The organism is Streptomyces sp. NPDC002787 (genome assembly GCF_053592095.1).
The window spans coordinates 56799-169682 of sequence record NZ_JBSFVC010000007.1 but is presented as its reverse complement, the minus strand read 5'-3'; the positions used below and the strand labels follow the sequence as shown (position 1 = coordinate 169682).

104 protein-coding genes, 2 tRNA genes and 1 riboswitch (2 of these 107 running past the window's edge) are annotated in these 112884 nt (G+C 70.8%); of the genes, 45 read left to right on the top strand and 61 right to left on the bottom strand.

What is annotated here, in order from left to right; genetic code table 11:
- Positions 1 to 352 carry the 3' portion of a VOC family protein gene (locus ACWD26_RS12040; protein WP_451268862.1) on the top strand. It extends 80 nt beyond the left edge of the window, so 352 of the gene's 432 nt are visible here — the last part of the coding sequence; the start codon falls outside the window, past its left edge; the stop codon is at positions 350 to 352.
- Between the two features lie 194 nt (positions 353 to 546).
- A complete protein-coding gene (locus ACWD26_RS12035; RefSeq protein ID WP_451268860.1) occupies positions 547 to 1344 on the top strand; it encodes a VOC family protein in 798 nt (265 codons plus the stop codon).
- Between the two features lie 107 nt (positions 1345 to 1451).
- On the opposite strand, the gene ACWD26_RS12030 is transcribed toward ACWD26_RS12035, so the two are convergent.
- The 4 genes from ACWD26_RS12030 to ACWD26_RS12015 all read right to left on the bottom strand — a co-directional run bounded on the left by ACWD26_RS12030 (position 1452) and on the right by ACWD26_RS12015 (position 4433).
- Entirely contained in the window at positions 1452 to 2675 is a 1224-nt protein-coding gene (locus ACWD26_RS12030) for an RNA polymerase sigma factor (RefSeq protein ID WP_451268858.1), read from the bottom strand.
- Positions 2676 to 2733: 58 nt separating this feature from the next.
- Positions 2734 to 3147 (bottom strand): YciI family protein, encoded by a 414-nt coding sequence (locus ACWD26_RS12025; protein WP_451268856.1) that lies wholly within the window; start codon positions 3145 to 3147, stop codon positions 2734 to 2736.
- 251 nt (positions 3148 to 3398) lie between these two features.
- Entirely contained in the window at positions 3399 to 3755 is a 357-nt protein-coding gene (locus tag ACWD26_RS12020; RefSeq protein ID WP_451268854.1) for a hypothetical protein, read from the bottom strand.
- Positions 3756 to 3848: 93 nt separating this feature from the next.
- The gene (locus ACWD26_RS12015; protein ID WP_451268852.1) at positions 3849 to 4433 is read right to left on the bottom strand and encodes a dihydrofolate reductase family protein; all 585 of its coding nucleotides are present in this window, start codon (positions 4431 to 4433) and stop codon (positions 3849 to 3851) included.
- A gap of 119 nt (positions 4434 to 4552) precedes the next feature.
- On the opposite strand from ACWD26_RS12015, the gene ACWD26_RS12010 reads away from it, so the two are divergent.
- On the top strand, positions 4553 to 5143 hold the full coding sequence (locus tag ACWD26_RS12010; RefSeq protein ID WP_451268850.1) for a TetR/AcrR family transcriptional regulator: 591 nt from the start codon (positions 4553 to 4555) through the stop codon (positions 5141 to 5143).
- 257 nt (positions 5144 to 5400) lie between these two features.
- Here the strand turns inward: ACWD26_RS12010 and ACWD26_RS12005 are convergent, their stop codons facing one another.
- On the bottom strand, positions 5401 to 6792 hold the full coding sequence (locus ACWD26_RS12005) for a family 2 encapsulin nanocompartment cargo protein polyprenyl transferase (protein WP_451268848.1): 1392 nt from the start codon (positions 6790 to 6792) through the stop codon (positions 5401 to 5403).
- A gap of 111 nt (positions 6793 to 6903) precedes the next feature.
- Positions 6904 to 8310: a family 2B encapsulin nanocompartment shell protein gene (locus tag ACWD26_RS12000; RefSeq protein ID WP_451268846.1), complete on the bottom strand. Its 1407-nt coding sequence runs from the start codon at positions 8308 to 8310 to the stop codon at positions 6904 to 6906.
- A gap of 294 nt (positions 8311 to 8604) precedes the next feature.
- Between ACWD26_RS12000 and ACWD26_RS11995 the strand changes: the two genes are divergently transcribed.
- Both ACWD26_RS11995 and ACWD26_RS11990 read left to right on the top strand, forming a co-directional pair.
- Complete coding sequence (locus tag ACWD26_RS11995) at positions 8605 to 9195, top strand: N-acetylmuramoyl-L-alanine amidase (RefSeq protein ID WP_451268844.1); 591 nt, start codon at positions 8605 to 8607, stop codon at positions 9193 to 9195.
- 56 nt (positions 9196 to 9251) lie between these two features.
- On the top strand, positions 9252 to 10163 hold the full coding sequence (locus ACWD26_RS11990; protein WP_451268842.1) for a 1-aminocyclopropane-1-carboxylate deaminase/D-cysteine desulfhydrase: 912 nt from the start codon (positions 9252 to 9254) through the stop codon (positions 10161 to 10163).
- Here the strand turns inward: ACWD26_RS11990 and ACWD26_RS11985 are convergent.
- Positions 10160 to 11755, bottom strand: a complete 1596-nt coding sequence (locus ACWD26_RS11985) for a Na+/H+ antiporter (protein WP_451268840.1) — start codon at positions 11753 to 11755, stop codon at positions 10160 to 10162. The two genes, ACWD26_RS11990 and ACWD26_RS11985, sit on opposite strands and share 4 nt — an antisense overlap.
- 60 nt (positions 11756 to 11815) lie before the next feature.
- Between ACWD26_RS11985 and ACWD26_RS11980 the strand changes: the two genes are divergently transcribed.
- The 3 genes from ACWD26_RS11980 to ACWD26_RS11970 all read left to right on the top strand — a co-directional run bounded on the left by ACWD26_RS11980 (position 11816) and on the right by ACWD26_RS11970 (position 13930).
- Entirely contained in the window at positions 11816 to 12076 is a 261-nt protein-coding gene (locus tag ACWD26_RS11980) for a UBP-type zinc finger domain-containing protein (RefSeq protein ID WP_451268838.1), read from the top strand.
- A 295-nt stretch (positions 12077 to 12371) separates the two neighbouring features.
- Entirely contained in the window at positions 12372 to 12785 is a 414-nt protein-coding gene (locus tag ACWD26_RS11975) for an ATP-binding protein (RefSeq protein WP_033525425.1), read from the top strand.
- A complete protein-coding gene (locus ACWD26_RS11970) occupies positions 12782 to 13930 on the top strand; it encodes a SigB/SigF/SigG family RNA polymerase sigma factor (protein WP_451268835.1) in 1149 nt (382 codons plus the stop codon). The genes ACWD26_RS11975 and ACWD26_RS11970 overlap by 4 nt, the downstream gene beginning before the upstream one ends.
- Positions 13931 to 13969: 39 nt before the next feature.
- Here ACWD26_RS11970 and ACWD26_RS11965 read toward each other — a convergent pair whose 3' ends face one another.
- Positions 13970 to 14422 (bottom strand): hypothetical protein, encoded by a 453-nt coding sequence (locus ACWD26_RS11965; protein WP_451268833.1) that lies wholly within the window; start codon positions 14420 to 14422, stop codon positions 13970 to 13972.
- Positions 14423 to 14542: 120 nt separating this feature from the next.
- Between ACWD26_RS11965 and ACWD26_RS11960 the strand changes: the two genes are divergently transcribed.
- Both ACWD26_RS11960 and ACWD26_RS11955 read left to right on the top strand, forming a co-directional pair.
- Positions 14543 to 15514: a diacylglycerol/lipid kinase family protein gene (locus ACWD26_RS11960; RefSeq protein ID WP_451268831.1), complete on the top strand. Its 972-nt coding sequence runs from the start codon at positions 14543 to 14545 to the stop codon at positions 15512 to 15514.
- A 318-nt stretch (positions 15515 to 15832) separates the two neighbouring features.
- Entirely contained in the window at positions 15833 to 16090 is a 258-nt protein-coding gene (locus ACWD26_RS11955; RefSeq protein WP_003992873.1) for a WhiB family transcriptional regulator, read from the top strand.
- Between the two features lie 178 nt (positions 16091 to 16268).
- Here the strand turns inward: ACWD26_RS11955 and ACWD26_RS11950 are convergent, their stop codons facing one another.
- Both ACWD26_RS11950 and ACWD26_RS11945 read right to left on the bottom strand, forming a co-directional pair.
- Entirely contained in the window at positions 16269 to 17735 is a 1467-nt protein-coding gene (locus ACWD26_RS11950) for a sensor histidine kinase (RefSeq protein ID WP_451269136.1), read from the bottom strand.
- Between the two features lie 575 nt (positions 17736 to 18310).
- The gene (locus ACWD26_RS11945) at positions 18311 to 18916 is read right to left on the bottom strand and encodes a TetR/AcrR family transcriptional regulator (RefSeq protein WP_451268829.1); all 606 of its coding nucleotides are present in this window, start codon (positions 18914 to 18916) and stop codon (positions 18311 to 18313) included.
- Positions 18917 to 19012: 96 nt separating this feature from the next.
- Here ACWD26_RS11945 and ACWD26_RS11940 point away from each other — a divergent pair, with 96 nt between their 5' ends.
- Both ACWD26_RS11940 and nagB read left to right on the top strand, forming a co-directional pair.
- On the top strand, positions 19013 to 19762 hold the full coding sequence (locus ACWD26_RS11940) for an SDR family oxidoreductase (RefSeq protein WP_451268827.1): 750 nt from the start codon (positions 19013 to 19015) through the stop codon (positions 19760 to 19762).
- A gap of 166 nt (positions 19763 to 19928) precedes the next feature.
- Positions 19929 to 20714: a glucosamine-6-phosphate deaminase gene (gene nagB / locus ACWD26_RS11935; RefSeq protein ID WP_451268825.1), complete on the top strand. Its 786-nt coding sequence runs from the start codon at positions 19929 to 19931 to the stop codon at positions 20712 to 20714.
- 87 nt (positions 20715 to 20801) lie between these two features.
- Here nagB and ACWD26_RS11930 read toward each other — a convergent pair whose 3' ends face one another.
- The 4 genes from ACWD26_RS11930 to ACWD26_RS11915 form a co-directional block, all read right to left on the bottom strand.
- Positions 20802 to 22355: a glycoside hydrolase family 3 protein gene (locus ACWD26_RS11930; protein WP_451268823.1), complete on the bottom strand. Its 1554-nt coding sequence runs from the start codon at positions 22353 to 22355 to the stop codon at positions 20802 to 20804.
- A 7-nt stretch (positions 22356 to 22362) separates the two neighbouring features.
- Positions 22363 to 23205 (bottom strand): carbohydrate ABC transporter permease, encoded by an 843-nt coding sequence (locus tag ACWD26_RS11925; RefSeq protein WP_451268821.1) that lies wholly within the window; start codon positions 23203 to 23205, stop codon positions 22363 to 22365.
- Positions 23202 to 24191 (bottom strand): carbohydrate ABC transporter permease, encoded by a 990-nt coding sequence (locus ACWD26_RS11920; protein WP_451268819.1) that lies wholly within the window; start codon positions 24189 to 24191, stop codon positions 23202 to 23204. The genes ACWD26_RS11925 and ACWD26_RS11920 overlap by 4 nt, the downstream gene beginning before the upstream one ends.
- Before the next feature lie 190 nt (positions 24192 to 24381).
- Positions 24382 to 25662: an extracellular solute-binding protein gene (locus ACWD26_RS11915; protein WP_451268817.1), complete on the bottom strand. Its 1281-nt coding sequence runs from the start codon at positions 25660 to 25662 to the stop codon at positions 24382 to 24384.
- A 368-nt stretch (positions 25663 to 26030) separates the two neighbouring features.
- Here ACWD26_RS11915 and ACWD26_RS11910 point away from each other — a divergent pair, with 368 nt between their 5' ends.
- The 7 genes from ACWD26_RS11910 to ACWD26_RS11880 all read left to right on the top strand — a co-directional run bounded on the left by ACWD26_RS11910 (position 26031) and on the right by ACWD26_RS11880 (position 34567).
- A complete protein-coding gene (locus tag ACWD26_RS11910; protein ID WP_451268815.1) occupies positions 26031 to 26795 on the top strand; it encodes a GntR family transcriptional regulator in 765 nt (254 codons plus the stop codon).
- A gap of 268 nt (positions 26796 to 27063) precedes the next feature.
- A complete protein-coding gene (locus ACWD26_RS11905) occupies positions 27064 to 27333 on the top strand; it encodes a DUF3311 domain-containing protein (protein ID WP_451268813.1) in 270 nt (89 codons plus the stop codon).
- Positions 27330 to 28958, top strand: a complete 1629-nt coding sequence (mctP, locus tag ACWD26_RS11900) for a monocarboxylate uptake permease MctP (RefSeq protein ID WP_451268811.1) — start codon at positions 27330 to 27332, stop codon at positions 28956 to 28958. The genes ACWD26_RS11905 and mctP overlap by 4 nt, the downstream gene beginning before the upstream one ends.
- A gap of 205 nt (positions 28959 to 29163) precedes the next feature.
- Positions 29164 to 30153: a nucleoside hydrolase gene (locus tag ACWD26_RS11895; RefSeq protein WP_451268809.1), complete on the top strand. Its 990-nt coding sequence runs from the start codon at positions 29164 to 29166 to the stop codon at positions 30151 to 30153.
- 132 nt (positions 30154 to 30285) lie between these two features.
- On the top strand, positions 30286 to 30792 hold the full coding sequence (locus tag ACWD26_RS11890; RefSeq protein WP_451268807.1) for a GNAT family N-acetyltransferase: 507 nt from the start codon (positions 30286 to 30288) through the stop codon (positions 30790 to 30792).
- 86 nt (positions 30793 to 30878) lie between these two features.
- A riboswitch (cobalamin riboswitch) is annotated at positions 30879 to 31000 on the top strand.
- Between the two features lie 124 nt (positions 31001 to 31124).
- Positions 31125 to 33503 (top strand): ribonucleoside-diphosphate reductase subunit alpha, encoded by a 2379-nt coding sequence (locus tag ACWD26_RS11885; protein ID WP_451268805.1) that lies wholly within the window; start codon positions 31125 to 31127, stop codon positions 33501 to 33503.
- 56 nt (positions 33504 to 33559) lie between these two features.
- Positions 33560 to 34567, top strand: a complete 1008-nt coding sequence (locus tag ACWD26_RS11880) for a ribonucleotide-diphosphate reductase subunit beta (protein ID WP_451268803.1) — start codon at positions 33560 to 33562, stop codon at positions 34565 to 34567.
- A gap of 18 nt (positions 34568 to 34585) precedes the next feature.
- On the opposite strand, the gene ACWD26_RS11875 is transcribed toward ACWD26_RS11880, so the two are convergent.
- On the bottom strand, positions 34586 to 34807 hold the full coding sequence (locus ACWD26_RS11875) for a hypothetical protein (RefSeq protein ID WP_451268801.1): 222 nt from the start codon (positions 34805 to 34807) through the stop codon (positions 34586 to 34588).
- Between the two features lie 93 nt (positions 34808 to 34900).
- Here ACWD26_RS11875 and ACWD26_RS11870 point away from each other — a divergent pair, with 93 nt between their 5' ends.
- Positions 34901 to 35863 (top strand): GlxA family transcriptional regulator, encoded by a 963-nt coding sequence (locus ACWD26_RS11870; RefSeq protein ID WP_451268799.1) that lies wholly within the window; start codon positions 34901 to 34903, stop codon positions 35861 to 35863.
- Between the two features lie 50 nt (positions 35864 to 35913).
- Here ACWD26_RS11870 and def read toward each other — a convergent pair whose 3' ends face one another.
- The 6 genes from def to ACWD26_RS11840 form a co-directional block, all read right to left on the bottom strand.
- Positions 35914 to 36564, bottom strand: coding sequence for a peptide deformylase (def, locus tag ACWD26_RS11865; RefSeq protein ID WP_451268797.1), 651 nt, complete (start codon positions 36562 to 36564; stop codon positions 35914 to 35916).
- A 151-nt stretch (positions 36565 to 36715) separates the two neighbouring features.
- On the bottom strand, positions 36716 to 37723 hold the full coding sequence (locus ACWD26_RS11860; RefSeq protein WP_451269134.1) for a tetratricopeptide repeat protein: 1008 nt from the start codon (positions 37721 to 37723) through the stop codon (positions 36716 to 36718).
- 359 nt (positions 37724 to 38082) lie between these two features.
- Positions 38083 to 38472: a roadblock/LC7 domain-containing protein gene (locus ACWD26_RS11855; RefSeq protein WP_451268795.1), complete on the bottom strand. Its 390-nt coding sequence runs from the start codon at positions 38470 to 38472 to the stop codon at positions 38083 to 38085.
- A 53-nt stretch (positions 38473 to 38525) separates the two neighbouring features.
- A complete protein-coding gene (locus tag ACWD26_RS11850; protein ID WP_451268793.1) occupies positions 38526 to 39236 on the bottom strand; it encodes a hypothetical protein in 711 nt (236 codons plus the stop codon).
- Positions 39236 to 40072, bottom strand: a complete 837-nt coding sequence (locus ACWD26_RS11845) for a DUF4388 domain-containing protein (RefSeq protein WP_451268791.1) — start codon at positions 40070 to 40072, stop codon at positions 39236 to 39238. Before ACWD26_RS11845 ends, ACWD26_RS11850 begins: the two co-directional genes overlap by 1 nt.
- Positions 40069 to 40443, bottom strand: coding sequence for a hypothetical protein (locus tag ACWD26_RS11840; protein WP_451268789.1), 375 nt, complete (start codon positions 40441 to 40443; stop codon positions 40069 to 40071). Before ACWD26_RS11840 ends, ACWD26_RS11845 begins: the two co-directional genes overlap by 4 nt.
- A 154-nt stretch (positions 40444 to 40597) precedes the next feature.
- Here ACWD26_RS11840 and ACWD26_RS11835 point away from each other — a divergent pair, with 154 nt between their 5' ends.
- Positions 40598 to 40963, top strand: a complete 366-nt coding sequence (locus ACWD26_RS11835; RefSeq protein ID WP_319763817.1) for a hypothetical protein — start codon at positions 40598 to 40600, stop codon at positions 40961 to 40963.
- An 81-nt stretch (positions 40964 to 41044) separates the two neighbouring features.
- Here ACWD26_RS11835 and rsrA read toward each other — a convergent pair whose 3' ends face one another.
- From rsrA to ACWD26_RS11815, 4 genes are all read right to left on the bottom strand, one after another.
- Positions 41045 to 41356, bottom strand: a complete 312-nt coding sequence (gene rsrA, locus ACWD26_RS11830; protein ID WP_451268787.1) for a mycothiol system anti-sigma-R factor — start codon at positions 41354 to 41356, stop codon at positions 41045 to 41047.
- Positions 41353 to 42024, bottom strand: coding sequence for an RNA polymerase sigma factor SigR (sigR, locus tag ACWD26_RS11825; protein WP_451269132.1), 672 nt, complete (start codon positions 42022 to 42024; stop codon positions 41353 to 41355). Before sigR ends, rsrA begins: the two co-directional genes overlap by 4 nt.
- Positions 42025 to 42291: 267 nt before the next feature.
- Positions 42292 to 42954: an alpha/beta hydrolase family protein gene (locus tag ACWD26_RS11820; protein ID WP_451268785.1), complete on the bottom strand. Its 663-nt coding sequence runs from the start codon at positions 42952 to 42954 to the stop codon at positions 42292 to 42294.
- Position 42955: 1 nt separating this feature from the next.
- Positions 42956 to 43771 carry an SOS response-associated peptidase gene (locus ACWD26_RS11815; protein WP_451268783.1) on the bottom strand — a complete coding sequence of 272 codons (816 nt, stop codon included), beginning with the start codon at positions 43769 to 43771 and terminating at the stop codon, positions 42956 to 42958.
- Positions 43772 to 43876: 105 nt separating this feature from the next.
- Between ACWD26_RS11815 and ACWD26_RS11810 the strand changes: the two genes are divergently transcribed.
- From ACWD26_RS11810 to ACWD26_RS11795, 4 genes are all read left to right on the top strand, one after another.
- A complete protein-coding gene (locus tag ACWD26_RS11810) occupies positions 43877 to 44599 on the top strand; it encodes a M50 family metallopeptidase (protein ID WP_451268781.1) in 723 nt (240 codons plus the stop codon).
- 133 nt (positions 44600 to 44732) lie between these two features.
- On the top strand, positions 44733 to 46073 hold the full coding sequence (aroA, locus tag ACWD26_RS11805; RefSeq protein WP_451268779.1) for a 3-phosphoshikimate 1-carboxyvinyltransferase: 1341 nt from the start codon (positions 44733 to 44735) through the stop codon (positions 46071 to 46073).
- A 16-nt stretch (positions 46074 to 46089) separates the two neighbouring features.
- Positions 46090 to 47103 (top strand): ribosome small subunit-dependent GTPase A, encoded by a 1014-nt coding sequence (rsgA, locus tag ACWD26_RS11800; RefSeq protein ID WP_451268777.1) that lies wholly within the window; start codon positions 46090 to 46092, stop codon positions 47101 to 47103.
- 119 nt (positions 47104 to 47222) lie between these two features.
- Positions 47223 to 47546 carry a DMT family transporter gene (locus tag ACWD26_RS11795; RefSeq protein WP_239757131.1) on the top strand — a complete coding sequence of 108 codons (324 nt, stop codon included), beginning with the start codon at positions 47223 to 47225 and terminating at the stop codon, positions 47544 to 47546.
- A gap of 24 nt (positions 47547 to 47570) precedes the next feature.
- Here ACWD26_RS11795 and ACWD26_RS11790 read toward each other — a convergent pair whose 3' ends face one another.
- Complete coding sequence (locus tag ACWD26_RS11790) at positions 47571 to 48194, bottom strand: TetR/AcrR family transcriptional regulator (RefSeq protein ID WP_451269130.1); 624 nt, start codon at positions 48192 to 48194, stop codon at positions 47571 to 47573.
- 352 nt (positions 48195 to 48546) lie between these two features.
- On the opposite strand from ACWD26_RS11790, the gene hisN reads away from it, so the two are divergent.
- The 3 genes from hisN (at position 48547) to ACWD26_RS11775 (ending at position 50524) form a co-directional block, all read left to right on the top strand.
- Entirely contained in the window at positions 48547 to 49347 is an 801-nt protein-coding gene (gene hisN, locus ACWD26_RS11785; RefSeq protein WP_451268774.1) for a histidinol-phosphatase, read from the top strand.
- 233 nt (positions 49348 to 49580) lie between these two features.
- Positions 49581 to 49973, top strand: coding sequence for a CBS domain-containing protein (locus tag ACWD26_RS11780; protein ID WP_451268772.1), 393 nt, complete (start codon positions 49581 to 49583; stop codon positions 49971 to 49973).
- 134 nt (positions 49974 to 50107) lie between these two features.
- A complete protein-coding gene (locus ACWD26_RS11775; protein WP_451268770.1) occupies positions 50108 to 50524 on the top strand; it encodes a Fur family transcriptional regulator in 417 nt (138 codons plus the stop codon).
- 126 nt (positions 50525 to 50650) lie between these two features.
- Here ACWD26_RS11775 and ACWD26_RS11770 read toward each other — a convergent pair.
- From ACWD26_RS11770 to ACWD26_RS11755, 4 genes are all read right to left on the bottom strand, one after another.
- Positions 50651 to 50724: transfer RNA gene (locus tag ACWD26_RS11770), tRNA-Met, on the bottom strand.
- A gap of 193 nt (positions 50725 to 50917) precedes the next feature.
- The gene (locus tag ACWD26_RS11765) at positions 50918 to 52948 is read right to left on the bottom strand and encodes a tetratricopeptide repeat protein (RefSeq protein WP_451268768.1); all 2031 of its coding nucleotides are present in this window, start codon (positions 52946 to 52948) and stop codon (positions 50918 to 50920) included.
- A gap of 171 nt (positions 52949 to 53119) precedes the next feature.
- A tRNA-Met gene (locus tag ACWD26_RS11760) sits at positions 53120 to 53193 on the bottom strand.
- Between the two features lie 44 nt (positions 53194 to 53237).
- Positions 53238 to 56171, bottom strand: a complete 2934-nt coding sequence (locus ACWD26_RS11755) for a UPF0182 family membrane protein (protein ID WP_451269128.1) — start codon at positions 56169 to 56171, stop codon at positions 53238 to 53240.
- A 163-nt stretch (positions 56172 to 56334) separates the two neighbouring features.
- Between ACWD26_RS11755 and ACWD26_RS11750 the strand changes: the two genes are divergently transcribed.
- The gene (locus ACWD26_RS11750) at positions 56335 to 56877 is read left to right on the top strand and encodes a PPA1309 family protein (protein ID WP_451268766.1); all 543 of its coding nucleotides are present in this window, start codon (positions 56335 to 56337) and stop codon (positions 56875 to 56877) included.
- Positions 56878 to 56952: 75 nt separating this feature from the next.
- Here the strand turns inward: ACWD26_RS11750 and ACWD26_RS11745 are convergent, their stop codons facing one another.
- From ACWD26_RS11745 to ACWD26_RS11730, 4 genes are all read right to left on the bottom strand, one after another.
- The gene (locus ACWD26_RS11745) at positions 56953 to 58050 is read right to left on the bottom strand and encodes a YlbL family protein (protein ID WP_451268764.1); all 1098 of its coding nucleotides are present in this window, start codon (positions 58048 to 58050) and stop codon (positions 56953 to 56955) included.
- A gap of 75 nt (positions 58051 to 58125) precedes the next feature.
- Entirely contained in the window at positions 58126 to 58290 is a 165-nt protein-coding gene (locus ACWD26_RS11740; RefSeq protein ID WP_451268762.1) for a hypothetical protein, read from the bottom strand.
- Positions 58291 to 58421: 131 nt separating this feature from the next.
- Complete coding sequence (locus ACWD26_RS11735; RefSeq protein WP_451268760.1) at positions 58422 to 58883, bottom strand: molybdenum cofactor biosynthesis protein MoaE; 462 nt, start codon at positions 58881 to 58883, stop codon at positions 58422 to 58424.
- Positions 58884 to 58998: 115 nt separating this feature from the next.
- Entirely contained in the window at positions 58999 to 60111 is a 1113-nt protein-coding gene (locus ACWD26_RS11730) for an SDR family oxidoreductase (RefSeq protein ID WP_046704446.1), read from the bottom strand.
- Between the two features lie 190 nt (positions 60112 to 60301).
- Here ACWD26_RS11730 and ACWD26_RS11725 point away from each other — a divergent pair, with 190 nt between their 5' ends.
- On the top strand, positions 60302 to 61717 hold the full coding sequence (locus ACWD26_RS11725; RefSeq protein ID WP_451268757.1) for a zinc-dependent metalloprotease: 1416 nt from the start codon (positions 60302 to 60304) through the stop codon (positions 61715 to 61717).
- Positions 61714 to 62229 carry an NUDIX hydrolase gene (locus tag ACWD26_RS11720; protein WP_451268755.1) on the top strand — a complete coding sequence of 172 codons (516 nt, stop codon included), beginning with the start codon at positions 61714 to 61716 and terminating at the stop codon, positions 62227 to 62229. Before ACWD26_RS11725 ends, ACWD26_RS11720 begins: the two co-directional genes overlap by 4 nt.
- A 131-nt stretch (positions 62230 to 62360) precedes the next feature.
- Here the strand turns inward: ACWD26_RS11720 and ACWD26_RS11715 are convergent, their stop codons facing one another.
- The 4 genes from ACWD26_RS11715 to ACWD26_RS11700 form a co-directional block, all read right to left on the bottom strand.
- Complete coding sequence (locus ACWD26_RS11715; RefSeq protein ID WP_451268753.1) at positions 62361 to 63113, bottom strand: AIM24 family protein; 753 nt, start codon at positions 63111 to 63113, stop codon at positions 62361 to 62363.
- A gap of 27 nt (positions 63114 to 63140) precedes the next feature.
- Positions 63141 to 63818 (bottom strand): AIM24 family protein, encoded by a 678-nt coding sequence (locus tag ACWD26_RS11710; RefSeq protein WP_451268751.1) that lies wholly within the window; start codon positions 63816 to 63818, stop codon positions 63141 to 63143.
- Between the two features lie 8 nt (positions 63819 to 63826).
- Positions 63827 to 65389: a TerD family protein gene (locus tag ACWD26_RS11705; protein ID WP_451268749.1), complete on the bottom strand. Its 1563-nt coding sequence runs from the start codon at positions 65387 to 65389 to the stop codon at positions 63827 to 63829.
- Between the two features lie 263 nt (positions 65390 to 65652).
- Positions 65653 to 66249, bottom strand: coding sequence for a M48 metallopeptidase family protein (locus tag ACWD26_RS11700; protein WP_451268747.1), 597 nt, complete (start codon positions 66247 to 66249; stop codon positions 65653 to 65655).
- Between the two features lie 219 nt (positions 66250 to 66468).
- Here ACWD26_RS11700 and ACWD26_RS11695 point away from each other — a divergent pair, with 219 nt between their 5' ends.
- Together ACWD26_RS11695 and ACWD26_RS11690 are read left to right on the top strand one after the other, a co-directional pair.
- Positions 66469 to 67734, top strand: coding sequence for a TOMM precursor leader peptide-binding protein (locus ACWD26_RS11695; protein WP_451268745.1), 1266 nt, complete (start codon positions 66469 to 66471; stop codon positions 67732 to 67734).
- Positions 67727 to 69082 (top strand): ABC1 kinase family protein, encoded by a 1356-nt coding sequence (locus tag ACWD26_RS11690; protein WP_451268743.1) that lies wholly within the window; start codon positions 67727 to 67729, stop codon positions 69080 to 69082. Before ACWD26_RS11695 ends, ACWD26_RS11690 begins: the two co-directional genes overlap by 8 nt.
- A 23-nt stretch (positions 69083 to 69105) precedes the next feature.
- On the opposite strand, the gene ACWD26_RS11685 is transcribed toward ACWD26_RS11690, so the two are convergent.
- From ACWD26_RS11685 to ACWD26_RS11665, 5 genes are all read right to left on the bottom strand, one after another.
- Positions 69106 to 69315 carry a hypothetical protein gene (locus tag ACWD26_RS11685; RefSeq protein ID WP_451268741.1) on the bottom strand — a complete coding sequence of 70 codons (210 nt, stop codon included), beginning with the start codon at positions 69313 to 69315 and terminating at the stop codon, positions 69106 to 69108.
- A gap of 150 nt (positions 69316 to 69465) precedes the next feature.
- Positions 69466 to 69789 carry a hypothetical protein gene (locus ACWD26_RS11680; RefSeq protein WP_451268739.1) on the bottom strand — a complete coding sequence of 108 codons (324 nt, stop codon included), beginning with the start codon at positions 69787 to 69789 and terminating at the stop codon, positions 69466 to 69468.
- Positions 69786 to 70154 carry a WhiB family transcriptional regulator gene (locus ACWD26_RS11675; RefSeq protein ID WP_019072119.1) on the bottom strand — a complete coding sequence of 123 codons (369 nt, stop codon included), beginning with the start codon at positions 70152 to 70154 and terminating at the stop codon, positions 69786 to 69788. The genes ACWD26_RS11680 and ACWD26_RS11675 overlap by 4 nt, the downstream gene beginning before the upstream one ends.
- A gap of 171 nt (positions 70155 to 70325) precedes the next feature.
- Entirely contained in the window at positions 70326 to 70649 is a 324-nt protein-coding gene (locus ACWD26_RS11670) for a hypothetical protein (protein ID WP_451268737.1), read from the bottom strand.
- A gap of 164 nt (positions 70650 to 70813) precedes the next feature.
- Positions 70814 to 73093: an ATP-dependent DNA helicase UvrD2 gene (locus ACWD26_RS11665; RefSeq protein WP_451269126.1), complete on the bottom strand. Its 2280-nt coding sequence runs from the start codon at positions 73091 to 73093 to the stop codon at positions 70814 to 70816.
- A gap of 252 nt (positions 73094 to 73345) precedes the next feature.
- Between ACWD26_RS11665 and ACWD26_RS11660 the strand changes: the two genes are divergently transcribed.
- Positions 73346 to 73588, top strand: coding sequence for a mycoredoxin (locus tag ACWD26_RS11660; protein WP_257540862.1), 243 nt, complete (start codon positions 73346 to 73348; stop codon positions 73586 to 73588).
- Positions 73589 to 73604: 16 nt separating this feature from the next.
- On the opposite strand, the gene nudC is transcribed toward ACWD26_RS11660, so the two are convergent.
- The 5 genes from nudC to ACWD26_RS11635 all read right to left on the bottom strand — a co-directional run bounded on the left by nudC (position 73605) and on the right by ACWD26_RS11635 (position 83880).
- Positions 73605 to 74552: an NAD(+) diphosphatase gene (nudC, locus tag ACWD26_RS11655; protein ID WP_451268734.1), complete on the bottom strand. Its 948-nt coding sequence runs from the start codon at positions 74550 to 74552 to the stop codon at positions 73605 to 73607.
- Between the two features lie 93 nt (positions 74553 to 74645).
- Complete coding sequence (locus ACWD26_RS11650; protein ID WP_451268732.1) at positions 74646 to 76058, bottom strand: dipeptidase; 1413 nt, start codon at positions 76056 to 76058, stop codon at positions 74646 to 74648.
- Positions 76059 to 76068: 10 nt separating this feature from the next.
- Entirely contained in the window at positions 76069 to 79611 is a 3543-nt protein-coding gene (locus ACWD26_RS11645; RefSeq protein WP_451268730.1) for a UvrD-helicase domain-containing protein, read from the bottom strand.
- A 58-nt stretch (positions 79612 to 79669) separates the two neighbouring features.
- Complete coding sequence (locus ACWD26_RS11640; RefSeq protein ID WP_451268728.1) at positions 79670 to 83203, bottom strand: ATP-dependent helicase; 3534 nt, start codon at positions 83201 to 83203, stop codon at positions 79670 to 79672.
- A gap of 311 nt (positions 83204 to 83514) precedes the next feature.
- Complete coding sequence (locus ACWD26_RS11635; protein ID WP_451268726.1) at positions 83515 to 83880, bottom strand: MGMT family protein; 366 nt, start codon at positions 83878 to 83880, stop codon at positions 83515 to 83517.
- Positions 83881 to 84065: 185 nt separating this feature from the next.
- On the opposite strand from ACWD26_RS11635, the gene ACWD26_RS11630 reads away from it, so the two are divergent.
- From ACWD26_RS11630 to ACWD26_RS11620, 3 genes are all read left to right on the top strand, one after another.
- The gene (locus ACWD26_RS11630; RefSeq protein WP_451268724.1) at positions 84066 to 86867 is read left to right on the top strand and encodes a lysylphosphatidylglycerol synthase domain-containing protein; all 2802 of its coding nucleotides are present in this window, start codon (positions 84066 to 84068) and stop codon (positions 86865 to 86867) included.
- A gap of 138 nt (positions 86868 to 87005) precedes the next feature.
- A complete protein-coding gene (locus ACWD26_RS11625) occupies positions 87006 to 88556 on the top strand; it encodes an alpha/beta fold hydrolase (protein WP_451268722.1) in 1551 nt (516 codons plus the stop codon).
- A gap of 119 nt (positions 88557 to 88675) precedes the next feature.
- Complete coding sequence (locus ACWD26_RS11620; RefSeq protein WP_451268720.1) at positions 88676 to 90190, top strand: alpha/beta hydrolase; 1515 nt, start codon at positions 88676 to 88678, stop codon at positions 90188 to 90190.
- A gap of 92 nt (positions 90191 to 90282) precedes the next feature.
- Here the strand turns inward: ACWD26_RS11620 and moeZ are convergent, their stop codons facing one another.
- From moeZ to ACWD26_RS11585, 7 genes are all read right to left on the bottom strand, one after another.
- Positions 90283 to 91461 (bottom strand): adenylyltransferase/sulfurtransferase MoeZ, encoded by a 1179-nt coding sequence (gene moeZ / locus ACWD26_RS11615; RefSeq protein ID WP_451268718.1) that lies wholly within the window; start codon positions 91459 to 91461, stop codon positions 90283 to 90285.
- Between the two features lie 63 nt (positions 91462 to 91524).
- On the bottom strand, positions 91525 to 92274 hold the full coding sequence (locus ACWD26_RS11610) for a spherulation-specific family 4 protein (protein ID WP_451268716.1): 750 nt from the start codon (positions 92272 to 92274) through the stop codon (positions 91525 to 91527).
- On the bottom strand, positions 92262 to 93221 hold the full coding sequence (locus tag ACWD26_RS11605) for an NAD-dependent epimerase/dehydratase family protein (RefSeq protein WP_451268714.1): 960 nt from the start codon (positions 93219 to 93221) through the stop codon (positions 92262 to 92264). The genes ACWD26_RS11610 and ACWD26_RS11605 overlap by 13 nt, the downstream gene beginning before the upstream one ends.
- A gap of 207 nt (positions 93222 to 93428) precedes the next feature.
- Positions 93429 to 94634: a hypothetical protein gene (locus tag ACWD26_RS11600; RefSeq protein WP_451268712.1), complete on the bottom strand. Its 1206-nt coding sequence runs from the start codon at positions 94632 to 94634 to the stop codon at positions 93429 to 93431.
- Complete coding sequence (locus ACWD26_RS11595) at positions 94631 to 96643, bottom strand: DUF3492 domain-containing protein (protein WP_451268710.1); 2013 nt, start codon at positions 96641 to 96643, stop codon at positions 94631 to 94633. The genes ACWD26_RS11600 and ACWD26_RS11595 overlap by 4 nt, the downstream gene beginning before the upstream one ends.
- A 208-nt stretch (positions 96644 to 96851) precedes the next feature.
- A complete protein-coding gene (locus ACWD26_RS11590) occupies positions 96852 to 98681 on the bottom strand; it encodes a DUF3152 domain-containing protein (RefSeq protein ID WP_451268708.1) in 1830 nt (609 codons plus the stop codon).
- 8 nt (positions 98682 to 98689) lie between these two features.
- Positions 98690 to 99943, bottom strand: a complete 1254-nt coding sequence (locus tag ACWD26_RS11585; protein WP_451268706.1) for an alpha/beta fold hydrolase — start codon at positions 99941 to 99943, stop codon at positions 98690 to 98692.
- 243 nt (positions 99944 to 100186) lie between these two features.
- On the opposite strand from ACWD26_RS11585, the gene ACWD26_RS11580 reads away from it, so the two are divergent.
- The 4 genes from ACWD26_RS11580 to ACWD26_RS11565 all read left to right on the top strand — a co-directional run bounded on the left by ACWD26_RS11580 (position 100187) and on the right by ACWD26_RS11565 (position 102127).
- Positions 100187 to 100405, top strand: a complete 219-nt coding sequence (locus tag ACWD26_RS11580) for a hypothetical protein (protein ID WP_451268704.1) — start codon at positions 100187 to 100189, stop codon at positions 100403 to 100405.
- Between the two features lie 223 nt (positions 100406 to 100628).
- Positions 100629 to 101270: a TetR/AcrR family transcriptional regulator gene (locus ACWD26_RS11575; protein ID WP_451268702.1), complete on the top strand. Its 642-nt coding sequence runs from the start codon at positions 100629 to 100631 to the stop codon at positions 101268 to 101270.
- Positions 101271 to 101417: 147 nt separating this feature from the next.
- Complete coding sequence (locus ACWD26_RS11570; protein WP_009293559.1) at positions 101418 to 101645, top strand: DUF3107 domain-containing protein; 228 nt, start codon at positions 101418 to 101420, stop codon at positions 101643 to 101645.
- A 209-nt stretch (positions 101646 to 101854) separates the two neighbouring features.
- A complete protein-coding gene (locus tag ACWD26_RS11565; protein ID WP_451268700.1) occupies positions 101855 to 102127 on the top strand; it encodes a hypothetical protein in 273 nt (90 codons plus the stop codon).
- Positions 102128 to 102237: 110 nt separating this feature from the next.
- On the opposite strand, the gene ACWD26_RS11560 is transcribed toward ACWD26_RS11565, so the two are convergent.
- Positions 102238 to 103014, bottom strand: a complete 777-nt coding sequence (locus tag ACWD26_RS11560; protein ID WP_451268698.1) for a ferritin-like fold-containing protein — start codon at positions 103012 to 103014, stop codon at positions 102238 to 102240.
- 507 nt (positions 103015 to 103521) lie between these two features.
- Between ACWD26_RS11560 and ACWD26_RS11555 the strand changes: the two genes are divergently transcribed.
- Together ACWD26_RS11555 and ACWD26_RS11550 are read left to right on the top strand one after the other, a co-directional pair.
- The gene (locus tag ACWD26_RS11555; protein ID WP_451268696.1) at positions 103522 to 105603 is read left to right on the top strand and encodes a DEAD/DEAH box helicase; all 2082 of its coding nucleotides are present in this window, start codon (positions 103522 to 103524) and stop codon (positions 105601 to 105603) included.
- Between the two features lie 293 nt (positions 105604 to 105896).
- Positions 105897 to 106769: an alpha/beta fold hydrolase gene (locus ACWD26_RS11550; RefSeq protein WP_451268694.1), complete on the top strand. Its 873-nt coding sequence runs from the start codon at positions 105897 to 105899 to the stop codon at positions 106767 to 106769.
- A gap of 33 nt (positions 106770 to 106802) precedes the next feature.
- On the opposite strand, the gene ACWD26_RS11545 is transcribed toward ACWD26_RS11550, so the two are convergent.
- Positions 106803 to 107699, bottom strand: a complete 897-nt coding sequence (locus ACWD26_RS11545; protein ID WP_451268692.1) for an NYN domain-containing protein — start codon at positions 107697 to 107699, stop codon at positions 106803 to 106805.
- Between the two features lie 249 nt (positions 107700 to 107948).
- On the opposite strand from ACWD26_RS11545, the gene ACWD26_RS11540 reads away from it, so the two are divergent.
- Entirely contained in the window at positions 107949 to 108101 is a 153-nt protein-coding gene (locus ACWD26_RS11540; protein WP_451268690.1) for a hypothetical protein, read from the top strand.
- 90 nt (positions 108102 to 108191) lie between these two features.
- On the opposite strand, the gene ACWD26_RS11535 is transcribed toward ACWD26_RS11540, so the two are convergent.
- From ACWD26_RS11535 to ACWD26_RS11520, 4 genes are all read right to left on the bottom strand, one after another.
- Positions 108192 to 108797 (bottom strand): MarC family protein, encoded by a 606-nt coding sequence (locus tag ACWD26_RS11535; protein ID WP_451268688.1) that lies wholly within the window; start codon positions 108795 to 108797, stop codon positions 108192 to 108194.
- A gap of 155 nt (positions 108798 to 108952) precedes the next feature.
- A complete protein-coding gene (locus tag ACWD26_RS11530) occupies positions 108953 to 109813 on the bottom strand; it encodes a PHP domain-containing protein (protein ID WP_451268686.1) in 861 nt (286 codons plus the stop codon).
- A 232-nt stretch (positions 109814 to 110045) separates the two neighbouring features.
- On the bottom strand, positions 110046 to 110687 hold the full coding sequence (locus ACWD26_RS11525; protein WP_451268684.1) for a DUF6758 family protein: 642 nt from the start codon (positions 110685 to 110687) through the stop codon (positions 110046 to 110048).
- 266 nt (positions 110688 to 110953) lie between these two features.
- On the bottom strand, positions 110954 to 111538 hold the full coding sequence (locus tag ACWD26_RS11520; RefSeq protein ID WP_451268682.1) for a suppressor of fused domain protein: 585 nt from the start codon (positions 111536 to 111538) through the stop codon (positions 110954 to 110956).
- Between the two features lie 524 nt (positions 111539 to 112062).
- On the opposite strand from ACWD26_RS11520, the gene ACWD26_RS11515 reads away from it, so the two are divergent.
- Positions 112063 to 112884: the 5' portion of a CorA family divalent cation transporter gene (locus ACWD26_RS11515; RefSeq protein WP_451268680.1), read on the top strand. It continues 303 nt past the right edge of the window; only the first 822 of its 1125 coding nucleotides appear in the window; the start codon lies at positions 112063 to 112065; its stop codon lies beyond the right edge, outside the window.

Genomic DNA, 112884 nt, shown 5'->3' with positions numbered 1-112884 from the left:
CTACCGCGACGTCCTGGGCATGGAGGTCCGCGGTGACGTGGGCTTCGAGGGCATGCGCTGGGTCACCGTGGGCTCCCCCCTCCAGCCGGACGTCGAGATCGTCCTGGAGCCTCCCGCCGCCGACCCCGACATCTCCCCGGCCGACCGCGAGACGATCGCCACGCTCCTCGCCAAGGGCGTCCTCCGCGGCGTCAACTTCACCACCACCGACTGCGACGCCCTCTACGCCCGCGTCGAGGCCTCCGGCGCCGACGTCCTGCAAGAGCCGACGGACCAGCCCTACGGGGTCCGCGACTGCGCCTTCCGCGACCCGGCGGGCAACATGCTGCGCTTCATGCAGCGCCGAGCCTGAGCGGGCGCGGCGCGTTGGCGGGTCGGCGGGTCGGCGGGCTGGCCTACGGCTGGCCGACGGGCGGGCTGGCGGGCCGGCTGGGGAGGGCGGGCACGCCGGCCGGTCGGGAAACCTCGTTGCGTGGGATGCGGCGGCGGGAGAGCGTACGAGTCGTTCGACCGAAGGGGTCGGACCGTACGAGAGGGAGCGGCGCTGTGAGTGAAGTGAGCGGGACCGACGGGGACGGCGGGATCGATGGGGCCCGTGGCGCGGGCGGCGCGATCCGGTGGACGTACGCCTTCGTCGACCGACCGGCGGCCGAATTCGAACGAGCTTGCGCCTTCTGGACGGCGGTCACGGCGACCAAGCTGTCGGAACCCCGGGGCGACCAGGGTGAGTTCGTGACCCTGCTGCCCGAGGCGGGGGACGCGTGCGTGAAGGCGCAGGGCGTCGCGTCCGGTGACGGCGGCGCTCACCTGGACCTCGCCGTCGAGGACGTACCCGCTCTCGTCGACCGGGCGGTCCGGCTCGGCGCCGAGGTGGTCGCCCCCAACGACGGCTGGGCCGTGCTGCGCTCCCCCGCCGGCCACCTCTTCTGCGCGGTGCCGTGGCACGGGGAGTCCGTGCGGCCACCGGTGGTCGACGACAGCCGCCTGGACCAGGTGTGCCTGGACGTGGCGCCGACGGCGTTCGACGCGGAGGTCGCGTTCTGGACGGCCCTGTCGGGCTGGGACTCCTCCCCTGGCTCACGCCCGGAGTTCCACGTCCTGCGACCCCCGGCCGGCCTCCCCGTACGCATCCTCCTCCAACGCCTCGACACCCCCCGCCACGCCTCCGCCCACGTCGACCTCGCCTGCGCCGACATCTCCGCCACCCGCGCCCACCACGAACACCTCGGCGCCACCTTCGTCGCCGGCCACCCCCACTGGACGGTGATGCGCGACCCGGCGGGCGGCACGTACTGCCTGACGGGCCGCGACCCGGAGACGGGCGGGCTGCCGTTGAATCGGTGAGGACGGCGGGGGCGCACACGGAAGGCCCCACGCGTCCTGCACCGCCACCCGCCAACCCGCCAACCCGTCAGCCCGTCAAGGGGTCAGCCCGTCAAGGGGTCAGCCCGTCAACCCGTCATCCGAGCCGCCCGCGCAAGCAGATACCTCTGCTCGGGCAGACTCAGCGTCCGCCGCGCGGCCGACTCGTACGCGGCCCGCGCGGCACGCATCTCCCCCGCCCGCTCCAGCAGATGCCCCCGCACCGCCGCCACCCGATGCCCGATCGCCGCCTCCTCCCCCAGGGAATCCAGCTCGGCGAGCCCGGCCCGAGGCCCCCGCACCATGGCCACCGCCACCACCCGGTTGAGCCGCTCGACCGGCCCGGGAACCAGCCCGACCAGCACGTCGTAGAGCCCGAGAATCTCCCGCCAGTCCGTGGCCTCGTACGAAGCGGCCTCATCGTGGACGGCGGCGATCGCGGCCCGCACCTGATAGGGCCCCGCCCTCCCTCTCGACCCCGCCAGCGCCCGGGTCACCAGCGCGACGCCCTCCTCGACGGCCGCCTTGTCCCACCGCTCCCGATCCTGTTCGTCGAGCGGCACCAACTCACCCCGCGCGTCCGTACGAGCCTCCCGGCGCGCGTCGGTGAGCAGCATCAGCGCCAGCAACCCGGTCACCTCGCCGTGTTCGGGCTGCAGGGCGTGCACGGTCCGAGTCAGCCGCATCGCCTCCCGCGCCAGATCGGCCCGCTGCAGACTCGCCCCGGAAGTCGCCGTGTACCCCTCGTTGAACACCAGATACAGAATCTGCAGGACGGCGGGCAGCCGCTCCTCCCAGTTGTCGGGCCGCCCGAACCGCACCCCCCGCACCTTCTGCTTGGCCCGGCTGATCCGCTGCGCCATCGTCGCCTCGGGCACCAGGCACGCCCGCGCGATCTCGGCGGTGGTCAGCCCGCCGACCGCCCGCAGCGTCAGCGCGATCTGCGCCGGCACCGACAGTTCGGGGTGGCAGCACAGGAAGAGCAGGGTCAGCGTGTCGTCCTCGTTCGGCGCCCGGTCCGCCCCCGGCGGCGGCGCCACGAACGCGTCGCGCGGCGTCAACGCGGCCGCCCTCTCCTCCCGCAGCCGCCGCGCCTCCTCGCTGCGCAACGCGTCCGTCAACCGCCGCGAGGCCACCTTGATCAGCCACCCGCGCGGATTGTCGGGCACGCCGTTCGACGGCCACTGCCCGGCCGCCGCGAGCAACGCCTCCTGCACGGCGTCCTCAGCGGCGTAGAAATGCCCGTACCGCCGAACCAGCGCGCCGAGGACCTGCGGCGCGCACCGGCGCAGCAGGTCCTCGACCTCACTCACACTGCTCGTCCGACCGGGTCCGACCGAGTCGGACGGGCCCCGACCGGCTCCGAGCGGCTCAGATGTCCCCCGCACCGTCCATCACCGGCCGGATGACCACCGGGTACTCCTTGGACCCCTCGGGGACGGGGCACCGGGCGACCCGGGCCGCGATCTCCGTGACCCGGTCCAGGCTCGCGCAGTCCAGGAGCCAGTAGCCGGCGAGCAGTTCCTTGGTCTCCGGGTACGGCCCGTCCGTGATCACCGGCTTGCCGTCGGCGTCGGCCGTGACGAACCTGGTCCGCGCCGGCTCGGCCAGCCCCTGTCCGTCGATCATCTCTCCGGTCTCGGCGAGGTCGTCGTTGATCGCGCCCATGTGGGCGTACATGGCCTGCAGTTCCTCCTGCGTCCAGGCCGGCGAGCCCTCGGACGCCTTGCCCCGCATGCCCTCGTAGTCCGCCTGCGTGCCCAGGACCATCACCAGGTACTTCATGAGTCCGCTCCTTCGTGTTCCTCGGTTCGGACCACCCGTGGTGGGCGGCTCTCACAGGGGACGTCGGAGCCGCTTCGGGCTTCTCGACACACTCGCGACACTCGCGCGATTTTTTCCCGAGTTCCCTCGAATCCCACGAACCCGCTGCGTACAGGCATGCGGACTCGCTTTCTCAGGGCTTCGCGAACCCGTCGCTCAGGCCCATGGCACCGCTGCTGGGGCAGCAGGGCGGCTGGCCCGGCCGGACCGCTTCAAGCCTTCTCCTCGGTCCGCGCCTCGACCGTCTCAGTCGCCACCTCGGTCTGTCCCTCGGCCTTCGCCTCGTGCACGTCATGACCGCCCTGCGCTCCATGACCCGCATGAGGGCCATGCGCTCCATGACCGCCATGCGTGCTGTGGCTCCCGTGCGTCCGGCGGGCCACTGCCCGGGGCTTCGCCCCGGCGGCCTCCTGCGCCTCGGTGGCCTCGTCGACGTACGCCTCACACTCGTGGTTCCTGCACGGACCCGGACCCCACACGGGTACCCACGCGCCCAGCGTCTTGTGCCGCCGTACGACCGTGGTCACAGGCTGTCCGCAGACCGAGCAGACATGCTCGTCGATGCCCATGCCCTCAGGGTATGGCCGACGGGGCCAGGGCGCTCCCCGCGTGCGCCGACAATCGGCGACGCCCGAAGGGCCCGCTGCTCGGCGCCCGCCCCGTCAGCGCTTCCTGCTGTACCTCCGCACCACCACCCCGTTGTCGAAGCCGCGCACCTCGTCGAGCGTGAACTCACAGACGGCGAACCCGGAGCCGAACATCGGCATGCCGCTGCCCTGCACGACCGGGTACGTCTTGATGATCAGCTCGTCGATCTCGTCGATCAGCGCGCCCGCGACGGCCGAGCCGCCGCACAGGTAGATGCCGAGTTCACCGTCCTCCGCCTTGAGCTCACGGACCTTGCCGACCAGGTCGTCCGAGATGAGTTCGACGTTCGGGTCGGGCGACTCCTTGAGCGTGCGCGAGGCGACGTACTCGCGCAGATGCGAGAACGGACTCGTGACGCCCTCTTTCAACGCCACGTCGTAGCTGGCGCGGCCCTGGATGACCGTGTCGTACTCCTTGTTCGGCACACCGTCGGTGCCGATGAGCCGACGCACATGGCTGGGGTTGATGTCCGGGTGCTCCGACTTGAGGTACTCGGCGAACTCCCCCACCACGAAGGGGTACATGTACGACGCGTCGCCGTCCTCATCCCCGATGAAGCCGTCGATGGAGCAGGCGATGACATACGTGAGCTTGCGCAAACCGGTCTCTTTCCCTCGTCCGACAGGTGAATCACTGCTGGACCCAGCAGCTGAACCACGTCAGTTATAGTACTTCAACTGTAGTGGTTGCAAGCTGTTTCAGACATGGAGGAGTTCGGATGGTCAGGAACCCGGAGCGCAGGGCCGCTCTGCTGGACGCGGCGGTGACGGTGCTGGCGCGGGAGGGCGCGCGCGGGCTGACGTTCCGCGCGGTGGACGCCGAGGCCGGGGTGCCCGTGGGCACCGCGTCGAACTACTTCGCCGACCGGGACACGTTCCTCCAGCAGATCGACGCCCGGCTGCAGGAGCGTCTGACCCCCGACCCGGCCGTGATCGAAGAGCTGCTCAAGTCACCGAAGGACCGCACCCTGGTCATGGCCTTCATGCGGGACCTGCTGGCCCGCGTCACCGGGGACCGCACCGGCTACCTCGCCCACCTCGAACTGCGCCTCGAAGCCACCCGCCGCCCGGCCCTGCACGCCTCCTACACGGAGTCGGTCCGCGGCGAGCTGGAGTTCGGGATGCGCTTCCACCGTGAGGCGGGCCTCCCCGGCGGCGACGAGACCGTCATGGTCCTCTACCTGGCCATGCAGGGTCTTCTCCTCGAACACCTCACCCTGCCGGACGTCCTCGACGACGCCCTCCCCGGTGTCACCGCCCCCGAGGGCCTGATGGAACGTCTCGTGCACACGATCGTCCCCGAGCACTGAGACACACCCGGTCAGGGCGCGGGGAACGGGGCGACAAGCCCCCACGAACCCGCACCGCACCAGCACCCGCACCCGCACCGGCACCGGCACCGGCACCGGCACCGGCCAACCCTCTACAGGGGTGCCGAAAACCCGACGGGCCCCGCACACCGTGGGGATGTGCGGGACCCGTCGATCCGAAGGCCCAGCCCCGCGCTGGGTCAGGTCAACACGGCGCCCGCCTCCGGAGCATCACCCGGCACGCAGCCGGCCCTCCCTCAGCTGCTGCGGCGCGTCACGAACTCGGCCAGCGCGAGGAGCCCGCCGGCCGACTCCGGATCCGGTACCGCACGGGACAGTTCGTGCATGGCCCGGGCCATACGATCGGCGGCCTGGACCTGCGCCCAGTCGCGGCCGCCGGCCCGCTCCACCACGAGTGCCGTGCGCTCCAGATCACCCTCCTCGTACGGCAGTCCGTACAGCTCGGCGAGTTCGGCGGCCTCCGGGGTGCCGGAGGAGAGCGCGGCGACCACCGGGAGGGACTTCTTGCGGACCATGAGGTCCGCCCCGGCCGGCTTGCCGGTGCGGCTCGGGTCGCCCCAGATGCCGATGACGTCGTCGATGAGCTGGAAGGCGAGCCCGGCCTCCCGCCCGAACGCGTCGAGGGCCTCGACGTCCTCCTCACCGGCGCCCGCGTACAGCGCCCCCAGCGCACAGGCGCAGCCGAGCAGCGCGCCCGTCTTCGCCTCGGCCATGGTGAGCACCTCGTCGAGGGTGACGTCCTCGGGCCGGCGCCCTTCCATCTCGGTGTCCGTGTGCTGGCCCGCGCACAGTTCGACGACACAGGACGCGAGCCGTGCCGAGGCGGCGGCCGACGCCGGATGCGGGTCCTCGGCGAGCAGTTGCTGGGCCAGAGCCTGCAGCGCGTCCCCGGCGAGGATCGCGTCGGGCACCCCGAACACGGTCCACGCGGTGGCCCGGTGCCTGCGGGTGGTGTCCCGGTCCATCACGTCGTCGTGCAGCAAGGTGAAGTTGTGGACCAGTTCCACCGCGGCGGCGGCCCGTACGGCGGCGGACTCGCGCCCGCCGAGCGCGGCGACCGCGGCGAGGACCAGCGCGGGGCGTATCGCCTTGCCCGCGTTCCCGGTGGCGGGTGTGCCGTCCGCGTGCTCCCAGCCGAAGTGATAGCGCGCGACCCGGCGCATGGAGCCGGGCAACGACTCGATGGCCCGCCGCAGTTCGGGGTCGACGGACACCCGTGCCTGCTCCAGGATTCCCGCCGCCTCCTGGCCGTCGAACGAAGCCGATGCCCCGGTCCGGCCGACCGGCACCCGGTCACCGGCAAAAGGCATGTCCCTCGCCGGCTCTCCGCCTCCCTTCGGGTCCAGAACTCCTCTCCGATCCCGCTCCCCACCCCCCGTAGGCCCCAGGGCTCTCCTCCGATCCCGATCCACGACTCCTGTCGATCCCACCAGGGGCCCATCCGGCTGCAAGGCCCCCGTCGGCTCCACAGACACCACCGGTTCCGCAGCCCCCGTCTGCCCCACAACCCCCTGCGGGTCCGGGGAAGTCGAGCCGGGGCCCCGCCCTTCCGGGATCTTGCTCTTCGCAGCGCCCCCGACGAGGGTTTCGGCGGGGCTCTGCTTCGTCTCCGTCATGAACTCACCCATGGGATCGCCTCGGAGAGTCCGCGGGCGGTGGCGGTTCCGCCGCGGCTGGGCGCGTACTCCCGGGGTGTACCCGCCCTGTCGGGCGGGGACACGGGCTGCGGTCGGCCAAGGTCACCGCCAGCGACCGATCTCGACGTTCTCCAGAACGCCGAGCGCGTCGGGGACCAGGACCGCGGCCGAGTAGTAGGCCGTCACGAGGTACTTGATGATGGCCTGTTCGTTGATGCCCATGAAGCGCACGGACAGGCTGGGCTCGATCTCGTCCGGGATGTTCGCGGCCCGCAGTCCGATGACGCCCTGGTCCTCCTCGCCGGTACGCATGGCGATGATCGAGGTGGTCCTGGCCTCGGTGACCGGGATCTTGTTGCACGGGTAGATCGGTACACCACGCCAGGTGGGGATGCGGTTCCCGGCCATGTCGATCGTCTCCGGGACGAGTCCGCGCTTGTTCAGCTCGCGGCCGAACGCGGAGATCGCCCGCGGGTGGGCCAGCAGCAGCTTGGTGCCCCGGCGGCGGCTCAGCAGCTCGTCCAGGTCGTCCGGGCTGGGCACGCCGTCGTGCGGCTGGAGTCGCTGCTCGTACTCGCAGTTGTGGAGGAGGCCGAACTCGCGGTTGTTGATGAGCTCGTGCTCCTGGCGTTCCTTCAACGCCTCGACGGTGAGCCGGACCTGCTGCTCGGTCTGGTTCATCGGCTGGTTGTAGAGGTCGGCCACGCGCGTGTGGATGCGCAGGACGGTCTGGGCGACGCTGAGTTCGTACTCGCGCGGCGCGGCCTCGTAGTCGACGAAGGTGTGCGGGATGTCCGGCTCACCGCTGTGGCCGGCGGCGAGGTCGATCTCCTTCTCGCCGTACTTGTTGGTGCGCTGCGACGGGATGGAGCGCTGCTCCTGAAGGTGTTCGCTGAGCGTCTCGGCGCGCTCCGCGAGCTGCTCGACGGCCTGGCGGGGCAGGACGAGCACCGTGCACGCGGTGACCGCACGGGCCGTGTACTCCCAGATCGCGTCGGGGTCGAGCAGCGCCTGGTCGCCGAAGTAGGCGCCGTCGGCGAGCACGCCGAGGACCGCGTCGTCGCCGTAGGGTCCGGTACCGATCTTCTCGACCTTGCCGTGCGCGAGCAGGAACACCTCCTCGGCCTGGCTGCCGAACTCCGCCAGCACATCGCCGGGCGCGAACTCCCGCTGCTCGCAGCGCTGGGCCAGCTCGCCCAGCACCTCGATGTCCTCGTAACTGCGCAGGGCCGGAAGTTCGCCCAGCTCCGCGGGGATGACGGCGACCCGGTCGCCGGTCTTCACAAAGGTGACGCGGCCGTCGCCGACCGCGTAGGTGAGCCGCCTGTTCACCCGGTACGTGCCGCCCTGGACGTTCACCCACGGCAGGGTGCGCAGCAGCCAGCGCGAGCTGATCTCCTGCATCTGGGGCGTGGACTTCGTGGTGGTGGCCAGGTTCCGGGCAGCGGCCGTGCCGAGACTCTGCTGCGGCCTGTCCTGCTGCGAGCGGACCTCTTCGCCTACCGACATACGGATTCCCCTCCGGGTGTGCACTGATATCGCGGTCACCGATCTCGCGATTTAGCCTCCCATCACGGAACGTGTCGATGCTATTACCCGAAAGAGCGGGAATGGATCTTCGAAGAGTGGGCATATCCAGCGACTTTGTCGACCACCCGTGCCCCCGTCCGTGCCCGCCACGAATCTGACCGGATCGACTCGCGCGTCCCACCACCAACTGGCCCCGGCAAGGCGTCGGGAGTACAAGCCTGCCTACGAGGCGGCCACGACCGGCGGCCGTCGCACCGCATGAAGGAGTCGGCCATGGCCCCACCCATGTCCGCGGGCAGATTTCTCACCGTCCTCAAGAACGAGGGCGTCCGCGTCGTCGAGGTCGGCGACTGGGAGCATCACAACCGTAACCATGTGGGCCCGTGGGGGCCCGTGCACGGGGTGATGATCCACCACACCGTCACCTCGGGCAGCGCACGCACCGTCCGTATCTGCCGGGACGGCTATTCGGGCCTGCCCGGTCCGCTGTGCCACGGTGTCATCACCAAGGACGGCCGGGTCCACCTCGTCGGCTACGGCCGCGCCAATCACGCCGGCCTCGGCGACGACGACGTGCTGCGGGCCGTGATCGCCGAGAAGGCCCTCCCGCGGGACAACGAGGCCAACACCGACGGCAACCGCCACTTCTACGGCTTCGAGTGCGAGAACCTCGGCGACGGCGAGGACCCCTGGCCCGAGGCCCAACTCGCCGCGATCGAACGGGTCTCCGCCGCCGTCTGCCGTCACCACGGCTGGAACCAGCGGTCCGTCATCGGCCATCTCGAATGGCAGCCCGGCAAGGTCGACCCCCGGGGCTTCACCATGGCCTCCATGAGAGAGCGAATCCGGGCCCGACTGAGGTAGGGACCGGATCACGCGCGGACCCGGCGTCGGCCGGTCATGTGTCCGACAATGGGCAGGTGACCGGCCACCCCTGCACCCCCGATCCCGCCACCGCCCTGAACCCCCGGCTGCCTTCCCCCCTCCAGGAGGTCACGGACGAGCGCTTCGCCCACCACGGCGTCCGGCTGCTCCTCAAGCGCGACGACCTGATCCACCCGCAGCTCATCGGCAACAAGTGGCGCAAGCTCGTCCCCAATCTGCGCGCGGCGGCCGGCCGCCCGCTGCTCACCTTCGGCGGGGCGTACTCCAACCACCTGCGCGCCACCGCCGCCGCGGGCCGCCTCCTGGACGTGCCCACCGTCGGCGTGGTCCGCGGCCAGGAACTGGCCGACCGCCCGCTCAACCCGTCCCTGGCCCGTTGCACGGCCGACGGTATGCGGCTGCACTTCGTCGACAGGTCGACGTATCGCCACAAGGCCGACCCGGCCACCCTGGCCGCCGTCCTCCGCGCCGCCGACGCCGAGGAGGCGTACGTCGTCCCCGAGGGCGGCAGCAACCCCCTCGCCGTTCGCAGCTGCGAGGCCCTCGGCGCGGAGCTGCGCGGCAGAGCCGACCTGGTGGCCGTCGCCTGCGGCACCGGCGGCACCCTCGCCGGTCTGGCCGCCGGTCTGGCCCCCGGGCAGCGCGCTCTCGGAGTCCCCGTCCTCAAGGGCGGCTTCCTGGGGGAGGAGATACGAAGACTCCAGGACCAGGCCTTCGGCGGTCCGCGCGGCGACTGGCGGCTCGACGAGCGCTTCCACTTCGGCGGCTACGCCCGCACCACCCCCGACCTCGACGCTTTCGCGACCGATTTCGAGACCCACCACGGCCTCCCAGTAGAACGTCTCTATGTCGCCAAGTTGCTGTACGGACTTGTCTCCCTGGCGGCGGAGGGCGCCTTCCCGCGCGGGACGACGATCGCCGCGGTCATCACCGGGCGACCGTTCTAGGACGCCTCGCGGTAGGCCGCCGCCTCCTCCAGGTCCAGCCGCCGCAGCAGCGTCCGCAGCATCTCGTCGTCGATGTACCGCCCGTCGCGCAGCTTCACGAAGACCGCCCGCTCGGCGCCGATCATCTCGCGGGAGAGGCGGCTGTACGTGTCGTCGGCGCTCTCTCCGGTGACCGGGTTCACCGCGCCGAGCCGCTCCCAGACGGCGTTGCGGCGCCGTTCCAGGACCGTGCGGAGGCGGTCGACGAGCGGGGGCGGCAGCTCGTTGCGCTCGTTGGCGAGAAGTTCGTCCAGGCGCGCCTCGGCGGCCCTGGACGCCTGGGCCTGGGCGTTGGCCTCGGCGAGGGTCTCGGCCTGCTGGTCGCGGCCCGGCAGTTTCAGCACCCGGACCAGCGGCGGCAGGGTCAGCCCCTGGATGACGAGCGTCCCGATGACGGTCGTGAAGGTCAGGAAGAGGATCAGGTTCCGCTCGGGGAAGTCGTCCCCGCCGTTCACCGTGAGCGGGATCGAGAAGGCGATGGCCAGCGAGACGACCCCGCGCATCCCGGCCCAGGCGATGACGAACGGCCCCTTCCAGGTGGGCTGGTCCTCCCGTTCCCGGATCCGTCGCGACAGCATCCGCGGCAGGAAGGTCGCCGGGTACACCCACACGAACCGGGACACGACCACGACGAGGAAGACGGCCACGGCGTACCAGGTGGCGCGCACGCCCTCGTACTCGCCCAGCCCTTCGAGGACGACCGGGAGCTGGAGTCCGATGAGGGCGAACACGGCGGATTCCAGCAGGAAGGCGACCATCTTCCAGACGGCCTCCTCCTGGAGGCGGGTGGCGAAGTCGACCTGCCAGTTGCGGTGGCCGAGGTACAGGCCGACGACGACCACGGCGAGCACTCCGGAGGCGTGCACCCACTCGGCGAGCCCGTAGGCGACGAACGGGATGAGCAGGGAGAGGGTGTTCTGGAGCAGCGCTTCCCTCAGGTGCGTGCGCAGCCAGTGGATCGGCACCATCAGCAGCAGGCCCACCGCGACGCCGCCGACCGCGGCCACCAGGAAGTCGACCGTCCCGCCGGCCCAGCTCGCGCCCTCACCCACGGTGGCCGCGAGGGCCACCCGGTAGGCGGTGATCGCGGTCGCGTCGTTCACCAGGGACTCGCCCTGCAGGATCGTGGTGATCCGCGAGGGCAGCCCCACCCGTCGGGCGACCGCCGTCGCCGCGACCGCGTCCGGCGGCGCCACGACCGCGCCGAGCACCAGTGCGGCGGTCAGCGGCAGTCCCGGCACGATCAGATACGCGGCCCAGCCGACGGCGAGGGTGGCGAAGAGCACGTAGCCGACCGACAGCAGTGCGACGGGTCGCAGCTGGGCCCGCAGATCGAGGTACGAGCTGTCACTGGCGGCCGTGTACAGCAGCGGGGGCAGGATCAGCGGCAGGACGATCTCGGGGTCGAGTTCGTAGTGGGGCACTCCGGGCAGGTACGACACCGCGAGTCCCACCGCGACCAGCAGCAGCGGCGCGGGCACAGGGGTACGGCGGGCTGCCCCGGCGACCGTCGCGCTCCCTGCGACCAGCAACAGCAAGGGCAAAAAGTGCATCGCTTCCCGCCGCCTTCAATTCCGCGCGAGGTTCCTCGCGCCCGTCGTAACCTGGCAATCATGAAACAGTGCACGCACGCGGACGCGCTGCCGCACCCCGAGCCCGATCCCCTGAGCGAGACCTGCCCGGAGTGCCTGGCCGCCGGGAGCCACCCGGTGCAGTTGCGGATGTGTCTGGAGTGCGGGCACGTCGGCTGCTGCGACTCCTCGCCGATGCGGCACGCGACCGAGCACCACAAGGAGAGCGGCCATCCCATCATGCGTACGTTCGAAGCGGGCGAGACCTGGCGCTGGTGCTTCGTGGACCATGTACTCGTCTGACATTCGGAACCATGCCACCGCGTGACACGTCGACGTACTCGTGTGACACGGTTCGGCGGTCGGACGCCTGGGTACGTCAATCCGGCGCGCGCTCTTCCCATTTGAGGCCCGCAGACCCCTAGCCACCGAGCGTATTCATATGCTTACTATGAGTGACAGCATGGGGTGGGGTCCTCGGGACCCCGAGGACACAGCGCTCGGTAGCGCGATAGCGTCACCGCTGAACCACGTAGCGCGTTACCCCGGGGGGCGACCCTCGGCCCCCGAAAAAGCTTGTACCACCTTGGAGGTGAGGGTGTCCCAGATCGCAGGCGAGCCCGGGACCCAGGACTTCGTGGAAGTCCGGCTGCCGGCCGCGGGTGCCTACCTGTCGGTGCTGCGTACGGCGACGGCCGGCCTCGCGGCCCGTTTGGACTTCACCCTCGACGAGATCGAGGACCTGCGCATCGCGGTCGACGAGGCCTGCGCGATCCTGCTTCAGCAGGCCGTGCCCGGCTCGGTGCTCAGCTGTGTCTTCCGTCTGGTCGACGATTCGCTGGAGGTCACGGTCTCGGCCCCCACCACGGACGGTCACGCCCCTTCGCGTGACACCTTCGCCTGGACCGTGCTGTCGGCCCTGGCGGGCAAGGTCTCCTCCGCGGTGGCCGACGACAAAACCGTTTCGATCAGCCTCTACAAACAGCGCGGCGCGGGACCCGGGCCGGCGTGAGGACGGGGGACGGGCCGGTGCGGGACGAAGAACGCGGCACACGGGAACTTCCCGCGGAGGATGACGGCGGTCCGAGTGGGCCGGCGCATCTGGCGGACGGCGTGGACGGCATTCCCGAGCAGGCCCGGCCGCATCCGGAGGACGACTCCTCGGCGGCGGCCGGAGCTTCTCGATGGGCGGCGCCGGCCGATGACGAGGCGCCTTCCGACGGGCAACGGGATCCGGAGGGTGTCCTACGGAGCACCACGTCCTCACGAGGGCGGACTGGGGCCTCCCCCGCTCGAGCACAGTCGAGAGCTGGGGGAACGGTGACGGCGGGCGGGACTATGAGCGAGCACGAGCGACACGACGAGGCGGGCGCGCAGAGCGTGCGAAGCGCACAGCACGACCCTCAGGACCGCAGCGGGGCGCGAGCCCTGTTCGTAGAGCTGCGTGCCCTGCCGGAGGGCAGTGCCGAGTACGCGGAGCTGCGCAACCGGCTGGTCCGGATGCATCTGCCGCTCGTGGAGCACCTCGCCCGCCGGTTCCGCAACCGCGGCGAGCCGTTGGACGACCTGACGCAGGTCGCCACCATCGGTCTGATCAAGTCGGTCGACCGCTTCGACCCGGACCGCGGCGTGGAGTTCTCCACGTACGCGACCCCGACGGTCGTCGGCGAGATCAAGCGGCACTTCCGTGACAAGGGCTGGGCGGTGCGCGTGCCGCGCCGGCTGCAGGAGCTGCGCCTGGCGCTGACCACGGCCACGGCGGAGCTGTCCCAGCAGCACGGCCGTTCCCCGACGGTGCACGAGCTGGCCGAGAAGCTGGCCATCTCGGAGGAGGAGGTCCTGGAGGGCCTGGAGTCGGCCAACGCCTACTCCACGCTGTCCCTGGACGTCCCCGACACCGACGACGAGTCGCCGGCCGTCGCGGACACGCTCGGCGCGGAGGACGAGGCGCTGGAGGGCGTCGAGTACCGGGAATCCCTGAAGCCGCTGCTGGAAGACCTTCCGCCCCGCGAGAAGCGGATCCTGCTGCTGCGTTTCTTCGGCAACATGACCCAGTCGCAGATCGCCCAGGAGGTCGGCATCTCCCAGATGCACGTCTCACGCCTGCTGGCGAGGACCTTGGCCCAGCTGCGGGAGAAGCTGCTGGTGGAGGAGTAGCCAGGAGGAGCGACGGATACGCCGGCTACGCGCGACCGGTTACCGCTTCGTCTCCTCCGCCCGGCCCGGCCCCTGGATTCCGAGGGCCTGGGTCGTCGCGGGATTGATCAGCAGCACCAGCACGGCCACCGCGACCACGGCCAGCACGATGCCCGCCCAGATCGCCACGCTGTCGGCCCGCAGCAGGTTGTAGGCCACCGGCAGCGCCATGATCTGGGTGACTACGGCGGGGCCCCGGCTCCAGCTCCGCCGCAGCAGCAGTCCGCGTGCGGCGATCAGCGGCAGCAGGGCCAGCGCGACGAGGGTGACACCCCCGGTGACACCAGTGCTCAGGTCGTCGGAGTCGCCGTTGAAACCGAGGACGAACATGGCCGCGCCGCCCACCAGCAGGGCCACCCCCTCCAGCGCGGCCAGCGCGGCCGCGGCGATCAGCCACCCGGGGCGGGGCTCGGCATCGGAGTTGTCCGGCGTGGGGGTCTGCTCAGGGCTCACCCCTGAAGGGTAGCCGTCGCCCTTTTACGCGCCCCCTCGTGCTCATCGTCACTACCTGATCCGCCCTTGATCCGCACCTCGGTATGGGCCGAGTACCACCCAGTAGGTACGCTGCAACCCATGCGTGCACTTCTCGTGGTCAATCCGGCGGCTACCACCACAAGCGCACGTACGCGCGATGTGCTGATCCACGCTCTGGCGAGCGAGATGAAGCTCGAGGCGGTCACCACCGAGTACCGAGGCCACGCCCGGGACCTCGCCCGCCAGGCCGCCGAGGGCAAGGGAGACGTCGAGCTGGTCGTCGCGCTCGGCGGTGACGGCACGGTCAACGAGGTCGTCAACGGTCTGCTGCACCACGGCCCCGACCCCGACCGCCTCCCCCGCCTCGCGGTGGTCCCCGGCGGCTCCACCAACGTCTTCGCACGCGCCCTGGGCCTGCCCAACCACCCGGTGGAGGCCACCGGCGTCCTCCTCGACGCCCTGCGTGAGAGCCGGGAGCGCACGGTCGGCCTGGGCATGGCCTCGGGCACCCCGGGCACACAGGACGAGGCGGTGCCGTCCCGCTGGTTCACCTTCTGCGCCGGCCTCGGATTCGACGCGGGAGTGATCGGCCGGGTCGAGCAACAGCGGGAACGCGGACGGAAATCCACACACGCTCTTTACCTGCGTCAGGTATTTCGGCAGTTCCTGGAGGAGCCGCACCGCAGGCTCGGCACGATCACTTTGGAACGGGCCGGCGAGGACCCGATTTCCGATCTTGTGCTGTCCATAGTCTGCAACACGTCCCCGTGGACGTTTCTGGGTAATCGCCCGGTGTACGCCTCGCCTAAGGCCTCGTTCGACAAAGGCCTCGACGTACTCGGTCTCAGCCGCATGTCGACGCCCGCCGTCGCCCGATATGGCACACAGTTGCTCACTTCGTCCCCCGAGCGCGGACCCCAGGGCAAGCACGCCACCACCCTGCACGACCTGACCGACTTCACCTTGCATTCGAAGGCGCCCCTCCCCCTCCAGATGGACGGCGACCACCTCGGACTGCGTACGAGCGTGACGTTCACAGGCGTACGCCGTGCACTGCGTGTGATTGTGTGAGCGGAACGGGCAAAAGTCCTTCCACTCGAACGTTTAGGCCAGGATCCACCCCATGGAAGTACGGCTGTGACACAGTCGACACCGAGGAATCAAAAAAAACTTTCCGGAAGGGGTTGTATCCGCCGCTGAGGTTTGCGAGTCTCTACGTGGCGCTCGGGACAGCCCGCAACACCGGCTCAAGCAAGCGCCAGAACCCCTCCTCAATCCACAGGACCACACCAGTCCGTCTGGTGATCGGCCCTTCACTTGTTGAGGGATTCGTGAAAGCGTTCACATTCACAAGCAACGTGCATGTAATACCAAGGAGAGGTAGCAGCCATGGACTGGCGTCACAACGCCGTTTGCCGCGAGGAAGACCCCGAGCTCTTCTTCCCCATCGGCAACACCGGTCCTGCGCTGCTGCAGATCGAGGAAGCCAAGGCTGTCTGCCGTCGCTGCCCGGTTATCGAGCAGTGTCTGCAGTGGGCGCTTGAGTCCGGTCAGGACTCCGGCGTCTGGGGTGGTCTCAGCGAGGACGAGCGCCGCGCCATGAAGCGCCGCGCCGCCCGCAACCGGGCCCGTCAGGCATCCGCCTGACATCCCACCCAGCAATAGCCTGAGCTTGGCGGCGCGCACAGCGAGTGCGCTTCTCCCGCCCCCGAGCCGCAGCGCGCAGTGCCCCCGGTGCGCTTAATCAGCCACTTGCCTGAGCCCCGGACCACATGGTGGTCCGGGGCTCAGTGCTGTTCCCCGTAAGTCCTGCTACGTCTGGGTGCTATTTCTGGGCGCGTACCGGGATGTCCAGGATCACCTGAGTGCCCTGCTCCGGAGCCGGGACCATGTCGAAGGTGCCGCCCAACTCCCCCTCCACCAGCGTCCGTACGATCTGCAGGCCGAGATTGCCGGAGCGGTGCGGGTCGAAGCCCTCGGGGAGACCCACCCCGTCGTCCTGGACGGTGACGAGCAGGCGGGTCTCCTTGGTGGTGCCGCCACGCACGGCCGAGACCTCGACGGTGCCGGTTTCTCCCTCACGGAAACCGTGTTCGAGGGCGTTCTGCAGAATCTCGGTGAGAACCATGGAGAGCGGCGTCGCGACCTCCGCGTCCAGGATGCCGAAGCGACCGGTGCGCCGGCCGGCGACCTTGCCCGGTGAGATCTCGGCGACCATGGCGAGCACCCGGTCGGCGATCTCGTCGAACTCCACCCGCTCGTCCAGATTCTGGGACAGCGTCTCATGCACGATCGCGATCGACCCGACCCGGCGTACGGCCTCCTCCAGCGCCTCGCGACCGCGCTCGGACTCGATGCGGCGGGCCTGGAGGCGCAGCAGCGCGGCGACGGTCTGGAGGTTGTTCTTCACCCGGTGGTGGATCTCCCGGATGGTCGCGTCCTTGGTGATCAACTCACGCTCGCGGCGCCGCAGTTCCGTCACGTCCCGCAGCAGCACCAGGGAACCGATGCGCGGGCCCTTGGGCTTGAGGGGGATCGCGCGGAACTGGATGACCCCGTCGCTGGACTCGATCTCGAACTCGCGCGGCGCCCACCCGCTCGCCACCTTGGCCAGCGCCTCGTCCACCGGGCCCCGGGACGGGGCGAGTTCGGCGGTCGTACGACCGAGGTGACAGCCGACGAGGTCGGCGGCGAGGCCGAGGCGGTGGTACGCGGAGAGGGCGTTCGGGGAGGCGTACTGGACGATGCCCTCGGCGTCGAGCCTGATCAGTCCGTCGCCCACGCGCGGCGAGGCGTCCATGTCGACCTGCTGGTCGGGGAACGGGAACGCCCCGGCTGCGATCATCTGGGCCAGGTCGGACGCGCTCTGGAGGTACGTCAACTCCAGTCGGCTCGGCGTCCGCACGGTCAGCAGATTGGTGTTGCGCGCGATGACGGCGAGCACGCGCCCCTCCCTGCGCACAGGGATCGACTCGACCCGGACGGGCACCTCCTCCCGCCACTCCGGGTCGCCTTCGCGGACGATGCGGCCCTCGTCGACGGCGACGTCCAGGAGGGGGCGCCGGCCGCGCGGGACCAAGTGGCCGACCATGTCGTCCTGGTACGAGGTGGGGCCCGTGTTGGGGCGCATCTGGGCCACGGAGACATAGCGGGTGCCGTCGCGTGTGGGAACCCAGAGGACGAGGTCGGCGAAGGAGAGGTCGGAGAGAAGCTGCCACTCCGACACCAGCAGATGCAGCCACTCCAGGTCGGAGTCGCTGAGCGCGGTGTGCTGGCGGACGAGTTCGTTCATGGAGGGCACGTGTGCGAGCGTACCTGGCGGTACGGACATGACCGGAAACAGCGGTTGACGTGGTCGGTACGCGCCCGGGCGCGGGCTGCCCCGCGGGGCCGTGTGCGGGTTGCCACGCGGGTCCCGGCGCGCGCTGCCGCCGGGCCCGGAAACACCCGCGGGCCGCGGCGCCTGAGAGGGACCCTCAACCCTCCCGGCACCGCAGCCCGGAGCAACATCGGCCATGGGGTGTGCGGTCCCAGTCGGCCGAAGGATGAGGATCCGGAGCAGTCAGGGCAGAGAGCGCCGGTTCCTCGGTCCGCTTTCCTGTGCGGGGAAAGCGGAGGCTTGTTCTTCGTCCAGGTGTGATCGCCCGCGGTCGGGGCCGCTGATCGATCACATGCCCTACCACGCATTGTTGACTAGACCACTGCCTGTGTCCATGCGTTGGCGGATGTTTGTTGTTGTTCTCTTGTCCGCGTCCGTCGGCGACTCCCCCGCAGAGTAGCCCGCTTCGCGCCGCGGCCGGGACGGAATGGCGTGGCACGTCCGGCCGCCGGCGCCGAGGCGGTCACCACGGGCGGTGCCACGGGAGGTCAGTCTCGGGGCCAGATCGTCATGGCGAGTGCGGCGACCGCCTCCAGCTCCTCCCGGCTCGCCCCGTCGCGGGCCTGCTGGGACATGCCCTGGATGATCGCTCCGGTATGCCTGGCCAGGGCTGCCGCGTCGGTGTGCGCGGGGAGTTCCCCGGCCGCGATGTCCGCTCTTATGCGGCTCTCGAAGGCGGCGATGTTCGCGTTCCGGCGGGTTCGGAGGGACTCCTCCACCTCGGGGGTCGTGCAGTTGGTCGCCGCGTGGACGAGCAGGCAGCCGTAGGGGTGGGCGGGGTCCGTGTACTCGACCGCGGCCTCGCGCAGTATCCGCTCCACCGCGGTTCGGGCGGTCCGCTCCTCGGCGAGGGCGCGGTCGGTGAAGGAGCCGTAACGGGTCCCGTACTCGCGCACGACCTCGGCGAAGAGGGACTGCTTGTCCCCGAACGCCGAGTACAGGCTCGGGGCGCCGATACCCATGACGCGGGTGAGGTCGGAGACCGAGGTGGCCTCGTACCCGTGCTCCCAGAACGCCATGATCGCCTTCTCCAGGGCGGTCTCACGGTCGAAGGAGCGGGGTCGGCCGCGCGGCTTGCTCTCCTTGGTCACCATGCGAGGGATTTTATAGCGGGCACTAGACAAACGACACCGGATCGCTCTACGGTCTTTTTGTAGCGACCGATAGAAAAATGTGGAGGGGGCGCCGACATGGGTGTGCTCACAGGCAGGACGGCACTCGTCACAGGAGCGAGCAGGGGCATCGGGCGGGGCATCGCCGAGCGGCTGGGACGCGACGGAGCGCGGGTCGCCGTGCACTACGGCCGGAACGAGGCGGCCGCGAAGGAGACGGTCGCCTCGATCGAGGCCGCGGGCGGCTCGGCCTTCGCGATCGGGGCGGAGCTCGGCCTGCCAGGGGACGCCGAGACCCTGTGGAAGGAGTTCGACCGGCACGCGGACGGGCTAGACATCCTGGTGAACAACGCGGCGCTCGGGAAAACCCGGCCGATCACCGAGATCGACGAGCAGGAGTACGACGAGGTCTTCGCGGTGAACGTGAAAGCGCCGTTCTTCCTCGTCAAGCACGGCATGGCCCGCCTGCGCGACGGCGGCCGGATCATCAACATCTCGTCGGGGCTGGCGCGTACGGCCGCGATGCCCGACAACGTGGCGTACGCGATGACGAAGGGGGCGCTGGACCTCCTCACCCGGGATCTGTCGAAGGTGCTGGGCTCCCGGGGCATCACGGTCAACTCGGTGGCGCCCGGCCTGGTCGAGACCGACAACACCGCAGAGTTCCTGGGAACCGAAGCTGGCCGAGCCATGGCCGAGGGCATATCGGCGCTGGGCCGGGCGGGGACGACCGCCGACATCGCGGACGCGGTGGCATTCCTGGCGTCGGACGACGGGCGATGGGTCACGGGGAGCTGGCTGGACGCGACGGGCGGTTCGCTGGCCTAGAGGTCCAGGACCGGGCCGCCGTGGGCACAGGGCCGGAGCCGGAACCCGGGACGGGGAGGACGGGCATACCCCCGCGAAGACCCCTCTGCTAGATTGGTCTAAACCACATAGCGTGCGTCCTCCAATTTCCAGTCGAGTCCCCTCTTCCCAGATCGGCAGGCCCAGCGTGGAAGTTGTCATCGTTCCGGATGCCAAGGCGGGTGGCGAGCTCATAGCCGAGGCGATGGCCCAGTTGCTCCGGCGGAAGCCCGACGCGCTGCTCGGGGTGGCCACGGGGTCGACCCCGCTCCCCATCTACCAGGCTCTGACGGCGAAGGTGCGCTCCGGTGCCGTGGACGTTTCGCGGGCCCGGCTCGCACAGCTCGACGAGTACGTGGGGCTGCCGGCCGAGCATCCCGAGTCGTACCGCTCGGTGCTGCGGCGGGAGGTGCTGGAGCCGTTGGGGCTCGGCATGGACGCGTTCATGGGGCCCGACGGCACCTCCGAGGACGTGGCGCAGGCGTGCCGGGCGTACGACAGGGCACTGGCGGAGGCGGGGGGTGTGGATCTGCAGTTGCTCGGCATCGGGACCGACGGGCACATCGGGTTCAACGAGCCGTGCTCGTCGCTCGCCTCCCGGACGCGGATCAAGACGCTGACCCAGCAGACCCGGATCGACAACGCCCGGTTCTTCGACGGCGACGTCGAGCAGGTGCCGCACCACGTCATCACCCAGGGCATCGGCACGATCCTGGAGGCCCGGCATCTCGTCCTGCTCGCCACGGGCGAGGGCAAGGCGGACGCCGTCGCGGCGACCGTGGAGGGTCCGGTGGCCGCGGTCTGCCCGGCCTCGGCGCTGCAGCTCCATCCGCACGCGACCGTCGTGGTGGACGAGGGCGCCGCGTCGAAGCTGAAGCTGGCGGACTACTTCCGGCACACGTACGACAACAAGCCCGACTGGCAGGGGATCTAGCGGTACCGGGACGCGCGTGGGCGCCACGGCCCGGTGAGAGGGGCTGTGGCGCCTGCGCGTGCTGGAGCCGCGGTTGTCGAACGGGTCCTACCGCGCGCCCGCGATGACCTCCGCCGCCGCCCTCCCGCAGACCCTGGCGGCGCCGTGGGTCGCGATGTGGAGGGGGCCTCGGGGCGGGGACTGGGGGATGCCCATTTCCACCACGATGGTGTCGGGACGGGTGGTGAGGAGGGTGTCGAGGGCGCTGGTCATCCAGGGGTGGCGGTGCTCATCGCGGACGACGGCGACGATACGGCGGGTGCCGGCGACGGCCAGGGCGGAGGCGCCGGCGCTGTCGCCCGCGAAGGTGCCTGTCTCGGTGCCCGGGAGGAGACGGGCCAGTTCCGCGCCGACGCCCCAGGGGGTCTCGTCGCCCACGGCGATGTTCGCCACGGGGGTGAAGGCGGCGACGTACAGAGGTTGGGTGGGCGGCTGGTAGGGCTCCGTGCAGGTCGTCGTGAGGGCGCGCCGGGCGGCCACGAGACCGACACCGCCGATGCCCTCGTCCCCCTCGCTCTTCCCCAGGGCCTCGCCCCTCGTTCCGTCGGCGCCTCGTGCTTGGTCGGCGGCCGATCGTGTCCACTGGGCCAGTGCGCGGACCCGGTTCGCCGCGTCGGCCAGGCGTTCCTCGGAGAGGTCGCCGGTGCGGACGGCGGTGATCAGGGCGTCGCGGAGGCGGCGGACGGTTTCGTCGTCGGCCAGGCCGCCGCCGACGCAGATGGCGTCGGCGCCGGCGGCCAGGGCTAGGACGCTGCCGTGTTCGATGCCGTAGGTGCCAGCGATGGCCCGCATCTCCATGCCGTCGGTGACGATGAGGCCCTCGTAGCCGAGTTCGCCGCGCAGGAGGTCCGTGAGAATGCCACGCGACAACGTTGCCGGGCGGTCGGAGTCCAGGGCGGGGACCAGGATGTGGGCGCTCATCATCGCCCGTGAACCGGCGCTGATGGCGGCGCGGAAGGGAGTCAGGTCGCGGGAGTCCACGAGCGAGCGGTCCGCGTCGATGCGGGGCAGGGAGAGGTGGGAGTCGACGGCGGTGTCGCCGTGGCCCGGGAAGTGCTTGGTGCAGGCGGCGACGCCCGCGGCCTGGAGGCCGGTGACGTAGGCGGCCGTGTGGCGGGCGACCAGGTCGGGGTCGGCGCCGAAGGAACGGACCCCGATGACGGGATTGCCGGGGTTGGAGTTGACGTCGGCCGAGGGGGCCCAGTTGAGGTTGACGCCGCACTGCGCCAGGCGGTGGCCCAGCGCGAGGGCGACCTCCCTGGTGAGGTCCACGTCGTCGACCGCGCCCAGGGCGTGGTTGCCCGGGAAGGAGGAGCCGGTGCGGACCTCGAGGCGGGTGACGTCACCGCCCTCCTCGTCGATGGCGACCAGGACGTCCTCGTGCTCGGCACGCAACTGTGCGGTGAGGGCGGTCAGTTGATCGGGCGAGGTGATGTTGCGGCCGAAGAGGCCGACGGAGGCGAGGCCCTCACCGAGGCGGCGCAGCAGCCAGTCGGGGGCGGTGGTGCCCGTGAAACCGGGCTGGAGGACCGTCAGCGCGTCCCGCGTGAGGCTGTCCTGCCCCGAATTGGAACCAGTCGAGCCAGTGGCGAATGTCGTCATCGAGGGGTTATCCCTTCACGGCGCCCGCGGTGAGACCCGCGGCCATCTTGCGCTGAACGAGGAGGAAGAGGACGACGATCGGCACGGCCATCATGGTGGAGCCGGCCATCATCGGGGCGTATTCGGTGCCGTGCTTGGTGGTGAAGTTGCCGAGCCAGACGGTCGCCGTCTGGTTCTGCTGGCTCATCAGCATCAGGGCGTACAGATACTCGTTCCACGCCTGGATGAAGCCGTAGACCGAGGTCGCCACCATGCCCGGCGCGAGCAGGGGGAACACCACGCGGAGGAAGGCGGTGGTGCGGGAGCAGCCGTCGACCATGGCCGCCTCCTCCAGTTCGCGCGGGATGTTGACGATGAAGCCGCGCAGGGTCCACACGGTGAACGGGAGGATGAAGGTCAGATAGGTGATGATCAGGCCGCTGAGGCGGTCGTACTGGCCGAGGTCGTTCAGGAGCAGGAAGACCGGGATGATCATCGCGACCAGCGGGACCATCTGGACGGCGAGGATGCCGACGATGACCACCTTCCGGCCGCGGAAGGCGAAGCGGGAGATGGCGAGGGCGGCCAGCATGCCGACGACGATGCCGATCACGACGACCGTGAGGGAGACGACGAGGCTGCGGCCGACCGGGCCCCAGAAGTCGGCGATGTCCAGCGCGCGGCCGAAGTTGGCGAAGGTGATCGATGTCGGCAACAGGCTGGGGTCGGGGTCGATCGCGTCCTTGGCCGGCTTGAACGCCGTGTTCAGCATCCAGTAGACGGGGAAGCCGGCGGTGACGAAGACGAGGAGGCCGAGGAGGTTCCAGCCGAGCTTGGACCTCCGGGGACCGGAGACAGTGGCAGTGCTCATTCGACTTCTCCGATCTTCAGCATCTGGCGCATGTAGACACCGATCACGCCGAGCAGCAACAGCACGGTCAGCAGTGCGATCGCGGAGCCCTGCGCGTAGTCGTTGACCACGAACGCCTTGTCGTACGAGTAGGTGGTGAGCAGTTGGAACTCGGCCTCCGGGTGGCCGTTGCGCATCACGAAGACCTGGGGGAAGACGCCCATGTCCCAGATGACCGAGAGGGTCGTGAGCATCACGATGATCGGCTTGAGGATGGGGAGGGTGACGTAGCGGAACACGCCCCAGGCGCCGGCGCCGTCCAAGCGGGCGGCCTCCTCCAACTCCTTGGGGACCTGAGTGAGCCCGGCGCTGAGGGTGATGACGACGAACGGCACCGCCCCCCACACCACGAGGAGCGTGATGACGGCCAGGCCCTCGGGGCCGCTGGCGAACCAGTTGTGGCCGATCATGTCGACGCCGGGGAGCTTGCTGAGCAACGCGTTGAAGATGCCGTAGTCGGAGTCGAAGAGCCACTTGAAGACGGTGGTGGCCACGATGATCGGCATGCCCCAACTCGCCACGAGCGCGATGTTGATGAGCGTCTTCACCCAGCCGGAGACCCGCTGCAGGAGCAGCGCGATCGCCATGCCGATGACCATCGTGAAGATCACGCAGGCGGCGGCGAAGACGACGGTCCGTACGACGACGGTCCAGAACTCGCTGTCGCCCAGCACCTTGGCGAAGTTGTCGAAGCCGGCCGACTCGGCGGGCTTGAAGCCCCACAGCTGCGACTGGCCGAACTCCTGGAAGGAGAGGGTGACCAGCCGGACCAGCGGATAGCCCAGGACGAGGGCGAGGATCAACAGACAGGGCGCGAGCAACAACCAGGGCACGGCCGGCCCTCCGGAGCGCCGTTTGCCCGGGGCCGTGTCGGCGACAGCGACTGGTGGCGGCGCCTGCCGCGGCGGCGGCACCTTGGTGGGAGTGGTCGTATCTGCGGCACTCATGGCGCGCTCCTAAGCGAATGAAGTGGGGCCTGGCAGCCCCCCGGCCCCGAAAGGAGCGCGGGGAACTGCGCGACCAGCCACGACGCACCGGCACCGAACCAACGACCCGTCGCGGCACTTTCTTGTGTCACCCACCGGCCGATCATGACCAGCCGGCCGGGCCCTGGCCTTGGCCGAGCCCGACCGCAGGTCACTCCGTGTTGATGACCTTGTCGATCTCGGCGTCCGCTTCCTTCGCGGCCTCCTCGACCGACTTCTTGCCGGTGCCGATGGACTGCAGCATCGTCTGCAGGATCTGCGCCTTCTCGACCTGTCCCCAGCCCGGAGCCATCGGGACGAACCAGTTGGACTCGGCCGCGGTGGCCGGGACCGCGGTCGCGGGGTCGTCCTTGAGGGTGGCGAGGTCGGTCTTGTTGTTGGGCAGGTTGCCCTTCTCGATCAGGCCCTTCTGGCCGGAGGAGCCGGTGAAGGCGTTGATCCACTCGGCGGCGACGGTCTGCGCGTCGGACTTCACCGGGACGGCGAGGTCGGAGCCGCCGAGGAAGACGGGGAGGTTCTTGCCGGACGGGCCGGGCATCACGAAGTTCTCGACGCTGCCGGCGAGCTTGCCGGTCTTGTCGTTCTCCTTGGCCGCGGCGGTCGCGCCCTCCCAGGCGGGGGCGAAGATCATGCCGGACTTGCCCTGGCCGTAGACGATGTAACGGTCGGACTCGTCCTTGGTCTTGTCGCCGTGCATGTACGTGTCGACGACGTTCTTGAACGCGTTCAGGCCCTCGATGGACTCCGGGGAGGAAAGGCTGGCCTTCCACTTGCCGCCGGACTCGACGGCTATGGAGCCGCCGGCGTCGTAGACGAAGGACATGGCCGCGTACCAGTCGCGGGTGGGCTGGTACCAGGCGCTGAACTTGTCGCCCTGCTTCTTCTGGACCTTGTCGAGGGCGGCGGTGAGCTCCTCGTACGTCTTCGGCGCGGACTTGACGCCCACCGCGGCGAAGACGTCCTTGCGCCAGTTGGCGACGCGGCCACCGGCGTAGTACGGGACGCCGTACGTCTTGCCGTCGTAGGTGACGGAGGCCTTGAGGCCGTCCAGCCAGGCGTCGGAGTTGTCGAACGTCGCCGGGTCGACGGGGGCGAAGGCGCCCTTGACCATGTAGGCGAGCATCTCCGTGTTGCCCATCTCGACCACGTCGGGCGCCTTGTCGGTGGCGAGGACGGCGTCGAGCTTGGCGTTCTTGTCGGGCCAGCCGTAGTACTCGTGCTTGATCGTGATCCCGGGGTGCTTCTTCTCGATCGCCGCGTCGGCGGCCTTGACCAGCTCGGGCCAGTTGTTCTGGGCGTCCACCGTGAGCCAGACGGTCAGCTCCTTGGTGTCCGCGCCCGTGTCCGAACTCTCGCTCCCGCCGCCCCCGCACGCCGCGATGGAGACCATCATTCCCGCGACACAGATCGCGGTCGTCAGCTTCCTCTTCACGCCACCCTCCTCAGGGATGCCATTCCTCAGGGATGCCACAAACCCCCCTGCTCCCCGCGGTGACAGACGTACCGCCCATGGGGCCGGGACCTGGACCAATGGTGTAGACCAGTACGCCGGAGCTTGACCCAGACCAATCGCCCTGTCAAGAGCGCTCGAACCACCTCTCACCAGCCGTTATGCGACCTACATATGCAAGAACCTTTATGTAATAAGCCAGCGAAAACCGCGCGGTTCAGCCACACTCTTCGGGTAGACCACTGCGCCCCGCCGGAGTGGACCATTCGAGACCCCTTCGTGGACTAGACCAGCGGGGGCTGTGCGGGTATACAGAAGGATCACGCCACTAGGAGCCGGGAAGGCGGAGCATGAGCACCGACGTCAGCAGTGCGGAGAACGAGAACGGGGCGACCGTCCGTACCGCACGCGTGCCCAAGTACTACCGCCTGAAGAAGCACCTGCTCGACATGACCGAGACGCTGCCGCCGGGCACGCCGGTACCGCCCGAGCGCACGCTCGCCGCCGAGTTCGACACCTCGCGCACAACCGTGCGGCAGGCGCTGCAGGAGTTGGTGGTCGAGGGGCGGCTTGAGCGCATCCAGGGCAAGGGCACGTTCGTCGCCAAGCCGAAGGTCTCCCAGGCGCTGCAACTCACCTCGTACACCGAGGACATGCGGGCCCAGGGTCTCGAACCCACCTCGCAGCTGCTGGACATCGGGTACATCACCGCCGACGACACGCTCGCGGGGCTGCTCGACATCACGGCCGGCGGACGGGTGCTGCGGATCGAGCGCCTCCGCATGGCCAACGGCGAGCCGATGGCGATCGAGACGACCCATCTGTCGGCCAAGCGTTTCCCGGCCCTGCGCAGGTCACTGGTCAAGTACACCTCCCTCTACACGGCGCTCGCCGAGGTGTACGACGTCCATCTCGCCGAGGCCGAGGAGACCATCGAGACCTCGCTGGCCACCCCGCGCGAGGCCGGCCTGCTGGGCACGGACGTGGGCCTGCCGATGCTGATGCTCTCCCGCCACTCGCTGGACAAGGACGGGCAGCCGGTGGAGTGGGTGCGGTCCGTCTACCGAGGTGACCGGTACAAGTTCGTGGCGAGGCTCAAGCGGCCCACGGAGTAAGGGACTCGCGTCCGAACCGTCGTCATCTGGACCGTCGTCAACTGGACCGTCGTCATTTGGACCGTCGTCGCTCTGGTCGCCGCGGCCGGCCGGACCGGCGGGAAGCAGACCCCCGGCAAGGGTTCCGCCGCTGCTGAACACACAACCTCCGCATCCGATATCCGGACGGGGGGTTCCATACGACGGAAGCCGTCCCTTACATTTCCTGCGCGTTGAGCAGGTGATCAGCGGTGACCAATGGTGATCAGCGAGGGGACGGAACCGGGACATGTCAGAAGCGCCTGAAGTGAGACCACCGGTGGTGACACCTGTCAGAGTGGTCATCGCCCTGTGCCTGTTCGCCCCGTTCGTGGCGATGCTCTGGGTCGGCTCGTACGCCAAGACCGACCCGGCGTTCATCGGCATCCCGTTCTTCTACTGGTACCAGATGGCCTGGGTGCTCATCTCCACCGCGCTCACCGCCACCGCGTACGTCCTGTGGCAGCGCGACCAGCGCGCCCGCAGGTCCCAGGCCAAGGGCGGGGGTGCCGCGAAGTGAAGGACGGCGTGAACGGCGTGGCACTCGCCGTCTTCATCTTCTTCTTCCTGGCCGTCACGGTCATGGGCTTCCTGGCCGCGCGCTGGCGCAAGGCCGAGAACGAGCACAGCCTCGACGAGTGGGGCCTGGGCGGCCGGTCGTTCGGCACCTGGATCACCTGGTTCCTGCTCGGCGGCGACCTCTACACCGCGTACACCTTCGTCGCCGTACCGGCGGCGATCTACGCGGCGGGCGCGGCCGGCTTCTTCGCGGTGCCGTACACGATCCTGATCTACCCGCTGATCTTCACCTTCCTGCCCCGCCTGTGGTCGGTCTCCCACAAGCACGGCTATGTGACGACCTCGGACTTCGTACGCGGCCGCTTCGGCTCGAAGGGCCTGTCGCTGGCGGTCGCCCTGACCGGCATCCTCGCGACGATGCCGTACATCGCGTTGCAGCTCGTCGGCATCCAGGCCGTCCTGGACGTGATGGGCGTCGGCGGCGGCGAGGACACCAACTGGTTCATCAAGGACCTGCCGCTGCTGATCGCCTTCGGCGTCCTGGCCGCGTACACCTACTCGTCCGGCCTCCGGGCCCCCGCGCTGATCGCGTTCGTGAAGGACACCCTGATCTACATCGTCATCGCGGTGGCGATCATCTACATCCCGATCAAGCTCGGCGGCTTCGACGACATCTTCGCCAAGGCGGGCGAGGCGTACAGCCAGACCAACCCGGCGACGGACAAGCCGCGCGGCGCGCTCGTCCCGGGCGACGCCAGCCAGTGGACGTACGCGACCCTGGCCCTCGGCTCCGCGCTGGCACTGTTCATGTACCCGCACTCGATCACGGCGACGCTGTCGTCCAAGAGCCGCGAGGTCATCCGCCGCAACACCACGATCCTGCCGCTGTACTCGCTGATGCTGGGCCTGCTGGCCCTCCTCGGCTTCATGGCGATCGCGGCCGGCATCCAGGTGCAGAACGGCCAGCTGGCGATCCCGCAGCTGTTCGAGACGATGTTCCCCGACTGGTTCGCGGGAGTGGCCTTCGCCGCCATCGGCATCGGCGCCCTGGTCCCCGCGGCGATCATGTCCATCGCTGCGGCGAACCTCTTCACCCGCAACATCTACAAGGACTTCATCAAGCCGAACGCCACGCCCCAGCAGGAGACCAAGGTCTCCAAGCTGGTGTCGCTGCTGGTGAAGGTGGGCGCGCTGGCGTTCGTCCTCACCATGGACAAGACGGTCGCCATCAACTTCCAGCTGCTCGGCGGCATCTGGATCCTCCAGACCTTCCCGGCCCTCGTCGGGGGTCTCTTCACCCGCTGGTTCCACCGCTGGGCGCTCATCGCCGGCTGGGCGGTCGGCATGCTGTACGGGACGCTGGCCGCGTACGGCGTGGCCTCCCCCACGCAGAAGCACTTCGGCGGGTCATCTGCGGAGATCCCCGGCATCGGCGAGATCGGGTACATCGGTCTGACCGCCTTCGTGCTCAACGTCGTGGTCACCGTGGTCCTCACCTTCGTCCTGCGCGCGGCCAAGGCCCCCGACGGCATCGACGAGACCAAGCCGGAGGACTACACGGCGGACGCGGGCGACGCGGGCGTCCAGGTGGAACTGCCGCCGGCGACGGCGGGCACGAGCCACTAGTCCATCACCGGGTTCCGGGGCGGCGGGGGCGCCTTTTCTCGCCCCCGCCGCCCCTACCCGTCCCTCCCCCACCAGGGGCTGCGCCCCTTCGCCCCCCACCCACCCGCACCCGACAACGAACCCCCTCGGGGTCGAAGGGGCAGCGCCCCTGGGATGGGACGGGTAAGGGCGGCGGGGGCGAAGAACACCCGGCTACGCTGATTCGGTGACCGCTCGCGCCCCGATCGTCCTCGACAGCGACCCCGGTATCGACGACGCCGTGGCCCTGCAGTACCTGCTCGGCACCGGCCTGTGGGACCTCAAGGCGTACACATCGGTCGGCGGCAACCTCCCCGCCGAGGCGACCTACGCCAACGCCCGGGCCCTTGCCCGAGCCCTGCGCATCGACAGCGACGTCCCGGTCCACCGCGGCGCGGGCCGCCCCCTGTCCCGCCTCCCCTACCGCGAGGCGTCCGCCTTCCACGGCCCGGCCGGCCTCGGCGACGAAACACTGCCCGACTCCACGGCCCCGCACCCGGCGGAGTCGTCCGCGCAGGCTCTGCTCCGGCTCTCCCACGCGTACGAGGGCGACCTGACGGTGTGCGCCACGGGCCCCCTCACGAACGTGGCCATCGCCCTGCTGGAGGACCCGGCCTTCGCCCACCGCGTGCGGAAGTTCGTGTTCATGGGAGGTGCCGCCCAGGTCCCGGGGAACTTCACTCCGGTCGCCGAGTTCAACGTCTGGGCCGACCCGGACGCCGCCGAGATCGTCCTCTCCTCCGGCATCCCGTTCACCATGGTCGACCTGGACGCCTCACACCGCTGGCTGTTCCGCCCCGCCGACCTCGCCGCACTGGAGGCCGCGGGCCCGGGCACGGCCCTCGCGGCCCGGCTGATGCGCACCTACATGGACGCGTACACCCGCCACGGCGGGGACGGCACCTGCCCCCTGCACGACCCGCTGGCCGTCGGCGTCTGCGGGGACGAGGCGTTCGTCGAGGCCGCCGGCGGAGCCGTCGTCGTGGAGTGCGCGAGCGAACTCACGCGCGGCCAGACCGTGTTCGTGCCGGCCGCCGCCCGCCGGGTGTACTACTCCGAGTCCCCCGCCCTGACCGCCCGCCTCCGCGCCACCGGCCGCGTCGCCCTGGGCCCGGGCACCCGCGACTTCAGCGAGGACTTCGTGACGGCGCTGCCACGGTGGCCGGCGGTTGCCTGAGCCGACCGCTCCGGCGGGTTGAGCGGGCCCGGAGTCGACCGCCCCCTGATGCCGTGCCGATCATCCGACAAGTCGTCGCCCCTGTGGAAAACCTCGGACGCGACTTGGCGGCCCTCATGCAGACTTCGAGCCATGGACATCACCATCAGGCAGATCTCCCCCGACGAGTACCCCACCCTCGGCGAGATCACCGCACGGGCCTATCTGGCAGACGGTCTCCTGGACTTCGGGGAGAGCGACGAGTACCTCGGCGAGCTGCGGGACGTGGCGAAACGGGCCGCGGCGGCCGACGTGCTGGTCGCCGTCGAGGAGGGCAGAGTGCTCGGCGGAGTGACCTTCGTCCCGGCGGGAGGCCCGATGGCCGACATCGCCGGCCCGGGCGAGGCCGAGATCCGCATGCTGGCGGTCGCACGCGAGGCCCGCGGACGGGGCGCGGGCGAGGCCCTCGTCCGGGCCTGCCTGGAGCGCGCCCGGGCCGTGGACGGCTGTGCACGCGTCGTGCTGTCGACCCAGAGCCGCATGCACGCCGCCCACCGGATCTATGAACGGCTGGGCTTCACTCGCACACCAGAGCGCGACTGGAACCCCGTCCCCCACCTCGACGACCTCTTGCTCCTCACCTACGAGTTGACGCTCTGACACGCTTCGAAGTCGTCGCCGGAGCCGTCGCCGGAGCCGCCGCGACACAACATCTGGGGGTGTCACCGCAGCCCGACACAAGATGTATGCTCATGCTCGCTGTCGCCGCAGGGGAATCCGGTGCGAATCCGGAGCTGTCCCGCAACGGTGTACTCGCGTGCATGCACGCCTGTCCAGTCCGAACACCTGCCGACAGTGCGCCCGGCCGTCCGGTCCGGGTGCCCTGACGTCCGGGCCTCGTGGAATGGGCCGGTGGACGCGACGCCCCCGTGCGCTCGTGTGCTGCTGCCTGCCCTCCCAATGGCCCCAGCCGAGCGAGGGAGAGCCCCCACGTGACCATCGCGCCAGCCGACCCGGTTTCAGCCGACCTGGCTTCAACCGCCCCGGTGACGGAGTCCGACGGTCCCGGTACCGCGTTGCTGCGGACCCTGACCGAGCTGACCGCCGACCTCCCCGACGCCGACCCCGGCCGGGTCGCCGCCGCCGCGCTGCGCGGCCGGTCCGCGAGGGCCGACGAGGCGGAGCTGCGCGAGCTGGCCACGGAGGCGGCCGCGGGCCTCATCTCCGAGGACCCCGCCTACTCGAAGCTGGCCGCCCGCCTGCTGGCCATCGGCATCCGCGCCGAAGCCGCCTCGCAGGGCGTCACGACGTTCACCGAGTCCATCGCCGTGGCCCACCGGGAAGGCCTCGTCGCCGACCGCACGGCGCAGTTCGCCCGCGTCCACGCCGGGCGCCTCGACTCCCTGGTCGACCCGGCCGCCGACGACCGCTTCGGCTACTTCGGTCTGCGCACCCTGCACAGCCGCTATCTGCTCCGGCACCCGATCACCCGCAAGGTCGTCGAGACTCCCCAGCACTTCATGTTGCGGGTGGCGAGCGGTCTCGCGGCCGACGACACCGTACGGTCCCTGGACGAAGTCGCCGCGCTCTACGGGCTGATGAGCCGCCTCGACTACCTGCCCTCCTCCCCCACACTGTTCAACTCCGGTACGAGGCACCCCCAGATGTCGTCGTGCTACCTCCTCGACTCCCCGCTGGACGAGCTGGACTCCATCTACGACCGCTACCACCAGGTGGCCCGTCTCTCGAAGCACGCCGGCGGCATCGGTCTGTCGTACTCCCGTATCCGCTCGCGTGGTTCGCTCATCCGGGGCACCAACGGGCACTCCAACGGCATCGTGCCGTTCCTGAAGACGCTGGACGCCTCGGTCGCCGCGGTGAACCAGGGCGGCCGGCGCAAGGGCGCGGCCGCGGTCTACCTGGAGACCTGGCACTCCGACATCGAGGAGTTCCTGGAGCTGCGCGACAACACCGGTGAGGACGCCCGGCGTACACACAACCTGAACCTGGCGCACTGGGTCCCGGACGAGTTCATGCGCCGGGTGAACGCCGACGAGCGGTGGTCGCTGTTCTCCCCGACCGATGTGCCCGAGCTGGTGGACCTGTGGGGTGAGGAGTTCGACGCCGCGTACCGCAGGGCGGAGGCGAACGGCCTGGCGAGGAAGACCATCCCGGCCCGCGACCTGTACGGCCGCATGATGCGCACCCTCGCGCAGACCGGCAACGGCTGGATGACCTTCAAGGACGCGGCCAACCGCACGGCCAACCAGACGGCCGAGCCGGGTCATGTCGTCCACTCGTCCAACCTCTGCACGGAGATCCTGGAGATCACGGACGACGGGGAGACGGCGGTCTGCAACCTGGGCTCGGTGAACCTGGGGGCGTTCGCCGACCGGTCGGCGGGCGACATGGACTGGGAGCGGCTGGACGAGACCGTCCGCACCGCCGTCACCTTCCTCGACCGTGTCGTCGACATCAACTTCTACCCGACCGAGCAGGCGGGCCGCTCCAACGCCAAGTGGCGCCCGGTGGGCCTCGGCGCGATGGGCCTGCAGGACGTCTTCTTCCAGCTGCGCCTGCCCTTCGACTCCCCCGAGGCGAAGGCGCTGTCCACCAGGATCGCCGAGCGCGTCATGCTCGCCGCGTACGAGGCCTCCGCCGACCTTGCCGAGCGGGGCGGCCCGCTGCCGGCCTGGGAGAAGACCCGCACGGCCCGCGGTGTGCTGCACCCCGACCACTACGGCGTCGAGTTCACCTGGCCGGAGCGCTGGGCGGCCCTGCGCGAGCGCATCGCGACGACCGGCATGCGCAACTCCCTGCTCCTCGCCATCGCGCCGACGGCCACCATCGCCTCCATCGCCGGTGTGTACGAGTGCATCGAGCCCCAAGTGTCCAATCTGTTCAAGCGCGAGACGCTGTCCGGCGAGTTCCTCCAGGTCAACTCGTATCTGGTGAAGGACCTCAAGGAGCTGGGCGTGTGGGACGCCCGCACCCGCGAGGCGCTGCGCGATTCCAACGGTTCGGTGCAGGACTTCGCATGGATCCCGGCCGACGTACGGGCGCTGTACCGCACGGCGTGGGAGATCCCGCAGCGGGGCCTGATCGACATGGCCGCCGCCCGCACCCCGTATCTGGACCAGGCCCAGTCGCTGAACCTGTTCCTGGAGACGCCGACCATCGGCAAGCTCTCCTCGATGTACGCGTACGCCTGGAAGTCGGGCCTGAAGACGACGTACTACCTGCGCTCCCGCCCGGCGACCCGCATCGCCCGCGCCGCCCAGGCGCAAACCCCGATCCCCGTGCAAGCGACTCCTGACGACGCGGTCGCCTGCTCCCTGGAAAACCCCGATTCCTGCGAGTCCTGCCAGTAATTCCCGCCCGCCACCCGACCACCACCCCCGGAGGACGGCGCTTCGCGCCGACTGTGATGACCACCCAGAACCTGCTCGACCCCGGCTTCGAGCTGACTCTCCGCCCCATGCGCTACCCGGACTTCTACGAGCGCTACCGAGACGCGATCAAGAACACCTGGACCGTCGAGGAGGTCGACCTCCACTCGGACGTCGCCGACCTCGCGAAGCTCTCCCCCGCCGAGCAGCACCTCATCGGCCGCCTGGTCGCCTTCTTCGCGACGGGCGACTCGATCGTCGCGAACAACCTGGTGCTGACGCTCTACAAGCACATCAACTCCCCCGAGGCCCGGCTCTACCTGAGCCGTCAGCTCTTCGAGGAGGCCGTCCACGTCCAGTTCTACTTGACGCTGCTCGACACCTACCTCCCCGACCCGGAGGACCGGGCGGCGGCCTTCGCGGCCGTGGAGAACATCCCCTCCATCCGCGAGAAGGCGGAGTTCTGCTTCACGTGGATGGACTCCGTCGAGAAGCTGGACCGCCTGGAGTCCAAGGCGGACCGCCGCCGCTTCCTGCTCAACCTGATCTGCTTCGCCGCGTGCATCGAGGGCCTGTTCTTCTACGGCGCCTTCGCGTACGTCTACTGGTTCCGCAGCCGGGGCCTGCTGCACGGCCTGGCCACCGGCACGAACTGGGTGTTCCGCGACGAGACGATGCACATGAGCTTCGCCTTCGACGTCGTCGACACCGTCCGCAAGGAGGAGCCGGAGCTCTTCGACGAGCAGCTCGAGCAGCAGGTGACCGACATGCTGCGGGAGGCCGTCGAGGCGGAGCTGCAGTTCGCCCGCGACCTGTGCGGTGAAGGCCTGCCGGGCATGAACACCGAGTCGATGCGGCAGTACCTGGAGTGCGTCGCCGACCAGCGGCTGACGCGCCTCGGCTTCGCGCCGGTCCACGGCTCGGAGAACCCGTTCTCCTTCATGGAGCTGCAGGGCGTCCAGGAACTGACGAACTTCTTCGAGCGGCGTCCGTCCGCGTACCAGGTGGCGGTGGAGGGCACCGTCGACCTGGACGAGGACTTCTAGGCCGCCTCCCTGCGCCGCCTAGGCGGCGCGGGCGATGCGGTGGGCGTGGGCGGAGGCATCGCGGGCGGGCCTCTCCGGGCCGGCCCCGTCGAGGGCGGCGGCGCGGTCCTCCGCCTGCCGGAGCTGCCGGTCGATGCGGCGGTCGTGCATCACCCCGATGATCGCGGGCAGCACGACCAGGGCGAGCAGCCCGAGAACGGCCAGCATTCCGATGAGTCCTTGCAGCTGTGTCGTATCCATGGACACCACTGTCGCGCCGAATACTCCTGACAAACAGTGGCAGGACTGCCGCACCCCCTCGAATTACTGCCACCCCCAAGGCACACTGGCAGCATGCTGAAGAACGTGGCCGCCGTCCTCCTGGACGGTGTGCATCCCTTCGAACTCGGTGTCGTCTGCGAGGTCTTCGGCCTCGACCGCAGCGACGAGGACCTGCCGGTGTACGACTTCGCGGTCGCGTCGGCGGAGGGCCCGACCCTGCGGACGCACGCCGGGTTCACGATCTCCACCTCGCACGGCCTGGACCGGCTCGACGAGGCGGACCTCGTCGTCGTACCGGCGGGTGAGAGCTATGTGCGGCGGATCTATCCGGCCGAGCTGCTGGACGCGCTGCGCCGGGCCGCCGACCGGGGCGCCCGGGTGCTGAGCGTGTGCTCGGGGGTCTTCGTGCTCGGCGCGGCGGGGCTGCTGGACGGGCGGCCCTGCGCGGTGCACTGGCGCCACGCCGAGGAGCTGTCCCGGCAGTATCCACGGGCGGTGGTCGAGCCGGACGTGCTGTACGTGGACGCGGACCCGGTGATCACCTCTGCGGGCACGGCGGCCGGTATCGACGCCTGTCTGCACATCGTCCGCAAGGAACAGGGGCCGGAGGTCGCCAACAAGATCGCCCGGCGGATGGTGGTGCCGCCGCACCGCGACGGGGGTCAGGCCCAGTACATCGAGCGGCCGCTGCCGCGCTCGCAGTGCGACACGGTCGGTGAGGTGCTGGCCTGGATGGAGCGGCATCTCGACGAGGAGGTCACCGTCGAGCAGCTGGCCGCGCGTGCGCACATGTCCCCGCGCACGTTCGCCCGCCGTTTCCAGCAGGAGACCGGGACCACCCCGTACCGCTGGATCCTGCGCCAACGGGTGCTGCTGGCCCAGCGGTTGCTGGAGGCGACGGACGAGACGGTGGACGCGATCGCCTGGCGCACCGGCTTCGGCACCGCCGCCGCCCTGCGCCATCAGTTCGTACGGTCACTGGGCACGACCCCGCAGGCCTACCGCCGGACCTTCCGGGGGCCGGAAGTCGCCTGACAGCGGACCGGGCGCGGGCAGGTCCCGCGCCTCGGTTTTCGCCGGCCGTCTCAGTCGTTGGCGACCACGGGGTACCGGGGCTCGCTCTCGGCCATCTGCCGCAGGGCGTCCTTGCGGTCGCGCTTGGAGAGCCGGTCGATGTACAGGTAGCCGTACAGGTGGTCGGTCTCGTGCTGCAGGCACCGCGCGAAGTAACCGGTGCCGCGCACCTTGATCGGGTTGCCCTTCTCGTCCTGCCCGGTGACCTCAGCGTAGTCGGGGCGGGCGAGCGGCATGTACGCGGTCGGCACCGACAGACAGCCCTCGTTGCTGTCGTCCAACCGACGTGTCTCGGCGGGCAGTTCCACCAGCTTGGGGTTGCAGACCACACCGGTGTGCCGCTTGCCCTCGTCGTCCGGGCAGTCGTACACGAACACCTTCAGATCCACACCGATCTGGTTCGCGGCCAGCCCCACGCCCTCGGCCGTGCGCTGGCTGGCGAACATGTCGTCCACCAGCTTCGCCAGCTCGTCGCCGAACTCCGTGACGTCCTTGCACTCCTTGTGCAGCACCGGGTTCCCGACGACAGTGATCGGCCGCGACGTGCCACGCTCCCGGTACGCCTGCTCGCGCTCCTCGCAGTCCTCCGTGTCGACGACGAACCCCTCGTCATCGACGGGGAGCACGCCCACGTGCTGCTGATCGGTGTCCTGCTGCGCCATGACAGACGTACGCCTTCCTCAGAAAAACAAGGGGAGAAGTTGTTGATACAGGGTACGGGGATCGCGCCCCCGAGGGGGCGCCCCCTAAGGAGCCCGGGGAACTGCGCGAGCAACCACGACGAACCCGCAGCCATTGACGGACCGCACGCCCCTAACAGACCTCTTCCAGATCCCGCCAGTCACGAGAATCCGGGCTGTCCGCGACCCACCCATCCAGCAACCCCCGCACCAGCGAAGCCGGCGCGGCCAACCCGCACTCCCGCTCGGGCGCCCACAGCTGCCCGTCCGTCACGTGCCCGAGCGGCCCGGGGTGCCCCGGCTCACTGTGGTCGTGCGGATCGAGATGCTCGCCGTCGCCCTCGTCCGAGGGCATCCGCGACTCCGAACACAGCCGGCACAGCAACCGCACCGACGAGGACCAGTCCTCCGCGGCGAACCCGGCGTCCGCCGCGAGCCGCTCCAGCGCGTCCCGGTCGGCCTCCGTCGCGGCCTCCAGCAGCACCACCCATGTGGGCACCGGTGACGGCGCCCACAGCTCGATCTCGTCGAACACCGGATAGGCGTGCCCCGCGGCCGTGGTCCGCTCGCCGTGCGGCACCCCGTCGTGCAGGACGACCTCGCCCCAGCGCCGCCCCGACGACGGCAGCGGAATGGAGAGCACCTCGATCCGGGCGGGGTCCAGCCGTCGCCCCCACACGACCTCGGCCTCACCCTCCGGCGAGAGCCGTACGGCCGCGCTGCCGAGGTCCATGCCAACCGGCTCCCCGGAGTCGCCGGGGCCACCCCCGGGCTTCGGCCGGGCCGCGCCCCCGGGCACCCGCAGCCCGTACGCCTGCCAGGCCCGGCGCGCCAGCGGCCAGTCCTGCAGGGCGGTCGCGGCGATGCCCACGTTCCACCAGTCGGGCGCCCCGGTCTCCCGGTCGAGCAGCGCCACGGCCCTCAGCCCGGCCGCCCGCGCCTGCTCCCAGTCGTGCCGGAACTTGTGCAGCAACGCGAGGTTGAACCAGGACTCGGACAGCCACGGCTCCAGGTCCGCGGCACGTGTCAACAGCGCGCCCGCGTCCTCGTACCGGCCGTCGCCGATGAGCGTGAACGCACGGTCGGTGGCCTGCCGCCAAGAGGCGGAGGGCCGATGCCGTCCCTTGCCGAAGATCCTCACGATTCCCGCCTGCCAGTTACGGTTCCCGCCTGCCAGTTCCATCGGAGTGGGCTGGCCGTCGCCCCCGGTACACCCTCTCCCTCGCATCCAACCACGGACGGATGGAGGGCCGCTCATTACCCATGGGTTACCCCACCACAGGCGCGGTCAGACAGTCTCTCGACAGCACCCTCGCGAGCGTTTCCGTCACCTCCGGGTGACAGACCCGCGCCGGTCCCGCCGCAGTGCCCGCAGCGCCCTGAGCGACCCTCCGGACCCTGCTGCCCCCGCCTGCTCCTCGTATGCACGCACATACCGCGAAATCCGACCGCCGGCACCGCGCAGGCGTTCGACGTGGGCGGGCCGCCGACGCCCCGGCTTCAGTGCGCCACGTCGGCCGCGAGCACCTTGTTGAGCTGCTCCACGGTCGCCGGCGACTCGCGCTGGAAGGCGGCGATGTCGAGGCCGTCGTCGCCCATGACGGTCAGGAGGGTGCGTTCGCCGACGGCCACGACGATGACGTGCCCGGCGCCGCACCGGACGACGACCTCGCGGAGCGCGCCGGCGCCGGACTGGTCGGCCATGCGGCGGCCGACGCCGAGGGTGGCGGCGGCGAGCGCGGCGATGGACTCGGGGTGCACCTTGTCGACGTCGGCGACGACGAGGAGCCCGTCCACAGTGGACAGGACGCTCTCGGAGACGCCCATCACCCGATCACGCAACGAGGCCAGGATGCCGGTCAGCGATTCGGTCGATGCGTGTGCGGTCATGGGCACGTGCTCCTTGGTCCAGACGTCTGCGGTGGGGAGGGGGTCCGAGCGGCTCAGTCGGACAGGCGCCGGTCGGACTCGGGGAGAGCCCGCAGGCCGCGACGGACGCGCCGCAGCATTTCGACGGAGGGTTGGTCGGCGAGCAGTTCCTCGGCCGACAGCAGGGACAGGGGCGGGAACGGGGGCGGCACGTCCGGGATGCCCGACGCGTCGCCCCCGGCGTTTCCGGGAGCCGGCGCCGCGCCCCGCACGGGTAACGGCGGCCGTCCCCCAGCCGCGCCACCGGGGTCGGCGGACGACGACGTTTCTGCGGCCGTATCAGCCGTATCACCGGGTTCGGCGGACGACGACGATTTCGCGGCCGTACCACCGCGTTCGGCGGACGACGGCCGTTCTACGGGGCCACCGCGGTCGGCGGACGTCGACGGTTCCGCGGCCGTACCACCGGGTTCGGCGGACGACGGTCGTGTTTCGGCCACGTCGCCGGAAGCGGAGGACGGGGTGGCCGCACCGGACGCGGTGGACGGAACGGACGGGATGGACGAGGTGGATGGGGTGGACGGCGGATGTTCGACCGCCGTACCACCGGACTCGGCGGTCGACGGTCCTGCCACGGTCGTGGGGACGGGTGCGGCGGGCGGCGGGGCTTCGGCGGGCGGGGCCGGGCGGTCGTCCGCGGCTGCCGGCGGGATCGAACGCCGTCTGAGGCGGGCGGCCTTGCTGCGGATGCGGCGCTTGCGGGCCGGGTCTTTGTGGGGGCTCACTACCCGCCCTTTCCTCCGAGGTCTCCCGTGGGAGAACCTCCACCGGGCCTGCGTCTGGGCAGGGGACCGGCTCTCGGTGACGGTTCTTCGGATGGCGACGGCCCCGGCGGGACGCGGAGGGCGGTGCTGGGCCGGCTGTCGGGCGGGGTCCCGGTCTCCCATCGGACGGCCTGGAGCGATTCCAGGCGGATGAGGTCCAGCATCACCGCGTAGAGCCCGCGTCCCCGGGTGAAGGCGAGGTCACGCGGCGTACGACGGCCGTTGACGCTCTCCACGAGGTCCCGGTGGCGTCGGGTCAGCCGGCCGTCGGATTCCGGGGTGCCGCGGCCTCCGACCGGTTCGGGCCGCACACGGGCCAGCTCGCCCGCGGGGCCCCACAGCCGGGACAGCAGCGCCATGCGCCGGGTGGTCTCCTCGGCCAGCGGGCGCGGTTCGACGCCGGGCCGGGCGAGGAGTGTGGGTTGCCGCTCGGCCAGCTCCCAGCCGCCGGGCGGGCTGAGCGCCATCGCGAAGGCCCCGTCGAACACGGCCGCCGTGCAGACGACCTCCAACTCGGCGGCGCCGATCAGACCGGCGGCCGCCAGGTGTGAGCCGAGCCGGTCGGCGTCGGGCTCCGCCGCGCAGGCCGCCAGCCAGGCGTCGTCGTCGATGCGGCCCGAGGAGAGCAGCGCGGACGTCGCGGTCGGCGCACCCGGTGTCTCGATCGCGCCGATCAGGCCGTCCCGCAGATGAATCGTGCCACCCGGGGAGCCGGAGACCCGGACCGTGCCGGTGTAGCCCTCCTGGTGCAGTGCCTGCAGGAGCGCGGGTACGTTGCGCGCCGAGGGAGTCTTCACGCCAGCACCTCTCGCGCCCGGTCACCGAGGCTGCGCAGTGCCAGGGCCACGTTCGCCCGGTCCCGGTCGAGCCCCGCCGCCAGCAGCAGCGGGTCGCCGGCCGACCGGTCCACGGAGAGCAGCACCTGATGGCGTCGTCTGCTGGTCATGACCACGCTTTCCAACTCCCCCTCGGCCCCCGCCGCGCCGAGCCGCTCGGAGATGAGGGTGGCGAGATCGGAGCACTCGGTCCCGGTCCCCGCCTGGGCGACGTCGCCCGCCGCCGCGTAGGTGAGACCGGTGACCGCGTCGATCAGCGCGACGCCGGTGACGCCGGGGGACTCGAGAAGCCGGTCCAGGGAGGCCTGGAGCGCTGTCACTCGTTCCCCCATTCGCCCTCCACGTCCACGCGCCGCGCAGTACTTTGAACGCCAACTTCCATAACACACAACAAAGTTGATGTTTGTGACCGCTGGGTCACTCGCGTTCGATCGTAGTTGGCCGGACAGTGACCGGTCAGCAGCACTGAGGAATTGGGGCAGCAATATGAACATCGAGACCGCGCTCAAGGAAGCCATGGCCCTCGACGGCGCGATCGGCGTCGCGCTGGTCGACTACGAGAGCGGTATGTCGCTCGGCACCCTCGGCGGCGGGCAGCACCTCGACCTGGAGCTCGCGGCGGCCGGGAACACCGAGGTGGTGCGCTCCAAGATGCGCACGCTGGCCTCGCTGGACATGAACGACGTGATCGAGGACATCCTGATCACGCTGGGCCGGCAGTACCACCTGATCCGCCCGCTGACCAGCAGCAAGGGGTCGCTCTTCCTCTACCTGGCGCTGGACCGCTCCCGCAGCAACCTGGCACTGGCCCGGCACGGCCTGAAGCGCATCGAGAACGGCCTCGAGGTCTGAGCCCGCTGCGCCACCGCTCCGCACACGACTGAGCCCGTTCCGGGGACGGCCACACAGCCGCCCCCGGAACGGGCTCAGAACTCAGCTCTCCTGCGGCGTGACCGGCGAGGCCGTCACATCATGCTCGGGAACGGTCTGTCCCGACCGGATCAGATCGATTCGGCCCATCACCTTGGCCCGCAGATCGGTGGGCACGTCGTCCTGCCCGCAGCACCGCTTGACCAGCTTCTTGACGGCCTGTTCGAGCCCGTACTTCTCCAGGCAGGGCGAGCACTCCTCGAAGTGGTGCTCGAACTTGGTGCAGTCGGCGTCGGGCATCTCACGGTCGAGGAACTCGTAGAGATGATCGAGGATTTCGCCGCAATCCGTCTCGTGCGGCTCTCCGCAGCTCATGAGCCCGAGCCTTTCGCTTCGTTCGACTCTCCGACACCGGCCGGGACCAGCCCACGATCACGGGCGTAGTCCTCCAGCATGCCGCGCAGTTGACGGCGACCCCGGTGCAGCCGGGACATCACCGTACCGATGGGTGTCCCCATGATGTCGGCGATCTCCTTGTACGCAAAGCCCTCGACATCCGCGAGATAGACGGCGATGCGGAATTCCTCGGGGATCGCCTGCAGCGCTTCCTTCACGTCCGAGTCGGGCAGATGATCGAGCGCCTGCGACTCGGCGGAACGCAGACCCGTCGACATGTGCGACTCGGCGCGCGCCAGCTGCCAGTCCTCGATCTCCTCGGCCGCGGAGCGCTGGGGTTCGCGCTGCTTCTTGCGGTACGAGTTGATGAAGGTGTTCGTGAGGATGCGGTACAGCCAGGCCTTCAGGTTGGTGCCCTCACGGAACTGGTGGAAGGACGCGTACGCCTTCGCGTACGTCTCCTGCACCAGGTCCTCGGCGTCGGCCGGGTTGCGCGTCATGCGCAGCGCCGCCGAGTACATCTGATCGAGGAATTCCAGAGCGTCCCGCTCGAAACGGGCGCTGCGCTCCGCGGCGGTCTCGGTGCCCTCGGGCTGCTCCGCCTGGCCCCGTTCGGTCCCTGCGTCGGTCCCAGTGACCGGACCCACCTCCTCCAGCGTCTGTGCGGCACCGAAACCGGTACCACCAGAATCGGAGGATAGACGACGATCCCTGCCCGCCGCCGCCCGAATAGGGCCGCTCTTGGCCGCGTGCAGCACCGTCCAGTCCAGGTCAGCGCGGCTGCTGCGGCTCGGGCAAACGGTCGAACCCATGCGGCGGACTCCCTCTCCTACAACGGTCAGCACGGTTCTCGCGCTGTCTGATCCGCACAACAGAGGTCCGCCGCCCGACATTCCCGCGCGCGGCCCGTCCCGTCATCCGAGTGACGCGATCCACTCCACGACACCGTCGGTGATCACCTTCAGCGCCTCCTCCTGCCCGAGGGGCGCCCGCTTCGGCACGGCGAACCCGTGATCGCCGTACGGCACCTCCACGAGCCGGTACGAGCCCGCCGATCCGCCCGGCCCCGCCCAGAACTCCTCCGGGCGCCCGAACGGGTCGTTCCCGCCCTGCACGACGAGCGTGGGCACCCCGGCGCCGAGCAGCTCGTCGGCCCGGGACTTCTCCGGCTTGCCCGGCGGATGCAGCGGAAAGCTCAGCGCGAGTACGGCCGCCGCGCCGAGCTCCGTCGCCGTACGGCAGGCCACCCGGGCCCCGGCGCTGCGCCCGCCCGCGATCACCGGCAGCCCCGGCTTCGCCAGCGCCGGCCACACCCCCCGCCACCCCATGTCCAGCGTCTTCGGCGCGGGCGCGAGCTTCTTCCCGGCCACCCGCCACGGCTGCTCCACCAGGGCTACGGTCACCCGGTGCGCGGGGAGGACGGCGGCGAGGGCCTGGAGGTCACGCGCCTCGATCCCGCCACCGGCCCCGTGACCGACGGCGAGGACGACGCTCGGCTTCCCGGCGCCGTACCAGGTGACGCGGGCCGTACCGGCCTCGGTGTCGATGTCTTCTGTCGCTGTCTTGATCTCGGTCACGTCAGAAGAGTGTGCCCTCCTCGGGGCCCTCCAGCTCCTTCAGCAGCTCCGGGCTGTTGTTGCGGACGTTGCTGACGGCCGTGGAGACGGGGTAGGCGCGCATCAGCCCGGCGGGCGGCGGCTCCAGCAGCCCACGCAGGTCGTCGAGGTCCGTGCGGGCCGGATCGAGCCAGCTGTCCCACCGGTCGGGCGTGAGCATCAGCGGCATCCGGGGGTGGATCTCGGCCAACGTGTGCGGGCCGTCCTCCGGGGCGACGGCCAGCGGGGTCGTCTCGGCCTCCGTCGTGATCACCGAGCAGGTGACCCACCAGGCCTGCGGGTGGTCGTCCGGCAGCGTCTTGTCCCGCCAGAACTCGTACAGCCCGGCCATCGCGAAGACGGACCCGTCGGCCGGGAGCACGAAGTACGGCTGCTTCCGGGGCCGCTTCTTCTTCCCCTCGACCTCCAGCTCCCGCTCCCCCTTGGCGGTGACCCACTCGAAGTAGCCGTCGGCGGGCAGGATGCAGCGCCGGGTGGTGAAGGCACGGCGGTACGACGGCTTCTCGTGCACGGTCTCCGCGCGGGCGTTGATCATCCGGGCGGCACCCTCGGGGTTCTTGGACCAGGACGGCACCAGCCCCCACTTCAGCTTGCGCAGCTGGCGAACCGGCTTCCTGTCGTCGGCGTCCTTCAGAGGGCGGTCGAGAACCGCGTAGACCTCCTTGGTGGGAGCCACGTTGTAATCGGGCTCCAGAGTCTCCTCCGGCTCCCACTTCTCGATCTCAAAGATTCCTGCGAGATCCTCGGGCCTACGACTCGACGCATACCGTCCGCACATAAGTGCCACACTGCCAGGCCCACCCGTCTCCCGACCACCACCCCCCAACGACGGCGCTACGCGCCAGCCCCTGTCGATCGCCACCCCGAGGAGCCACCGCAGAACATGGAAAGCACCGCAGCCACCTCGCTGGCCAGCCTGTGGGACGAAGTCTTCGGCACCCAGCCCGACCCTGACATCTGGGTCGTCATAGCCACCGCGGTCGCCGCGCTCGCGGCGATCGTCCCGCACGGCGTCTGGCGGCTCTCGCGCAACGCCATCACCATCGCGCACGAGGGCGGACACGGCCTGGTCGCGCTGCTCACCGGCCGCACCCTGACCGGCATCCGGCTGCACTCCGACACCAGCGGCCTCACGGTCAGCCGGGGCAAGCCCACCGGCCTCGGCATGATCCTCACCGCCGCGGCCGGCTACACCGCTCCCCCGCTCCTCGGCCTCGGCGGCGCCGCCCTCCTCGGCTCCGGCCGCATCACGCTGCTCCTCTGGCTCGCCACGATCCTGCTGGTCGCCATGCTGATCATGATCCGCAACGCCTACGGCGCCCTCACGGTCGTCCTCACCGGCGGCACCTTCGTGGTCGTCTCCTGGCTCGCGGGCCCCCAGGTCCAGGCCGCCTTCGCTTATGCGGTCGTCTGGTTCCTCCTGCTGGGCGGTGTACGCCCCGCCTTCGAACTCCAGTCCAAGCGCCGCCGAGGAGGCGCCGGCGACTCGGACGCCGATCAGCTCTCCCGCCTGACCCACCTGCCGGCGACGGTATGGCTGGTGATGTTCCACGTGGTGTCGCTCTGCGCCCTGATGGGTGGTGGAAGGTGGCTCCTGGGGCTGTGACACGCTGTGACGCAGCCCCGCAGGGGCACATCCCAGGGGCGCGGGGAACTGCGCGAGAAGCCCCACCGACCCCAAGGGCGCCCACGGCGATCACGAGGCACCCCCTTGGGCGAACCCCTACTAAAGTGGCCGCATGGCCCTGAACGCACAGCCCGCCCTTTGGCCCGCCCCCTACGCGAGCGGAGCCGTCGACGCGACGGTCCACGTCCCGGGGTCCAAGTCGGTCACCAACCGCGCCCTCGTCCTCGCCGCCCTCGCGAGCGAGCCCGGCTGGCTGCGGCGCCCCCTCCGCTCCCGCGACACCCTGCTGATGGCGGCCGCGTTGCGCGCGATGGGCGTCGGTATCGAGGAGACCGTCTCGTCCAGCTCTTCGGTCGCGGGCGGCTCCGAGGCCTCGGGCGAGGCCTGGCGCGTCCTGCCCACCGGCCTGCACGGCCCGGCCACCGTCGACGTCGGCAACGCCGGCACGGTCATGCGCTTCCTCCCCCCGGTCGCCGCCCTCGCCGACGGCCCCATCCGCTTCGACGGCGACCCCCGCTCGTACGAGCGTCCCCTGAACGGCGTGATCGACGCCCTGCGCGTCCTCGGCGCCCGGATCGACGACGACGGCCGCGGCGCGCTCCCGCTGACGGTTCACGGCAGCGGCGCCCTGGACGGCGGCCCGGTGGCGATCGACGCGTCCTCGTCCTCGCAGTTCGTGTCGGCGCTCCTGCTGTCCGCCCCGCGCTTCAACCAGGGCGTCGAGGTCCGTCACATCGGCTCGACGCTCCCGTCCATGCCCCACATCCGGATGACCGTGGACATGCTGCGCTCGGTCGGCGCCCAGGTGGACACCCCGGAGTCGGGCGGCGAGCCGAACGTGTGGCGGGTGACGCCGGGCGCGCTGCTCGGCCGCGACCTGACGATCGAGCCGGACCTGTCCAACGCCCAGCCGTTCCTGGCGGCGGCCCTGGTGACCGGCGGCAAGGTCGTCATCCCCGACTGGCCCGCGCGCACCACGCAGCCGGGTGACCAGCTCCGCGAGATCTTCACGGAGATGGGCGGCACCTGCGAACTGACCGAATACGGGCTGGTGTTCACCGGTTCGGGCGCGATCCACGGCATCGACGTGGACCTGAGCGAGGTCGGCGAGCTGACCCCGGGCATCGCGGCGGTCGCCGCTCTCGCCGACTCCCCCTCGACCCTGCGGGGCGTCGCCCACCTCCGTCTGCACGAGACGGACCGCCTGGCCGCGCTCACCAAGGAGATCAACGAACTCGGCGGCGATGTCACCGAGACCGCCGACGGCCTCCACATCCGCCCGCGTCCCCTGCACGGCGGTGTCTTCCACACCTACGACGACCACCGCATGGCCACCGCCGGTGCGATCATCGGCCTGGCCGTGGAGGGCGTACGCATCGAGAACGTGGCGACGACGGCCAAGACCCTGCCGGACTTCCCCGACATGTGGGCCGGGATGCTCGGGAAGAACTGACGGGCGGACCGGGATCATGCGCCGTTACGGCAAGCACACCGACGAGGACGACATCCGCAGCCGCCCGAACCGCAAGGGCAACCGTCCCCGTACGAACATCCGTCCGAAGCACGAGGACGCCGCCGAGGGCATGGTCCTCACCGTCGACCGGGGCCGGCTGACCTGCCTCGTCGAGGACCGCGTCGTCTTCGCGATGAAGGCCCGCGAACTGGGCCGCAAGGCCGCGGTCGTCGGCGACACCGTCGCCATCGTCGGCGATCTCTCCGGCAAGAAGGACACCCTCGCCCGGATCGTGCGCATCGCCGACCGCACGTCGGTGCTGCGCCGCACGGCGGACGACGACGACCCGTACGAGCGCGTCGTCGTCGCCAACGCCGACCAGCTCGCCGTCGTCACGGCTCTCGCAGACCCCGAACCCCGCCCCCGCCTGATCGACCGCTGCCTGGTGGCGGCCTACGACGGCGGCCTGGATCCCCTCCTCGTGCTCACCAAGTCGGACCTTGCCTCCCCCGACAAACTCCTGGAGCTGTACGGCGACATCGACATCCCGTACGTCGTGACGAGCCGCGAGGAACTGGAGACGGGCGGCGCCGCCGACCGCGTACGCGAACACCTCGCCGGCAAGGTCACGGCCTTCGTGGGCCACTCGGGCGTCGGCAAGACGACCTTGGTGAACGCCCTGGTCCCGGAGGACCGCCGCCGTACGACGGGCCACGTCAACGCGGTGACGGGCCGGGGCAGGCACACCACGACCTCGGCACTCGCCCTCCCCCTCGCGGACTCGGACGGCGGCTGGGTCGTGGACACCCCCGGCGTACGCTCCTTCGGCCTCGCCCACATCGACCCGTCCCGGGTCATCAACGCCTTCCCCGACCTGGTGCCGGGCACCGAGGGCTGTCCGCGTGCGTGCAGTCACGACGAGCAGGACTGCGCGCTGGACCAGTGGGTGGCGGACGGTCACGCGGACCCGGCCCGCCTTTACTCCCTGCGCAGGCTCCTCGCGACGCGCGAACGGCGGGAAGGCGACTGACCTCCGCGTTGTTTGCGACCCTCTCCACCCGGTAAGTGCATAATCGCACCAAGTCTGATCCAGACCAGACGAGATCACACGAAGCGGTCACGGAGCGTGGGGACACGGGAGGGCGAGACATGGCGTGGCTGCTGGTTGTCGTGGCGGGACTGCTGGAGACCGGGTTCGCCGTCTGTCTGAAGCTCTCACACGGGTTCACGAGACTCTGGCCGACGGTCGCCTTCTGCGTTTTCGCGCTCGGCAGCTTCGGCCTGTTGACCCTTTCCCTGAAGAAGCTCGACGTCGGCCCCGCCTACGCCGTCTGGACGGGCATCGGCGCGGCCGGCACCGCGATCTACGGGATGATCTTCCTCGGTGACATCGTCTCGACCCTGAAGATCGTCTCCATCACCTTGGTGATCGTGGGGGTCGTGGGACTCCAACTGTCGGGTTCCGCGCACTAGTTCGCTCTGGATCCCGCCCCCTGGCTATGGCTGGCCGAGGGATCGGCTGAACTGGCGGGGCAACGCGGTCCGCACGAGGTCCGTGACCCCGCCCTCGCCCGGGGGCGCCGCCACACAGGACAGGGCGAGGCGTACGGCGAGTTCGCAGGAACGGGCCAGCTCCACGGTGTCCGTCTTGGGGGTGCCGGGTGCGGACAGCACGGCGACGGCCCGCTCGCGCACCAGGGCCACGAAGTCGGCGGGCGCGGGCAGCGGCCCGTCCGCGCGGCGCTGCGCGGGCACCGCGGAGGACGAGGGCACCGCCGTGAGGGTCGGAGAGGGCAGGCGCTCGCTCCAGCAGCCGGTGAGCATGGCCCGAATCAGCGCGTTGTTGCGGGAGGCCGCCACGGTCCACTCGGCGGTCGCGGCCAGCCGGTCCCGGGGGTCCGCCGGGGTGGCCAGCGCCCGCTCGACACCGGCGAGATAGCCGTCCGCTTCCCTCCGGACCAGGGCCCTGGCGAGACCGTCCTTGCTGCCGAACTCGTTGTACAGCGTCTGACGTGACACTCCGGCCACCGCCGCCACATCCACCATGCGCACGGCGGACCACGGTCGGCGCACCAGCGCCGTGTAAGCGGCGTCCAACAAAGATTCCCGCGCTGCAGGCATCATCGCCTCCCTAAAAGCGAGCGGGCGGCTCTGGCCCTCAGATTTGACGCGCATCAAGTCACTGTCAAGGGTTCGCGGCGGCCCCTGGGGGCGCACATCGGCCAACGTGCGCGGCACGCTCCGCCGAAGCCTTGGGTATCGCACCACCACCCGTACCCAGCTGCGAGGGGGCAAGTCCCCTGGCCTGCCATAGTTGGGGCAGTCGTGCCGCTGGGGCGGCACGGGTGGGCGCAGGCGGCACCCGGCAAGCGCCGGTGAGCGAAACCCCGGCCCGCCTGCAGCACCCCTGGGCGCCCCACCTACCCCGGCCCCCTGTAGCCCCGCACCGACCTCGACAGATACCGTTCGCAACATGGCCGACTACCTCGACGACCTCCGCTTCGCCCACGTCCTCGCGGACGCCGCCGACGCCACCACCATGTCCCGCTTCAAGGCCCTCGACCTGAAGGTCGAGACGAAGCCGGACATGACCCCGGTGAGCGAGGCCGACAAGGCCGCCGAGGAACTGATCCGCGGCCAGCTCCAGCGCGCCCGCCCCCGAGACGCGATCCTCGGCGAGGAGTACGGCGTCGAGGGCACCGGCCCCCGCCGCTGGGTCGTCGACCCGATCGACGGCACCAAGAACTACGTCCGGGGTGTCCCCGTCTGGGCCACCCTGATCTCCCTCATGGAGGCCGGCGAGGGCGGCTACCAGCCTGTCGTCGGCGTCGTCTCCGCCCCCGCGCTCGGCCGCCGCTGGTGGGCCGCGAAGGGCCACGGCGCCTTCACCGGCCGCAGCCTCAGCTCCGCCTCCCGCCTGCACGTCTCCCGCGTCGCCGAGTTGTCGGACGCCTCCTTCGCGTACTCCTCCCTCGGTGGTTGGGAGGACCGCGGCCACCTCAACGGCTTCCTGGACCTGACCCGCGAGGTGTGGCGCACGCGCGCGTACGGCGACTTCTGGCCGTACATGATGGTCGCCGAGGGCTCCGTGGACATCTGCGCCGAACCCGAGCTGTCCCTCTGGGACATGGCCGCCAACGCGATCATCGTCACCGAGGCGGGTGGCAGCTTCACCGGCCTCGACGGCCGCCCCGGCCCGCACAGCGGCAACGCGGCAGCCTCGAACGGCCTGCTCCACGACGAGTTGCTCGGATACCTGAACGAGCGTTACTGAACCTGAACCGGCGTCCACCGAACCGACCCTGTCGGCTTCCGACGAAGCGCACGGGCCCAGAGTGATCCCGGGGCGCCCCGAACTGCCCACGCACGCCCTCTTGTTGACCTCCGCTTTGCCTGCCACATTGAGAGTCCCCCCACTTGTGAACTTGTGCAGTGCTCAACAGGCGCATTCGGCGCCGGAGCCCGAACTGCCGGTCACGGGGGTTCCCTAGGAGGTGGCTGAACTCCATGCTCGTCCGCGACGCCATGAGCACAGTGGTCCTCACCATCGGCCCCGATCACACCCTCCGTCAGGCCGCCGCATTGATGTCGGCCCGCCGGATCGGTGCCGCCGTGGTCCTCGACCCGGACGCCGGCGGACTCGGCATCCTGACCGAACGCGACGTCCTCAACTCCGTAGGCCTCGGCCAGAGCCCCGACACCGAGCGGGCGCACGCCCACACCACCACCGACGTCGTGTTCGCCACGCCGTCCTGGACCTTGGAGGAGGCGGCCCGCGCCATGACCCATGGCGGCTTCCGCCATCTGATCGTCCTCGACGAGGGCACCGCCATAGGCATCGTCTCGGTCCGCGACATCATCCGCTGCTGGACCCCGGCCCGACAGCACGCGACGGCATAGACCCGCTCCCCGCGCCGGGATCTCCCAGAAGATCCCGGCGCCCGCCCCTCACATTGGACAGAATCCAATTCAAGTCAAGCTCCAAAGTCACACCTGTTCGGGATCTGTTTCGCTTTGCTGTTAGGCTGACCGGTATGAGTGACCTTCTGGAGCGGCTGCGCGGACGCGGATGGCGTATGACCGCGCAGCGGCGTGTCGTGGCCGAGGTCCTCGACGGCGAACACGTCCATCTGACGGCCGACGAGGTGCACGCGCGCGCTGTCGCCAAGCTGCCCGAAATCTCCCGGGCGACCGTCTACAACACCCTGGGTGAGCTGGTCTCGCTCGGTGAGGTGCTGGAGGTCGCCACGGACAAGCGGGCCAAGCGGTACGACCCCAACGCGCACCGCCCGCACCACCACCTGGTCTGCGCCCAGTGCGGCACCATCCGCGACGTCCACCCCACCGGCAACCCCCTCGCCGACCTCCCCTCCTCCGAGCGCTTCGGCTTCACGGTCTCGGACGTAGAGGTCACCTACCGAGGCGTCTGCCCGAACTGCACGAAGGCATAGCCCGCCCCCGACGCGACGACAGCCCCCGGCGACCGAACCGCCGGGGGCTTTCCCGTGACCACTTTCCGCCAAGCGAACACACCGAGGGCCCGGAACCTTGATCGGTTCCGGGCCCTCGGCATTCAGTAGCGGGGACAGGATTTGAACCTGCGACCTCTGGGTTATGAGCCCAGCGAGCTACCGAGCTGCTCCACCCCGCGTCGATGAACAGAACACTACGTCACCCCCACCGACCAGAGCAAATCCATTAAGACCCAGCCCTGACCAGCTGGGACAGGCAGCCATGCCTTACGGCCTGGCGCCGTCCCCAGCCGCGGCAGTCGCACCGCTGGGGCGATCGGGACACGCGCCCTCACACCTCCGGGCCCGAGCAGCCGCTCCGGCCACGCACGACTACGCCGACAACTCGTCCCGCAACGCATCCCGCAACCGCGCTGCCCGCTCCGCGACCTCCGCCGGCCCGAGCGCAACGGCCCGATCGGCCCACCGCTTCCCCTCCACCAGCTCCCCCCGACGCGCGTAGACGAGCGCAAGCCGCAGAGCGGCCCGCCCATGCCCCGCGTCGGCGGCCCGAGCCCACCACACCGCGGCCTCCGGCTCACTCCCCTCCCGAGCGAGCAGCAGCCCCAGATTGAACGCCCCGTTCCGCGACCCGGACTCCGCCGCCACCCGGTACCACCGCGCGGCCTCGACGACATCCCCCCGCCCGGCAGCCAGCATCCCGACCCGCACCTGCGCCCGCCGGTGCCCCTGCGACGCGGCTCTCTCGTACCACTCCTCGCACTCGTTCTTCTCCCGCACCGGCTCCCCCAGCTCATGCGCGGGCGCGGGCGGCCGGCGCGCGTCGAGCACGGCGGCCAGCCGGTACGCGGCCTCCGCACTGCCCCCACCGGCGGCACACCGCAGATGCCGCTCGGCGGCCCGCTCGTCGCCGTCCCGCAGCCGCGCGATGGCGACCTGGAGCGCCGCCTCGGTGTGCCCGGCCGCGGCCGCCCGCTCGTACCAGACGAGCGCCTTCACGTCGTCGCCCCGCCCGGCGAACAGGATGCCCAGGTTGAAGGCGGCGTCCACGCTGCCCGCCTCGGCGGCCTTGGAGAACCACGGCTCGGCCCCGGACGCGTCGCCGACCTGGAGCAGCAGGATGGCCAGCGCGTTCGCCGCCTCGCGGTGCCCGGCGTACGCGGCCCGCCGGTACCACTGCTCGGCCTGCGCGGTCCGCCCCTGCTCGGCGCAGAGCAGCCCGAGGTTGTACGCGCCGTTGACGTCACCGGCGTCCATCGCGGCTCGGTACCACCGCTCGGCGGTCTGCGTCTCGCCCCGCTCGGCGTGCAGCGCGCCCAGCGCGTTCGCCGCGTTGCCGTCGCCGTCCTGGGCGGCGCGCAGCCACCACACGGCCGCGCTCTCGGTGTCACCGGCGTCCCGCAGCAGGAACCCCAGCGCGCAGGCGGCGCGCGGCTCGCCGTCCTTGGCGGAGGTCAGATACCAGCGCCCGGCCTCCTTGAGCTCCCCGCGCCGCTCCAGGATCGCCCCGAGGTGCAGGGCGGCCCGCCGGTGCCCGCGCGCGGCGGCCTGGCGGTACCACTGCTCGGCCTCCTCGGCGGCGGACAGCCCGACACCGTTGCCGGCACCGGACTCCCCTTCCCCTACGGCGGACCGGTCTTCGCTCGCGACAGCACGCGCACGCCCGTCCCGCCCGGGAGCACGCCCCTCACGCACGGCCTCACGGCCAGGGCCCCCGATCTCGAACGCCGCGCGCGCGATTCTGCGCCCCTCTCGCACGGCCGCGCGCTCCTCGTCTTCCGCACGCTGGTCGAGCGTCCGCGCGAGCCGGTAGGCGGCTTCGCGGTGGCCGCGCTCGGCGGCGACGCGCATCCACTGCTCGGCGGCGGCGTCGCTGCGGTGCTCCAGCAGGTCGGCGAGGGCGTACGCGCCCAGGGCGTGCCCCTGTTCGGCGGACTGGCGCAGCCAGTACTCGGCGGCCGGTTCGTCGCCGCGCTCCCGGTGGTGCCGGCCGAGCGCGTGCGCGGCCGCGGCGGACCCGGCGACGGCGGCGATCCGCCACCAGCTGGCGGCCTCGTCGGCGTACCCGCGCTGGTGGAGCAGGACACCCAGGTTGTTGGCGGCGGCGCGGTCCCCCGCGGCGGTGGCACCCCGCAGATAGGGCTCGGCTCCGTCGAGGTCACCACGGCGCAGCAGCATGGCCCCGAGGACGCTCATCGCCTCGGCGTCACCGGCCTCGGCGGCGATCCGCTGCCGGGCCTCCTCGACGGCGTCCCCCGTCTCGTCCTGGTCCGCCGTCTGCACGGACTCGGCCGACGACTCGGACTCGGCGGGCACCACGAAGTCGGCAGGCAGCGCAAGGTCGACAGACTGCGCAAACCGCCCTGTCTCCAACAGAGTTGCCTTGTCCCCCATAACGTCCATCGTCGCACCACCTGCAACCTGGGTACACCTGGTATACCGCAGCCATTGAGGTCACTACAGCGTTTTGTCGACATGCCCACAGAGCGACAAGTCAAACACAGAATTCCCCGCCTCCCCCGACAACACGTCGAAGGCCCGGATCCTTTAGAGGATCCGGGCCTTCAACTTCAGTAGCGGGGACAGGATTTGAACCTGCGACCTCTGGGTTATGAGCCCAGCGAGCTACCGAGCTGCTCCACCCCGCGCCGTTGCGTTGCAACCGTACCACGGCGCGGGGTGGAGCTCTGCATCAGCCGCTTCCGGAGCCTTCCTCGCCGCTCTGGTCGCTGTTCTCGCCGGCGTTGCCGCCGGCCCCGTCGGTCTGGGCCTGCGCCTCCTCGGCCCGCTTCAGGGCGTCCTCCAGGTCCTGTTGGGCCCGGCCGTACGCCTCCCAGTCGCCGTCCTTGAGGGCCTGCTGGCCCTCGTCGAAGGCCTTCTGGGCGTCCTCCAGGGCCTGTTGGACCGTCGGATCGCCTGACGTCGGCGGCTCGTCGGTGCCCTCGTCGCCGTCGTCCACCGGTGGTTCGGTGGGCGGACCCTCGGTTTCGAACACCTTGTTGAGCGCCTCGTCGAGGGTGTCCTCAAAGGCCGTGTTGCCGCCGTAGGTGACCAGGACCTTGCGCAGCAGCGGGTACTTGAGGCCGCCGCCTCGCACATAGACCGGCTCGACGTAGAGCAGTCCGCCGTCGAGCGGAACCGTCAGGAGGTTGCCGTACTCGACCTGCGAGTCACCTCTCTTGAGGAGGCTGATGGTCTCGGCGATGTCCTGTTCGGAGTTGAACTGGCTCTGGACCTGTTTGGGTCCGTCGATCGGTTCGCTGGTCGGCAGTTTCAGGACTCTGATCTTGCCGTAATCCGCTGTGCCCGCCTCGGCGTTGACCGACACGAAGGCGCTGAGGTTGTCCCGGCCGTTCGGCGTGAGCGTCGTCGTCAGTGAGAACGCCTGCTCCGACTGGCCCGGCAGCTTCATGCTCAGGTAGTACGGCGGCACCGCGTTGCCCGAGGTGTTGGTCGGGTCGTCCGGGACCTGCCACACCTCGCTGCCGCTGAGGAACGTCTCGGCGTCCTTGACGTGGTAGCGGGTCAGCAGTTCGCGCTGGACCTTGAACAGGTCCTGCGGGTACCGCAGATGGGCCTCCAGCGACTTCGAGATCGCCGTCTTCGGCTCCACCGTGTCCGGGAACGCCTTCATCCAGGTCTTCAGGACCGGATCCTGGGTGTCCCACTGGTAGAGCTTGACCTGACCCGTGTACGCGTCGACGGTCGCCTTCACCGAGTTGCGGATGTAGTTGACCTGGTTCTGCTGCGCCACCACCGCGCGCTGGCTGTTGTCCGCGGTCAACGAGTCGGCCGTCGTGTCGCCCAGGGTGGTGCGGGAGGCGTACGGATAGCCGTTGGTGGTGGTGTACGCGTCGACGATCCACTGGATCTTCCCGTCGACGACGGCCGGGTAGGCGTCACCGTCGATGGTCAGCCAGGGGGCGACCGCCTCGACGCGCTCCTTGGGCGTGCGGTTGTAGAGGATCCGCGAACCCTCGCCGATGGCGCCGGAGTAGAGGATCTGCGGCTCGTTGAACGCCACCGCGTACGCGGCCCGGTTGACCGGGTTGGAGAGGTTGACCCCGCTGCCGCCCTTGTAGCTGGTGGTCTTCTCACCGCTGTCGTCGGAGTAGTCGATCTCCTTCTGGGGACCGCCGACGATCGAGTACTGGGTGGTCTTCTCGCCGTAGTAGACCCGCTGCTGGTACTGGCCAAGGTCGCCCTTGGACGGCAGGTCGGACTCGGTGAACACCGGGCGGCCGCCGGAGGTGGCCTCCGTGCCCTTGGCGGCGACCACGCCGTAGCCGTGGGTGTAGCGGAAGTGGTCGTTGATCCAGTTGTTCTTCGGGATGCCGGCGAGGTTCAGCTCGCGCAGACCGATGACCGTGTCCTGCTCCGCGCCGTCCGCGCCGCTGTACCGGTCGACGTCCAGGTTCGTGGGGAACGCGTAGTAGTTCCTCATCTGCTGGAGCTGCTGGAACGTCGGCGAGACGATGTTCGGGTCGAGCATGCGGATGCTGGCCGTGGTGTCGGCGTCCTTGCGGAGCTTGGCCTTGTCGGTGGTGTCACTCACCCCCGAGTACTCCTCGACCTCGGTCCCGTCGATGCCGTAGGCCTGCCGGGTCGCCGAGAGGTTCTTCTCGACGTACGGCGCTTCCTTGGCCTGCTCGTTCGGCTGGACCTGGAACTTCTGGACGATGGCCGGGTACAGCCCGCCGATGAGGATCGCCGAGAGCACCATCAGGCCGAAGCCGATGACCGGCAGCTGCCAGGTGCGCCGCCAGATGGTGGCGAAGAACAGCAGCGCACAGATGACGGCGATGCAGAACAGGATCGTCTTGGCCGGCAGATACGCGTTCGCGTCGACGTAGCGCAGACCCGTCCAGTTGCCGGTCGCCTTGAAGTCACTGGACTTCACCGCGAGGCCGTACCGGTCGAGCCAGTAGGCGACCGCCTTCAGGGCGACGAAGATACCGAGGAGCACCGACAGGTGCCCGGTGGCCGCGGCCGTGGCACGCGCGCCCGGCGAGGTGACCCTGAGGCCGCCGTACAGGTAGTGCGTGAGCGCGGCGGCGATCACCGAGAGCACGGCCGCGGCGAAGCCGAAGCCGAGCAGGAAGCGGTACCAGGGCAGGTCGAAGGCGTAGAAGGCGACATCCAGGTCGAACTGGGGGTCCTTCTGGCCGAACGACACTCCGTTGACCCACATCAGCCAGGTGCGCCACTGCCCGGAGGCGGAGGCGCCGGCGATGAGGCCGACCAGGGACGTGATCCCGAGGAGCAGCCACTTCTTGTAGGGCGCGATGCCCATGCGGTACCTGTCGAGGCTCTGCTGCTCCATCGACATGGCGCTCAGCGGCGGCCGCAGCCGGTGCGCCAGCCAGACGTTGAAGCCGACCGAGGCCGACATCAACAGACCGAAGACGAAGAAGAGCCCGATCTTCGTCCACAGCGTGGTGGTGAAGACGGACGAGTACTTCACCGACCGGTACCAGAGCCAGTCCGTCCAGAACCCCGCGAACATGACGAACGCCATGCCGAGGACGGCAAGGACGCCCAGCGTCATGAGCAGTGTCCGGACGCGTCGGGACGGTCGGCCCACTCTGATCCGCGGCCCCGTCGGGCCTCCGCCGCGGTCCGGCATCTGGAAAGCCAAGGTGCGCACCTCGAAGTTCGCTGTCGATCCATCAGGCCCGCGTCTACGGACCCTCCAGCGGGCCCCGTGATCGTAGGGGCCTCACCTATGCAACTTACTCACGCTTTACTCGGTTCCCGCTTCCGGGAACGAACGAGGCAGGATTGTGACCATGTCCAACACTCCCATGGCAGCGAACCCCCTCACCCGGGCCGTCCTCGAGATCGACGAGTACGCCTCGGGCCTCGGCTGGGACCAGCCCGCCCGCCTCTTCGCCCTCGTGGATACCGCGCGTCTGCGGACACAGGAACCCGCCCTCGCGGCCCAGCTCGGTCTGCAGGACGAGTCCGAGTCCGCCGGTCTCACCCCGATCGAGCAGGACGAGATCCCCGCCGGCAAGGCGCTCGACGAGTTCCTCGGCACCATTGCCTGGCCCGACGCGGTGGTCGGTTGCGCGCTGACCGTGGAGCGGCTGATGCTGCCGCCGTCCGCCGAGGCGTCCGTCCCCGAGAACCTCGACGGGTCCCGCCTCACCAAGTGGGTCGCCTCCCACCCCGACCGCCAGGAGGTCCGTATGACGGTCGCCGTCCTGCGCGACGGCTCCCGCGACTCGGCCCTGCGCCTGCGCGAGAAGGACACGCCGACCGAGGTGCTCACCGGCCCCGAGCTGGTACCGGGCCTGGCGGAGGCCCTGTCCGCGACCTTCGTGGACTGATCTCCGGCCGTACGGCGGTGGGGGTGCCCCCGGTCTTCGGGAGCGCCCCCACGCGCGCGTGCACATCCGTCTCCGTCAGCCCTTGGTGGTGCACTTCGGCAGGTCCGCGGTGTCCCCGGAGCGGATGTCCTCCAGGGCTCCCAGGGCGTCCTCGATGGTGTCGACCTTGACGAGGGTGAGTCCGTCGGGGGTGTCCCTGGCGGCCGCGGCGCAGTTGTCCTTGGGCGTCAGGAAGTACTCGGCGCCCTTGTCGCGCGCGCCGACCGTCTTCATCTCGATGCCGCCGATGGGGCCGACCTTGCCCTCGTCGTCGATCGTGCCGGTGCCGGCCACGAACTTCCCGCCCGTCAGATTGCCCGGCGTCAGCTTGTCGTAGATACCGAGGGCGAACATCAGTCCGGCGCTCGGGCCGCCGACGTCGGCGAGCTTGATGTCGATGGTGAACGGGAAGGTGTGGTCGGTCCCGGCGGAGATCCCGACGATCGCCCGTTCCTCGCCCGAGTCGTCCGACCTGGCGGTGGTGATCGTGATCTTCTCGGTCTCCGTCGCCGCCTTGTTCGCCTTCTCGGCGGCGGCCTGCGCCTTGGCGGGGACGATGACGAAGTCGACCTTCTCGCCCGGCTTGTGCTTGGTGACCAGCTTCGCCACGTCCTCGGGCGCCTTGACCGCCGTACCGTCGACGGACTTGATCACGTCACCGGCGTGCAGCTTGCCCTCGGACGGGGAGTCCTTGAGGACGGTGGAGACGATCACCCACGACTTGACGGGGATGTCCAGCTGCTCCAGGGCCGCGACCTTGGCGCTCTCCTGGGACTGGCTGAACTCCTCGGCGTTCTCCTGGGTCGACTGCTCCTCGGTCTTGCCGTCCGGATACAGCGTGTCGTGGGGCACGACCTTGTTGTCGTGTGCCAGCCATCCGTAGACGGCTTCCACCAGGTTCATCCTGTAGTCGGCGCTCGTGACCCGAACGGTGGTCATGTTCAGATGCCCGGTCGTCGGATAGGTCTTGCGCCCCGAGATCTGCAGTACCGGCTCGCCGTCGTGCTGCCCCAGCGTGTTCACCGTCGGCCCCGGCGACATCTCCGAATACGGCACGGGAAGAAGCACTCCCGCGCACAGGATCGCGATCAGCATCAGGGTGGAGGCGAGCATCGTCGCGGTGCGGCGTGGCATGGAACGACAGTACGGGACACCCCTGTCAGTGCACTGTCGGGGCCGCCCGTCCGGGGCGAAGGCGAACGGATGCGGCTAGCCGCCGGAGTGGGACCGCTCCATGGCCTCACGGAACCGCGAGTACCCCGCGAGCTCGCTGCCGTCCTCCATGGTCCTGCGGTTCCGGCTGGCCCAGCCACCCCACAGTCCGGCACCGATCGCAGCCACCAGCGGAATCAGCAACCAGGCGAGCGCCCCCATGCCGACCTCCCAACCCCTGTCAAGCGACGGCAACTTACTGATCAACAGATTATCCGTCCGCACCGTCAACGCTCGCGCCGGGGGGCGGGTTACGCAACCGGAACGCGCACGGGCGCGTTCCGGTCACGGCCTCAGCAGGCCCCCACCCATTCCTCCGTGCCATCGGAGAACTTCTGGTGCTTCCAGATGGGCACTTCGTGCTTCAGATCGTCGATCAGTTTCCGGCACGCCTCGAAGGCCTCGCCCCGGTGCGGACACGACACGGCGACGACCACGGCGAGGTCCCCGACCTTCAGCCTCCCCACCCGGTGCACGGCCGCGAGCGCCCGCACCGGGTAGTCGGCGACCACCTTCTCCGCGATCCGCCGCATCTCGGCCTCGGCCGTCGGGTGACACGAATAGCCGAGCTCGTCGACATCGGCTCCCCCGTCGTGGTTCCGCACGGTCCCCACGAACAGCGCGGTCCCCCCGGCCGCGTCGTCCCCGACCGCCCGGAACACCTCGTCGACGGAGAGCGCCGTCTCTCGGATCCCGATCAGCTTGACGGGTTCCTCGGCCCCCTGCTCACCAGGGTGATCGTCATTCACTGCCATACCCCCCATCGTGCCCCACGTGCTTCCGACCCGACACGGTGGGAACAGCCCTCACGCGCGCGTAGGGGCATTCGAGCGTTGCCCACCTCGCACAGCCCCAGCGAAGGGCGCACCCTCACCGCCGCCCCCGCGCCTTCCGGGCCCGCCGCACCAACGCCGCCGTACCCAGCAGAGCGACCGTCGCCCCCGCGGCCCCCGCGGCCGTCGCGTCCTTGCGCCCCAGCCGCCGCCCGGCCACGGTGTGCCGCCCGGCGACCTCCTCCAGCAGCTCCGCCAACACTTCCTCGTTCGTCCACAGCGGCCGCCACCCGGCATCGTGCAGCCGGCTCCCGCTCACGACCCACGGATACATCGTGTACGCCAGGTCCCCGGCCGGTGACGGCGTCAGCCCGATCCGGTGCAGCCGAGCGGCGGCCCCGAGAGCGACCGCGGACGGCAGCTCCATCCGCCGGATCCCGCTGAGCTCCTCGACCTCCTCCTGCTCCAGCCACCCCTCGCACCCGACGGCCAGCTCCCCGTCGACCTTCTCCAGCACGGCGTACTCCAGCGCACCGCACAGATCCTCGACATGACAGAACTGCCAGGCGGGCCGCGACCCGGCCACCACCAGTAGCCGAGGAGACTCGAAGTACCTGGTCAGCGCCGTGTCCGTGCCCCCGACGAGGGTCGCCGGGCGGACGACGGTGACATTGAGGCCCGGATGGGCGCGCGGCGCCCGGCGTGCGAGCCGCTCGATCTCCAGCAGGTCGCCGACCCCCGTGGCCTCGGCGGTCGCCCGCAGCTCGGCGTCCTCCGAGAGCGGCAGTTCGTTGTCGGGCAGCGCCCCGTAGACCATCGCCGAGGTGCACAGCACGACCCGGTGCACCCCGGCCGCCGCGGCCGCCGTGAGCACGGTCTGCGTGCCGCGCACGTTGTACGCGCTGCGCGCCGCCGAGTCGGTGCCGAGGTCGAGGTCGACGGCGAGGTGCACGACGACATCCGCCCCGCGCAGCTTCTCGGCGATCGCCGGGTCCCGCACATCCAGGATGTGCCACTGGGCGGCCGCGCACTCGCCGCGCCGCTCGTCGATGGCGATGACCTGCCGGATCTCGTCGGACTCGGCGAGCCGCTCGGTGAGCAGCGCTCCTACGCCGGACGCGGCACCGGTCACCGCGACGACGGGCCCGCGCGCGGCGGGACTGGTTGAGTGGTTTCGCGCTGCGCGAACCTGTGGATCTGGGGAACTCACCGGGCGTCTCCAGCGGTTGTCTTCAGTACGAACGCGGGTGACGCGTACGTACCAGGTGGCATCCATCCTGCCGCAGGCCTACGGTCGGCGGAGCACCGAGGCCCGAACGCGCCTTGGTGTCTACGCTGGGTGGTGTTCGGGCAGCCGTGCCGTCGGAGAAAACCGATGGCCCTATCAGCCGAGGAATCCCGTGAGTGACACCCCATTCGGATTCGGCCTTCCGCCGGAGGAGCCGGACGACGGCGACGAGGGCAAGAAGAAGGACCAGCAGAGCGGTGGTGGTCAGGGACCGGCCAACCCGTTCGGCTTCGGGTTCCCCGGGGCCGGCGGCTCCGGCGCCGACAATCCGTTCGCCGCGATGTTCGGTTCCATGAACCCCACCGACCTGGGCGCCGCCTTCCAGCAGCTGGGCCAGATGCTCTCGTACGAGGGTGGCCCGGTGAACTGGGACATGGCCAAGCAGATCGCCCGCCAGACGGTCTCCCAGGGGACCGCCGACGGCACGAAGGACGCGAGTGTCGGCCCCGCCGAGCGCACCGCGGTCGAGGAGGCCGTCCGCCTGGCCGATCTGTGGCTGGACGACGCGACGTCCCTGCCGTCCGGCGCGGGCTCCGCCGTGGCGTGGAGCCGCGCGGAGTGGGTGGAGGCCACCCTGCCCGCCTGGAAGGAGCTCGTCGACCCGGTGGCCGAGCGTGTCGGCGGCGCCATGGGCGACATCCTGCCGGAGGAGATGCAGGCCATGGCCGGCCCGCTGATCGGCATGATGAAGTCGATGGGCGGCGCCATGTTCGGCCAGCAGATCGGGCAGGCCGTGGGCGTGCTCGCGGGCGAGGTGGTCGGCTCCACCGACGTCGGCCTGCCGCTCGGCCCGGCCGGCAAGGCCGCGCTGCTGCCGATCAACGTGCAGGCGTTCGGCAAGGACCTGGGCGTCGGCAAGGACGAGGTGCGGCTCTACCTGGCCCTGCGCGAGGCCGCCCACCAGCGTCTCTTCGCCCATGTGCCCTGGCTGCGCTCGCACCTGTTCGGCGCGGTCGAGGGTTACGCGCGCGGGATCAAGGTCGACACGGCCAAGCTGGAGGACGTGGTCGGCCAGTTCGACCCGCAGAACCCCGAGGAGCTGCAGCAGGCACTCCAGCAGGGCATGTTCCAGCCGGAGGACACCCCGGAGCAGAAGGCCGCCCTGGCCCGTCTGGAGACGGCTCTGGCGCTGGTGGAAGGCTGGGTGGACGCGGTGGTGCACGCCGCCGCGAAGCCGCGCCTGACGTCCGCCGACGCCCTGCGCGAGACCCTGCGCCGCCGCCGCGCCACCGGTGGCCCGGCCGAGCAGACGTTCGCCACGCTCATCGGCCTGGAGCTGCGCCCCCGCCGCCTGCGTGACGCGTCCCGTCTGTGGGCGTCCCTGACGGACGCGCGCGGTGTCGACGGCCGTGACGGCCTGTGGGCCCACCCCGACATGCTGCCCACCGCCTCCGACCTGGACGACCCGGACGGCTTCGTCCACCGCGAGCAGCTGGACTTCTCCGAGCTGGACAAGATGCTCGGCGAGGCCGCGAACGGGCCCACCGAGAAGCCGGACCCGGAGAAGAAGGACGACGACACCGAGTGAGCCTGCACGACGACGCGGTCCTCGTACTGAAGAGCTACGAGGACCAGGCCGAGCTGCGCCAGGCGTACCTCGACCACCTGGCGGCCCACCCGGACGGACTGTGGAAGGCGTGCGACGCCGGGCACATCACGGCGAGCGGCCTGGTGATCGACCCCGAGCGCGGGCAGGTGCTGCTCACCCTCCACAAGAAGATGCGCATGTGGCTCCAGATGGGCGGCCACTGCGAGCCCGAGGACACCACCCTGGCGGGCTCCGCCCTGCGCGAGGCGACGGAGGAGTCCGGCATCACCGGCCTGACACTGATGCCGGGCGGCCCGGTCCGTCTCGACCGCCACCACACCCCGTGCGCCTGGCACCTGGACGTCCAGTACGCGGCCCTCGCGCCGTCCGGGGCCGTCGAGGCGATCAGCGACGAGTCCCTCGACCTGCGCTGGTTCCCGTACGACGAGGTCGCGACCGTCGCCGACGATTCGGTCGTACGCCTGCTGGAGGCCACGCGGGCGCGGCTCTGACCTCGCTCTTCCGTGTGGAGTCGGCGGGCGATCGGTATGGGGCCGACGAGCTGGGGAAGGCCCCCGCCGGGGGGACAGACGCCGTAAGGGGCGTCCGCAAGGGCGGACGCCCCTTACACATTCCCTGCTGATCAGTTGCGGCTGCCCCCGAGGGAGTTTCCGCTCAGCCCGCCCGCGCCCATGCCGAACTGGCCGAGCACTCCGGACGTACGCAGATGCTGCGGCGGCAGAAGTTCACTCGGCTGGACCAGGACGTGGCCCTCGCCGGAGAAGTGCATCTCCCAGCCCTCACCGGTGGAGCCCCTGCGGCGCCACACGGCGGAGGTGGAGGTCGGCGCCTGGAGCTGCGTGCGCAGCGACGTGGACCAGGCGATGACGGCGTCCGAGTCGACGCAGATGTTCTTCTGGGGCGTCACTTCGAGGGCCAGCGGCTCACCGGAGGTCATCAGGACGACCTTGCCGCCGCCGGACAGCTCCAGGTTGTACGCCCCGGCCGAGGCCACCTCGACGGCGCTGTCCACGGCGACGATGCCGACGTTGAGGGAGCCGTCGAAGGCGAGGACTGCGGAGGAGTCGACGGTGATGCCGCGGCCGACCTCCATGATGTGCAGGTACTGCGCGAAGTTGGCGAGATAGACGATCCCGTTGCCCTTGCAGCGCATGAGTTCGAGCCGCTCACCGGTCATCCGCTCGGCGTTGCGCCAGCTGCGGTTGCGGTACTGGCTGTCGAACTCGACCTGCCCCTCGAAGGCGACCATGGCGCCCTGGCGGGCCAGGACGGGGCTGCTGCCGATGGTGACGTCGGTCTTGAGCAGCTGTGGGTTCTGCAGTGTGTAGCGCTCGGTGTGGTTCACCGGGATGTGCGCGAAGAGTGTGCTGTGCATGGTGTGCTGTTCTCCTCTCAGCCCCGGTCAGCCACGGATCTTGAAACGGTCGCCGGTGTCCTCGCTGGGTTGGACGACCACGAAGCCCCGTCCCTTGAAGCCGATCTGGAAGGCCTCTCCGCTGCCCCGGCCGATGAGCGCGCCGGCCTTGATGGTGCGGCGGGCCTTCATGTCGAGGCCGTCGGTCCAGGCGATCAGCGCGTCCGGGTCGACATAGGTCTCCCGTTCGGCACAGTCCAGGGAGATCGGCACGCCCCGGCTGACCAGGGCGACCCATCCGGTGCCCCGGATCACGAGGTTGGTGAGACCCGAGCCGGAGAGCTTGGCGAGTCCCTTGACCGGCTCGATGGTGAGCTGGAGGGAGGCGTCGCAGGCGAGCAGGGTGGGACCGTTGACGGACAGCGCCTCGTTGTTCAGGTGGAGGATGAGGACGTCGCCGCCGTAGTCGGCGAGGTAGAGCTCCCCGTCGCCCCGGCACATCATCAGCTTGCCGCCTTCGCCGGTGACCATCTCCTCGGCGCTTCGGCGCAGTGTGGCGGGCGGGCCGTCGAACTGTACGTAGCCGTCGTACGCGATCATCGAACCGGCCTTGGCCAGGAGGTCCTGGCCGGTGACCATGGTGACCTTGAGCGTCTTGGAGCTGTGCACGCTCATACGAACGCCGGTGGACGTGGAGCGGTGCGCGTTGAGTGTCTGGAGGTCCATGCTCTGCCTCACACCTCGAAGGGCTGGACGACGACGAAGTTGCCGGGAGCACCGCGGAACTGGAGGTTCACGGCCTCCTGGGTCTGCCGGGCGTACCCGGAACGGCGCAGCCTGAGCGAGGTGGTGGTGACGGCCTGCGCGCCGGCGGACCAGGCGATGACGGCGTTGCCGTCGACGTAGGTGGCCGGGCCGACGGGCAGGACGACGGGAACACCGCGTGTCTTGACGACGACCGCTCCCGTGCCGGAGAAGAGCATGCTGAACAGACCACCGCCGGGCAGGCCCGCGCCCTCGATACGGCGGATCTCGGTGTCCAGCGCCTCGTCGAAGGCGAGGACGCCGCGCGCGCTCGTGTAGAGCTGCTCGTTCTCCAGGCGGATGACGAAGAGGTGGCTGCCCTCGTCGGCGAGGAACACCTCACCGTCTCCGGAACAGCGCATCAGGGCCATGCCCTGGCCGGTGAGCTGGCCCGTCAACTTGCCGAGCAGGCCGGAACCCTTGTGGGCGAAGTCGATGTCGCCCTGGTAGGCGACCATGCTGCCCTGCTTGGCGAGGATGTTGGCACCCTTGGTGAGCGTCGCCCGCACCATCTGCGGGTTCTGCTCGGTCCAGCGGTCCCCGACGGGGGCCTCGGAGTACTTCGTCAGGACGACCCGCAGCCCCGCCTCCGGAGGTACGGGCGCGAGCTGCGTACCGCCACCGAAGGGCTGCGCCTGCCCCGGGAAGGCCACGGGGGCGCCGGGGGGCGTGAACGGTCCGCCCTGGGGCGCGGCACCAGGAGGCGTGAAGGGCCCGCCCTGCGGGGGGGCGCCGGGCGGAGTGAAGGGCCCGCCCTGCGGCGGGGCCGGGGGCGGGACGGTGCCACCGGGCGGTGTGTTCAGGGGCGCGGCGATGGTCGGCGCGGCGTGCACGGAGGGGGAGGGCGCGGGGGGCGTGAACCCCGGAGCGGGCGCCGGGGCCGGGGCGGTCGGGGCGCCGAACGCGGGTGGGGCGAAACCGGGCTCGGCGTCGGCCTGCGGCTGCTGCGGCGCGGCGGGCTCCTCCTCGGCGACCTCGCCACCGAAGTTCTTCAGCAGCGCGTCGAGGCCGCCGTCGAATCCCTGTCCGACGGCCGCGAACCGCCATACGTCCTTCAGGTAGAAGTCGCCCAGCATCACGGCGCGCTCGGTGGAGAACTCCGAGCCGTCGAAGGGGTATCGGGCCACTTCCTCGCCGCCCGCGACGATACGGATGTAGCCGGGGGCGATCTGCGACATCTGCCCGTTGCCGTCGATCGTCGCCGTGAAGGACAGCTTCTGGATCTGCGGCGGGATCTTGTCGAGGGTGACGCGGAAGGACTCGGCGTCGCCCGACTGGGCCCCCAGGAGCTGGATCGACTCCTCAGGGGTCTTCGGCTGGTTGAAGAAGACGAAGTAGCGGTCGTCCGAGAGCCGTTCGTCGGCGTCCAGACCGAAGCAGCTGATGTCGAAGGTCAGCCCGGGGGCGGAGATCTGTACACCCACGTACAGATCCGTACCCGCGGTGAGGTCACTGATCTTGGCCTTGTGGCCGCGTTGGAATTGCCTGGCCATGCGTAACGACCGTCCCCCATCCCGAAAGTGAGTGCGCCTGCGAGTGCGTCGCGCCAGGCTAACCGCAAAGTCCTGAGGCGTACGAGGCTGGTACAGAGCCGGTACAAAAGCGCGACTTCGGTCACCTGTCCCACAAACGCGTACACACGCGCGTGAGACGCCCGCTCAAATCGCGCCCACGCGCGCGAAGCGCCCGATGCGCGTCACTCGTCTTCGGGTCGCAGGTCGCGACTCGTCCGCCGAGGGCCGGCCGTACGGCGATCTCACTGGTCGCGCGCGACCGGCAGATGCGGCAGCCGATCGGCGGCGACCACCCCTTCGAGGTAGCCACGAGCGCGCTCGGTGCGCGGATAGGCCTCCAGCAGCTGCCAGAAGCGGGGGCCATGACCTGGTACGAGCAGGTGTGCGAGTTCGTGGAGGAGGACGTAGTCGACGACGTACTCGGGCATGCCCTGCAGCCGGTGCGAGAGGCGGATGCTGCCCTCGGCGGGGGTGCACGAGCCCCATCGGGTGTTCTGGTTGGTGACCCAGCGGACCGAGGCGGGCCGGGCGCGGCCTCCGAAGTACTGATCGGAGAGTCGGGCGGCGCGGTCCGCCAGCTCGGCGTCGCCGAGGAGCCGTTTACTTTCCTGTGCGGCCAGTTTGTCGAGCATGACGGTCACCCAGCGCTGCTCCTCCGCCTCGGACATCCGAGCGGGGATGAGCACGACGGTGCGATCGCCCTCGCGGTACGCGGAGACCGTTCTGCGCCGTCGCGCGCTCCTGCGGACCTCGATCGCGCTCGCCCCCGAACCGCTCGGCGGCGGACTCGTCGTGCTGCGCTGTGGCTTTCCGGCGCGGTGCAGTGGGTCGGCGGGCACGCCCCGACGTTACCCGCTGCACACGGGGGAAGTCCCGCCTCCGGGACGGTTCGATATCGATCCGCACTCCGAGCGCCTGATTTGTACGACGAATGCCGTCACCTGTGGACAACTCTCGACACGTGTCGTCGCGGTCCGTGCATGCTGGCACTCGTCGGCGGACCATGCACCCGCACCGTCGGCATACGGGGACCTATCTCTGGCTACGGGGGGCCGATCATGCATCCGATGGTGAAGCCCGCGCTCCGGCGCGGCTGGCGGGATCTCAACACCGTGCAGTTCGGTCTGGCGCCGGCGCACGCCATGGTGCTGGGCCCGATGGACACGGCGACAGGCAGTTTCCTCGCGCTGCTCGACGGCACCCGCGGGTTGCCGCTCCTGCGTGACGAGGGGCGCCGCATGGGCCTGCCAGACGGTCATGTGGACGGGCTGGTGGACCGGCTGGCCCGGTCCGGCCTGCTGGACGACGCGACGGGCGGGGGCCCGGGAGCTGACGAACTACGGCGCAAACCCGAGGTCCTGGACCGGTTACGTCCCGACGTCGCCGCGCTCTCTCTGGTCGCGCCCGGCCCGGGCGATGCCATGAAGCGTCTGGCCGCCCGCCGGTCGCTGAGCGTGCAGGTACGGGGTGCGGGGCGGGTGGGAGCGGTGCTGGCCTCCCTGCTGTCGGGGGCCGGTGTCGGCGAGGTCGACGTGCGCGACGTCGGTCGGGTCGAGCCAGGGGACGTGACGCCAGGCGGTCTGCCGGCCGAGTCGATCGGCGAGCGCCGGGACATGGCAGCGCGCCGGGCCGCTCGCCACGCGGCACCCGATCGCCCGCCTCGGCGTCGCCGGGGCCCCCGGCCGCCCGTGGACCCGTCCGAGGACATGCTGACGAACCGCCTCCGCGAGGAGCCCGGCTTCTCACTGGTGGTCATCGCTCCCCGCGACGGGGTCGATGTCCACGCCCCCAAGCCCTCGGCCGCCGAACCACTGATCGCCTCCGGCACCCCCCATCTCTATGCCGGTGTGGTGGAAGGGACGGGCGTGGTCGGTCCTTTGGTTCTGCCCGGTGAGACGGGCTGTGCGGGCTGTCTCGACCAGAGCCGTACCGACCGCGACGAGAGCTGGCCGCGGATGGTCACCCAGTGGCGGTCCGGTCGATCGCGGCAGGCCGAGGCATGCGATCTGGCCCTGGCCACGACGGTCGCCGGGCTGGCCGCTGGACATGCGCTCGCCTTTCTCGACGGGCATGTGCCGTCCAGCGCGGGCGCCCGGTGGGAGGTCTCGGCACCGGGGCTCGACTGGCATCCACGCCCGGTGTGGCCGCATCCTGCATGTCCCTGCGCGGCCACTGAGAAAGGTGCCGCCGGGAAACGTAACGGGGAACACACATCAAAGGACGGGGAGGCGCGCGAGACAATGGCGGGGCATCAGCGGTCAACGAGGTTGTCCCGCAAGGCACACGCGGCACGGCCTGCTGGGACTTGGAGGGCGCATGTCTGATCTTCCCCGGAAGGCGGTCACCCGGACCGCCAAGCTCGCCGCGCTTCCGCTCGGCATCGCAGGCCGGGCCACCTGGGGACTCGGCAAGCGAATCGTCGGAGAGTCGGCGGACCTCGTGGGCCGCGAACTCCAGCAGCGCACGGCGGAGCAGTTGTTCAAGGTCCTGGGCGAGCTGAAGGGCGGCGCGATGAAGTTCGGGCAGGCCCTGTCCGTGTTCGAGTCGGCGCTCCCCGAGGAGGTCGCGGGTCCCTACCGGGCGGCGCTCACGAAGCTCCAGGACGCGGCGCCGCCGATGCCGACCCGCACGGTGCACTCCGTGCTGGAGGAGCGCATCGGGCCGGACTGGCAGGAGCTGTTCCTGGAGTTCGAGGACAAGCCAGCTGCCGCGGCCTCGATCGGCCAGGTGCACCGTGCGGTGTGGCACGACGGCCGTGCGGTCGCCGTCAAGGTGCAGTACCCGGGCGCGGGCGAGGCTCTCCTCTCCGATCTCGGTCAACTGAGCCGGTTCGCCCGACTTCTGGGCCCGATGATCCCCGGCATGGACATCAAGCCGCTCATCGCGGAGTTGCGGGACCGGGTCTCCGAAGAGCTCGACTACGGCCTGGAGGCCCAGGCGCAGCAGGCGCACGCGGAGGAGTTCGCGGACGACCCCGACGTCGTGGTCCCGGCTGTGGTCCACCAGTGCGAGCAGGTGCTGGTGACGGAGTGGATGGACGGCACACCCCTCTCGGAGGTGATCACCGACGGTTCCCAGGAGCAGCGCGACCGGGCGGGCCAGCTGCTGACCCGCTTCCTCTTCTCGGGCCCGGCCCGCACCGGCCTCCTGCACGCCGACCCTCACCCGGGCAACTTCCGCCTCCTGCCGGACGAGAAGCGCGGCTGGCGTCTCGGCGTCCTCGACTTCGGGACGGTGGACCGTCTGCCGGGCGGCCTGCCGGCCCCCATCGGTGAGGCGCTGCGGCTGACCATCGCGGGAGACGCCGAGGCGGTCTACGAGATGCTCCGCACGGAAGGCTTTGTGAAGGAGTCGATAGACCTGGACCCGGACGCGGTTCTCGACTATCTGGTCCCGATCATCGAGCCGGCCCGGGCGGACGAGTTCGTCTTCACCCGTGGCTGGATGCGCAGCCAGGCGGCCCGCATAGCCGACCCGCGCTCCCCCGCCCACCAACTGGGCAAGCAGCTGAACCTGCCTCCGTCGTACCTCCTCATCCACCGGGTGACCTTGAGCACCATCGGTGTGCTCTGCCAACTCGGCGCGACGGTCCGTATGCGCGACGAACTGGAGGAGTGGCTGCCGGGGTTCGTGTCCGAAGAGGAGGAGGGCGACTCAGCCGCGGAGGCGTGAGTGGGTGCGCGACTCGGAAGAGCTCACCACCAGGCCGAGTCCAGTCGGCTCTCGATAGCTCTCAGGTTCTCTCGGGCGCAGGTCTCGCAGAAGTAGTACCGTCCGCCGTTCTCCAGGGAGCAGGCCCACAGGGGCTGGGGGGCTTCGGCGGTGGTCCCGCAGCGGGCGCACACGAGAGTCCGGGGCTGCGCGGCGCGGCCGCTGTTGTCGCTGTCCCCAAAAAGACTCGTCACTCGGCGACGATATCGCCGCGGTCGGCGGATCCGTGGTCACAACGCACCGCGGGGGCCGGTCCGTTCGGACCGGCCCCCGCGGGGAGCCACTGCTACGGGTGGTTCTGACGTGCCTGTCCAGGCTGGTTCATGCCGGTTGCCGCGTGGCGGCTACTGCATGACCGCCAAGGCGAGCGCACGGCGGGCGCGCATCGAGGCGCGCTCGGCTCGGCGCTGCATCCGGCGGGCGACCGCCAGGCGCATGGCCCGGCGCTCCTGCTCCGCCTGGTGCAGGCGCTCGTGCATATGCGCACGAGCCAGGGCTTCTGGCATGAGATGCATTTCTCGGGTCCTGTTCTGACGCGAGGCGTTCGCGTCGGTGGTGGTGAAGTCTGGGGTCACGGAGCCGGCGGGCTCGCTCGTGGACGGCTTCATCGGGGCCTGCTTCTTGGGGTCGTGCGTGAGGGGGCGGTCGATCGTTCCGGTGATGTTCATGCCGTGACCGGGTTCTTGCGCGGGCGACCACGAGGCCGCTTGCGGGCAACGACGACACCCTGGACGAAGAGCTCGCCACCCCAGACGCCCCAGGGCTCACGCCGCTCCTTGGCGCCGGCGAGGCAGGCCTCGATCAGCGGGCAGGTGCGGCAGAGGGACTTGGCGTACTCGACGTCGGCCGGCGACTCGGCGAAGAAGACCTCCGGGTCGTAGGAGCGGCAGGGGACGGGTACGCCGAGGTTCTCGATGGCGTCGTCGAGCGCGGTGAGCGCGGTGAGCGGGGTCAAGGTGGAGTCCTCCGTGAGGCCGGGCGGGGGGATCGTTTCGGAAGGCGGTACGGACGGGGCGTGCGCTTCGAGTTGCACGGTTCGTCTTCCTCGTCTGGTCGTTCCGGCCTGTTGGCCGGGGGCGGCTGGTACCGGGTTCTTTTCTTGTCCCGAGGCCCCTTCGCTCTGCAGTCCCCGGTCGGGGACAAACAGAAGGGCCGCGGATCCCGGGTGGGGTTCCGCGGCCCTGAAGGCGCCGGCCTGATCGGATCAGGCTGGATCACTCCAGGGTTCAGGCCCACGGAAGGCCCACATCAGGTGGTGCTGCGTCGTCTGCTTCCGGAATCCGGCACCGGCCGCCGCAAAGGCATAGGCCTGCGCCTGTGCCGTTACTGCTGCTTCCAGTGCCTTGGTCGGTCGCTCATTGCGCTCACGGACGGGAAGGCCCGCCAGAGACACGGAGGACGCCGGACGGCCGCCACTGATGGCGGACAGACCGGTACCCAGGTTCGAGACGCCGAGCATGCACGTGGAGACGGCCGAGCGATCGGTCATTTTGACCGGGCTGATGAAGCTGGTGTCGATGGTGATCACTGGACTCGCCTCCTCTCGGCGTCTACGGGGACCGGCGCGAACCAATCCGACGGATATGAAGTACATCACGAAACCAGGGCCTTCGAGAAGGCCGCTGCTCTCGTGCCTAAGAACCTATGGGGATTGCCGGGGCATGCGCAAACTATTTTTTCGACGAGTTCGCATCAGTCGTTCTCGTCCTCGCACCCAGGCTCCCGACCTGCGCAGATGTCGAGAACATCGGCGCCGTACCGCTGCAGCTTACGAGCGCGGACGCCGGGAATGCGACCGAGTTCAACCGGAGTGCTCGGCCCCGCTTCCGCGATCGCCATCAGTGTCCGGTCGGTGAAGACACAGAAGTCCGGTTGGCCGCTGCGCTGCGCCTGGACCGCGCGCCACTCGCGCAGTCGCTCGTAGAGGCCCTCGTCCATGTCGGAGGGGCAGTCCTCGCACCGCATCAGCTTCATGTCACCGGCGTCCCGCAGGGTGCGGCCGCAGACCCGGCAGCGGGCCGGGGTCCGGCTGGTGCGGCGCGGGACCGTCTCGGTGCCGCCGCCCGCGAAGTCACCGGAGCGACCGCCCGACGAGCCCAGTTCGACGCCTCCGGGCCCGCCGACACCGGTCCGGCCCGTCGTGGCGGTGGATCCGGGGCGGAGGCCGTTGAGGAAGCGGCTGGGGCGGCGGTTGGGACGGCTGCCGGGCGATCGGGACAGGGCCCAGGAGACGGAGAGATGTTCCCGCGCGCGGGTGACGCCCACATAGAGGAGTCGCCTCTCCTCCTCGATCTGTTCGTCCGTCCTCGCGTAGGTGATCGGCATCATGCCCTCGGCGACACCGACCAGGAACACGACGTCCCACTCCAGACCCTTCGCCGAGTGCAGCGAGGCCAGGGTGACGCCCTGGACGGTCGGGGCGTGCTGGGCGTTCGCCCGCTCGTCGAGTTCCGCCACCAGGTCGCCGAGCGTGGCGTCGGGCTTGGCCGCGGCGAAGTCCTGGGCGAGGTTCACCAGGGCCGCCAGTGACTCCCACCGTTCCCTGACCGCGCCGGAGCCCGCCGGCGGTTCGCCGGTCCAGCCTTCTCCGGACAGCACGGCCCGTACCTGTGAGGGAAGGTCGACGGCGTCCTCCAGGAGGGTGTCGTTGCCGCCGAAGCGGGCGGCTGCTCTCAGAGCGGCGCCCGCCTTGCGCACCTCGGGACGGTCGAAGAATCGTTCCGCGCCACGCAGTTGGTAGGGCACTCCGGCGTCCGCGAGGGCCTGCTCGTAGGTCTCGGACTGGGAGTTCGTCCGGAAGAGGATGGCGATCTCGCTCGCGGGGACTCCGGAGGCGATGAGGTCACGGATGCGACGGGCGGCGCCCTCGGCCTCGGCGGGCTCGTCGGTGTACTCGGTGTAGCGGGGCTCCGGCCCCGGTGGGCGCTGGGAGATCAGCTCGAGGCGGTGGTCGGCGGCGCGGCCCCGGGCCTGGGACAGCAGTCCGTTGGCGAGGTGGACGACCTGCGGGGTGGAGCGGTAGTCACGGACGAGCTTGACGACGGTGGCCCCGGGATGACGGTGGCGGAAGTCGAGCAGATGGTCGGGAGTTGCGCCAGTGAACGAATAGATCGTCTGGCTGGCGTCGCCCACGACGCACAGGTCGTCGCGGTCACCCAGCCACAGTTCCAGCAGACGCTGTTGAAGGGGGCTGACGTCCTGGTACTCGTCCACCACGAAGTGCTGGTACTGGGAGCGGACCTGTTCTGCGATGTCGTGGCGGTCCTGGAGGATGCCGACCGTGAGCAGGAGGACGTCCTCGAAGTCGATGACGGCCCGCTCGCGTTTGAGGTCCTCGTACGTCGTGTAGATCTGGGCGATCTCGGCGGGGTCGCGGGGGGCCTCGCGGCCGTGCTTGGCGGTCGCGGCGGCGTAGTCGGCGGGGACGGTCCGGGTGACCTTGGACCACTCGATCTCGGCGGCGGCGTCCCGTAGTTCGTTGCGATCGAGACGGATGCGGCAGGCGGCGGCCGCGTCCGCGACGAGTTGGATCTTGCGGTCGACGATGCGTGGCATGCCGCCGCCGACGGCCTTCGGCCAAAAGTACTGGAGTTGGCGCAGCGCGGCCGAGTGGAAGGTCCGGGCCTGGACTCCGGCGGCGCCGAGCTGGCGGAGGCGTCCACGCATCTCTCCGGCGGCACGGTTGGTGAAGGTGACGGCCAGCACGCTGGCGGGCTGGAGTATCCCGGCACGCACCCCGTAGGCGATGCGGTGGGTGATCGCCCTGGTCTTGCCCGTGCCGGCGCCCGCCAGCACACACACCGGACCGTGCAGGGCGGTCGCCACCGCGCGCTGCTCAGGGTCGAGCCCTTCGAGCACCGCGTCGGCCGAGTCGGGGACCTGCGGGAAGAGGGTGGAGTGCGTTGCTGCTGTCACATGGCCATGCTGCCAGGTCGCCCGAGACGGCTGAGCCGGTTGTCCACAGGCAGGCACTCGCAGTCGTACTAATGCGGCAGGCGCCGCCGTACGCGGTGGGCAGGCGCCGCCGTACGCGGTGGGCAGGCGCCGCCGTACGCGGTGGGCAGGCGCCGCCGTGCACGGTGCGGCAGGCGCCGCCGTGCACGGTGCGTCGAGAGCCCCGGCGGCGGTGGTGGACGCCACCCGCGTACGGGAATGGCGGGCCTGTCGCGTACGTTCCACTCACTGCGACACGCACCCCTCAAACCGTGAAGGAGCGCCAGGGACATGGCGGGCACTGTGACGATGTACAGCACCACGTGGTGCGGCTACTGCCGTCGGCTGAAGAGCCAGATGGACCGCGAGGGCATCACGTACAACGAGATCAACATCGAGCACGACCCGGAGTCCGCCGCGTTCGTGGAGAAGGCGAACGGTGGGAACCAGACGGTTCCCACCGTCCTCTTCCCGGACGGTTCGACGCTCACGAACCCCTCGCTGGCGCAGGTCAAGCAGAAGATCGGCGCGTAGCACCCGCCGGACGGGCCTAGCCGGTGTGACCTCGTGTCGGCAGGGGCTTGCCGTACCAGAGCTCGATCAGTCGGGCCGCGATCGAGATGCCGTAGGGAGGCAGCACCTCCCCAGACTCGAACGCGGCCCGCAGTTCTTCGCGGGAGAACCAGCGGGCCTCGTGTATCTCGTCGCCGTCGACGTCCACGGCGGTCGAGGTGGCGCGGGCCATGAAGCCGAGCATGAGGCTGGAGGGGAAGGGCCAGGGCTGGCTGGCGATGTACTCGACCCGGCCGACGGTGATGCCGACCTCCTCGTGGACCTCCCGGCGCACGGACTGCTCTATGGACTCTCCCGGCTCCACGAAGCCGGCGAGGGTGGAGAAGCGGCCCTCGGGCCAGTGGACCTGACGGCCGAGGAGGATGCGGTCCTCGTCGTCCGTGACGGCCATGATCACCGCCGGGTCCGTGCGCGGGTAGTGCTCGGCGCCGCAGGCCGGGCAGCGACGGATGTGGCCGGCCGCCGCGATGACCGTGCGCTCTCCGCAGCGGGAGCAGAAACGGTGGGTGCGCTGCCAGTTCTCCAGGCCGACCGCGTGCACCATGAGGCCCGTGTCCCGCGGCGACAGCAGCATGCCCGCCTCACGCAGTCCGGCCGGGCGTGCGGACTGGTCCATGCGGCCGGGGAGCGTGTCCTTCTGGAGTGCGAAATAGCTCACACCGTCGGCGTCAGTGCCCAGGAAGTAGCGGTGCGCCTCGGTGAGGGGGGCCTCGAAGGAGGGGATCATGACGAGTTCGGTGGTGCCGTCCGAGGTCTCGTCGATGAGGACCTGACCGCCGGAGACCACGAAGCAGCGGGTCGTGGGGTGGCTCCACGCCGCGGCGAGCCAGGCCTCGTCGAGCCGGTGGTGGGCGGCTCGGTCGATGCCGCTGGGGGCGGTGAGCGCGATGGGTCGGTCGGCGGTGTGGTCGATCCAGGTGGTCACGGGTGCTTCCAACTCCCCCGGTGGAACGGATGATTGGGCGGGCGGTTCGGCGGGGCCTGCGGCGGGCGGGTGCGCTGGGGCGCGGGGGCCTTTTCAGTGTGCCTCGCGGGAGTTCTGAGCCAGTTCGCCCCAGAGGTGGGCGCTGGTCTCGGCGCCCTTGAGGAGCAGGTCCAGTTCGACCTTCTCGTCGGGGGCGTGCCAGCCGTCCGAGGGGACGGAGATGCCCAGGAAGAGCACGGGCGCGTCCAGGACCTCCTGGAGGTCGGCGGCGGGGCCGGAGCCCCCCTCGCGTGTGTAGCGCACCGGCTGCTCGAAAGCGCGGCCCATGGCCCGGACGACCGACTGCAGGGCCGGGTGGTCCAAGGGGGTCAGACACGGGCGGGTGGAGCCGCTGAACGTGATCTCGGACCGGATCCCGGCGGGGATCCGCTCGGCGGCCCAGGCGGTGACGGCTTTCTGGATGTGGTCCGGGTCCTGACCGGCGACCAGGCGGAAGGACAGCTTCACCATGGCCGAGGACGGGATGATCGTCTTGCTGCCCGCGCCCTGGTAGCCGCCGCCGATGCCATTGACCTCGGCGGTCGGGCGCGCCCAGACCCGCTCCAGGGTGGTGTGTCCGGCTTCTCCGTACGTCGCCGTCGACTTGGCCGTGCGCAGCCACTGCTCCTCGTCGAAGGGCAGTTCGGCGAAGAGTTCGCGCTCGCGGTCGGTGAGTTCGACGACGCCGTCGTAGAAGCCCGGGATCGCCACGCGCGCGTGCTCGTCGTGCAGGGCGGCGACGAGGCGGGCGACAGCGGTGGCCGGATTCGGTACGGCGCCGCCGAAGGAGCCGGAGTGGATGTCCTGGTCGGGGCCGTGGAGCTGGATCTCGCACTCGGCGAGGCCGCGCATGCCGGTGCACACGGTGGGGGTGTCCTCGGCCCACATACCGGTGTCGGAGACGACCACCGCGTCTGCCGCCAGCCGCGCGGCGTGCTCCTCGACGAGGGTCCGGAAGTGCGGGGAGCCGGACTCCTCCTCGCCCTCGATCAGCATCTTCAGGTGGACGGCAGGCGCGGAGCGGCCGGTGGCGGCGAGGTGGGCGCGGACGCCGAGTGTGTGGAAGAACACCTGGCCCTTGTCGTCGGCCGCCCCACGCGCGTGGAGGCGGTTGCCGCGGATCACCGGCTCGAACGGCTCGGTGTCCCAGCCGTCCTCACGCGCCGCCGGCTGCACGTCGTGATGCCCGTAGACCAGGACCGTGGGGGCGCTGGGATCCTCGGAGGGCCATTGCGCGAAGACCGCGGGGGCACCGGGCGTCTCCCACACCTCGGCGGTGGGGAAGCCGGTCTCCTTGAGCTTGGCGGCCAGCCAGTCGGCGCTGCGCCGTACGTCCGTCGCGTGCTCGGGCTGGGCCGACACCGACGGGATGCGCAGCCATTCCACGAGGTCGTCGAGGAAGGCGGCGCGGTGGTTCTGGATGTATGTACGGACGACGCTGACGTCGCTGTCAACGGGCTGGCTCATGCTCACGAGCCTATCGGCCCGCACCGACATGCTCGTCCGGCGGTTCGTCCGTGAACGCGGCAGGCCCGTCGGCGTCCGGCTCCGGGCCCTCGGCGCCGGGCTCCTCCAGGAGCAGCCGCTCCAGTGCGTCCCGGTCCGGCAGACCCTCGGGCTGTACGACGTCCCCGGTACGGACGTACAGGAAGGCGGCCCCGACTGACTCCAGGGGCACGCCCTGCTGTTCAGCCCAGGCGAGCCTGTACAGGGCGAGCTGGAGCGGATCGGCGGTGCGGGTGCGGCTGGTCTTCCAGTCGATGATCTCGTATGTCGTCGTCCCGTCGGCGTCGATCTCCCGGTAGACGGCGTCGATACGGCCGCGTACGACGCGCCCGGCGATGCCGAGCTGGAAGGGCGCCTCGACGCGGTAGGGCGTGCGGTGCGCGTACGGGGTCCGTTCGAAGGCGTCCTTGAGGGCCTCCAGGTCCCGCTCGTCGGCGATCTCGGCCTCGCTGCCGGGCAGGTCCTCGGGCTCCAGCATCGGCAGCCGCAGTTCTTCGAAGCGTGCCTCGACCCAGGCGTGGAAGCGGGTGCCGCGGCGTGCCGCCGGCTGTGGGGGGCGGGGCATGGGGCGGGCGAGTTCCTGCGCGAAGCCGTCCGGGTCGGCGGCCAGGCGCACCAGTTGCGAGGCGGTCAGCGACGCCGGCAGGGGGACGTCGGTGACCTTCGCGCGGGCGCGCAGGAGTTCGCCGGTCAGGGCGTCCAGATCACGGTCCCAGGAGGCGATGGTGCGGGCCTCCTCGGGGGTGAGTTCTGATACGGCGGGGTGCCTGCGGGCGTGCGGCACGGCCGGCGCGCGCTCGTCCTGTGCGGGGTGCGGCACGCGCGCGTGGGGGGCCTGCGGGGAGTGCGCGGGGCGGTCCGACGACCAGGATTCCCAGTCGGAGGGGTCCTCCCCGTGGAGCACCTCCTCGTGGAGCACCTCCTCGTCGTCCGGTGGCGGTGGCCAGTCCGGGTCGTCGTAGGTGTGGGAGTCCGGGGCGTCGGCGGCGCCGGGATGGGTGTCCTCGTGCGAGACGGCCCTCTCCAGATGGGCCAGTACGGTCTCGGCGGCCGCGCGGCGGCGCTTCATGGCCGTGCCGTCGAGCGGGAGGGGCCAGGCGTGGTCGGCGGCGGCTTCGTGCAGGGCGGGGTTCTCGGCCTCCTCCTCGGGTTCGTCGGCCCATGCCTCGATCTCGCCGTGTCCGGCGACGCAGTGGTCGTACAGGGCCGTGAGGAAGTCGGACGGTCCGCGCGGGCGCTTCTGCGAGGGCCCCCACCAGTGGCCGGAGCCGAGGAGGAGAGAACGGGGGCGGGTGAACGTGACGTAGCCGAGCCGGAGTTCCTCGGTGTGCTGGTGGTCCTTCATGGCCTCCTGGAATGCCTTCAGGCCGCGCGCGTCCCAGGCCTCGACGTCGGGGAGGGTGTCGGCGTCGCCGCGCAGCTCGTGCGGCAGGACCTTGCCCTGGGCCGTCCACTTCTCGCGGCCCTGGGTGCTCGGGAAGGTGCCGGTGACCAGGCCGGGGACGGCGACGACGTCCCATTCCAGACCCTTGGACTTGTGGGCGGTGAGCACCTTGACGGTGTTCTCGCCGCCCGGCAGGGCGTTGTCGAGGCCCTTCTCGTACTGGGCGGCCGTACGCAGGAAGCCGAGGAAGGCCAGCAGGCTGGCCTCGCCGCTGTTGGCGGCGAAGGAGGCGGCGATGTCGAGGAAGTTGGAGAGGGTCTCGCGGCGGCGGGCCGCGAGCGCGTGCGGGGACGCGGAGAGTTCCACCTCCAGGCCGGTGACTGCGAGGACCCGGTGGAGGACGTCCATGAGCGGATCCGCCAGCGAGCGGCGCAGGTCGCGCAGTTCGGCGGCGAGGCGGGCGAACCGTACGCGCGCGTCCGGCGAGAACGGCAGCCCGTCGTCCTCGCGTTCGACTTCGAGCGGCAGCTCCAGGAACGTGTCAAGCGCGTCGGCCAGCGAGATCACCTCGGCGGGGTCGACGCCCTCGACGGCTGCGGCGAGCCGTCGGTCCGGGTCGTCGTCGCCGTCCACGCGCGCGTGGGACACCAGCAGCCTGGCCCGGCGCCCGAGGAGGGCGAGGTCGCGCGGGCCGATCCGCCAGCGCGGGCCGGTGAGGAGGCGGACGAGGGAGGCGTTGGCGCCGGGGTCCTGGAGGACCTCGCAGACAGCGACGAGGTCGGCGACCTCGGGGAGGTGGAGCAGCCCGGAGAGGCCGACGACCTCGACCGGGATGTCGCGGGCGACGAGCACGCCCTGGATCTCGGCGAAGTCGGTGGCCGTGCGGCACAGGACCGCGATCTCGCCGGGTTCCTTGCCGGTGCGCACGAGGTGGGCGATCGAGTCGGCGATCCAGTCCAGCTCCTCGGCGTGGGTGTTCAGCAGGGCGCAGCGGACCACGCCGTCGCGTTCGGCGCCGGGGGCGGGCCGGAGTGCTTCCACGCCGGCGTGCATGGCCCGCAGGGGCTCCGCGAGGCCGTTGGCGAGGTCGAGGAGGCGGCCGCCGCTGCGGCGGTTCTCGCTGAGCGCCTGGCGGGTCGCGGGGCTGCCGTCGGGGTGGGCGAAGTGCTCGGGGAAGTCGTCGAGGTTGGCGACGGAGGCGCCGCGCCAGCCGTAGATGGCCTGGCAGGGGTCGCCGACCGCGGTCACGGGGTGACCCGTGCCGTCGCCGAACAGGCCCGCCAGCAGGACGCGTTGGGCCACCGAGGTGTCCTGGTACTCGTCGAGCAGGACCACCCGGAACTCCTCCCGCAGGATGCGCCCCACTTCGGGAAGCTGGGCGAGACCGGCGGACAGGGCGATCTGGTCGCCGAAGTCGAGGAGGTCCCGCTCACGCTTGGCCGCCCGGTAGCGGCCCACCAGCTCGGTGAGTTCACGCCGGGCGGCGGCCGCCTCGGGGACCTTGCGGAGGTCCGCGTTGGTGAGCCTGGCGCCCTCCAGTTCGCGCAGCAGTTCGGCGTCGTACGCGCGCAGGTCCTCGGGGCGTACGAGGTGCTCGGCGAGCTCGGAGTCGAGGGCGAGGAGGTCGCTCACCAGGTCGGGGACCGAGCGGGTGAGCGCCGGATAGGGGCCGGGGGACTCGCGGAGGACTCTGGCGGCGAGCTGGTAGCGGGTGGCGTCGGCCAGGAGCCGGGAGGTGGGCTCCAGGCCGATGCGCAGACCGTGGTCGGTCAGGAGGCGGCCCGCGAAGGCGTGGTAGGTGGAGATGACGGGCTCGCCCGGCGGGTTGTCCGGGTCGATCAGATCCGGATCGGTGATGCCCGCCTTGACCAGGGCCTTGCGTACGCGCTCGGCGAGTTCGCCCGCCGCCTTGTTGGTGAAGGTCAGGCCGAGCACCTGTTCGGGGGCGACCTGTCCGGTGCCGACCAGCCACACCACGCGCGCCGCCATCACCGTGGTCTTCCCCGACCCGGCTCCGGCCACGATCACCTGCGGGGCGGGCGGCGCGATGATGCAGGCCGTCTGCTCCGGGGTGAACGGGATGCCGAGGAGCTCCTTGAGCTGCTCGGGATCACTGATACGGGCGGACATTCCAGAGAGGCTAGCGCCGACCACTGACAGCGGATGCGGAGCCGCTGTGGGGGTGGTCTCACTCGACCACGTGACGGCCCTCCGGGCGCGCGCTGCACGATGCCCGGAACGCGCAGTGTGCGCAGTGTTGTCCCGTGGTGGGCGAGAAACGTTCGTCCAGGACCTTGCCGGCTGCTGTGGCGAGGAGGTCTCCGACCCACTCGCCCTCCAGGGGTTCCTGGGCCTGCACCTTGGGAAGGGTCTCGCCGCCGTTCTTCTTGGCGGCGCCCTGCCGCAGTTGGACGAGTTCGGCGCCGCCCGGTTCTGGGCGTGTGCCGCCGAAGGGTTCGTCGACGGCTCCCTCGCGGACGGCGAGCTGGTACACCGCGAGCTGGGGGTGGCGGGTCACCTCGGCGGAACTCACGGGCTGCTTGCCGGTCTTGAAGTCGACGACGTACGCGCGGCCCTCGGTGTCGGCCTCGACGCGGTCCATGGAACCCCGGATGCGCACCTCGTAGTCGCCCGCTTCGAGGGTGACGTCGAAGTCGTGCTCGCTGGCCACCGGGGCGCGCCCCGTGCGGTCCATGACGTGCCACTTCAGGAAGCGTTCGAGCGCCACGCGCGCGTGCTGCTTCTCCTGCTCCGACTTCCAGGGCGCGTCGAAGGCGAGCGCGTTCCACACGGAGTCGAGTCGCTCCATGAGGACGTCGAGGTCGGCGGGGGTGCGTCCGGAGGCGACCTCGTCGGCGAGGACGTGGACGACGTTGCCGAAGCCCTGCGCGGCGGTCGCGGGCGCGTCGGCCTTCACCTCGCGGCCCAGGAACCACTGCAGGGCACAGGTGTTGGCGAGCTGGTCGAGGGCGCTTCCGGACAGCACGACGGGTTGGTCGCGGTTTCTGAGCGGCACCTTGCTCTCGGTGGGCTCGAACATGCCCCACCAGCGGTACGGGTGCGCCGACGGGACGAGCGGGCGGCCATCCTCGTCGCTCAGCGCGGCCAGCCGGGCCAGGCGTAGGGCGGCGGCCTCACGAAGGGTGTCCGACACGCGCGGGTCCACCGTCGTGGCGCGCAGTTCGGCGACCAGGGCGGCCACGGACAGCGGGCGGCGGGGGCGCCCCGTGACGTCCTTGGGCTCGACACCGAGTTCGGCGAGGAAACGGGAGGGCTGGTCGCCGTCGTCGGCGGGTGCCTTCACAGCGGTGACGACGAGGCGTTCACGCGCGCGCGTGGTGGCCACGTAGAACAGACGGCGTTCCTCCGCGAGCAGCGCGCCCGGGGTGAGCGGTTCGGCGAGACCGTCACGGCCGATGCGGTCGGCTTCCAGGAGCGAGCCTCGGCGGCGCAGATCCGGCCACAGGCCCTCCTGGACGCCCGCGACGACGACCAGGCGCCACTGAAGGCCCTTGGAGCGGTGCGCGGTCATCAGGCGTACGGCGTCGGGGCGGACGGCCCGACCGGTGAGCGTGTCGGCGGCGATGTCCTCGGCCTCGATCTCCGCCAGGAAGTTGAGGGCGCCGAGACCGCCGGTGCGCTCCTCCGCGCGGGCCGCCGTGGCGAACAGCGCGCACACGGCGTCGAGGTCGCGGTCCGCGTTGCGTCCGGCCGCGCCACCACGCCTGGCGGCCCGCTCCAGACGCCTGGGCCACGGGGTTCCGTCCCACAGCTCCCACAGCGCCTCCTCGGCCGTGCCGCCGCCCGCGAGGCGCTCACGGGCTTTCCGCAAGAGCGCGCCGAGGCGTTGCGCGCCCCGCGCGTACACCGGGTCGTGCGCCACCAGACGCTCCGGCTCCGCCAGCGCGCGTGCCAGCAGTTCGTCCGAGGGCGGAGGTACGGAGTTGCCGCCGGCCCGCTCCTCCTCGCGCAACGCGCGCCCTAGACGCCGCAGGTCGGCCGGGTCCATGCCCCCGAGGGGGGAGGCGAGGAGGTTGAGCGCGGTCTCGGTGTCGAGCCAGGACCGCTGCGGCTCGGGCGCGACGGACGGCTCCTGGGACCTTGCCGCCTCGGCGGCGACCGGCCCTTCGTCGTCTCCCGCGTCAGCGGCCACCGGCCCCTCGTCGTCTCCCGCGTCAGCGGCCACCAGACCTTCGGCGTCCCCGGCCTCCTCAGCCGCCGCCGCGTCTCCAACCGCTCCCGCCGCCTCGGCCGCTGCGGCACCCTCGGCTTCGCCGGGCTCGACGAGGTCCGCCCGCTCCTCCGGCACCGTCGGGACCGATTCCCCCAGCTCCGCCCGTGCCACCGCGCGCAGCGCCGTCAACAGCGGCTGTACGGCCGGTTCGTGGCGCAGGGGCAAGTCGTCGCCGTCGATCTCCAGGGGGACGCCCGCGGCGGTGAGAGCGCGCCGGATCGAGGGGATCGTACGGGCGCCGGCGCGCACGAGGACGGCCATCTCGCTCCAGGGGACGCCATCCTCCAGATGCGCCCGGCGCAGGACGTCCGCGATGTTGTCCAGCTCGGTGCCCGGGGTCGGGTACGTGAAGACCTCGACGCGGCCCCCGTCCCGTACAGGCCTGAGTGCGCGGTGGGCCCGTACCTTCTCCGCGGGGAGGCGGGTGAGCGGCATGCGCTGCGTGAGCAGACGGGTGGCGGCGAGGAGAGCGGCTCCCGAGCGGCGGGAGTTCCTGAGGACGGCCACCGGGGCCTGGCGGCCGTCCACGCGTGGGAAGGCGACCGGGAACTCCAGAATGCCGTTCACGTCGGCGCCCCGGAAGGTGTAGATCGACTGGTCGGGGTCGCCGAAGGCGACAAGGGTGCGGCCGCCGCCCGCCAGGGCCCCCAGGAGCCGTACCTGTGCCGGGTCGGTGTCCTGGTACTCGTCGACGTAGACCGCGTCGTACTGGGCGGCCAGCTGCTCGGCGACTCCGGGGCGGCCGGCGAGGAGGACCGCGCGGTGGACCAGTTCTGCGTAGTCGAGCACTCCTTGCAGATCGAGGACGTCGAGGTACTCGGCGAGGAAGGCGGAGGCCGCGAGCCAGTCCGGGCGGCCGATGCGCGAGGCGAAGGCCCGCAGGTCCTCGGGGGCCAGGCCCAGTTCACGGCTGCGGGCTAGGACGGCGCGGACCTCGTCGGCGAACCCTCGTGTGGTGAGGCAGGCGCGCAGTTCGTCCGGCCAGCGCACATGTGCGAGGCCCAGGCGCTCCAGGTCGGGCTGACCCGCGAGCAGTTCACGGACCGCGACGTCCTGTTCGGGGCCGGACAGCAGCCGCAGTGGTTCGACGAAGAGCTCGCTGTCCTGGTGGGCGCGGACCAGGGCGTAGCAGAACGAGTGGAAGGTGGTGGCCTGCGGGGCGTGCGCGGCGCCCATGCGCAGCGCCATCCGGTCGCGCAGTTCCACGGCGGCCTTGCGGCTGAAGGTCAGGACCAGCACACGCGCGGGGTCCGCTCCGCGGGCGACGCGGGCCGCCACGGACTCGACGAGCGTGGTGGTCTTGCCGGTGCCCGGGCCTGCCAGAACGAGCAGAGGACCGTTCTCGTGGTCAACCACGCCACGCTGCTCGGCGTCCAGACGAGGGGGGTCCGTTCTGGCCGGCGGGGTACGCACCAGTCGGTAAGCGCCACGGCTCCCCTGTCGCACCTGGGTGTGCGACAGGCGCCTGGTGGAGAAAGAGGAGCTCACGTGGTTCGCCGGTCCTGGTGGGTGTGCGAGATGTCACTGCCGACGCGGTGCGCCGTCGTCGAAGGGTGGTGGTCGGGAGACGGGTGGGAGGCCCGCCGTTCGTCGAGGACGGTGGCCGCGGGGTGAGAGGGACGCGTGCAGCCGACGCTACGCCGACGTCTGGTGCGGAAGCAGGCCTTCCCCTTGTTCCCTCCCGACTCGCGGGGCACGTACGTCCCTCGCCCCACGAACGTACGGCATGCCACCGACGTGCCCCGCTTCCCCCGTACGGACCAGGGGTCGCACCGACGTCCGGCGGCTGCCGGAAACTGTCAGGTGGGACCTTCCGCGTGTTCGCCGCCGTCCCAGCGCGCCCGTCCGATGTCGACGCGTGGCACATGGCCCTCGGTGGCGCGGCTCGCCTCGCGCAGCGGGGTTCCCTCCGCGCGGTAGTGGTCCAGAGCTCTCAGCTCGTGGCCGGGCAGCAGGACACCGTCGGCGCGGACGACCCGCCACCACGGGACAGCCCCTCCGTAGAGGGCCATCACCCGGCCCACCTGGCGCGGGCCGCCATCTCCCAGCCACTCGGCGACATCCCCGTATGTCATGACCCGCCCGGGCGGGATCAGGTCGGTGACCTCGAGGACCCGCTCCGCGTACTCCGGCAGGGCATCCGCCGGAAGGCTCTCCTCGCTCATCCGCCCCATCCTGCCTCACCCCACCGACAATGGGAGGTGGTGGCCGACGCGTGCGCGCCTCGCCCCGAGGGCGGTCTTCGGGCAGACTGTGCGCCCCCGCATCGCACCCTGATGCCCCTGTGTGCCCACCGGGCATGCCACCATCGTGCGGGCGGTGACTGGTGATACGAGACCAAGAAGAGACGATGAAGCAGCAGAGCGTGCACCCCGATGACGCGTCGGGCACCTCTGACGCCTCGTCGCGCCCGGACACCGCCGACGGGGGCGACCAGGGCACCGAGAACGTGTCGAAGAAGGACCCCGGCACTGCCCCGCCATCGACCGAGAAGGCCGCCCACAAGTCGCACGAGAACGAGGAACAGCAGGGAGAGCGGGCCGAGGACGGTCAGGAGGACGCCCACGCCGAGGAGGTCGAGGGCGACGAGCCGTTGCTCCCCGCGCGCGTGCACCGCCCTTCCGACCTCATGCGGCTCTCGGTCGGCATTCTCGGGATCATCGTCCTGCTGGCGATCGCCGCCTTCGCCCATGGCACCACCTCCGGGCTCGAACAGGACATCAGCAAGGGCACGGGGCAGGCGCCCGACCTCCTGATCAAGCTCGCGGGCCTCGGGTCGAGCATCGCGATCCTGCTGGTGCCGGTCGCCTTCGCGATCGAACGGCTGATCAAGCGGGACGGGCTGCGCATCGCCGACGGCGTGCTCGCGGCGGTCCTGGCCCATGGTGTGACGCTCGCGACGGACCTGTGGGTCGCGCGAGCCGCCCCGGACTCGATCCAGGAGGCGCTCACCCAGCCCTCCCCCGGTGACATCCACGCCCTCACCGACCCCGTGCACGGCTATCTCGCGCCGGTCATCGCGTACATGACCGCCGTCGGCATGTCACGCAGACCGCGCTGGCGGGCCGTGCTGTGGATCGTGCTGCTGCTGGACGCCTTCTCCATGCTGGTCACCGGCTACACGACACCGTTCTCGATCATCCTGACCGTGCTGATCGGCTGGACCGTCGCCTACGGGACGCTGTACGCGGTCGGCTCACCGAACGTACGACCGACCGGCCGGACCCTGATGGCAGGTCTCAGGCGGGTCGGCTTCAAGCCGGTGAGCGCCGCCCGCGAGGAGGTCCCGGAGACGGCGGAAGGCGGGGACCGGGGCCGCCGGTACTTCGTGACGCTGGAGGACGGTCCGCCCCTGGACGTCACCGTCGTCGACCGGGAGCAGCAGGCGCAGGGCTTCTTCTACCGGGTCTGGCGACGGCTGACGCTGCGCGGCATCACCACGCGCCGCAGCCTCCAGTCGCTGCGCCAGGCGCTGGAGCAGGAGGCGCTCCTCGCGTACGCGGCCATCGCGGCCGGCGCCAACGCGCCCAAGCTGATCGCGACCTCCGAACTAGGACCGGACGCCGTGATGCTCGTCTACGAGCACACCGGTGGGCGCACCCTGGACTCCCTGGCGGACGACGAGGTCACCGACGAGTTGATGGCCGACACCTGGCACCAGGTGCAGGCACTGCAGTCGCGGCGCATCGCCCACCGCAGACTCGTGGGCGACGCCATTCTGGTGGATCGTTCCGGCACCGTGATCCTGACCGATCTGCGCGTCGGGGAGATCGCGGCCGGCGATCTCGTCCTGCGGATGGACGTCTCCCAGCTGCTGACGACGCTGGGCCTGCGGGTGGGCGCCGAGCGCGCGGTGGCCTCGGCGGTGAGCGTGCTCGGGCCCGACGCGGTGGCCGACTGCCTGCCGATGCTGCAGCCCATCGCGCTGTCGCGCTCCACGCGCGCGACCCTGCGCCGACTGGCCCGGGAACGCTCGGAACGCCAGCGCGAGGCGGTCCTGGAGGCCTCCCAGCTGGCCAAACAGGCCCGGGCGGAGGAGCACAAGGAGGCCATCGACCCCGCCAAGGCGGACAAGAAGGCCGTACGGGCCGAACAGCGGGCCGAGAAGCGGGCGATCGACGAGGCCCTGGAAGGGGCTCGCGAGGAGGACCTGCTCACCCAGATCCGCCACCAGGTGCTGCTGATCAGGCCCCAGGCGCCGGTCGAACCGGCCCGTCTGGAGCGGGTCAAGCCGCGCACGCTGATCAGCCTCTTCGCCGGTGCCATCGGCGCGTACTTCCTCCTGACCCAGCTCACCCACATCGAGTTCGGGCCGCTCATCGAGAACGCCGAATGGGGCTGGGTCGCCGCGGCCGCGCTCTTCTCCGCGCTGAGCTATGTCGCGGCTGCGATGAGCCTGCTGGGCTTCGTACCGGAGCGGGTGCCTTTCCTGCGAACGGTGGCGGCGCAGGTCGCCGGGTCGTTCGTGAAGATCGTGGCTCCGGCGGCGGTGGGCGGTGTGGCCCTCAACACGCGCTTCCTGCAGCGTGCGGGGGTGCGGCCGGGGCTCGCGGTGGCGAGTGTCGGCGCGTCGCAGTTGTTCGGGCTGGGCTGCCACATCCTGATGCTGCTCGCCTTCGGTTATCTGACCGGAACCGAGAAAACCCCGTCCCTGTCGCCGTCCCGCACCGTCATCGCGGGTCTGTTGACGGTCGCGGTGCTCGTCCTGGTGGTGACCTCGATCCCCTTCCTGCGCAAGTTCGTCGTCACGCGCGTGCGGTCGCTCTTCGCCGGTGTCGTGCCCCGCATGCTCGACGTACTGCAGCGGCCGCAGAAACTGGTCACCGGCATCGGCGGCATGCTGCTCCTCACCGGCTGCTTCGTGATGTGCCTGGACGCGTCGATCCGTGCCTTCGGCAGCGACACCGCCTCGCTCAGCATCGCCAGCGTCGCCGTCGTCTTCCTCGCGGGCAACGCACTGGGTTCCGCGGCTCCGACGCCGGGTGGTGTGGGCGCTGTCGAGGCCACCCTGACGGTCGGTCTGACCGCCGTGGGGCTCCCCTTGGAGGTCGCCGCGCCCGCGGTGCTGCTGTTCCGCCTGCTGACTCTGTGGCTGCCCGTCCTGCCGGGATGGCTGGCCTTCAACCAGCTGTCACGCAAGGGCGCACTCTAGGCGGGGGATGCCGGTTCGGTCGGCACACGCGCGTGCCGACCGAACCGGCGTCCACGCGCGCGTGGACCCGCCTCCCGCGTCTCACCCGCACGGCTCGCGTCCCGAGCGCCCCGCCCCGGTCGGCTCCAGGATGGACGCATGCCCACCTCGCCCCGACCACGGGCCCTCGCCGTGACCGCCCTCGCCGCCCTGCTGTCCCTGTCGGCGGCGGGCTGCGGCGACGAGGCCGAGGGCCGCGGCGAGGACCTGGCGGCCCAGAAGCTGAGCTGGGAGACCTGCGAGGCGCCGTCCGCGTCCCAGGGCGGCGGCGCCGCTCCCTCGCCTCTTCCGGACGGCGACGTCTGGCAGTGCTCGACCATGAAGGCCCCTCTCGACTGGGACGAGCCCGAGGGCGACACCATCTCCCTCGCGCTCATCCGGGCCCGGTCGAGCGGCACCGGCGACCAGCGCATCGGCTCGCTCGTCTTCAACTTCGGCGGTCCCGGCCTCTCGGGCGTCAAGACGATCCCCTCCTTCGGCGAGGACTACGCGAAACTGCGCACTCGCTACGACCTGGTGAGCTTCGACCCGCGTGGCGTCGGCCGCAGCGCGGGCATCACATGCGAGGACTACGAGGAACTCGACAAGTACTTCCAGCAGGACGGGACCCCGGACGACGCGGCCGAGCGGACGCGGTTCCTCGACACCACGAAGACGTTCAACTCCGCGTGCGAGAAGAACTCCGGCAAGACCCTCCCGTACGTCCGCACCACGGACGCGGCCCGCGACATGGACCTGATGCGCCAGGTCCTCGGCGACGACAAGCTCCACTACGTCGGCTTCTCCTACGGCACCGAACTCGGCGGGGTCTACGCCCACCTGTTCCCAGGCAATGTCGGACGAGCCGTGTTCGACGCGGTCGTCGACCCGACCCAGACGGCCGAGCAGGGCTCGCTCGGGCAGGCCAAGGGCTTCCAGCTGGCGCTCGACAACTACGCGAGGGACTGTGTGTCGAAGGCGGAGGACTGCCCCGTCGGCGACACCGAGCAGGGGGTCCAGGACCGGATCACCAAGCTGCTCGACGACCTCGACACCAAACCGATCAACGGAGTCTTCCCCCGCGACCTCACGCAGTCGGAGGCGACGAACGGCATCGCCCAGGCCTTGTACTCCCAGGACCTCTGGCCCTATCTGACGGAGGGCTTGAAGCAGGCGTACGACGGGGACGGCCGCCTGCTGATGCTGCTGTCCGACTCGTTGAACGGGCGCAGCGAGAACGGCGAGTACAGCAACATCACAGCGGCGAACGTCGCCATCAACTGCGCGGACGACAGGCCTCGCCACACCACCGAGGACGTGGAGGCGAGACTCGCCGAGTTCCGGGCGGCCTCACCCGTCTTCGGCGAGTGGCTGGCATGGTCCATGCTCAGCTGCACCGACTGGGCCGTGGCCGGCGCCGCCGACCATCCCGACGTGCGCGCCCCGGGCTCGGCGCCGATCCTCGTGATCGGCAACACCGGCGACCCGGCCACCCCGTACGGGGGCGCGCGGAGAATGGTGGAGGCGCTCGGGCCGGGAGTCGGTGTCGAGCTGACGTACAAGGGGCAGGGGCACGGGGCGTACCGCAGCGGGAATGCGTGCGTCAGGACAGCCGTGGACGACTACCTGCTGTCGGGGAAGGTACCGAAAGCCGGCACGGTTTGCTCGTAGATCTGCAGGTCAGAACGTTATCCACAGGCGATCTCGGCATTCGGCGCGGTCCGCATACCATGGCATGACTGTCATTCGGGACATCCGGTGAACGGTATCGCGAGAGGGGGGAAGTGCTCATGGCGCGTTTTCCACGGGGAGCGGCTCTGGCCGCGGCCGTGCTGCTGATCGCCGGTTGCAGCGGAGGCACGGACGACGAGGGAGGCGAGGAGGCTGGCGACGGAAAAGCCTCGGCCTCTTCACCCGCGTCGCAGAAGCTCGACTGGGGGCGCTGCGAGGCGACATCGCAGGGTCCGGCGCCGGGCGGCGACTGGCAGTGCGCGACGCTGCAGGTGCCGCTGGACTACACGAAGCCGGACGACGGGACGATCGGGCTCGCCCTGATCCGCAGCAAGGCGACCGGCGGCGACGGCAAGCGTCTCGGCTCGCTCCTGTTCAACTTCGGCGGGCCCGGCGGCTCCGGGGTGTCGATGCTGCCGTCGTACGCGGGGCTGGCGAGTGAACTGCACGAGCGATACGACCTGGTGAGCTGGGATCCGCGCGGGGTCGCCGAGAGCGACGGCGTGCGCTGCCGCAGCGACAAGGAGATCCAGGCGGGCGAGGCGGTGGACGCGACCCCGGACGACGCGGCGGAGGAGACGGCTTTCTTCAAGGACGCCGCCGACTTCGGCGCGGGCTGCGAGAAGGCGGCGGGCAAGCTGCTGGCGCATGTCTCGACCGCGGAGACCGCACGTGACATGGACCTCATGCGCCAGGTCCTCGGCGACGAGAAGATGCACTACTTCGGCATCTCGTACGGCACCGAACTCGGCGGCGTCTACGCCCATCTGTTCCCCAAGAACGTGGGACGTCTGGTCCTGGACGCCGTGGTCGACCCGACCGCCGACACGGTGGGCCACGCGAAGAACCAGACCCTGGGCTTCCAACGCGCCCTCGACAACTACCTGAAGTCCACGGGCCAGGACCCGAAGCAGGGCACGCAGAAGATCGTGGACCTGCTGGAGCGGATCGACGCCGAGCCGCTGGCGACGACGTCCGGCCGTGAGCTCACCCAGACCCTCGCGACCACCGGCATCGTCCTGCCGCTCTACAGCGAGCAGAGCTGGCCCACTCTGACCAGCGCGCTCGACGCGGCCGAGGACGGCGACGGCACCGAACTGCTGGCACTCGCCGACGGCTACAACGAGCGCGATCCCTCGGGCCGCTACGGCACGACGACCCACTCCCAACGGGTCATATCGTGCTTGGACCAGAAGCAGCGGCCCACACGGGAGGAGACGAAGAGGCTGCTGCCCGAATTCCGGGAGATCTCGCCCGTCTTCGGCGAGTTCCTGGGCTGGGACACCGCGGGCTGGTGTCACGACTGGCCGGTGCCCGGCCTGACGGACTCACCGGAGGTGAGCGCACCGGGAGCGGCGCCCGTCCTCGTGGTGGGCAACACCGGGGACCCGGCGACGCCCTACGAAGGCGCGCGCAAGATGGCCGAGGAACTGGGCGAGGGTGTCGGTGTGGTGCTCACCTGGAAGGGCGAGGGCCATGGGGCGTACGGCAGCGGCAGCAGGTGTGTCGACTCGACGGTGAACGCGTATCTGCTGGACGGAACGGTGCCGAAGAACGACAAGGTCTGCACGTAGGGAAGGACGGCCCTCGCCTCGCGCCTGCCCGCGAGGCGACGGGAAGGGGCCCGGCACACGTGGTGCCGAGCCCCTTCCCGAAAGGCCTGTGCCTAGTAGACCGGCTTCTGCGGCTCGATCTGGTTGACCCAGCCGATCACGCCGCCGCCGACGTGGACCGCGTCGGCGAAGCCCGCCGACTTCAGGACGGCGAGGACTTCCGCACTGCGGACACCCGTCTTGCAGTGCAGGACGATCTTCTTGTCCTGCGGGAGGGCCTCCAGGGCGGTGCCCATGAGGAACTCGTTCTTCGGGATCAGCTTGGCGCCCGGGATGGAGACGATCTCGTACTCGTTGACCTCGCGGACGTCGATGATCTCGATGTTCTCGCCGTCGTCGATCCACTCCTTGAGCTGCTTGGGAGTGATCGTCGAGCCGGCGGCCGCCTCCTGGGCCTCCTCGGAGACGACGCCGCAGAAGGCCTCGTAGTCGATGAGCTCGGTGACGGTGGGGTTCTCGCCGCAGACCGCGCAGTTCGGGTCCTTACGGACCTTGACCTGGCGGTACTGCATCTCCAGGGCGTCGTAGATCATCAGGCGGCCGACCAGCGGCTCGCCCGTGCCCGTGAGGACCTTGATGGCCTCGGTGACCTGGATGGAGCCGATGGACGCGCACAGCACACCGAGGACGCCGCCCTCGGCGCAGGAGGGGACCATGCCCGGCGGCGGGGGCTCCGGGTAGAGGCAGCGGTAGCAGGGGCCGTACTCGGACCAGAAGACGGAGGCCTGGCCGTCGAAGCGGTAGATGGAGCCCCAGACGTACGGCTTGTTCAGCAGCACACAGGCGTCGTTGACCAGGTAACGGGTCGCGAAGTTGTCCGTGCCGTCGACGATCAGGTCGTACTGGCTGAAGATGTCCATCACGTTCTCGGCCTCGAGCCGCTCTTCGTGGAGGATCACGTTCACGTACGGGTTGATGCCGAGGACGGAGTCGCGCGCGGACTCGGCCTTGGAGCGGCCGATGTCGGCCTGGCTGTGGATGATCTGGCGCTGCAGGTTCGACTCGTCGACCTCGTCGAACTCCACGATGCCGAGCGTCCCGACGCCCGCCGCGGCCAGGTACATCAGCGCCGGCGAGCCCAGGCCGCCGGCGCCCACACAGAGCACCTTGGCGTTCTTCAGCCGCTTCTGCCCGTCCATCCCGACGTCGGGGATGATCAGGTGGCGGGAGTACCTGCGGACCTCGTCTACGGTGAGCTCGGAAGCGGGCTCGACCAGGGGTGGCAGCGACACGGGGACTCCGTTGGTCGGTCAATCACTACAGTTGTTCTCCCCGTAACACTGCCACGCCCTTTTTCATTCCGAGACACCCGTTCCAACCAGCGAGACGATTTCGTCCCAGTAGCCGGGCATCGTCTCCCAGGGGTCGAACCGGCCGTCGCGGTCCGTGCGGTCGGTGAAGTAGATCGTGGCGGCACCCTGCCAGCGGGCGATGCGCAGCGCCTCGTCGAGATGGCCGCGGGGGACACCGTGGACGAAGTGGCAGAAGCGCTCGGGTGGATGGTCGGCGGTCCATTCGGCCACCTGCGACCAGCGGTAGTCGCTCCACGACCCGGAGAAGGTCACCAGTTGGTCGGCGGTCTCCGCATATCCGGGATACGGGTGGGTTCCGTGGCCGAGGACGATGTGGCCGCCGCCGAGGAACGCGCGGAGCGTGGTGACGGTGCGGCGGATCTCCGGGAGGGCGCTGTGCCCGGTGGGGCAGCGGTCCAGGAGGAAGCCGTCGACCTGGTACCAGTCGAGAAAGCGGCGTGCGTCGGAGGCGGTGTCGGCGAGGGCCCGTGCCCCGAAGGTGACGTCCAGGTGGCCGAGGACCCGGACGCCAGCGTTCCGGAGCCGTCCGGCGGCTTCCAGGCAGTGCGGGTCGGGGCGGGTGCCGGGGCCGTCGGAGATGTTGAGGACGACCCAGTGCAGAGGGGTGCCGGGGCGGGTGAGTTCGCCCCATTCCAGTGGAGCGACGAGGGGGTGAGCATAGCCGGGGACGCCGAAGCGGAGACTTAAGCCGGTGCTGGCGGTGCCGGACCGGGCGGGGATCAGATACGGCATGCCGCCTCCATCCAGATGTCGGCGAGGGACTCCTCGAGGTTGATCCGGGGGCGCCAGCCGAGCCGGTCGCGGGCGGTGCGCACATCGGCCTGCTGCCAGCTGCCGCAGCCGTCCGGGTAGGGGTAGGAGACGGGAGCGGCGTGGTCCGGTTCGGGGCGGGGGTGACCGATGGTCGGCCGGAGCGGGCCGGGCGGGGCGTCGAGTTCGTGGAGGGCACCGCCGTAGCCGGCCACGCGGGCGAGGACGGCCGCCGCGTCGCGGAGGCGCACGGCGCGGCCCGAGCCGATGTTGATCACCCCCTGGGCGGCGGAGAGCGAGGCGGCATGGACGGCGCGGGCGACGTCGCGTACGTCGACGAAGTCGCGCTGGACGCCGAGGCCGCCGAGCTTGAGTTCACCGTCGCCGGACTGCATGGCGCGGCGCATGGCCTCGGCGAGGCGGCCGAGCGGGGAGCCGGCGGGGGTACCGGGTCCGGCGGGCGAGAAGACGCGCAGGACCACGGCGTCCAGACCGGAGCCGAGGACGAGTTCGGTGGCGGCGAGCTTGCTCACGCCGTACGGGCCGCCCGGGCGGGGCACGGCGTCCTCGGCGGTGGAGGAGCCGGGCTGGCTGGGCCCGTACTCGGCACCGCAGCCGAGCTGCACCAGCCGCGCCCCGCAGCCGCTGCGCCGCAGGGCCTCGCAGACGGTGGCGACGGCGACGGTGTTGTGCCGGGTCAGTTCGCGGGCGCCGCCGCGGGTGGCTCCGGCGCAGTTGACGACGACTCCGGGATGGACGGCGTCCAGGAAGCGGGTGAGCGCGCCGGGGCTGCCGGTGGCGAGGTCGAACCGTACGTCGGCGTCGTCGCCGCGGCCGAGTGCGGTGAGCTGCACGGCCGGGTCGGCGAGCAGGCGTTCGGCGACGAAGCGGCCGAGGTATCCGTTGGCTCCGATCAGCAGGACCCTCATCGGGCGGCTCCCGGGGCGGGCTCTCCGGTTCGGGAGGTGATCATCTGGCTTTCTCCTTAGAAGGTGGTGCCGTGGGTGATGAGGTGGGTCCGCGGTGTCGGCCCCGCGGGCCCCGGGAGGAGAGGCCCGGGACGGAAGTCCCGTGCGTCGGTCGGGCTCGGGCTCCGCCATGGCGGTGTGCGGCCGTCGTGGCGTAGGCCGAGGGGGTCAGGTCTCCCCGGAGGGCAGGGCGTGGGCCGAGGCCCGGGTCAGTGTGCGGGTGGCATGGACGAGCAGGACGAGCGCGGGGATGCCACACACGAGGGCCGGTACGGCGCCGGGCCCCCAGGCGACAGTCACCGTCTCGACCGGAACGGTCAGGAAGGAGCAGCCGGGCAGACGGCCGGCGAAGACCGTGGCCGACGCCACCGCCTCGGTCAGGGCGGCCGTGCGGAGGGCGACGGCCGCGGCGTGGCCGAACCCATGGGCCGTCAGCAAGCGGGCGAGCAGGAGGAGTGCGCCGAGGGCGCCGGCTCCGGCGTACCCGGCGGGCTCGTCCAGGACCGCGCCGCACAGCGCGAGCAGGGCGGCCAGGACGCAGAGATGGAGCGCGAACACGCCCAGGATCAGGGGCTTCATGGAGTCGGCGAACTCCGCGAGGCCTCGGCTGGAGGCCAGTTTGCGGCGGGCGCGCACCGAGAGGAGATGGGCGCACCAGACGGCGGGGGCGCAGGCCAGGGCGAGTGCGAGTACGGGTGCGGTGGCCAGGGACCAGAGGCCGTGGGGGCCGCCGTCGAGGCCGGCGGTGAGCAGGCCGTCGCCGAGGAGGGCGTACGCGATCAGCCAGCAGGTCCAGACGTGGGTACGGCTCGTGCTGCCGGACGGGGCGCGCAGGGGGCCCCGGTCGAGGGCCACGGGGAGGGTGAGCGCCACCGCGAGGGCGCCGACGGCGGCGGCGACGATGCGGGGTTGGCCGTCTGTGAGCCGTACTCCGGCCACGACCGCCGCGCATACGGCGCCCGGCAGCAGGGCGAGCACGGCCCAACCGCCCCGAGCGCCGGGCGCACGCGGCACCGGCTCGCGCTCCGTGGATTCCTCCCCGTCACGCGGCACGCGCGCGTACATCTCCTCGGCCAGCGAGAACACGTCCCGGTGTCGGAAACGGGCGGCCGTCCGGTCGGTCACCCCGTGCGCCTCCAGCCCGGCGGCGATCTCCAAGGGGTCCACGGCCCGCTCACAGAGCTCCCGGTGTCGGTGCATCAGCGCCTTCACGGGATCGACGGCACCGCGCTTGGGGGCGGGCGGGGGACTGGCCGCGGCGGAGCCGTCGCCGTCCGGCCCGCTCAACGCCTCCGAGCGGCCCAGCCCATCCAGTCCGCCCAGTCCGCCCAGTCCGTACAGCTTCCGCGACCCGTCCACCTTCAGCTCGCTCATCGCGCGCCCTCCCCCGCGGTCACCGGTTCCCCCGCCGCCGCGCCCGGAGGTGTCCCCTCAGCCCGGACCGGCGTCGCGGCAGGAGCCGTCGTCGCTATCGATGCCGTTGCCTCCACCGGCGTCGTCGCTCCTGCCGGCGTCATCGCCCGAGCAGGCGCGTCGAGCGCCCAGCGCGGCCGACCGGCGGCACCCGCACCGAGGCCCGCGACACCGGCGGCTCCAGCAGCCCTCACCTCCCCGGCGCCCCCCGCGCCCCCGGGGCCGCCCGCCACCACCCGGGAGTCCACCCAGCGGCCGGGCACATGGGCCTCGGCAGGTACTCCGAAGGGCAGCGGTTCGCCGGTGTCGTTGCGTACCGGGGCGTGGGAGACGATCTCGAGGTAGATGCCACGAAATGCCGCGACGTTCTGCTCGACAGTGAAGAGTTCGAGGGCGCGTGCGCGGGCTGCCGCGCCGAGGAGCGCGCGGCGCTCGGGTTCGCGCAGGAGCGCCACGCACGCTTCGGCGAGCGCCCGTGGATTACGCGGCGGTACGACGAGCCCGGTGCCGCCGATGACCTCCACGACCGCGCCCACGTCGGTGGAGACCGTCAGCCGGGCGCAGAACATGGCCTCGACCAGGCTGATCGGGAAGCCCTCGACGACACTCGACAGCACGACCACGGCACCCGCCGCGTATGCCTCGGCCAGGTTGGGCACGGCCGGGTCGCCGATCTCCTCGAAGGAGACGGGGTTGTCGCCGACCGCGTGGACGCCGTCCGCCTCGTCCGGGAAGAGCTGCGCGGCCAAGGCCTTGCAGTGGCCCAGATAGGCGGCCGACTCGGATCCCGCGGCCGCTCCGACGATCCTGAGCCGGGCCCTGGGCTCCGCCCGGCGGATCTCGGCGAAGGCGTGCAGCAGGGAGATCAGGTCCTTGGCGGGTTCGATGCGGCCGACCCACACCAGCGTGTGCGGATCCGCGCCCTCCGGCGCCTCGCCCACCTCCGCGAAGCGGGCGGCGTCCATGCCGGGGTAGACCGTCCGGATCCGGGCACGGTCGGCGCCGCAGCGCTCCTGCCAGCGCCGGGCGTGGGTGTTGCCCGGGGTGAGGCACGCGGACTGCCGATAGACCTCGGCGGTCAGCCGCCGGTGGAAGGCCGCGAGCAGCGCGCGCACCGGCGCCTCTCCACAGGCCCCGAGGTAGTGCGCCCGCAGGGGCACGCCGTACTCGGTGACCAGCAGCGGCACCCCGTGGAAGTGACGGGCCAGCAGCCCGGGCAGTGCGGCCGAGCCGCCCGCCGCGGCGTGGCACAGGTCGACCGAACCGAGCCCGTCGTCCTGGTACCAGTCGAGCGAAAGAGGGCGCAGGGCGCGTTCGAGATGGGAGGCGAACGTCAGCAGATCCGGTACGCGCGCCTCGCGAGCCCCTCGCAATGCGCCCGGCGCACGACAAGCGCGCTCCAGCGTGCGTACGGCGACCTCGGAGCGCAGCGCGCCCACCAGCCCGCCCTCGTCACGTGCCAGTTCGGCAAGCCCGTACAGAGCGTTGCCGAAACGGTCCGCCTCTACGTCGAAGCCGCCCGCGGAAGCCTCCGCACCCCCACCGGCCCCGGCCGCCGCCGCCCCGGCCACCGCCGCTTCACCCGTCGCTGCCCCGGCCATCGCAGCCGAGGCCGCCGCTGCCCCGGACGCCCCCGCCCCGCCGAACAACCCGGCGACACCGGCCGCCCCGCCGACACCGCCGGAACACACCGCCGCCGCCAGTTCGCCGTACACCTCCGCGAAGCGCCTGCGCGCCCGGCGGCCGTACACGACCCCGTCGTCCGCGGCCGTCCACAGCGGTGCCGTACGGACCCGGCTGACCTGTGGTGGCAGGGGAATCCAGCCCTCGTCCTCCTGCCGCTCGCTTCGGCTGAGCGCGTAGATGTCGAACTCGTGTCGATCCAGCCCACGTACGAGTCGATCGCACCACAGCCTGGCGTCACCGCTCACATACGGATAGCCACCCTCCGTAAGCAGTCCGATGCGCACGCGTGCACCCCCGATCTCCCGTTTGAGGAGCCGCCGTTCACCCGGCGGCTCGCAGCGGGACGAACGTATGCGGACAAGGCGGTGGCGCGACGGACGGTTGTCCATCGCGCCACCAAAAGGGGTGAACGGTCGTAACTTTCGCTAGCGGGGCGCGTTTTGTCGCGCTAAGGGATCAGTCGGTTACGTGCCGTCAGATCGCCGGAGGCTGTCAACCGCCGGGGTATGGCCAGGGATTGGCCTTGCACGTGATCCCGCCGAAGGTCAGGAACTTGCTCTGCTGCTGCATGACGGGCGCGAGTTCGCCGTCCTTGTCGCAGGTCTCATGGTCGTAGCGGAGACGGTGGCCGATCTCGTGGTTGATCAGCATCTGACGGTACGCATGGATCTGGTCACCGTAGGTCTCCGCGCCCTGGGCCCAGCGGTACGCGTTGATCATCACGCGCTCGGTGGAGGCCGAGTCGCAGGACACGTTGTCGACGGTGGTGTCGAGGCCCGACTTGGCGCACCAGATCGCGGTGGTGCCCGGGCTCGCCAGTGTGATCACGAAGTCGGGTGTCCCCGAGGAGATCCGCTCGAACGTACGGCCACCGCCGTGGGCCCAACTCCGCTCGTCGTTCAGGGTCTTCTGCACGGCATCGGCGAACAGTTCCCCGTCCAGCCCGAGCCCCTTCTCGACATCGACGCGGTAGCGGTACTTCCTCCCCGTCCCCGGCGCCTTGTCGAACCCCTTGACCGCCTCGAACTCCCCGCCTCCCTCCAGATCGGCGGCGAGCGCGTACTTCTGGCCCATCCTCTGGTCGTAGGACAGCGGGGTCGCGCGGGCGCTGGGCGTAGGGGACGGCGCGGGCCGGGTGTCGCTGCGCGAGGCGCCGCGCACATCGCGCTCACCGGCGTCGGCGGCCTGCGACCGCGGGGCGGTGTCTTCCTGTCCGCCGGCCATCTGGCCACCCACGACGACGGCCAGCACGGTCGTCACCGCAGCGGCCGCGATCCCGGCGAACGCCCGACCCTTGCCGCCTTTCGCCGTCTCCGCGCCCTCGGGCCCGTCACGCGGCGGCTGCTCCTGCCGCCCGTTCTCGTGCAGCGGCTTCTCTTCGAGAGCCACCTCGACCCGGCCGTCGGCGTCGGCATCCGGCGCGGCGCGGTGTGTCCGACCGGGTGCCAAGACGTCGTCGACCTCGTCGAAGGCCTCCAGATAGGCCTGGCGGGGGCCACCGGTGGGCATGGCCTCCTGCCGCTGCCGGGGAATGGGGATACGGCGGCCGGAACCCTCCGGAGGCGCGCCGTGCGGGGCGCCTGGGGACGCCGCCTCGCCCGGCACACCATACGGAGCCCCCGCAGGAGCTCCATGCGCCACGCCGTGCCCGGCACCCGTCTGCCGTGCACCACCACCCAACTGCCCCCAAGCCCCACCCGCTTCACGCTGCTCGGGGTGCCCGCCTCGGCTCCGAGGGAAGCCACGCGCCGGGTTGCCGTCGGGGAGCCGGGGGAAACCGTGCGCGGGCGTGCCGTCGGCGACACGCGGCATCCTGTGGACCGGCGTGCCGTCGGAAACACGCGACACCCCTTGCACCGGCGTGCCATCAGGAAGACGCGGGAAACCGTGCGCGGGCGTGCCGTCGGCGAAACGGGGCACTTCGCGGGCCGGGGTGCCGTCGGGAAAACGAGGGACACCACGCCCGGGCGTGCCGTCGGGGAAGCGCGGGCCATCACCCTGCCCGACCGCGCCATCGGGGAAGCGTGGGCCCCCACCCTGCCCGGGCGCGCCGCCAATGGACCTCGGCACCCCTTGGCCCGGCGTCCCGTCGTACCTGCGAGGGGCTGAATTCGCACCCCCTGATCGCGCCGCCACTGGAGCCGGCGCGTCCCTGGCGTCCCAGGGCGCCGACCCACCCGGGCTCGGAGTCCCCTGGGCCCCCGGCGCTCGCGGCACCGCTGGTCCGCGTCCGCCCGTCCGGGCGGACGCCTCCGTCCCAGCTTCCCTTACATCGCTTGTGTCGCCTTTCGGCGCCCGCCCCTTGCGGCTGTGCCGTCCCACGCCGCGCCTCAGCTCCCCCCACCGGGAGAGCCCTCGGGGGGCCCGCCGTCGGTCGATTCGTCACAGTCGACGGTAGCCGAGCCACCGCTTCCCTCCGGACCACGCTCGCTCGACCCGTCACCCGAAGCGGACCCCGCCATCGCAGCCGGGCCCGGCACCGAACGCATCGAAGCCGCAGAGGAATCCGCACCCGAACAGGGCCCCGGATACGGACCCGCACACGGATACGGACCGGGATCCGCGATCGAGTCCCACTCCGGGTCCGCCGCCCCCGAACCCGTCCGCGCCGCGCCCGCCCCGCCGGTCGGCTGCCCCGTATCCGCGAGCAGTTCGCGGAACATGGCGGCGACCGTCTCCGGATACTCCATCATCGCCACGTGCCCCGCGTCCGGCAGACAGACGAGGCGGGAGTAGCGGAACGCCTGGGCGGCGCGCTGGGCCATGCGGAAGCCGACGAGTTGGTCGCGGCGGCCGTAGACGAGGAGCGTCGGCGCGAGGACGCGCTCGGCCTGGCGCCAGAGCGAGTGCTGCCCGCCCAGGGTGTAGGCGTCCACGATCCCCCGGGCGGACCGGGTCAGGGCGTCCCACATGTACGGCAGCCGGAGGCGCCGCTCCATCTCCTCCACGGCGTTGCGGAAACCCTCCTCCGTGACGCGGCCGGGGTCGCCGTAACAGAGCGCCATGACACCCCGTACCCGCTGCTCGGCGGTCCAGCCCTTGGTGAAGCGGGTCAGCAGCGCCGACATGCCCGGCAGCGCGAGCATTCCGGTCGGCACGGCGGTCCGCTGCACGCGGAGCTCCGGCAGGGCGGGCGACACGAGGGTCAGGGTGCGGACGAGATCGGGGCGCAGCGCGGCGACGCGGGTCGTGACCGCGCCGCCGAGGGAGTTGCCGAAGAGGTGCACGGGGCCGCGCCCGGCGGAGTCTAGGTAACGGATGACCGCGCGGGCGTGGCCCGTGACGGAGTAGTTGCCGTCGTCCGGCGGCGGAGAGTCGCCGAAGCCGGGCAGATCGAGTGCCTCACTCTCCACGAGCCCGTCGAGCAGCGGCATCAGCGCGGACCAGTTCTGCGAGGAACCGCCCAGGCCGTGCACATACAGGGCGGGCGGCAGCCCCTCGCGCGCCGGTGGCCTCGACCGTACCGACAGCGTCATCCCCGGCAGCCGGACCGACCTGATCCGCTCCCCGGGCGCCACGCGCACGGCACTCGCCTTCGGCGACGCGGTGGCGGTCAGCAAGGACGGCAGCTCGGTCGAAGACATGCGGCAATGTTACGAGACGATCACGCAGGGGCTCATGTGTTCGCCGTCACAGAGGGAGGCGCAAATCGGCCACTTGTCACGGGGTACCGGGAGGCGGAGCAGTCACCCCCGGACGAGGTCGGACGGCATAGCGCCACGATCGGCTGTCTCCTAGGCTCGTAGGCAGGGCACCCGTATGTGGCCCCTGCCGCCTTCAGAGACGTTCCGGCGGTACCAGGGCAGCACCAGGAAGGGGAACCCACGATGGCCGTTGACCCGAGCGATCCCGACACCTTCGTCGAGGAGGAATCCGTGGAGATCGACGATGTCGAGGCCCCCGAGGCCGATGCCGCCGAGCAGCACACGGACGTCGCCCCGGACCGGGACGACCCGCTGACCGACGCCGACCCCGGCGTGGCCAACGAGGCCGACCTGGCCGAGCAGGCGCGCGTGGTCTCCCTCGACGAGGACGACTACCGGTAACCGGATCCTCACCAGGGACGACAGCCGGTGGCGGCGAGAGGCGGCGACCGGTGACGAGAAAGGGCTTCCTTCTGCCCGCCCTGCCCCCGTATGACGCGGTACGCGGCACTTTCCCCGCCGTCCGGTCCGTGAAATTCTGCGCTCGCACCGCGCACACCCGGGTTACCGAAAAGTACGATGGCGGCGCGGCGCACACCGCATGTGGACGATTTTGGGAGGCGGCGTGACAGCCATCGAGCAGACAGAGGCGGCGCGCCCGCGGGGCACACGCCTGCCGCGCCGAGCCCGACGGAACCAGTTGCTGGGCGCCGCCCAGGAAGTGTTCGTGGCCCAGGGGTACCACTCGGCCGCGATGGACGACATCGCCGAGCGCGCCGGCGTCAGCAAGCCGGTGCTCTACCAGCACTTCCCGGGCAAGCTCGACCTGTACCTGGCCCTGCTGGACCAGCACTGCGAGTCCCTGATCCACGCCGTACGCGGCGCGCTGGCGTCGACGACCGACAACAAGCAGCGCGTCCGGGCCACCATGGACGCCTATTTCGCGTACGTCGAGGACGAGGGCGGCGCCTTCCGGCTCGTCTTCGAGTCGGACCTGACGAACGAGCCTGCCGTGCGCGAGCGCGTCGACAAGGTCACCAACGAGTGCGCCGAGGCCATCTGCGACGTCATCGCCGAGGACACCGGCCTGTCGCGCGCGGAGTCGATGCTCCTCGCCTCGGGCCTGGGCGGCCTCGCCCAGGTGGTGGCGCGGTCCTGGCTGCACAGCGACCGCAGCGTCCCGCGCGAACAGGCGGTCCAGCTGCTGGCCTCGCTGGCCTGGCGCGGGATCGCCGGCTTCCCGCTGCACGGCATCGACCACCACTGACGGTATCGGCGTCCGGGCGTTTGTTCCCGCTCGCTGTTCGCTCCTGGCGTTCTCGCGCGGAGCGTGGACGTCCCCTCACCGGGCTAATGTGTGCTGCGTACGGCGCGGAAGCCCGCGCACTTCACTGACCGTCGGAGGGACATAGCCGTGGAGGTCAAGATCGGCGTGCAGCACGCGCCCCGCGAGATCGTTCTGGAGAGCGGTCAGAGTGCCGAGGAGGTCGAGCGTGCCGTTGCCGAGGCGCTGGCCGGCAAGTCGGCGCTGCTGAGCCTCACGGACGAGCACGGCCGCAAGGTGCTGATCCCGGCCGACCGTCTCGCCTACGTCGACATCGGCGAGCCGACCGTCCGCAAGGTGGGCTTCAGCGCGCTGTAGTCAAGAGGCACTTGAGGCACAGGGAAGGGGCCCGGTGGTGTGAAACCACCGGGCCCCTTCCCTGTGCCCACTCCCATGGCCCGCCATGGCCAGGACCGCGCGGAGCCACCACATCTCATCCACAGATGATGATTGCGTTCCATGACTGACGGGTAGTACCGGCTACGACCGATTTGCCCAGGCCAGGCCGTGCGGGAGGGAACCCGATCATGTTCTTGGAAGCACTCGGATCCGCACTTCTCGGCCTCGCCCTGGCCTGCGCCGCCGCCTACCGCCTCCCCCACCGCCTGCCGTCCCGCACCCTGGTCCTCCCGACCGGCACCGCGGGCGGCCTCTTCGGCGCCTTCCTCACCCACACGGCACTGGGCTCAGCGAACTACCTGCTGATCCTCACCGGCGCCCTGATCGTCGCGGCGGCGTCCCTGTCGCTGCTCCTCCGCCCGACGGAGCGCTTTCGACGCAGCAGCTCGGCGACGGCGTGAGGATGCCCGGATAGGGGCGAAGCCCCGCCCAGGGGCGCGGGGGACTGCGCGACCATCCACGAAGCACCCGCACCCGCCGGACGACAGCTCGCCCCGCGGCGACTAGGCGCTCACGCGGCCAGGCCCAGCGCGGCCATCCGCTTCGTGTGCGCCTCGGTGATCCGCGAGAACATCCGCCCCACCTCGGCCAGATCGAACCCGTCGGCCACACCCCCCACGAGCATCGTGGACAAGGCGTCCCGGTCGGCCACCACCCGCTGAGACTGCGACAGCGCCTCCCCCATCAACCGCCGCGCCCACAGCGCCAACCGCCCGCCCACACGCGGGTCCTCGTCGATGGCCGCCCGCACCTTCTCCACGGCGAACCCGGCGTGCCCCGTGTCGTCGAGCACGGCGAGCACCAGCCCGCGCGTGTCCGAGTCGAGGTGCGCCGCGACCTCCCGGTAGAAGTCACTGGCGATCGAGTCGCCGACGTAGGCCTTGACGAGGCCCTCCAGCCAGTCCGAGGGCGCCGTCTGCTTGTGGAAGCCGTCGAGCGCGCCGACGAAGGGCTCCATGGCCCGCGTCGGCTCCTCCCCGATCTCGGTGAGCCGGTCCCGGAGCCTCTCGAAGTGGTGGAACTCGGCCGCCGCCATCTTCGCCAGCTCCGCCTTGTCGACGAGGGTCGGCGCCAGCTTCGCGTCCTCCGCGAGCCGTTCGAACGCCGCGAGCTCCCCGTACGCCAGCGCGCCCAGCAGATCCACCACCGCCGCGCGGTACTGCGGGTCGGCGGCGGCCCGGGCCCAGTCCTGGGCGGCGATCCCGGTGACCTCGGCGGTGCCGGCGGTGTCGGCGGACTCGGTGTCGGCGGCGTTCTCAGGCTTGTCAGACGTGGTCATGAAGCGCACAATAGCCCGCTCCGCGCACGGCGGAAGGGCACGGTCATTCTGGCTGCCCTTCCGCGTCCGATTCGGTGTGACGACGACTACGTGACCAAATCGGCCATCGCATATGCGCGATTCCGGGGTATGGTGGTAATGCGCCTGCTGGTACGTCGACGTAGCTCGACCGTGCCTCGACAGGCCGCACGCATGAGGATGCCCGGTCGGTGGCCCGATCGGCTCCGACCCGACAGCCCTCCTTTTCCGTACGGCACTCCGCGTACGGCGTCCGGAGGGAACCCCTCAGCGGTATGAGCGCTAGAGCGTCGGCAGTGGTCCCGTGCCACACGGCCCGCCCGTGAGGGCGGCCGATGTCCCCCGGCACGGTCCGACACGACCCCCGCGCTCGCCTCACGCCGCGTACACAGAAGAGGCAGCACCCTGACTACGACTTTCCGAGATCTCGGAATCTTTCCCGAGACGGCCGAGGCCCTTGAGGCCGTCGGCATCATCAACCCCTTCCCCATCCAGGAGATGACGCTCCCGGTCGCCCTCACCGGCACCGACGTCATCGGCCAGGCCAAGACCGGCACCGGCAAGACGCTGGGCTTCGGTCTTCCGCTCCTCGAGCGCGTCGTCGTCCCCGCCGACGTCGAGGCCGGCCGCGCCAAGCCCGAGGACCTCGTCGACTCCCCGCAGGCGCTCGTCGTCGTCCCCACGCGCGAGCTGTGCACCCAGGTCACCAACGACCTGCTGACCGCCGGCAAGGTGCGCAACGTCCGCGTCACCGCGATCTACGGCGGCCGCGCCTACGAGCCTCAGGTCGAGGCCCTCAAGAAGGGCGTCGACGTCGTCATCGGCACGCCCGGGCGACTCCTCGACCTGGCGGGCCAGAAGAAGCTGAACCTGAAGCACGTCAAGTGCCTGGTCCTCGACGAGGCCGACGAGATGCTCGACCTGGGCTTCCTGCCCGACGTCGAGAAGATCATCAACATGCTTCCGGCCCGGCGTCAGACGATGCTGTTCTCGGCGACCATGCCGGGCGCGGTCATCGGTCTGGCCCGCCGTTACATGTCCCAGCCGACGCACATCCGTGCCACGGCCCCGGACGACGAGGGCGCGACGGTCCGGAACACCTCGCAGCACATCTACCGCGCGCACAACATGGACAAGCCCGAGCTGGTCGCGCGCATACTGCAGGCCGACGGCCGGGGACTGGCCATGGTCTTCTGCCGTACGAAGCGCACCGCGGCCGACCTCGCCGACCAGCTCAAGCAGCGGGGCTTCGCCTCCGGCGCCGTCCACGGTGACCTCGGGCAGGGCGCCCGCGAGCAGGCGCTGCGCGCCTTCCGCAACGGCAAGGTGGACGTCCTCGTCTGCACCGACGTCGCCGCGCGCGGCATCGACGTCGAGGGTGTCACCCACGTCATCAACTACCAGTCCCCCGAGGACGAGAAGACGTACCTGCACCGCATCGGCCGTACGGGCCGCGCGGGTGCCAAGGGCATCGCGATCACTCTCGTCGACTGGGACGACATCCCGCGCTGGCAGCTCATCAACAAGGCGCTGGACCTCGGCTTCAGCGACCCGCCGGAGACGTACTCCACCTCCCCGCACCTCTTCGAGGAGCTGAGCATCCCCGCGGGCACCAAAGGTGTCCTGCCGCGCTCCGAGCGCACCCGGGCCGGTCTGGAGGCCGAGGAGCTGGAAGACCTCGGCGAGCCGGGCGGGCGTGGTCCGCGCGGGCGTGGCGGCCGTTCCTCCGGCCCGTCGTCCGCTGAGCGCGAGCGTGAGCGCCCGGCGCGTACGCCGCGTCGTCGCCGCCGTACGCGCGGCGGTGCGACCGTCGACGGGGCGTCCCCGGAGGCCCCCGCGACCACGGAGCCCACGCAGACGCCGGGCATCGACTCCGCCGAGTCCGAGACCCGTACGCCCCGCCGTCGCCGCCGGACCCGTGCCGGGGTGAACCCCGCGGCCGAGGCCGCGGTCGAGACGGCCGAGAGCACGTCGGCCGAGCGGGCCGAGGCCGTGATGGAGACCGTCGCGGGCGCACCTGCCGAAGCCGAATCGGTCGAGGAGGCGCCCAAGCCGCGTCGCCGCCGTACCCGCAAGTCGGTGGAAGCCGCCGAGGCTCCCGTCGCCGAGGCCGCGCCCGGCGCGGAGGTCGTGCTCGACACGGCCGAGGGCGCGACCGGCGCGGAGCCGGCGGCCGAGACCCCGGCCAAGCCCCGCCGCCGCACCCGCAAGGTGGCCGCACCCGCCGAGGCCGTGGTCGAGGAGACCGCCACCGAAGCGACCACCGCCGAGGAGGCTCCGGCCAAGCCCCGGCGCCGCACCCGCAAGACGGCAGAAGCCGCCGTCGAGGCGACCGACACCGCCGCCGAAGCGACCGCCGACACCGTCGAAGCGACCAAGCCGCGCCGCCGCACCCGCAAGACGGCGGCGACCGTCGAGGCCACGGTGCCGGCCCAGCCGACGGAGGAGCAGGCCACGAAGCCTCGGCGGACGCGCAAGGCCGCGGTGCCGGCGGCTGCCGCCGAGGAGACGGCTGAGGCTCCGGCGCCGCGTCGGCGGACGCGGAAGGCCGCGGTCGCCGTGGAGGCCACGGAGGGCTGAGCCGATCCAGCCGAGTGAAGGTCCGGTCCCCGTTCGGGGGCCGGACCTTCGGCGTTTCGAAGGGGTTCTTCGCCCCCCGCCGCCCCTGCCCGTCCCCTCCCCAGGGGCTGTGCCCCTGTGACCCCCTGGCGCCTCAAAGCTCGGGGGTTCGGATTCGTTGGCGGGTGCGGGTGGTGCCTGGTTGATCGCGCAGTTCCCCGCGCCCCTGACGGGGCGCTGACGGGGCCGGTGCCGGCAGCGGGAACCCGTCTACCGGTCGTCCAGGGAGTGGGGTCGCCCGTTACCCTCGCCCCATGAGCCGTCCGCCGACCTTCACCCCGCCCCCTGGCGCCAGGGCCCACCTCCTGCGCACCCCTCGCGGGGAGTTCGCCATGATCGAGGCGGGGACGTCGGTGAAGGGGACCGCGCTGCTCGTGCCGGGGTTCACCGGGAGCAAAGAGGACTTCATCGCGCTGCATGAGCCGTTGGCGGAGGCGGGTTACCGGACGGTGGCCGTGGACGGACGCGGGCAGTACGAGAGCCCGGGCGCCGAGGACGACGAAGCGCCGTACGCGCAGGCGGAGTTGGCGAAGGACCTCCTCGCCCAGGCGGAGGCCGTGCGCGACGGTGGCCCTCTGCACCTGGTCGGCCACTCCCTCGGCGGCCAGGTCTCCCGCGCCGCCGTGCTCCTGGACGCCTCCCCCTTCGCCTCGCTCACCCTGATGGCCTCGGGCCCCGCCCGGATCTCGGTCAGTCAGCAGCAGCGCGTGAAGCTGTTGCGGGACGCCCTGGCGGTGATGGGCATGGAGCAGGTGTGGGACGCCATCCAGGCGATGGAACCGCCGGAGGAGACCGAGACGGGCGCCCTCGACGAGGGTCTGGACGACCGCGCCGACCTGCGCCGCCGCTGGCTCGCGACCAGCCCCGCGCAGCTCATCGCCACGGGCCGCCAGCTCTGCGTGGAACCCGACCGCGTCGCCGAACTCGCCGCCGTCGACCTGCCCAAGCACGTCCTGTCCGGCGAACGCGACGACACCTGGCCGATCCCGCTCCTCGACGACATGGCTGTACGCCTGCACGCGCACCGCACCGTCATCCGAGACGCCGAGCACTCTCCCAACACGGACCAGCCGCAGGCGACGGCGGACGCCCTCATCACCTTCTGGGACCTGATCACCAGGGGCTGACCGGCGGCAGAGCCCCTGTCGCCTCGCGTACCGCTAGTACTGCGCCCGCAAGTGCTCCCAGAACCCGTCCCGCAGGGCCCGTCTCAGGTCCGCCTGGCCCCGTAGCGAGTACTGCAGCAGCCCCTCCGCCTCGACGAGCAGGTCCTGGTCGACGGAGCCGGGGAGGTAGGGATGGCTGTGGAGAAGCTCCTGGAGGCTCTCCCGGCCCCGCGAGGCCAGCCACTTCGCGGCGATCTGGGCGCCGACGAAGCGGACGTCCTCACGGGCGGGCCGGACGCCGGTGGCGGCCTCGTAGGTGGCGGCGGCCCGCCGTGACACATACGGCTTGAAGAAGTCGAGGTCGAGGGTCCGCTGGCTGTCGACCTCCCAGAGCAGGGGGTCGGCCTGGTTGCGGCCCTCGGGCGCCTCGATGCCCCACAGGTGGACCCGCGCCCCGTACCCCTGCGCGGCCTCGACCGCCGACACCAGGTCCTCGTCGCCGCCGAGCAGGGCCGCGTCGCTGATGGCGCGGTGCCGGGCCAGTGACTCCAGATCGGTGCGGATGAGGGAGTCGACGCCCTTCTGCTGGTTGTTGGCGTTGAGGTTGCCGAGCCGCACCTTCACGTCCGGCAGTTCGGCGATCGACTGCTGCTCCGCCGTATGGATGCGGCGGCGTGCCCCGTCGTACCAGTAGACCCGCAGCAGCCGGCTGTCCGCGAAGATCGTGCGCGCCCGGTCGATCAGCGCGTCGATGAGGCCTTCCGCGTCGAGGTCGAAGGACCGCCGGTCCTCGGTTCCCGCGGCGAGCCGTCCCACGGCCGCGTACAGATACCCGGCATCGACGAAGATCGCGTGGGTCGAGGGCGTCTTCGCCACCTCGGCGAGCATGCGGTGCAGCAGCTCGTTCGTACGGTCGATGCGGGCGCCGAGCGCCGTGAGGTCGTCGTTCATATGCTTCCATTGTCCCGGTGGTCACGCTACGAACACAACCGGTCCCAATCAGTCTTCCTGCCTCCCGGTAGACATCCCCCCCCCCACACCACTTACCGGCTAGTAATTAGCTTCTCGAAAAATTTCCTTAGCGTAGGGAATGTTTGTAACGTGCATACCGTTGAATCCTCATGGAACACGGGCACCGACGACCCGTGACCACCGCAAGTAGTTCTCCTCAGGAGGATGACCAGACGAAGGGAGAAGCCCATGCGCTTCGAAATTCTGCGACTCGACGATGTCAGCGGCGCGCCCGTCGACAGCACCGTCGTGGACGCCGCCTCCGTCAACCGGATCGTGCAGCAGGCCGCCGCCATCGGGCAGCGCCTCTGGATCCGCCCGGCCGACGCGGCCGCCTTGTAACAAGCGGCACCGTTCACACTTCAGAGCCCCGTACGGCACCGATGCCGTACGGGGCTCTGCTGCGCGGGCCGACGAGCGGGCCTCAGCCCCTCAGCCGCCCCGCACCACCTGGGTGACACCGTTGATGATCTGCTGTACGGCGATCGCGGAGAGCATCATGCCCGCGAGCCGGGTCACCAGCACCACACCGCCGTCCTTGATGACCCGGATGATCAGCAGCGAGTAGCGCATCGTCAGCCAGAGCACGACATGGATCGCCAGGATCGCGGCCCACACGGACACCTGGCCGGCCACGCCGTCCGCCTTCTGCACCGCCAGGATCACCGACACGATCGCCCCGGGACCGGCCAGCAAGGGCATCCCCAGCGGCACGAGCGCGACGTTCACGTCCTTCGTCTGCTTCGGCTCGTCCGTCTTGCCGGTCAGCAGATCCAGCGCGATCAGCAGAAGCAGCAGTCCGCCCGCGATCATCAGCGCCGGCACGGACACATGCAGATAGGCCAGGATCTGGTGCCCCAGCAGCCCGAAGACCGTGATGACGCCCCCGGCCACACAAACGGCCTGAAATGCCATCCGCTTCTGCGTCCGAGCGGGCCGGCCGGCCGTGAGCCCGAGGAAGATCGGGGTGATCCCGGGCGGGTCCATGATCACGAAGAGGGTGAGGAAGAGAGAACCGAAAACGGCGAGATCGAACACAGGGGTGCCTTGAGGGAGTGATAAGCGAAAAGAAGAGGGCATCCCACCGAGGGCCGACGACCACTGGACGACCGCTGTGGGCAATCGTTCCGCAGGGGCGGAACAGGTGAGCACAGCCGGCAACGGCCGGGTGCCGTACGACGAGAGGGACCGGGCTAGCGGACTCCGCCGGTCCCCGGGACGGGAAACGCCCCGGTGGCCCGCCGCGTGATCTCGCCGTACACCTCGGGGTCGGTCGTGTACTCGCCGAGCACACAGGTCTTGCGGCTGCCGTGGTAGTCCGAGGACCCGGTGGTGAGGAGCCCCAGCTCCTTCGCCAGGCCGCGCAGCCGCGCCCGGGTGGCCGGGTCGTGCTCCATGTGGTCGACCTCGATGCCGTCGAGCCCGGCGGCGGCCAGTTCGGCGATGGCGGACTCCGGTACGGTCCGGCCGCGCTTGACGGCGGCGGGGTGGGCGAAGACGGCGACGCCGCCGGCGCCCTTGATCAGCCGGATCGCCTCGAAGGGGTCGGTCTCGTGCTTCTCGACGTAGGCGCGGCCACCGTCGGCGAGCCACTGCTCGGTGAAGGCGTCGCTCACGGTCGGTACGACGCCGAGTTCGACGAGGGCGGTGGCCACGTGCGGCCGCCCCACGGAGCCGCCGCCGGCGATCCGCGCGACCTGCTCCCAGGTCACGGGCACACCCAGTTCGTTCAGCTTCGCGATCATCCCGCGGGCCCGCGGCACCCGGTCGTCCCGGACCAGCTCGCGCTCGGCGAGCAGCTCGGGCTCCTCGGGGTCGAAGAGGTAGGCCAGCATGTGCATGCTGACGCCGTCGAGTCGGCACGACAGCTCGGCGCCGGTGACCAGCGTGAGCCCCTCCGGCAGCGCGGCGATCGCCTCGGCGTGCCCGCGCGTCGTGTCGTGGTCGGTCAGCGCGACGACGTCCAGCCCGGTCGCCCTCGCCTTGCCCACGAGCTCAGCCGGGGTGTCCGTACCGTCGGAGGCCGTGGAGTGACAGTGCAGATCGATACGCACGACTCGGACTCCAGGCGCAGACGACGAAACGGAAGCGGACGCTCAAGGATAGCGCCCTTTCGGACTACTCCCGTCACACCCGAAACCCCCGAGTGACCCCTACAGGCACGCGGGAGGGCCTACCGTCGTTCCCGGCCAGAGGGCAGCGGAGTCAGGGGCACGGGGAACCGCGTGACCAGCCACGACGCATCCGCAGTCACCCGAGCACGGCACCCCCACCCCGCCAGGCGCCCTACGGTTCCAAGATCCGCGGCGAGAGCGCCCCGCACGGCAGCAGCTCGACCTCCGCCCCCGCATCCCGCAGATCCGTCAGCACCAGCTCGTCGTACATCAACAACCCCGTCTGCTCGGGCCACACGATCGCCCACAGCCACAACCCGAGCGCCTCCCCCGCGAACACCGCACGGTCGTCCGGCGTACCGGAGACATGCCACAGCGGCGTCGGCCGGCCGGCGGCGAGCACCTTCGCCTGCGGCGGCTTCTCCACGCTCAGGTACGGCCCGGGATCGGGCCCGTCGATGCCCGCGTACCGCGCACCGAGGCCGACGCCGAGCTCCTCCGCGATGAGGACGAGTTCCCCCACGCCCCCGAGCGGGCCCGGACCGGAGCAGGCCACGGCGGTGGCCCGACCACCGCTACGGTCGTCCCCGGCGAAGGCGGCGCCCGTGAACAGCCAGCCCACGGGCAGCGGCCACGGCATCCAGACCGGCACCTTGGCGCGGTGCACCACGACGCTGAGGGCCTCGACGCTCGGCGGGATCACGGGCTGCAGCGGGTGCACCGTCCCGTGCGCGGCGCACTGCCAGGAGTCGGCAAAGAGGCCGGGAGCCCTGACCCGGCCACCACACTTCGGGCAACTGGGTTCGCCCCTCATAGGGCCCAACGGTCCTCCCCGTGCTTCCTCGCGTCAAGGACGATCACCCGTCCGGCGTGTGCGCGTCACATTCCGCGCACAGTCGCCGGACTCCGGTCAGCGATCGGCCCGCCGGACCGACCAACGGGATCAACTACCCACACGACCAAGGGAAGCGGCGATTTTCAGCCACCTGCCGAGCGGGGTCCGGTCACGTACGGCGTGCCGTCCGTCACATGGGGAAGCCGCACGGGGAAGTCGTACGGGCGGGTTCCGGGGCGGTCCGGTCAGTCCAGCGGGACCGACTTGCGGACGGGGTCGCGAAGGTCCGTCCCGTGAGTGAGCCAGCGCTCCTGGAGGGCCTGGGCGCCGTGCACCCGCTTCCAGGCGGCCTCGTTGGCGGTCATCGGCAGAAGGGGCAGGAACCGTACGGGGTCGGCGGGGGCATCGAGTTCGAGATCCTCGACCAGGCCGCCGGACTCGGCGACGAGGACGGAGGTGAAGGGGGCGCCGGGCCAGAGCGGCTCACCCACGTCGAGAGAGGCTCCGGGGGCCACGATCACACCTTCCACCTGCGGTGACGCGGCGAGGACGGCGAGCGGGCGGAGCACCTTGTCGGTGTCGGCGACGCCGTGCCGCACGGACAGGACGAGCTCGGCGCGAGGGCCCTTGACCGGGTCGGCGAGGACCGCGCTGGGGTCCGACATCGGCTGGGCGGACATGCCGAGCGTGGCGTAGCGGACGACGTCGCCGTCGGTGAAGCGGAGGACCTCGATACGGTCCGTGCCGAGGAAGGTGACCGCGGCGCGCGCGTCCGGTTCGCCCAGCGCGGTGCGCAAACGGGCCTCCACCAACGGAAGAACATCAGCCATGGCCCGAGCATAGAACTCGTCAGGAACCGGCAAACGGGCACCTTGACACTTCAACCGACTGTTAGTCTTGGCCGCCGGTCGAGACAGCGCACGGGCAGCACGCAGAAGCGTCGTTCTCAAGCCTTCGTGTCTCGGACCGAAAGACTGACTCCCCTACGGGGAACCCCGAACGGGGTATGGATCGTCCCTTACGAGGGACCGGCCGGAGGAGGTGGGGCTGCGATGGACCGAAGTCGACCGTGCAGTACCACCCGCTCTTCCGCGCGCTGAGTTCCGTAGCTCTTGTCGTAGCCGTAGTTCTCGCTCCGCTGGCTGCCACCCTCACTCGCGTCGTACCGCCTGCTGGTCGTCGCGCATCGGAAGAGCACTTCTTTCCCGTCTTGATCTGAATCAAGCGAAGCTGTCACCGCGACGGTGCGGTGCTCCCCGCTTTGTGGACGTGCCAAACATCCGCAGTCAAAACGTCCCCATTCCGGGTAGTTCCAACCGTCGCCGGCGGCCTTTCGTTGCGAAGGAGCCTGCTCATGTCGATGATCCACAACCTGCGTGCCGCAGTTCGTCCGTCCCGCCCCGCGCGGCTGTCGCTGCGCAAGGACGGCGGCGTCTACGACGCCACGCGTCCGGCGGAGGCGACGACGGCCGTCGTGGACTGCGCCGTCTACCGCGACGGCGCGCGGGTCGCGTTCGAGCACAATCTGACCCCGCACGAGGCGATCCGTCAGGTGCGCCGTGACGGCGGCTTCGTCTGGATCGGCCTGCACGAGCCGTCGGAGTCCGAATTCGCCAGTATCGCGGCGGAGTTCGGGCTGCACCCGCTCGCCGTGGAGGACGCCGTGCACGCGCACCAGCGGCCGAAGCTGGAGCGTTACGACGACACCCTGTTCACCGTCTTCAAGACCATCCACTACGTCGAGCACGACGAACTCACCGCCACCAGCGAGGTCGTGGAGTCGGGCGAGGTCATGTGCTTCACCGGGCGGGACTTCTTCATCACCGTCCGGCACGGCGGGCAGGGCTCGCTGCGGGCGCTGCGCCACCGGCTGCAGGACGACCCGGAGTTGCTCGCCAAGGGCCCCTCGGCCGTGCTGCACGCCATCGCCGACCACGTCGTCGACGGGTATGTGGCGGTCGCGGACGCCGTGCAGGACGACATCGACGAGGTGGAGACGGAGGTGTTCTCTCCCGGGCGCAAGGGCACGCCCCGGGGCACCGACGCCGGCCGGATCTACCAACTCAAGCGTGAGGTCATGGAGTTCAAGCGCGCGGTGCTGCCTCTGGTGCGGCCCATGCAGCTGCTGAGCGAGCGGCCGATGCGGCTGATCGACCCGGACATCCAGAAGTACTTC

What these genes read in the sequence shown, in the direction of transcription:
- ACWD26_RS12025 (WP_451268856.1), bottom strand. Translation starts at nt 3,147, where the DNA reads ATGAAGTACCTGGTGATGGTCCTGGGCACGCAGGCGGACTACGAGGGC.
- ACWD26_RS12020 (WP_451268854.1), bottom strand. Translation starts at nt 3,755, where the DNA reads ATGGGCATCGACGAGCATGTCTGCTCGGTCTGCGGACAGCCTGTGACC.
- ACWD26_RS12010 (WP_451268850.1), top strand. Translation starts at nt 4,553, where the DNA reads ATGGTCAGGAACCCGGAGCGCAGGGCCGCTCTGCTGGACGCGGCGGTG.
- ACWD26_RS12005 (WP_451268848.1), bottom strand. Translation starts at nt 6,792, where the DNA reads ATGGGTGAGTTCATGACGGAGACGAAGCAGAGCCCCGCCGAAACCCTC.
- ACWD26_RS12000 (WP_451268846.1), bottom strand. Translation starts at nt 8,310, where the DNA reads ATGTCGGTAGGCGAAGAGGTCCGCTCGCAGCAGGACAGGCCGCAGCAG.
- ACWD26_RS11995 (WP_451268844.1), top strand. Translation starts at nt 8,605, where the DNA reads ATGGCCCCACCCATGTCCGCGGGCAGATTTCTCACCGTCCTCAAGAAC.
- ACWD26_RS11985 (WP_451268840.1), bottom strand. Translation starts at nt 11,755, where the DNA reads ATGCACTTTTTGCCCTTGCTGTTGCTGGTCGCAGGGAGCGCGACGGTC.
- ACWD26_RS11980 (WP_451268838.1), top strand. Translation starts at nt 11,816, where the DNA reads ATGAAACAGTGCACGCACGCGGACGCGCTGCCGCACCCCGAGCCCGAT.
- ACWD26_RS11960 (WP_451268831.1), top strand. Translation starts at nt 14,543, where the DNA reads ATGCGTGCACTTCTCGTGGTCAATCCGGCGGCTACCACCACAAGCGCA.
- ACWD26_RS11955 (WP_003992873.1), top strand. Translation starts at nt 15,833, where the DNA reads ATGGACTGGCGTCACAACGCCGTTTGCCGCGAGGAAGACCCCGAGCTC.
- ACWD26_RS11950 (WP_451269136.1), bottom strand. Translation starts at nt 17,735, where the DNA reads ATGAACGAACTCGTCCGCCAGCACACCGCGCTCAGCGACTCCGACCTG.
- ACWD26_RS11945 (WP_451268829.1), bottom strand. Translation starts at nt 18,916, where the DNA reads ATGGTGACCAAGGAGAGCAAGCCGCGCGGCCGACCCCGCTCCTTCGAC.
- ACWD26_RS11940 (WP_451268827.1), top strand. Translation starts at nt 19,013, where the DNA reads ATGGGTGTGCTCACAGGCAGGACGGCACTCGTCACAGGAGCGAGCAGG.
- ACWD26_RS11930 (WP_451268823.1), bottom strand. Translation starts at nt 22,355, where the DNA reads ATGACGACATTCGCCACTGGCTCGACTGGTTCCAATTCGGGGCAGGAC.
- ACWD26_RS11925 (WP_451268821.1), bottom strand. Translation starts at nt 23,205, where the DNA reads ATGAGCACTGCCACTGTCTCCGGTCCCCGGAGGTCCAAGCTCGGCTGG.
- ACWD26_RS11920 (WP_451268819.1), bottom strand. Translation starts at nt 24,191, where the DNA reads ATGAGTGCCGCAGATACGACCACTCCCACCAAGGTGCCGCCGCCGCGG.
- ACWD26_RS11910 (WP_451268815.1), top strand. Translation starts at nt 26,031, where the DNA reads ATGAGCACCGACGTCAGCAGTGCGGAGAACGAGAACGGGGCGACCGTC.
- ACWD26_RS11905 (WP_451268813.1), top strand. Translation starts at nt 27,064, where the DNA reads ATGTCAGAAGCGCCTGAAGTGAGACCACCGGTGGTGACACCTGTCAGA.
- ACWD26_RS11890 (WP_451268807.1), top strand. Translation starts at nt 30,286, where the DNA reads ATGGACATCACCATCAGGCAGATCTCCCCCGACGAGTACCCCACCCTC.
- ACWD26_RS11880 (WP_451268803.1), top strand. Translation starts at nt 33,560, where the DNA reads ATGACCACCCAGAACCTGCTCGACCCCGGCTTCGAGCTGACTCTCCGC.
- ACWD26_RS11875 (WP_451268801.1), bottom strand. Translation starts at nt 34,807, where the DNA reads ATGGATACGACACAGCTGCAAGGACTCATCGGAATGCTGGCCGTTCTC.
- ACWD26_RS11870 (WP_451268799.1), top strand. Translation starts at nt 34,901, where the DNA reads ATGCTGAAGAACGTGGCCGCCGTCCTCCTGGACGGTGTGCATCCCTTC.
- def (WP_451268797.1), bottom strand. Translation starts at nt 36,564, where the DNA reads ATGGCGCAGCAGGACACCGATCAGCAGCACGTGGGCGTGCTCCCCGTC.
- ACWD26_RS11855 (WP_451268795.1), bottom strand. Translation starts at nt 38,472, where the DNA reads ATGACCGCACACGCATCGACCGAATCGCTGACCGGCATCCTGGCCTCG.
- ACWD26_RS11840 (WP_451268789.1), bottom strand. Translation starts at nt 40,443, where the DNA reads ATGGGGGAACGAGTGACAGCGCTCCAGGCCTCCCTGGACCGGCTTCTC.
- ACWD26_RS11835 (WP_319763817.1), top strand. Translation starts at nt 40,598, where the DNA reads ATGAACATCGAGACCGCGCTCAAGGAAGCCATGGCCCTCGACGGCGCG.
- rsrA (WP_451268787.1), bottom strand. Translation starts at nt 41,356, where the DNA reads ATGAGCTGCGGAGAGCCGCACGAGACGGATTGCGGCGAAATCCTCGAT.
- ACWD26_RS11815 (WP_451268783.1), bottom strand. Translation starts at nt 43,771, where the DNA reads ATGTGCGGACGGTATGCGTCGAGTCGTAGGCCCGAGGATCTCGCAGGA.
- ACWD26_RS11810 (WP_451268781.1), top strand. Translation starts at nt 43,877, where the DNA reads ATGGAAAGCACCGCAGCCACCTCGCTGGCCAGCCTGTGGGACGAAGTC.
- aroA (WP_451268779.1), top strand. Translation starts at nt 44,733, where the DNA reads ATGGCCCTGAACGCACAGCCCGCCCTTTGGCCCGCCCCCTACGCGAGC.
- rsgA (WP_451268777.1), top strand. Translation starts at nt 46,090, where the DNA reads ATGCGCCGTTACGGCAAGCACACCGACGAGGACGACATCCGCAGCCGC.
- ACWD26_RS11795 (WP_239757131.1), top strand. Translation starts at nt 47,223, where the DNA reads ATGGCGTGGCTGCTGGTTGTCGTGGCGGGACTGCTGGAGACCGGGTTC.
- ACWD26_RS11790 (WP_451269130.1), bottom strand. Translation starts at nt 48,194, where the DNA reads ATGCCTGCAGCGCGGGAATCTTTGTTGGACGCCGCTTACACGGCGCTG.
- hisN (WP_451268774.1), top strand. Translation starts at nt 48,547, where the DNA reads ATGGCCGACTACCTCGACGACCTCCGCTTCGCCCACGTCCTCGCGGAC.
- ACWD26_RS11780 (WP_451268772.1), top strand. Translation starts at nt 49,581, where the DNA reads ATGCTCGTCCGCGACGCCATGAGCACAGTGGTCCTCACCATCGGCCCC.
- ACWD26_RS11775 (WP_451268770.1), top strand. Translation starts at nt 50,108, where the DNA reads ATGAGTGACCTTCTGGAGCGGCTGCGCGGACGCGGATGGCGTATGACC.
- ACWD26_RS11765 (WP_451268768.1), bottom strand. Translation starts at nt 52,948, where the DNA reads ATGGACGTTATGGGGGACAAGGCAACTCTGTTGGAGACAGGGCGGTTT.
- ACWD26_RS11755 (WP_451269128.1), bottom strand. Translation starts at nt 56,171, where the DNA reads ATGCCGGACCGCGGCGGAGGCCCGACGGGGCCGCGGATCAGAGTGGGC.
- ACWD26_RS11750 (WP_451268766.1), top strand. Translation starts at nt 56,335, where the DNA reads ATGTCCAACACTCCCATGGCAGCGAACCCCCTCACCCGGGCCGTCCTC.
- ACWD26_RS11745 (WP_451268764.1), bottom strand. Translation starts at nt 58,050, where the DNA reads ATGCCACGCCGCACCGCGACGATGCTCGCCTCCACCCTGATGCTGATC.
- ACWD26_RS11740 (WP_451268762.1), bottom strand. Translation starts at nt 58,290, where the DNA reads ATGGGGGCGCTCGCCTGGTTGCTGATTCCGCTGGTGGCTGCGATCGGT.
- ACWD26_RS11735 (WP_451268760.1), bottom strand. Translation starts at nt 58,883, where the DNA reads ATGGCAGTGAATGACGATCACCCTGGTGAGCAGGGGGCCGAGGAACCC.
- ACWD26_RS11715 (WP_451268753.1), bottom strand. Translation starts at nt 63,113, where the DNA reads ATGCACAGCACACTCTTCGCGCACATCCCGGTGAACCACACCGAGCGC.
- ACWD26_RS11710 (WP_451268751.1), bottom strand. Translation starts at nt 63,818, where the DNA reads ATGGACCTCCAGACACTCAACGCGCACCGCTCCACGTCCACCGGCGTT.
- ACWD26_RS11705 (WP_451268749.1), bottom strand. Translation starts at nt 65,389, where the DNA reads ATGGCCAGGCAATTCCAACGCGGCCACAAGGCCAAGATCAGTGACCTC.
- ACWD26_RS11695 (WP_451268745.1), top strand. Translation starts at nt 66,469, where the DNA reads ATGCATCCGATGGTGAAGCCCGCGCTCCGGCGCGGCTGGCGGGATCTC.
- ACWD26_RS11690 (WP_451268743.1), top strand. Translation starts at nt 67,727, where the DNA reads ATGTCTGATCTTCCCCGGAAGGCGGTCACCCGGACCGCCAAGCTCGCC.
- ACWD26_RS11680 (WP_451268739.1), bottom strand. Translation starts at nt 69,789, where the DNA reads ATGAACATCACCGGAACGATCGACCGCCCCCTCACGCACGACCCCAAG.
- ACWD26_RS11660 (WP_257540862.1), top strand. Translation starts at nt 73,346, where the DNA reads ATGGCGGGCACTGTGACGATGTACAGCACCACGTGGTGCGGCTACTGC.
- ACWD26_RS11650 (WP_451268732.1), bottom strand. Translation starts at nt 76,058, where the DNA reads ATGAGCCAGCCCGTTGACAGCGACGTCAGCGTCGTCCGTACATACATC.
- ACWD26_RS11645 (WP_451268730.1), bottom strand. Translation starts at nt 79,611, where the DNA reads ATGTCCGCCCGTATCAGTGATCCCGAGCAGCTCAAGGAGCTCCTCGGC.
- ACWD26_RS11635 (WP_451268726.1), bottom strand. Translation starts at nt 83,880, where the DNA reads ATGAGCGAGGAGAGCCTTCCGGCGGATGCCCTGCCGGAGTACGCGGAG.
- ACWD26_RS11630 (WP_451268724.1), top strand. Translation starts at nt 84,066, where the DNA reads ATGAAGCAGCAGAGCGTGCACCCCGATGACGCGTCGGGCACCTCTGAC.
- ACWD26_RS11625 (WP_451268722.1), top strand. Translation starts at nt 87,006, where the DNA reads ATGCCCACCTCGCCCCGACCACGGGCCCTCGCCGTGACCGCCCTCGCC.
- ACWD26_RS11620 (WP_451268720.1), top strand. Translation starts at nt 88,676, where the DNA reads ATGGCGCGTTTTCCACGGGGAGCGGCTCTGGCCGCGGCCGTGCTGCTG.
- ACWD26_RS11610 (WP_451268716.1), bottom strand. Translation starts at nt 92,274, where the DNA reads ATGCCGTATCTGATCCCCGCCCGGTCCGGCACCGCCAGCACCGGCTTA.
- ACWD26_RS11605 (WP_451268714.1), bottom strand. Translation starts at nt 93,221, where the DNA reads ATGAGGGTCCTGCTGATCGGAGCCAACGGATACCTCGGCCGCTTCGTC.
- ACWD26_RS11600 (WP_451268712.1), bottom strand. Translation starts at nt 94,634, where the DNA reads ATGAGCGAGCTGAAGGTGGACGGGTCGCGGAAGCTGTACGGACTGGGC.
- ACWD26_RS11585 (WP_451268706.1), bottom strand. Translation starts at nt 99,943, where the DNA reads ATGTCTTCGACCGAGCTGCCGTCCTTGCTGACCGCCACCGCGTCGCCG.
- ACWD26_RS11580 (WP_451268704.1), top strand. Translation starts at nt 100,187, where the DNA reads ATGGCCGTTGACCCGAGCGATCCCGACACCTTCGTCGAGGAGGAATCC.
- ACWD26_RS11565 (WP_451268700.1), top strand. Translation starts at nt 101,855, where the DNA reads ATGTTCTTGGAAGCACTCGGATCCGCACTTCTCGGCCTCGCCCTGGCC.
- ACWD26_RS11555 (WP_451268696.1), top strand. Translation starts at nt 103,522, where the DNA reads ATGACGCTCCCGGTCGCCCTCACCGGCACCGACGTCATCGGCCAGGCC.
- ACWD26_RS11550 (WP_451268694.1), top strand. Translation starts at nt 105,897, where the DNA reads ATGAGCCGTCCGCCGACCTTCACCCCGCCCCCTGGCGCCAGGGCCCAC.
- ACWD26_RS11545 (WP_451268692.1), bottom strand. Translation starts at nt 107,699, where the DNA reads ATGAACGACGACCTCACGGCGCTCGGCGCCCGCATCGACCGTACGAAC.
- ACWD26_RS11540 (WP_451268690.1), top strand. Translation starts at nt 107,949, where the DNA reads ATGCGCTTCGAAATTCTGCGACTCGACGATGTCAGCGGCGCGCCCGTC.
- ACWD26_RS11525 (WP_451268684.1), bottom strand. Translation starts at nt 110,687, where the DNA reads ATGAGGGGCGAACCCAGTTGCCCGAAGTGTGGTGGCCGGGTCAGGGCT.
- ACWD26_RS11520 (WP_451268682.1), bottom strand. Translation starts at nt 111,538, where the DNA reads ATGGCTGATGTTCTTCCGTTGGTGGAGGCCCGTTTGCGCACCGCGCTG.